Annotated in this window: 83 protein-coding genes and 1 tRNA gene (1 of these 84 only partly in view); 34 read left to right on the top strand and 50 right to left on the bottom strand. The window is 41.9% G+C overall.

The annotated features are described in order from the left end of the window. Nucleotides 1-354: 354 nt before the first annotated feature. The 3 genes from ACMUMQ_RS11370 to ACMUMQ_RS11360 all read right to left on the bottom strand — a co-directional run bounded on the left by ACMUMQ_RS11370 (nucleotide 355) and on the right by ACMUMQ_RS11360 (nucleotide 4,164). Nucleotides 355-1,872, bottom strand: a complete 1,518-nt coding sequence (locus tag ACMUMQ_RS11370; protein ID WP_414682108.1) for a fumarate hydratase — start codon at nucleotides 1,870-1,872, stop codon at nucleotides 355-357. A 161-nt stretch (nucleotides 1,873-2,033) separates the two neighbouring features. Further along, nucleotides 2,034-3,659: a DUF2786 domain-containing protein gene (locus ACMUMQ_RS11365; protein WP_414682107.1), complete on the bottom strand. Its 1,626-nt coding sequence runs from the start codon at nucleotides 3,657-3,659 to the stop codon at nucleotides 2,034-2,036. Nucleotides 3,660-3,720: 61 nt separating this feature from the next. Continuing rightward, nucleotides 3,721-4,164, bottom strand: coding sequence for an HIT domain-containing protein (locus tag ACMUMQ_RS11360; protein ID WP_414682106.1), 444 nt, complete (start codon nucleotides 4,162-4,164; stop codon nucleotides 3,721-3,723). Between the two features lie 87 nt (nucleotides 4,165-4,251). Here ACMUMQ_RS11360 and ACMUMQ_RS11355 point away from each other — a divergent pair, with 87 nt between their 5' ends. The 4 genes from ACMUMQ_RS11355 to wrbA all read left to right on the top strand — a co-directional run bounded on the left by ACMUMQ_RS11355 (nucleotide 4,252) and on the right by wrbA (nucleotide 7,936). Further along, nucleotides 4,252-5,121: an SMP-30/gluconolactonase/LRE family protein gene (locus ACMUMQ_RS11355; protein ID WP_414682105.1), complete on the top strand. Its 870-nt coding sequence runs from the start codon at nucleotides 4,252-4,254 to the stop codon at nucleotides 5,119-5,121. Nucleotides 5,122-5,152: 31 nt separating this feature from the next. Further along, on the top strand, nucleotides 5,153-6,877 hold the full coding sequence (locus tag ACMUMQ_RS11350; RefSeq protein ID WP_414682104.1) for a proline--tRNA ligase: 1,725 nt from the start codon (nucleotides 5,153-5,155) through the stop codon (nucleotides 6,875-6,877). Nucleotides 6,878-6,992: 115 nt separating this feature from the next. Further along, nucleotides 6,993-7,337: an arsenate reductase (glutaredoxin) gene (gene arsC / locus ACMUMQ_RS11345; RefSeq protein WP_414682103.1), complete on the top strand. Its 345-nt coding sequence runs from the start codon at nucleotides 6,993-6,995 to the stop codon at nucleotides 7,335-7,337. Continuing rightward, a complete protein-coding gene (gene wrbA / locus ACMUMQ_RS11340; RefSeq protein WP_414682102.1) occupies nucleotides 7,334-7,936 on the top strand; it encodes an NAD(P)H:quinone oxidoreductase in 603 nt (200 codons plus the stop codon). The genes arsC and wrbA overlap by 4 nt, the downstream gene beginning before the upstream one ends. A 90-nt stretch (nucleotides 7,937-8,026) precedes the next feature. On the opposite strand, the gene cysB is transcribed toward wrbA, so the two are convergent. Next, nucleotides 8,027-9,001 carry an HTH-type transcriptional regulator CysB gene (gene cysB / locus ACMUMQ_RS11335; protein ID WP_414682101.1) on the bottom strand — a complete coding sequence of 325 codons (975 nt, stop codon included), beginning with the start codon at nucleotides 8,999-9,001 and terminating at the stop codon, nucleotides 8,027-8,029. A 108-nt stretch (nucleotides 9,002-9,109) separates the two neighbouring features. Here cysB and ACMUMQ_RS11330 point away from each other — a divergent pair, with 108 nt between their 5' ends. Continuing rightward, nucleotides 9,110-9,871 (top strand): sulfite exporter TauE/SafE family protein, encoded by a 762-nt coding sequence (locus ACMUMQ_RS11330; RefSeq protein ID WP_414682100.1) that lies wholly within the window; start codon nucleotides 9,110-9,112, stop codon nucleotides 9,869-9,871. A gap of 95 nt (nucleotides 9,872-9,966) precedes the next feature. Beyond that, a complete protein-coding gene (locus ACMUMQ_RS11325; protein ID WP_414682099.1) occupies nucleotides 9,967-11,043 on the top strand; it encodes a 3-deoxy-7-phosphoheptulonate synthase in 1,077 nt (358 codons plus the stop codon). Between the two features lie 81 nt (nucleotides 11,044-11,124). Here the strand turns inward: ACMUMQ_RS11325 and nfuA are convergent, their stop codons facing one another. Next, nucleotides 11,125-11,706, bottom strand: coding sequence for a Fe-S biogenesis protein NfuA (gene nfuA / locus ACMUMQ_RS11320; protein ID WP_414682098.1), 582 nt, complete (start codon nucleotides 11,704-11,706; stop codon nucleotides 11,125-11,127). A 244-nt stretch (nucleotides 11,707-11,950) separates the two neighbouring features. Between nfuA and ACMUMQ_RS11315 the strand changes: the two genes are divergently transcribed. From ACMUMQ_RS11315 to fusA, 4 genes are all read left to right on the top strand, one after another. Continuing rightward, entirely contained in the window at nucleotides 11,951-13,612 is a 1,662-nt protein-coding gene (locus tag ACMUMQ_RS11315) for a nitrite/sulfite reductase (protein WP_414682097.1), read from the top strand. Next, nucleotides 13,596-14,072, top strand: coding sequence for a DUF934 domain-containing protein (locus tag ACMUMQ_RS11310; protein ID WP_317003813.1), 477 nt, complete (start codon nucleotides 13,596-13,598; stop codon nucleotides 14,070-14,072). The genes ACMUMQ_RS11315 and ACMUMQ_RS11310 overlap by 17 nt, the downstream gene beginning before the upstream one ends. Nucleotides 14,073-14,221: 149 nt before the next feature. Beyond that, nucleotides 14,222-14,887 (top strand): TIGR04211 family SH3 domain-containing protein, encoded by a 666-nt coding sequence (locus ACMUMQ_RS11305; RefSeq protein WP_414682096.1) that lies wholly within the window; start codon nucleotides 14,222-14,224, stop codon nucleotides 14,885-14,887. A gap of 327 nt (nucleotides 14,888-15,214) precedes the next feature. Then, on the top strand, nucleotides 15,215-17,305 hold the full coding sequence (gene fusA, locus ACMUMQ_RS11300) for an elongation factor G (protein WP_414682095.1): 2,091 nt from the start codon (nucleotides 15,215-15,217) through the stop codon (nucleotides 17,303-17,305). A gap of 148 nt (nucleotides 17,306-17,453) precedes the next feature. On the opposite strand, the gene ACMUMQ_RS11295 is transcribed toward fusA, so the two are convergent. From ACMUMQ_RS11295 to ACMUMQ_RS11255, 9 genes are all read right to left on the bottom strand, one after another. Further along, nucleotides 17,454-18,509 (bottom strand): aldo/keto reductase, encoded by a 1,056-nt coding sequence (locus ACMUMQ_RS11295; protein WP_414682094.1) that lies wholly within the window; start codon nucleotides 18,507-18,509, stop codon nucleotides 17,454-17,456. A 120-nt stretch (nucleotides 18,510-18,629) separates the two neighbouring features. After that, on the bottom strand, nucleotides 18,630-19,817 hold the full coding sequence (locus tag ACMUMQ_RS11290; RefSeq protein WP_414682093.1) for a cytochrome-c peroxidase: 1,188 nt from the start codon (nucleotides 19,815-19,817) through the stop codon (nucleotides 18,630-18,632). A 163-nt stretch (nucleotides 19,818-19,980) separates the two neighbouring features. After that, a complete protein-coding gene (gene minE, locus ACMUMQ_RS11285) occupies nucleotides 19,981-20,238 on the bottom strand; it encodes a cell division topological specificity factor MinE (protein WP_414682092.1) in 258 nt (85 codons plus the stop codon). 1 nt (nucleotide 20,239) lies between these two features. Next, complete coding sequence (minD, locus tag ACMUMQ_RS11280; protein ID WP_414682091.1) at nucleotides 20,240-21,049, bottom strand: septum site-determining protein MinD; 810 nt, start codon at nucleotides 21,047-21,049, stop codon at nucleotides 20,240-20,242. 54 nt (nucleotides 21,050-21,103) lie between these two features. Beyond that, nucleotides 21,104-21,829: a septum site-determining protein MinC gene (minC, locus tag ACMUMQ_RS11275; protein ID WP_414682090.1), complete on the bottom strand. Its 726-nt coding sequence runs from the start codon at nucleotides 21,827-21,829 to the stop codon at nucleotides 21,104-21,106. A gap of 310 nt (nucleotides 21,830-22,139) precedes the next feature. Continuing rightward, entirely contained in the window at nucleotides 22,140-25,838 is a 3,699-nt protein-coding gene (locus tag ACMUMQ_RS11270; RefSeq protein ID WP_414682089.1) for an AAA family ATPase, read from the bottom strand. Continuing rightward, nucleotides 25,835-27,235, bottom strand: coding sequence for an exonuclease SbcCD subunit D C-terminal domain-containing protein (locus tag ACMUMQ_RS11265; protein ID WP_414682087.1), 1,401 nt, complete (start codon nucleotides 27,233-27,235; stop codon nucleotides 25,835-25,837). Before ACMUMQ_RS11265 ends, ACMUMQ_RS11270 begins: the two co-directional genes overlap by 4 nt. Before the next feature lie 125 nt (nucleotides 27,236-27,360). Further along, complete coding sequence (locus ACMUMQ_RS11260; RefSeq protein WP_414682086.1) at nucleotides 27,361-27,951, bottom strand: YrbL family protein; 591 nt, start codon at nucleotides 27,949-27,951, stop codon at nucleotides 27,361-27,363. A 151-nt stretch (nucleotides 27,952-28,102) separates the two neighbouring features. Continuing rightward, a complete protein-coding gene (locus tag ACMUMQ_RS11255) occupies nucleotides 28,103-28,933 on the bottom strand; it encodes a 2Fe-2S iron-sulfur cluster binding domain-containing protein (protein ID WP_414682085.1) in 831 nt (276 codons plus the stop codon). A gap of 171 nt (nucleotides 28,934-29,104) precedes the next feature. On the opposite strand from ACMUMQ_RS11255, the gene gloA reads away from it, so the two are divergent. Then, complete coding sequence (gloA, locus tag ACMUMQ_RS11250; RefSeq protein ID WP_414682084.1) at nucleotides 29,105-29,632, top strand: lactoylglutathione lyase; 528 nt, start codon at nucleotides 29,105-29,107, stop codon at nucleotides 29,630-29,632. 99 nt (nucleotides 29,633-29,731) lie between these two features. Here the strand turns inward: gloA and ACMUMQ_RS11245 are convergent, their stop codons facing one another. The 3 genes from ACMUMQ_RS11245 to ACMUMQ_RS11235 all read right to left on the bottom strand — a co-directional run bounded on the left by ACMUMQ_RS11245 (nucleotide 29,732) and on the right by ACMUMQ_RS11235 (nucleotide 33,222). Further along, complete coding sequence (locus ACMUMQ_RS11245; RefSeq protein ID WP_414682083.1) at nucleotides 29,732-31,207, bottom strand: aminoacyl-histidine dipeptidase; 1,476 nt, start codon at nucleotides 31,205-31,207, stop codon at nucleotides 29,732-29,734. A 204-nt stretch (nucleotides 31,208-31,411) separates the two neighbouring features. After that, nucleotides 31,412-32,038 (bottom strand): GntR family transcriptional regulator, encoded by a 627-nt coding sequence (locus tag ACMUMQ_RS11240; protein ID WP_414682082.1) that lies wholly within the window; start codon nucleotides 32,036-32,038, stop codon nucleotides 31,412-31,414. A gap of 11 nt (nucleotides 32,039-32,049) precedes the next feature. Continuing rightward, a complete protein-coding gene (locus tag ACMUMQ_RS11235; RefSeq protein WP_414682081.1) occupies nucleotides 32,050-33,222 on the bottom strand; it encodes a benzoate/H(+) symporter BenE family transporter in 1,173 nt (390 codons plus the stop codon). A 296-nt stretch (nucleotides 33,223-33,518) separates the two neighbouring features. Between ACMUMQ_RS11235 and dusA the strand changes: the two genes are divergently transcribed. From dusA to ACMUMQ_RS11215, 4 genes are all read left to right on the top strand, one after another. Continuing rightward, on the top strand, nucleotides 33,519-34,556 hold the full coding sequence (dusA, locus tag ACMUMQ_RS11230; RefSeq protein ID WP_414682080.1) for a tRNA dihydrouridine(20/20a) synthase DusA: 1,038 nt from the start codon (nucleotides 33,519-33,521) through the stop codon (nucleotides 34,554-34,556). A gap of 4 nt (nucleotides 34,557-34,560) precedes the next feature. Then, nucleotides 34,561-35,511, top strand: coding sequence for a transaldolase (tal, locus tag ACMUMQ_RS11225; RefSeq protein WP_414682078.1), 951 nt, complete (start codon nucleotides 34,561-34,563; stop codon nucleotides 35,509-35,511). Between the two features lie 114 nt (nucleotides 35,512-35,625). After that, nucleotides 35,626-36,138, top strand: coding sequence for a sugar O-acetyltransferase (locus ACMUMQ_RS11220; RefSeq protein ID WP_414682077.1), 513 nt, complete (start codon nucleotides 35,626-35,628; stop codon nucleotides 36,136-36,138). 167 nt (nucleotides 36,139-36,305) lie between these two features. Continuing rightward, nucleotides 36,306-37,424 (top strand): PQQ-dependent sugar dehydrogenase, encoded by a 1,119-nt coding sequence (locus ACMUMQ_RS11215; RefSeq protein ID WP_414682076.1) that lies wholly within the window; start codon nucleotides 36,306-36,308, stop codon nucleotides 37,422-37,424. Nucleotides 37,425-37,528: 104 nt separating this feature from the next. Here the strand turns inward: ACMUMQ_RS11215 and ACMUMQ_RS11210 are convergent, their stop codons facing one another. Further along, complete coding sequence (locus tag ACMUMQ_RS11210) at nucleotides 37,529-38,341, bottom strand: MlaA family lipoprotein (RefSeq protein ID WP_414682075.1); 813 nt, start codon at nucleotides 38,339-38,341, stop codon at nucleotides 37,529-37,531. A 65-nt stretch (nucleotides 38,342-38,406) separates the two neighbouring features. Next, nucleotides 38,407-42,264 carry an ATP-dependent RNA helicase HrpA gene (gene hrpA, locus ACMUMQ_RS11205; protein ID WP_414682111.1) on the bottom strand — a complete coding sequence of 1,286 codons (3,858 nt, stop codon included), beginning with the start codon at nucleotides 42,262-42,264 and terminating at the stop codon, nucleotides 38,407-38,409. 248 nt (nucleotides 42,265-42,512) lie between these two features. On the opposite strand from hrpA, the gene cysK reads away from it, so the two are divergent. Then, nucleotides 42,513-43,478 carry a cysteine synthase A gene (cysK, locus tag ACMUMQ_RS11200; protein ID WP_414682074.1) on the top strand — a complete coding sequence of 322 codons (966 nt, stop codon included), beginning with the start codon at nucleotides 42,513-42,515 and terminating at the stop codon, nucleotides 43,476-43,478. An 86-nt stretch (nucleotides 43,479-43,564) separates the two neighbouring features. Here the strand turns inward: cysK and ACMUMQ_RS11195 are convergent, their stop codons facing one another. From ACMUMQ_RS11195 to ACMUMQ_RS11180, 4 genes are all read right to left on the bottom strand, one after another. Then, nucleotides 43,565-43,813 (bottom strand): hypothetical protein, encoded by a 249-nt coding sequence (locus tag ACMUMQ_RS11195; RefSeq protein WP_317004114.1) that lies wholly within the window; start codon nucleotides 43,811-43,813, stop codon nucleotides 43,565-43,567. A gap of 84 nt (nucleotides 43,814-43,897) precedes the next feature. Further along, nucleotides 43,898-44,434, bottom strand: coding sequence for a DUF924 family protein (locus tag ACMUMQ_RS11190; protein ID WP_414682073.1), 537 nt, complete (start codon nucleotides 44,432-44,434; stop codon nucleotides 43,898-43,900). Continuing rightward, a complete protein-coding gene (locus ACMUMQ_RS11185) occupies nucleotides 44,416-45,009 on the bottom strand; it encodes a cysteine hydrolase family protein (RefSeq protein WP_414682072.1) in 594 nt (197 codons plus the stop codon). Before ACMUMQ_RS11185 ends, ACMUMQ_RS11190 begins: the two co-directional genes overlap by 19 nt. A 142-nt stretch (nucleotides 45,010-45,151) precedes the next feature. Further along, a complete protein-coding gene (locus ACMUMQ_RS11180; RefSeq protein ID WP_414682071.1) occupies nucleotides 45,152-45,334 on the bottom strand; it encodes an SEC-C metal-binding domain-containing protein in 183 nt (60 codons plus the stop codon). A gap of 344 nt (nucleotides 45,335-45,678) precedes the next feature. Between ACMUMQ_RS11180 and ACMUMQ_RS11175 the strand changes: the two genes are divergently transcribed. From ACMUMQ_RS11175 to ACMUMQ_RS11160, 4 genes are read left to right on the top strand one after another with little or no spacing between them, the layout of a single operon-like run. Then, on the top strand, nucleotides 45,679-46,698 hold the full coding sequence (locus ACMUMQ_RS11175; RefSeq protein ID WP_414682070.1) for an ABC transporter substrate-binding protein: 1,020 nt from the start codon (nucleotides 45,679-45,681) through the stop codon (nucleotides 46,696-46,698). A gap of 9 nt (nucleotides 46,699-46,707) precedes the next feature. Further along, nucleotides 46,708-47,490 (top strand): ABC transporter permease, encoded by a 783-nt coding sequence (locus ACMUMQ_RS11170; protein WP_414682069.1) that lies wholly within the window; start codon nucleotides 46,708-46,710, stop codon nucleotides 47,488-47,490. Beyond that, entirely contained in the window at nucleotides 47,475-48,206 is a 732-nt protein-coding gene (locus ACMUMQ_RS11165) for an ABC transporter ATP-binding protein (RefSeq protein WP_414682068.1), read from the top strand. The genes ACMUMQ_RS11170 and ACMUMQ_RS11165 overlap by 16 nt, the downstream gene beginning before the upstream one ends. Before the next feature lie 18 nt (nucleotides 48,207-48,224). Further along, nucleotides 48,225-48,527, top strand: coding sequence for a DsrE family protein (locus tag ACMUMQ_RS11160; RefSeq protein WP_414682067.1), 303 nt, complete (start codon nucleotides 48,225-48,227; stop codon nucleotides 48,525-48,527). Nucleotides 48,528-48,618: 91 nt separating this feature from the next. Here ACMUMQ_RS11160 and ACMUMQ_RS11155 read toward each other — a convergent pair whose 3' ends face one another. The 11 genes from ACMUMQ_RS11155 to ACMUMQ_RS11105 all read right to left on the bottom strand — a co-directional run bounded on the left by ACMUMQ_RS11155 (nucleotide 48,619) and on the right by ACMUMQ_RS11105 (nucleotide 59,660). Beyond that, nucleotides 48,619-49,500 carry a hypothetical protein gene (locus ACMUMQ_RS11155; RefSeq protein WP_414682066.1) on the bottom strand — a complete coding sequence of 294 codons (882 nt, stop codon included), beginning with the start codon at nucleotides 49,498-49,500 and terminating at the stop codon, nucleotides 48,619-48,621. 296 nt (nucleotides 49,501-49,796) lie between these two features. Next, entirely contained in the window at nucleotides 49,797-50,582 is a 786-nt protein-coding gene (locus tag ACMUMQ_RS11150; protein WP_414682065.1) for a class II glutamine amidotransferase, read from the bottom strand. Further along, nucleotides 50,575-52,455, bottom strand: coding sequence for a VWA domain-containing protein (locus ACMUMQ_RS11145; RefSeq protein WP_414682064.1), 1,881 nt, complete (start codon nucleotides 52,453-52,455; stop codon nucleotides 50,575-50,577). Before ACMUMQ_RS11145 ends, ACMUMQ_RS11150 begins: the two co-directional genes overlap by 8 nt. A gap of 50 nt (nucleotides 52,456-52,505) precedes the next feature. Continuing rightward, complete coding sequence (locus ACMUMQ_RS11140; protein ID WP_414682063.1) at nucleotides 52,506-52,985, bottom strand: YcgN family cysteine cluster protein; 480 nt, start codon at nucleotides 52,983-52,985, stop codon at nucleotides 52,506-52,508. Nucleotides 52,986-53,019: 34 nt separating this feature from the next. Continuing rightward, a complete protein-coding gene (locus tag ACMUMQ_RS11135; protein WP_414682062.1) occupies nucleotides 53,020-53,313 on the bottom strand; it encodes a YcgL domain-containing protein in 294 nt (97 codons plus the stop codon). A 27-nt stretch (nucleotides 53,314-53,340) separates the two neighbouring features. Further along, nucleotides 53,341-54,483, bottom strand: a complete 1,143-nt coding sequence (rnd, locus tag ACMUMQ_RS11130; protein ID WP_414682061.1) for a ribonuclease D — start codon at nucleotides 54,481-54,483, stop codon at nucleotides 53,341-53,343. A 1-nt stretch (nucleotide 54,484) separates the two neighbouring features. Beyond that, on the bottom strand, nucleotides 54,485-55,078 hold the full coding sequence (gene recR / locus ACMUMQ_RS11125; RefSeq protein WP_414682060.1) for a recombination mediator RecR: 594 nt from the start codon (nucleotides 55,076-55,078) through the stop codon (nucleotides 54,485-54,487). Nucleotides 55,079-55,087: 9 nt separating this feature from the next. Beyond that, complete coding sequence (locus tag ACMUMQ_RS11120) at nucleotides 55,088-55,414, bottom strand: YbaB/EbfC family nucleoid-associated protein (protein WP_317004130.1); 327 nt, start codon at nucleotides 55,412-55,414, stop codon at nucleotides 55,088-55,090. A gap of 14 nt (nucleotides 55,415-55,428) precedes the next feature. Beyond that, entirely contained in the window at nucleotides 55,429-57,654 is a 2,226-nt protein-coding gene (gene dnaX, locus ACMUMQ_RS11115; protein ID WP_414682059.1) for a DNA polymerase III subunit gamma/tau, read from the bottom strand. A 181-nt stretch (nucleotides 57,655-57,835) separates the two neighbouring features. Further along, entirely contained in the window at nucleotides 57,836-58,831 is a 996-nt protein-coding gene (gene trhO / locus ACMUMQ_RS11110) for an oxygen-dependent tRNA uridine(34) hydroxylase TrhO (protein ID WP_414682058.1), read from the bottom strand. A 136-nt stretch (nucleotides 58,832-58,967) separates the two neighbouring features. Next, nucleotides 58,968-59,660, bottom strand: coding sequence for a 2OG-Fe(II) oxygenase (locus ACMUMQ_RS11105; RefSeq protein WP_414682057.1), 693 nt, complete (start codon nucleotides 59,658-59,660; stop codon nucleotides 58,968-58,970). A gap of 90 nt (nucleotides 59,661-59,750) precedes the next feature. Between ACMUMQ_RS11105 and radD the strand changes: the two genes are divergently transcribed. Beyond that, nucleotides 59,751-61,508, top strand: coding sequence for a DNA repair helicase RadD (gene radD, locus ACMUMQ_RS11100; RefSeq protein ID WP_414682056.1), 1,758 nt, complete (start codon nucleotides 59,751-59,753; stop codon nucleotides 61,506-61,508). On the opposite strand, the gene ACMUMQ_RS11095 is transcribed toward radD, so the two are convergent. Together ACMUMQ_RS11095 and ACMUMQ_RS11090 are read right to left on the bottom strand one after the other, a co-directional pair. Next, nucleotides 61,501-62,100: a TetR/AcrR family transcriptional regulator gene (locus ACMUMQ_RS11095; RefSeq protein ID WP_414682055.1), complete on the bottom strand. Its 600-nt coding sequence runs from the start codon at nucleotides 62,098-62,100 to the stop codon at nucleotides 61,501-61,503. The two genes, radD and ACMUMQ_RS11095, sit on opposite strands and share 8 nt — an antisense overlap. Nucleotides 62,101-62,185: 85 nt before the next feature. Then, a complete protein-coding gene (locus ACMUMQ_RS11090) occupies nucleotides 62,186-62,950 on the bottom strand; it encodes a DUF1499 domain-containing protein (protein WP_414682054.1) in 765 nt (254 codons plus the stop codon). Between the two features lie 290 nt (nucleotides 62,951-63,240). Between ACMUMQ_RS11090 and ACMUMQ_RS11085 the strand changes: the two genes are divergently transcribed. Continuing rightward, complete coding sequence (locus tag ACMUMQ_RS11085) at nucleotides 63,241-63,942, top strand: tRNA-uridine aminocarboxypropyltransferase (protein ID WP_414682053.1); 702 nt, start codon at nucleotides 63,241-63,243, stop codon at nucleotides 63,940-63,942. Nucleotides 63,943-63,989: 47 nt separating this feature from the next. Here the strand turns inward: ACMUMQ_RS11085 and ACMUMQ_RS11080 are convergent, their stop codons facing one another. Then, complete coding sequence (locus ACMUMQ_RS11080; protein ID WP_414682052.1) at nucleotides 63,990-64,472, bottom strand: DUF2947 family protein; 483 nt, start codon at nucleotides 64,470-64,472, stop codon at nucleotides 63,990-63,992. Nucleotides 64,473-64,615: 143 nt separating this feature from the next. On the opposite strand from ACMUMQ_RS11080, the gene ACMUMQ_RS11075 reads away from it, so the two are divergent. Both ACMUMQ_RS11075 and ACMUMQ_RS11070 read left to right on the top strand, forming a co-directional pair. Next, nucleotides 64,616-64,807: a hypothetical protein gene (locus ACMUMQ_RS11075; protein ID WP_414682051.1), complete on the top strand. Its 192-nt coding sequence runs from the start codon at nucleotides 64,616-64,618 to the stop codon at nucleotides 64,805-64,807. 138 nt (nucleotides 64,808-64,945) lie between these two features. Beyond that, complete coding sequence (locus ACMUMQ_RS11070; RefSeq protein ID WP_414682050.1) at nucleotides 64,946-65,593, top strand: HAD family hydrolase; 648 nt, start codon at nucleotides 64,946-64,948, stop codon at nucleotides 65,591-65,593. Here the strand turns inward: ACMUMQ_RS11070 and ACMUMQ_RS11065 are convergent. Then, nucleotides 65,586-66,614: a nucleoid-associated protein gene (locus ACMUMQ_RS11065; protein WP_414682048.1), complete on the bottom strand. Its 1,029-nt coding sequence runs from the start codon at nucleotides 66,612-66,614 to the stop codon at nucleotides 65,586-65,588. The genes ACMUMQ_RS11070 and ACMUMQ_RS11065 overlap by 8 nt on opposite strands. Before the next feature lie 88 nt (nucleotides 66,615-66,702). Here ACMUMQ_RS11065 and ACMUMQ_RS11060 point away from each other — a divergent pair, with 88 nt between their 5' ends. From ACMUMQ_RS11060 to ACMUMQ_RS11050, 3 genes are all read left to right on the top strand, one after another. Next, nucleotides 66,703-67,017, top strand: coding sequence for a hypothetical protein (locus tag ACMUMQ_RS11060; protein WP_414682047.1), 315 nt, complete (start codon nucleotides 66,703-66,705; stop codon nucleotides 67,015-67,017). A gap of 90 nt (nucleotides 67,018-67,107) precedes the next feature. After that, nucleotides 67,108-67,530, top strand: coding sequence for a VOC family protein (locus ACMUMQ_RS11055; RefSeq protein ID WP_414682046.1), 423 nt, complete (start codon nucleotides 67,108-67,110; stop codon nucleotides 67,528-67,530). A gap of 122 nt (nucleotides 67,531-67,652) precedes the next feature. Beyond that, the gene (locus tag ACMUMQ_RS11050; protein WP_414682045.1) at nucleotides 67,653-68,276 is read left to right on the top strand and encodes an OmpA family protein; all 624 of its coding nucleotides are present in this window, start codon (nucleotides 67,653-67,655) and stop codon (nucleotides 68,274-68,276) included. A gap of 57 nt (nucleotides 68,277-68,333) precedes the next feature. Here the strand turns inward: ACMUMQ_RS11050 and ACMUMQ_RS11045 are convergent, their stop codons facing one another. Then, the gene (locus ACMUMQ_RS11045) at nucleotides 68,334-69,116 is read right to left on the bottom strand and encodes an SDR family NAD(P)-dependent oxidoreductase (RefSeq protein WP_414682110.1); all 783 of its coding nucleotides are present in this window, start codon (nucleotides 69,114-69,116) and stop codon (nucleotides 68,334-68,336) included. Between the two features lie 269 nt (nucleotides 69,117-69,385). Here ACMUMQ_RS11045 and ACMUMQ_RS11040 point away from each other — a divergent pair, with 269 nt between their 5' ends. After that, the gene (locus ACMUMQ_RS11040; protein WP_414682044.1) at nucleotides 69,386-70,135 is read left to right on the top strand and encodes a FadR/GntR family transcriptional regulator; all 750 of its coding nucleotides are present in this window, start codon (nucleotides 69,386-69,388) and stop codon (nucleotides 70,133-70,135) included. A gap of 292 nt (nucleotides 70,136-70,427) precedes the next feature. On the opposite strand, the gene ACMUMQ_RS11035 is transcribed toward ACMUMQ_RS11040, so the two are convergent. From ACMUMQ_RS11035 to ACMUMQ_RS11005, 7 genes are all read right to left on the bottom strand, one after another. Further along, the gene (locus ACMUMQ_RS11035; RefSeq protein ID WP_414682043.1) at nucleotides 70,428-72,182 is read right to left on the bottom strand and encodes a sodium:solute symporter family transporter; all 1,755 of its coding nucleotides are present in this window, start codon (nucleotides 72,180-72,182) and stop codon (nucleotides 70,428-70,430) included. 458 nt (nucleotides 72,183-72,640) lie between these two features. Beyond that, on the bottom strand, nucleotides 72,641-74,794 hold the full coding sequence (locus ACMUMQ_RS11030) for a heparinase II/III domain-containing protein (protein ID WP_414682042.1): 2,154 nt from the start codon (nucleotides 74,792-74,794) through the stop codon (nucleotides 72,641-72,643). A 4-nt stretch (nucleotides 74,795-74,798) separates the two neighbouring features. Beyond that, nucleotides 74,799-76,943, bottom strand: a complete 2,145-nt coding sequence (locus ACMUMQ_RS11025) for a heparinase II/III domain-containing protein (protein ID WP_414682041.1) — start codon at nucleotides 76,941-76,943, stop codon at nucleotides 74,799-74,801. A gap of 348 nt (nucleotides 76,944-77,291) precedes the next feature. Beyond that, nucleotides 77,292-78,623 (bottom strand): sensor domain-containing diguanylate cyclase, encoded by a 1,332-nt coding sequence (locus ACMUMQ_RS11020; protein ID WP_414682040.1) that lies wholly within the window; start codon nucleotides 78,621-78,623, stop codon nucleotides 77,292-77,294. After that, nucleotides 78,623-79,255 carry a hypothetical protein gene (locus ACMUMQ_RS11015; protein ID WP_414682039.1) on the bottom strand — a complete coding sequence of 211 codons (633 nt, stop codon included), beginning with the start codon at nucleotides 79,253-79,255 and terminating at the stop codon, nucleotides 78,623-78,625. Before ACMUMQ_RS11015 ends, ACMUMQ_RS11020 begins: the two co-directional genes overlap by 1 nt. Beyond that, on the bottom strand, nucleotides 79,256-79,609 hold the full coding sequence (locus ACMUMQ_RS11010; protein WP_414682038.1) for a response regulator: 354 nt from the start codon (nucleotides 79,607-79,609) through the stop codon (nucleotides 79,256-79,258). It abuts the gene before it with no gap. A gap of 183 nt (nucleotides 79,610-79,792) precedes the next feature. Continuing rightward, nucleotides 79,793-80,971: a BaiN/RdsA family NAD(P)/FAD-dependent oxidoreductase gene (locus ACMUMQ_RS11005; RefSeq protein WP_414682036.1), complete on the bottom strand. Its 1,179-nt coding sequence runs from the start codon at nucleotides 80,969-80,971 to the stop codon at nucleotides 79,793-79,795. Between the two features lie 351 nt (nucleotides 80,972-81,322). Here ACMUMQ_RS11005 and ACMUMQ_RS11000 point away from each other — a divergent pair, with 351 nt between their 5' ends. The 6 genes from ACMUMQ_RS11000 (at nucleotide 81,323) to ACMUMQ_RS10975 (ending at nucleotide 89,322) form a co-directional block, all read left to right on the top strand. After that, nucleotides 81,323-81,904 (top strand): hypothetical protein, encoded by a 582-nt coding sequence (locus tag ACMUMQ_RS11000; RefSeq protein ID WP_414682035.1) that lies wholly within the window; start codon nucleotides 81,323-81,325, stop codon nucleotides 81,902-81,904. 125 nt (nucleotides 81,905-82,029) lie between these two features. After that, entirely contained in the window at nucleotides 82,030-83,325 is a 1,296-nt protein-coding gene (locus tag ACMUMQ_RS10995; RefSeq protein WP_414682034.1) for an imelysin family protein, read from the top strand. 80 nt (nucleotides 83,326-83,405) lie between these two features. After that, nucleotides 83,406-84,788 carry a di-heme oxidoreductase family protein gene (locus ACMUMQ_RS10990; RefSeq protein ID WP_414682033.1) on the top strand — a complete coding sequence of 461 codons (1,383 nt, stop codon included), beginning with the start codon at nucleotides 83,406-83,408 and terminating at the stop codon, nucleotides 84,786-84,788. Further along, nucleotides 84,788-85,846 (top strand): imelysin family protein, encoded by a 1,059-nt coding sequence (locus tag ACMUMQ_RS10985; protein ID WP_414682032.1) that lies wholly within the window; start codon nucleotides 84,788-84,790, stop codon nucleotides 85,844-85,846. The genes ACMUMQ_RS10990 and ACMUMQ_RS10985 overlap by 1 nt, the downstream gene beginning before the upstream one ends. A gap of 2 nt (nucleotides 85,847-85,848) precedes the next feature. Beyond that, the gene (locus ACMUMQ_RS10980; RefSeq protein WP_414682031.1) at nucleotides 85,849-86,958 is read left to right on the top strand and encodes a DUF1513 domain-containing protein; all 1,110 of its coding nucleotides are present in this window, start codon (nucleotides 85,849-85,851) and stop codon (nucleotides 86,956-86,958) included. A 279-nt stretch (nucleotides 86,959-87,237) separates the two neighbouring features. Next, complete coding sequence (locus ACMUMQ_RS10975) at nucleotides 87,238-89,322, top strand: EAL domain-containing protein (RefSeq protein WP_414682030.1); 2,085 nt, start codon at nucleotides 87,238-87,240, stop codon at nucleotides 89,320-89,322. Between the two features lie 93 nt (nucleotides 89,323-89,415). On the opposite strand, the gene ACMUMQ_RS10970 is transcribed toward ACMUMQ_RS10975, so the two are convergent. The 4 genes from ACMUMQ_RS10970 to ACMUMQ_RS10955 all read right to left on the bottom strand — a co-directional run. After that, nucleotides 89,416-90,708 (bottom strand): OmpP1/FadL family transporter, encoded by a 1,293-nt coding sequence (locus ACMUMQ_RS10970; RefSeq protein WP_414682029.1) that lies wholly within the window; start codon nucleotides 90,706-90,708, stop codon nucleotides 89,416-89,418. A 258-nt stretch (nucleotides 90,709-90,966) separates the two neighbouring features. Next, nucleotides 90,967-91,043: transfer RNA gene (locus ACMUMQ_RS10965), tRNA-Asp, on the bottom strand. Nucleotides 91,044-91,310: 267 nt separating this feature from the next. After that, complete coding sequence (gene purU / locus ACMUMQ_RS10960; protein ID WP_414682028.1) at nucleotides 91,311-92,171, bottom strand: formyltetrahydrofolate deformylase; 861 nt, start codon at nucleotides 92,169-92,171, stop codon at nucleotides 91,311-91,313. A gap of 102 nt (nucleotides 92,172-92,273) precedes the next feature. After that, nucleotides 92,274-93,695, bottom strand: the 3' portion of a protein-coding gene (locus ACMUMQ_RS10955) for a DUF1989 domain-containing protein (protein ID WP_414682027.1). It continues 876 nt past the right edge of the window; 1,422 of the gene's 2,298 nt are visible here — the last part of the coding sequence; the start codon falls outside the window, past its right edge; its stop codon occupies nucleotides 92,274-92,276.

The raw sequence follows: 93,695 nt of genomic DNA, 5'->3' as shown, positions 1-93,695 counted from the left end.
AATCTGAGCCATGATCAAACTCTTCAGTTAAAAAGTTTGCTTACTCAAGTATCGAAACACTAACAATTTACTTATAAAGCGAATTGACGTGTTTGACGTCTCGTAAGACTTCAATTTTTTTGACTAACTACACGCTACAAGTAGCAATGCGATGGTCTTCTGAAGCCTCCAGCGAGCGCCCACACAAATTATCTGTTTAAATTCTTAAAGAGCAGAACCAGGCATATCGCCTGACCGAGGAGCGTATAATACAGATTAAAAATTACGATGCAACACCTTCCCTAGCAAAAAAACAAAAAAGGCCGCATTTTATATTGCGGCCTTTTAAGATCATTTCTTTTTCAACGGATTCGCTTATTTAATTTCTAGGGCTTGCTCTTCTATACGAGCTTTCCATTCTGCCGGACCTGTAATGTGAACCGAGGTTCCTTCAGAATCAACAGCAACAGTGACAGGCATATCCACAACATCAAACTCGTAGATGGCTTCCATCCCAAGTTCAGGGAAAGCAATTACATCGGCTTTTTTAATGGCTTTTGACACCAAATAAGCAGCACCACCCACAGCCATAAGATAAACAGCACCAAACTCTTTGATAGCTTCAATCGCAATAGGACCACGCTCAGATTTACCTATCATGCCAAGCAAACCTGTTTCGTCCAAAATAGTACGAGCAAACTTATCCATACGAGTCGCCGTTGTTGGGCCAGCGGGACCAACTGCTTCGTCTCTAACAGGGTCAACAGGCCCTACGTAATAAATAAAGCGCCCTTTTAGGTCAACTGGTAGCTCTTCGCCATTCGCCAGCATCTCTACCATTTTCTTATGGGCTGCATCACGACCTGTTAGCATTTTGCCATTTAACAAAATAGTTTCGCCTGGCTGCCACTCTTTTACCTGCTCTGGTGTGATTTCGTTCAAATTCACTCGACGAACGCTCTCACCCACTTCCCAAGTAATTTCTGGCCAGTCATCCAATGATGGTGGCACCAAGTCCGCAGGACCAGAACCATCCAATACAAAATGCGCATGGCGGGTTGCAGCACAGTTAGGAATCATTGCAACAGGAAGTGAAGCCGCATGTGTTGGATAATCCATGATTTTGACATCCAGTACGGTTGTCAAACCACCAAGACCTTGAGCACCAATACCTAAATTGTTTACTTCTTCAAAGATTGCCAAGCGCAACTCTTCTACACGGTTTTTTGGACCACGAGCTTTTAACTCATGAATATCGATCGGTTCCATCAAAGACTCTTTCGCCATAACCATGGCTTTCTCTGCAGTACCGCCAATACCAATACCTAACATACCTGGTGGACACCAGCCCGCGCCCATTGTTGGTACTGTTTTCTTAACCCACTCAACGATATCGTCCGATGGATTTAGCATAGCAAGTTTAGATTTGTTCTCAGAACCGCCACCTTTCGCTGCCACATGCACTTCAACTGTGTCACCAGGAACGATTTCCATGTGAATCACCGCAGGCGTATTGTCTTTGGTGTTTTTACGAGCACCAGCAGGGTCATCTAGAATAGAAGCACGCAATACATTGTCTGGATGCAAATAAGCACGGCGTACACCTTCATTAATCATGTCGGTAACGCTTTTACTACTTTCCCACTGAACATTCATGCCGACCTTAACAAAAACAGTCACAATACCCGTATCCTGACAAATAGGGCGTTTACCTTCGGCACACATTCTTGAGTTAATTAGGATTTGCGCCATAGCATCTTTGGCGGCTTTACTCTCTTCTCTTTCGTATGCGTCATGTACCGCATTAACAAAATCCAGAGGGTGATAATAAGATATAAACTGTAACGCATCCGCTACACTGTCAATCAAATCATCTTCTTTAATAATGCTCATACTTCTCTCCTGCTGAGGATTATGATTATCTCGAATGGGAAATGGTAAAAGATGCAGGCAAGCAAAGGAAGTATTAAGGTAGTTTTTAACAAAATATACCCCCTATCAATCAAATGAATAGGAGGCATATAGGAAAGCAAAACAAATGATTTGATTAAGTATTAGCGGCTCATTTTTTGCTCATGATTATCAGATTTAGGTTTCTGTACAGAATGTTGAATATACTCTTCCAAAATCTCAGCTGTAAACTTCTCGCGCTCCGACAAAGATGAAATGCGCTCCGCCTCCCAATTAATTAGGCGAATAAAAACAGAGTACTTTTTAATGAAGCCATAGCCAATATCTCGAACACCAACCCCATTAGAATCCATCAGATAAATAACCTGCTCTAAACTCTTCTGAGTTTCAAACTGCCCACCCTCACTCGCTGCGATAAGCAATCGCTGAATTCGCTGGATTGGGTTTTCAGATGGTCTAGCATCTTTTTTCGACGAACTAGACACCAAAAACTTATCCAACATCTTCTCTGTGTGCTCTTCACGCTCATGCACATCCTCGATAAGCGCCGACTCTCTCTCCAGCAACCGAATAAACAGACTCTTGTTTTTAATATCAGAGAATTCCAAGTCTTTAAGAGAAAGACCATTTTCACTCATAATACTAATTACTTTTTCATAAGAAGACATAGCTTCATCACCAACAGAAACAGCTAATGCCAACTCTCGACGAAGCTCATGCATAATTTTCGCCGCACGATAATCTTCTTTACGCTGCAAATGCTGCTGAAGAGACTCTTTCGCTTTCTCTAAATCTTGAGTGATCGCATCGTAACCCTGAACAGCCTCTTGCTCATCTCGTAAGCAAGCCATACGAACATTAGTGCAGCGCGCCTCCCAAGCTTCATAAGACTTCGCTCTCGCCTGAAACGCCCTTTCTATTGCCTCTTCAAAACTCTGTTCAATCCTCGCTCGCTCAGCTCGCTCTTGAACTTCATCTTGCTCATGCTCATAGCGCTTCTGCTTTTTAGATTGTAGATTTTCTTGAGCCAGAGAAAGTTGAGTGTTAAGCGCCTCAATATTAGATTGAACCTTCACTTCATCAAAGTTCGCAAGCTTTTCATAAACCTTGGACCAGTAGCCATCTTCCACAAAAGGAATATTTGGATCGCTGGCAGCGTATTGTGTTTTTAAAGTCTCTGTGAATTCAGCATTGTTTGAACGAAAAACTTCTGTTGCATTAATGACATTATCACCAGATGACGAATAATTTACCGTATCAACTTCATCATTGGCTTCTGCCGCACACTCACTTACAACTTCTTCGCTATCCAAAACCGGTTCGTTTTCCATACTTTCGCTACTCGTCAAGTCCACTTCAGAATTCGCATCCAACTCACTCTCTACTTCTGCATTGTCTAACTCGCCTTCAAACAAATCATCAACGGTTTCTTCAAGATCATCGAGAATCGTTCGAGCGGATTCATAAGCTCGACTTGGATCATTATTTTTTTCACTAAAACGACGTTGGTAAACAGAAGGTTCAGAAGGAGTCTGCACGGAAGTTTGTTTAGCGTATCGAGGAGCTGCACCACCCCAACTGACACGATAAAGTGTAGAACGGTCACACAACTGAAGAATTGGCAGCTCTCGCTGAGCTATTTGATATTGCCTAATCAATGACTCTGCATGACGCAGCGCCACAGTAGATTCACTCGAGTTGGTCGATGTTGCTAAATTCAGCAATTTAACAACTTTCTGTATAGCCTTCTTCCTTCTGCGTACGCTCATAAAACAGACTTTCCAAATTGACTAAATATCATCCTAATAGAATACCAATCTTAAGCTTATTTCAATAGTAAAGATCAGCGCCGTCACCTAATGAAACCAAATCATCACTTAGTAATGATTGAACCTTTTGCAAAATCTTGGCCAAGTTTTCTTCCGTGTACGCAACAGCAGGAAACTTGCCCCACATAGGTCCCGGCCAACACAAATCAGTTGAGTAACGCACTATATGATGAAGGTGTAATTGAGGCACCTGATTGCCGAGGGCGGCAACATTTAGCTTGGTAGCAGAAAAAGCATCATGCAAAATTTCTGACAGCAAACAACTCTCGGCTATTAATCGCTGACGATCCTCCTCAACAAGCTGATAAATCTCAGTAATATGGTTACGTTGAGGGATCAAAATAAACCAAGGGAACTGAGCATCATTCATTAACCTCAACTGGCATAATGAAAAACACCCAACCAACACAGAATCGCGCTCTAAAACTGGATCTAACTCAAACATCTTTATACATTCCCACTTTACAAAAAAGGCTTTCATAAGCACTATAGCACCCTCAATTTTAAAATCACTGAGAGACTTGGAGCTCGCATGACAACAATGCAATGTGTCTTGGATGCACAAGCGAAATTAGCTGAATGCCCACGTTGGGACGAAACAACTCAAACTCTATATTTTGTTGATATCGATTCCTTTAAGCTGCATGCCTACAACACCCAATCAGAAACATTGTCATCACGCACCTTTGATGAAGAAATAGGCTGTTTCTCTTTGAGCAAAAATGGTGGATTTATTGCTGCATTCCGATCAGGTGTTTACACATTCCCTGACTTCGAAGCCCCATTAGAACCTTACTGGCTCGCTACATACGATCAAAAAACAACACGCTTTAATGACGGCCGTTGTGACGCGAAAGGCCGCTTTCTTGCCGGAACAATGTATTCACCAAAAGATGCATTTAAAGGCGCGCTACATCAGTTCAGCCAAGGCCAAGAAAAGCTTATCGACCAAGCTGCCTGGACATCAAATGGACTCGCTTTCTCTCCTGATAGCAAAACCATGTACTATTCTGACACACCGAATCACGTGGTTTATCAATTTGATTACGACCTTGAAACAGGCTCAGCAACAAATAAACGAGTCTTCATTGAATTTCCTCGCGGCAATGGTCGTCCAGATGGTGCCGCAGTAGATGCTGAAGGAAACTACTGGTCTGCTTTATATCAAGGCCAACGCGTCGTAAAAATAAGCCCTGAAGGGAACATTTTAGAAGAGTACCCCGTACCTGCGACTTACCCAACTATGGTAGCATTTGGCGGCAAAGACATGAGCACCTTATTCGTGACCACATGTCGATCAGCCCAAACAGAAGAAGAATTAGAAGAATTCCCCCAAGCTGGCGGAATCTTTGCCATTACAGTTAACACCAAAGGCCAACACGAAGCAAAATTCGCTGGCTAATCATACAACCTAAAAAATAGACAAGACTATCATGCGCGCAAGCAATTATTTATTTTCTACCCTACGTGATGCTCCAACCGATGCCGTCGTAACCAGCCACCAGCTTATGGTTCGTGCCGGCATGATTCGCCAGCTTTCTAAAGGCTTATACACTTGGCTACCAACGGGACTAAAAGTACTTCGTAAAGTCGAGAACATTGTCCGTGAAGAAATGGAAAAAGCGGGCTCACTGGAAGTCATGATGCCAGGAGTTCAACCTGCTGAATTATGGCAAGAGACTGGCCGCTGGCAGAAATACGGTGCCGAATTACTTCGCCTACAAGATCGCCATGGTCGCGATTATTGCCTTGGACCAACTCACGAAGAAGTCATCACAGATCTTGCTCGCAATGAACTGACTAGCTACAAGCAACTACCAATGAACTTCTTCCAGATCCAAACAAAGTTCCGTGATGAGGTTCGCCCACGTTTTGGCGTTATGCGCTCTCGCGAGTTCTGCATGAAAGACGCTTATTCATTCCATGTTAATGAAGAGTCATTGCATGAGACCTACGAGGTAATGCATAAAGCCTATTGCAACGTATTCGATCGAATCGGTCTAGACTACCGTCCAGTACTGGCAGACACAGGCAGCATTGGCGGTGCGTACTCACATGAATTCCATGTACTTGCAGACTCTGGTGAAGATGACATTGCGTTCAGTGATGCTTCTGATTTCGCAGCCAACGTAGAACTTGCAGAGGCAGTTTGCTTAAAATCAAAAGCCGGCGCACCAACACAAGAATTGGCCGAAGTCTTAACGCCGGACTGCAAGACAATTCAACAGGTTGCTGAATTCCTTAAGCTAGATGTCACTCAGACAGTGAAAACTATGCTGGTAAAAGGCCTAGATGAAAACGAGCAAGCGACCATTGTTGCTCTTGTATTGCGCGGCGATCACAACATCAATGAATTGAAAGTAGAAAAGCTTGAAGGCATTATTTCTCCTTTTGAATTTGCTGATGAAGCTGACATCATCAACAAGATTGGTTGCGCACCTGGCTCAATTGGCCCTAAAGGCTTAAAAGAGAAAGGCATTCGTATTATTGCTGACCGCTCAGCAGCAGTTATGTCTGACTTCTGCGCTGGCGCAAACAAAGATGACCATCACTTAACTGGCTTAAACTGGGAAAGAGACTGCCCAGATTTTGAAACAGCCGATTTGCGAAACGTTGTCGAAGGTGATCCGTCTCCAGACGGCAAAGGCACAATCGTCATCAAACGCGGCATCGAAGTCGGTCACATTTTCCAATTAGGCCAACAGTATGCAGAAGCCTTAAAAGCAACCGTACTAGATGAAAACGGCAAAGCCCAAGTAATGCACATGGGCTGTTACGGAATCGGTGTTTCTCGTATTGTTGCTGCAGCCATTGAGCAAAACTTTGATGAGAAAGGTATCTTGTGGCCAGAAAGCATCACGCCTTTTGATGTTGTGATTGTTGCCATGAATTACGATAAATCCGAAGCCGTCCGCAACGAATGTGATCGCTTATATTCTGAGCTAAAAGCAAAAGGCTTAGATGTATTACTTGATGATCGTAAAGAACGCCCTGGTGTGAAATTCGCTGATTGCGAGTTACTTGGCATTCCACATCGCCTTGTTGTCGGCGATAAAGGCTTGGCGAACGACACACTTGAATACAAAAATCGCACTCAAGGTGAAAACGAAGATGTTGCGACCGCTGACGCTGTCGACTTCATCTTAAACAAAAAATAAACCGCACCACTTTACTCAAGCCACCTCATAAATTGAGGCTGGCTTGAGTAAATTTCCATAACGCTCATTTATTCCCTTCATAAGCGGACAAAGCCACAATAAATAGGAAGCCAATATGACCACTATTTACCACAACCCGCGATGCTCTAAATCCCGTCAAACTCTGCAACTATTAGAAGAGTACAACATTCAACCTGACGTTCGCCTCTATCTCCAAGAACCACCAAGCGTTGACGAGCTTAAGCGCATTCTAAATCTGCTTGATATGTCACCTTTAGAGCTAATGAGAACAAAAGAAGCCCTCTACAAAGAACTTGGACTCAACAAAGACTCCAGTGATGAAGAACGACTTCAAGCCATGCATCAAAACCCAAAACTCATTGAGCGCCCTATTGTCATTCATAACGATCAAGCTAAACTCGGCCGACCTCCAGAAAATGTTTTGGAATTATTCAAATGAGTGAATCACCTTACGTATTGATTTTATTCTATAGCCGCCATGGCTCCATTGCCGAAATGGCCAAACACATTGCCAGAGGCGCCAATAAAGTAAGCAATATAGAAGTAAAAATTCGCCAAGTTCCTGATGTCGCTGTAACAACCCAGACAGCACAACCAGAATTACCAGAAGAAGGTGCTCCATACTGCACATTAGAAGAACTATCTAATTGCTCTGGTCTTGCCCTCGGCTCTCCATCCTACTTTGGCAGCATGGCTGCACCTTTAAAGCATTTCATCGACCAAACCTCTACACTGTGGCTTACAGGACAACTAATAGACAAACCTGCCTGCGGTTTTACCAGCGCAAGCACCATGCATGGCGGTCAAGAACAATGCCTACATAGCATGATGACACCTCTATTGCATCATGGAATGATTTGGGCCGGACTACCTTATAAGAATAAAGAACTGATTAGCACCACCACTGGCGGAACGCCTTATGGTGCAAGCCATTTAGCCAACCACACCAGTGAAGTTAGCCTTTCAGAAGAAGAAAAAGCCTTATGCGAAGCTCAAGGTAAACGCATCGCAGAAATGGCACTTAAACTTAAGAAGTAACACCTTTCTTCTCGCATAAAAAAACTACGACCTTTTCGGAGTCGTAGTTTTTATTCACCAATACCTTGAAGTTAAATAGCGATAAAACGCCTAGTATCTCGGCAACTCAATATCTTTAAACAATAGCTCAACATCTTGGCGATTAGGTGCTTCCATCGCTGCCACAACTAAGTCTTTTGTTAAATGAGGTGCGAAAGATTCAATAAACTTATACATGTAGCCGCGGATAAAAGTATTATTCCGAATCCCTATTTTAGTACAACTATCCTCAAATAAATGCGATGCATCTAAAGCAACTAAATCTGAGTCTTGTTCTTTGTCATAAGCCATAGAAGCCACAATACCCACACCTAGCCCCAGACGAACATAGGTTTTGATCACATCAGAATCAGCAGCTGTGAAAACCACATTAGGGTTTAAGTCAGCGTCTTGGAAAGCCTGATCCAACTGCGAGCGCCCCGTAAAACCAAATACATAAGTTACGATCGGATATTCAGCCAAAGCGTCTAAAGTGAGTTTTTTCGTTTTCGCCAAAGGGTGATTTTTTGGCACAACCACAGATCGATTCCACGTATAGCAAGGTAACATAACCAAATTACCAAACTGCTCTAGCGCTTCAGTGGCAATCGCAAAATCCACAACACCATCATTCGACATTTCTGCAATTTGCATCGGCGTACCTTGATGCATGTGCAAAGTCACATCTGGATAACCTTCGATAAACTGGTTAATTACTTTAGGCAAAGCATATCTCGCTTGAGTGTGAGTGGTTGCGATATCAAGAGAACCTTTGCGCTCATCGCTAAACTCTTTTGCAACACGCTTAATGTTTTGCGTTTGACTCAACACTTCACCAGCCAACTCGATAATTTTTTCACCTGCTGGCGTTATATGCGTTAAATGCTTTCCACTACGTGCAAAGACCTCAACACCCAATTCATCTTCCAACAGACGAATCTGCTTACTAACACCTGGTTGCGAGGTGTATAAGCTTTGCGCTGTCGCCGAGACATTTAAATCGTGACGCGCGACTTCCCATATATACCTAAGCTGTTGTAGTTTCATCGTCTGCCTTATTCTAAAAAGAGTTAAAAACATAATAAAATATTACTTTATAGAATAGTAAAAAACCTCTAATGTTGCCAGCTTAAATAACTTCTATATGGTTTTCGAATGGATTTTCTTTGGTACATTTTTGCTGGTGCAGCTGTCGGTTTAGCAGTGGGCATTACTGGTGTTGGCGGTGGCTCTTTGATGACGCCGCTACTTTTGCTATTCGGCTTTCCTCCTCATATCGCCATCGGTACAGATTTAATGTATGCAGGCATAGCTAAAAGCACAGGCGTTGTCATGCACGCTAAACGAGGCAATGTAAATTGGAGCATTGTCTTTGCAATGGCTGCAGGAAGCATTCCGGCATCTTTTATTACCATATGGGCTTTGTCAAAATTTGAGAAGCCAGATCACTATCAAGAAATATTAACTGGCCTTTTAGGGTTAATGCTTGTCATGACTGCCATTGTGATCTTGTTTCGATCCAAGCTCACTAAAACACTGAACTTTGACTTCAGTGCACAACAAAGCTCAAAAATCATTTTTGTATGCGGTATCGCTCTAGGTGCTTTAGTAACACTTACTTCTGTCGGTGCTGGCGCATTAGGCACAGCCATTATGATGATTTTATTCCCTGTGATGCGAGCAAAAAACATTGTCGGAACCGACCTAGCTCACGCTGTCCCTCTTACGCTGGTTGCTGGTATCGGACACTTATTCTTAGGTAATGTCGATTACACTCTGCTTGCTGCTTTATTGATTGGATCTATACCTACTATTTATGTAGGAACACGTATTGCGAGCTATGTGTCGAATCGTATTTTACAACCCGTACTTGCAACTGCCCTCTTTGCTTTTGGCGTTAAGTATCTTTTTTTCTAAAAAGCAAAAAAACTGACCAATTACGGTTCATTCACAGCGAAAAACACGATATTGTAAGCCGCTACAAATAAAAGCGATAAACAGGAAAAACCTCAATGAGTAACGCACGTCTTGAAGACTTAAATATTGCCTCTTTTACTTCCTTGGTTACGCCAAGTGAATTGAAAGCTGAGCTGCCCGTTAGCGATAGCATTAGCAGTCATGTTGCAGAATCCCGCGAGATCATCAAAAACATCATGGACGGCAAAGATCACCGCCTAGCAATTGTTATTGGCCCATGCTCTATCCATGACCCTGCAGCAGCACTTGATTATGCGAAGCGCCTAAAAAAATTGGCAGTTGAACTAGACGATACTCTTTATATTATTATGCGCGCTTATTTTGAGAAGCCGCGCACTACTGTTGGCTGGAAAGGTTTGATCAATGATCCAAATCTAGACGGTACATTCGATATTGATAAAGGCATTCGCATTGGCCGAAAATTATTGATTGATTTAGCCGAGCTTGGTCTTCCTTTGGCGACAGAAGCCTTGGATCCAATCTCACCACAATACATTCAAGACTTAATCAGCTGGTCTGCTATTGGCGCTCGTACAACTGAATCACAAACTCACCGTGAAATGGCTTCAGGCCTTTCTGGTCCTGTCGGATTCAAAAACGGCACAGATGGTTCAATGACAGTTGCTGTTAACGCTATGCAATCTGTTTCTCACCCTCACTCTTTCCTTGGTATTAATGAAGTTGGTCAAGTCAGCATTGTTAACACGAAAGGAAATGCATACGGCCACCTTGTTCTACGTGGTGGCAATGGCTTACCAAACTATGACGCAGCTAACATTGCATTGAGTGAAAAAGCATTAACCGCTGCAAACTTGAAGCACAACATCATGGTCGATTGCTCTCACGAGAACTCGAACAAGAAACCAGAAAAACAAGTTACTGTCGCAGAAGATTCAACACAGCAAATTCTTGATGGTAACAACTCCATCATGGGCTTAATGATTGAAAGTAACATTGGCTGGGGCAACCAAAAAGTACCAGCTGATCTGAAAGACTTAGAATACGGTGTATCTATCACTGATGCTTGCATTGACTGGGAAACAACTGAAAAGTCGTTGACCACTATGGCAAACGCTTTGCGTGACGTTCTTCCAAAACGTCAGCGTTCGTAAGTTTTCTATTTTCCAATAAAAAAGGTAATCGAGAAATCGATTACCTTTTTTTGTTTTAACCATACAATTTATAGCCAGATATTACATGAAAGCGTTATCTGTCACGGTATGATCAGTAGAATCTTTCACCGCGGTAAGACCAGGCACTTTCTCAATCAGTGTCTTCTCAACACCTTCTTTCAAAGTCAAATCAACAGCACTACAACCTTGGCAACCACCGCCGAATTTGAGGATTGCCACTTCGCCATCAATCACCTCAACCAAACTTACTTCACCACCGTGTGCAGCCAAGCCTGGGTTGATTTCTGAATACAATACATAGTTGATTTGATCTTCAATTGGACTGTCTGCCGTTACCTTAGGCATCTTAGCATTTGGCGCTTTAATAGTTAGCTGACCACCCATTTTTTCTGTTGCGTAATCAACAAAAGCTTCATCTAAGAAGTTTACAGACATTTTTTCTATATAAACTTTCAACTTAGGTAAGTTTAAAATTTCATCTGTTTCATTTACTTCATCTGGTCTGCAATAAGCAAGACAAGTTTCAGCGTAAGGCGTACCCGGTTGCTGAATAAAGATTCGCACAGCGATCCCTTCCACTCCTTGCTTTTCCAGCAATGAAGACAAGTATTCTTGGGCACCATCCGTAATTGTAATATTCATAATAACCCTTTCTAAATCTATATAACGATTGATGCCTGTATATTACCGCAGATGCCCAACAATTCCAAAGACCAAGTAAAAAACTAAGGTATTTTTCCTTTATTTAAAAAGCCAATTGATAACTCTTCACCTCAATAAGCCTTATTAGAAAAACCGCTAAAGATATAGGTAAATATTCATTTTTAGTATAAAGGATGTTTGCTAATATACGCTCATCAAAATTTATCAATCACGGTTCCTAACTATGTATCAATATGACGCCATAGACCAACAGCTTGTTGAAGAACGTGTCGCTCAATTTCGCGACCAAACACGCCGTTATCTTGCGAAAGAATTAAGCGAAGAAGCCTTCTTGCCTTTGCGCCTTCAAAATGGATTGTATGTTCAGCGCTACGCACCAATGTTACGCATCGCTATTCCATATGGCATGCTTTCTAGCACTCAATTGCGCAAACTAGCGGACATCAGCTGCCGATATGACAAATCATACGGTCACTTTAGTACACGTCAGAACTTGCAATTGAACTGGCCTAAACTAGAAGATGTGCCAGACATCCTAGCAGAGTTAGCTGAAGTACAAATGCATGCCGTACAAACCAGTGGTAACTGTATTCGTAACACCACAACTGACCAATATGCTGGTGTGATTGCTGATGAAGTGGTTGACCCTCGCCCTTACTGTGAGCTAATTCGACAGTGGTCTACATTCCACCCAGAATTTGCTTTCTTACCACGTAAATTCAAAATCGCTGTCAACGCAACAGAATCTGCAGACCGAGCTGCAACACAAGTTCACGACATTGGTTTGCACATTAAGAAAAACGACGCGGGTGAAATTGGTTTCAAGGTGATCGTTGGCGGTGGCTTGGGCCGTACACCAATGGTTGGCGTAACGATTTGCGAATTTATTCCTCGCCAAGACTTATTGACTTACCTCGACGCTATCCTTCGTGTTTATAACCAAACAGGAAACCGTCAGAACAAGTACAAAGCTCGTATTAAAATCCTAGTAAAAGCATTAGGTATTGATGAATTCCGTAAGCGCGTCGATGCTGAATGGGCTCACTTAAAAGGAACAGAAAGCACGGTTCCTATGGCGGAATTTGATCGTTTAGCAAGCTTCTTTTCTGAGCCTGCTTACGAAAACTTAGAAAACAATCCTGCTAGCCTAACAAGCAAATTGTCTGAGAGTGCTGGTTTTGCTCGCTGGTATGAGCGCAATACTTTTGCTCACAAAAAAGCAGGCTACCGAATTGTTACTCTTACGCTGAAAAAGGCAGGCCAAGCACCTGGTGATGCAACAGCAGATCAAATGCAAAAAGCTGCGGATCTTGCCGATAAGTTTAGCTTCGGCGAGCTACGCGTAAGTCACGAACAAAACCTAGTCCTATCGGATGTTCGTCAAGATCAACTTGCCGAATTGTGGGATGCTGCGAAAGAAGCAGGTTTCGCAACACCGACTTTAGGCTTGTTAACTGACATGATTTGCTGCCCTGGTGGTGATTTCTGTGCTCTTGCCAATGCGAAATCCATCCCGATTGCAGCACAAATTCAAGACACGTTTAACGATCTAGATTACCTTTATGACCTAGGTGAAATTGACCTTAACATTTCAGGCTGTATGAATGCTTGTGGTCACCACCACGTTGGTAATCTAGGCATCTTGGGTGTAGATAAAAAAGGCGAAGAGTTTTACCAAGTTTCAATCGGTGGAGCTTCTGGACACGATGCCAGCATAGGTAAAATCTTAGGACCTTCCTTTGCTCAAGAAGAAATTAGCGGTGTTATTCAAAAGCTAATGGATGTTTATGTTAGCAACCGTTCAGAAGACGAGCGTTTCATCGACACTTATCGCCGTATTGGCATCACACCATTTAAAGAGGCCGCTTATGCCAAAGCTAATTAAAAACGGTGAAATCATCGACAATGCTTATGTTTGGTTAGATAGCAATGAACAAGAAGTGGTTCCAAACGGTATCGTTTCTGTTCAAAAATGGTTAGCCGAAAAAGACACCATTGGTTCAGTTGCAGGCATTTGGCTTGATGCTGGCGACGGCGTGGAATGCTTAAGCGACATCAACCTAGATCAATTTGAAGTCATTGGCATCAATTTTCCAGCGTTTGCAGATGGCCGCGGATTCAGCTACGCACGCCTTTTAAAAGAGAGATTGAATTACCAAGGTGAAATTAGAGCCTTAGGTAACTTCATCCCAGATCAATTAGGTTATCTTTTAAGAGTTGGATTCAACAGCTTCCAGTTTAACGAAGATGTAGATTTGGAAAAGGCGTTAGATTTACATCGCCCTTTCTCTGTCGCTTACCAAGGTGACGTTGCTGATCCACGACCTATTTTCTTGCGTCGATAGGCAACTTACTCCGACCTACAAAGCAAAAGCTTTACAATAAAATATCCATAAAAGGCCATTACGATGGCCTTTTTCTATTGCGTATTGCACCACTCCTGATTATCGTTACTAAATAACTCAAAGTGATTGATTTGCTGAAGGAACTTAATGTGTCTAGAAAATGTGTCACTAGCCTATTAGCTGGCCTACTACTCTCCACCTCTGTTTACGCTGAAACTGTCTATGTCTCTGATATTCAATTTGTTGCTATTCGAGAAGGCCTCGACAACAGCACAAGAGCGGTAGAAAGAGGGTTAAAAAGCGGAACACCATTAGAAATTCTCGAAAGAAGCGAAGGCTACAGCAAGGTCCGCACTCCTAGCGGTAATGAAGGCTGGGTAGCTGATTACTTCCTTAGTGAAGACACAGTAACTAGAGATAAAATGAGTGCCCTACAGAGCCAAGTTAATCGAGTCACGGAAAGCAGAAACGACATTGCAAACACGCTCAAAGCAAGCCAACAAAAAATTCAAGAACTCATCCAAGAGAACACTCAACTAAAAAATAACAACAGTGCATTGGAACAAGAGCTCAGCGACCTAGCAGAGGTCTCCGAAAAAGCCAAAGAGATTGTCTCTAAAAATGAAACCATCAGTTACGAAATGGCCAGTCTAAGACAGCGTACTGATGCTGCAGTGACACAAGCGAACCAGCTACAAAAATCCAATGATCAAAGATGGTTTATTATTGGTGCTGGAACCCTCTTTGGCGGACTATTCTTAGGCATCCTACTACCATCCTTACGCCGCAAAAAAGCAGGTACAGGTTCTTGGTAACAAGAACGCATATGAAGTAAAACCTCAGCCTCTTTAGTTGCAAATAATCCAACAATTAAAGAGGCTAAAGCCTATTTTTAAATCCAACTCTTGTTTATTCCGTTAAAAACCCAGTACAGCACGGGCAAAAGCAAAGTTTTAGCCTCTCATTTACTCTGTTTTTGGCGCTTAAAAAACATTTATGCGTTATTTCTAGAATGCTTTTCACAGCCCCCTTTCTTTAATCCTATAAAATATAATAGAATAGCGCGAAATACTTGGCCACAAATGTAAAAAGCCTTGTATAATAGCGCGCAAATTTCGTCCTCAATTATTTAGAGTAATGTAATGGCTGACTTATCAAAATACAGAAACATCGGTATTTTTGCTCACGTTGACGCGGGTAAAACTACTACCACAGAACGTATTCTTAAACTTACCGGTATGATTCACAAACTCGGTGAAGTACATGAAGGTGAGTCAACTACTGACTTCATGGAACAAGAAGCAGAACGTGGTATTACTATCCAATCAGCAGCAGTAACATGTTTCTGGAAAGACCATCGTTTTAACGTTATCGACACACCTGGACACGTTGACTTCACAGTAGAAGTATACCGTTCCCTTAAAGTTCTTGACGGTGGTGTTGGTGTATTCTGTGGTTCTGGTGGTGTTGAACCACAATCAGAAACAAACTGGCGCTACGCAAACGAGTCAGAAGTAGCTCGTTTGATCTTCGTAAACAAACTAGACCGTCTAGGCGCTAGCTTCTACCGCGTTACTAAACAAGTTGAAGACGTACTAGGTGCGACGCCTCTTATCATGGTATTGCCAATTGGTACTGAAGACGAATTCGTAGGTGTTGTTGACCTTCTAAGCCGTAAAGCTTACGTTTGGGATGATTCTGGCCAACCAGAAAACTACAGCATCGAAGACGTTCCTGCAGACATGGTTGATCAGGTAGAAGAATACCGTGAGAAACTAATCGAAACTGCAGTTGAACAAGACGACGACATCATGATGGCCTACATGGATGGCGAAGAGCCTTCTATGGAAGACATCAAACGTTGTATCCGTACTGGTACACGTGATCTTGCTTTCTTCCCTACTTACTGTGGTTCTGCCTTCAAAAACAAAGGCATGCAACTTCTTCTTGACGCTGTGGTTGACTACCTACCTAGCCCAACAGATGTTGTTCCACAAGATCTTACTGACGAAGAAGGTAATCCAAACGGCGAGAAAGCACTTGTTGACGCTAACGAACCTTTCAAAGCTCTTGCTTTCAAAATCATGGATGACCGTTTCGGTGCCTTGACTTTCGTACGTGTTTACTCTGGTAAACTGAACAAAGGCGATACGATCCTAAACAGCTTCACAGGTAAAACTGAGCGTGTTGGTCGTATGGTGGAAATGCAAGCGGATGACCGTAAAGAAATCAACTCAGCACAAGCTGGTGATATCCTTGCAATCGTTGGTATGAAAAACGTACAAACTGGTCACACTCTTTGTGATCCTAAGCACCCATGTACTCTTGAAGCGATGGTTTTCCCTGAGCCAGTAATCTCTATCTCTGTTACTCCTAAAGATAAAGGTGGTAACGAGAAAATGGGTATCGCGATCGGTAAAATGGTTGCAGAAGATCCAACTTTCCGCGTAGAAACTGACCAAGATTCTGGTGAGACTATCCTTCGTGGTATGGGTGAGCTTCACCTAGATATCAAAGTAGACATCTTGAAGCGTACTTACGGCGTAGACCTAATTGTTGGTCAGCCTCAGGTTGCTTACCGTGAAACGATCACGAAAGAAGTTGAAGATACTTACACGCACAAGAAACAATCTGGTGGTTCTGGTCAGTTCGGTAAGATCGATTACCGTATCAAACCAGGTGAGCTTGGTTCTGGCTTCACTTTCTCTTCTTCTGTTGTGGGCGGTAACGTACCAAAAGAATTCTTCCCAGCAGTAGAAAAAGGCTTTAAGTCTATGATGGAAGAAGGTGTTCTAGCTGGCTTCCCAGTACTAGACGTTGAAGTTGAGTTGTTCGACGGTGGATTCCACGCAGTTGACTCCTCTGCTATTGCCTTCGAAATCGCTGCTAAAGGCGCTTTCCGTCAGTCTATCCCGAAAGCTGGTCCTCAGTTGATCGAGCCTATCATGAAGGTTGACGTGTTCACTCCTGATGATCACGTTGGTGATGTTATCGGTGACCTTAACCGTCGTCGCGGCATGATCAAAGACCAAGAGAAAGGCGTAACTGGCGTACGTATTAAAGCAGACGTTCCTCTTTCTGAAATGTTTGGTTACATCAGCTCTCTACGTACAATGACATCTGGTCGTGGTCAGTTCTCTATGGAGTTCTCTCACTACCTACCATGTCCTGCAAACGTAGCAGAAACAGTAATCGCAGCTCAAAAAGAGAAAAAAGAAAAAGAAAAGAACTAATTTCTGATTTTCTTTCTCTTCAAAAAACCCGATGCATCGCATCGGGTTTTTTTATGTCCTCTAAAAATTTGGCACAAAAAAAAGAGCACCCAAAAGCACTCTTTAGTTCTCGAAATAACCTAGGGAAGGTACGAACACGCCCTGGATATTAAAACGGTACAGGATATTCCCGAAATACAGACATAACATCCGCAAGAACCTCATCAGACAAAGCCAAGTCAAAAGCACTCATATCTTCTTTCAACTGTTCTAATGAAGTCGCACCAATAATGGTTGAACTTACACCATCAACCTGATCACACCAAGCCAAAGCCAACTGAGCCGCACTCAAGCCATGCTTCTTGGCAACCTCAACATATCCAGCAACCGCTTTCTCTACTTGTTGAGTATCGCGGAACAGACCATTGCGTTGCGCAAAGCTCCAACGACTGCCTTCAGGGCGAGCACCACCAAGATACTTGCCAGTTAACGCACCCGCAGCCAAAGGTGACCAAGGTAAATAGGCAACGTCTTCATGAACGCAATTTTCAATCAAATAAGGCCAGTCTTTCGCATGTAATAAGCTAAACTCATTTTGAATCGAAGCCACTCTTGGCAAGTCATACTTATCACTTAAACGAATGTATTCATTAATTCCCCAAGTGCTGTCATCAGACAAACCAAAATGGCGAATTTTCCCTGCTTTTATGCACTTAGCAATGCCTTGCAAAATATCAAGCATTTGGGCCGAGTGGGCATCACGATCCACATTAGAAAACGAAATATGACCTGGAAAATGCTTCGCAAAATGCGGTGTCGTACGATTTGGCCAATGAAGTTGGTATAAGTCAATGTAATCTGTTTGCAAGCGCTTTAAAGAAGCATCAACAGCAGCGACAACAGCATCACCGGTAATTGGGCCGCCATCACGAATATAATGTAAACCAGGGCCAGCAATTTTTGTTGCCAAGATCATTTCGCCACGACGAGACGGATTACGAGATAGCCAGTCACCAATAATAGTTTCTGTTTTTCCATAGGATTCTGGAGTCGGTGGAACAGAATACATTTCGGCGGTATCAAAGAAATTAATACCGTTTGCTAAGGCATATTCAATTTGAACATCAGCATCAGCCTGATTATTTTGAGTACCCCATGTCATGGTACCCAAACAAACTCGAGAGACCTCTAAGCCTGTTCGACCAAGTGGCGAATATTTCATCATTTATGTCCTTTATATTTGAGTGACACATTAAAAGCGCCACAAAATAAATCAAAGGATCAATGTAATAAAATTTTCGCCATCAAGCCAGTTTTATCAATGAAAACAATAAGGAGCTTAGCTTTAAGGTTTCGATTCCAACAAGGGCTCATATCGCTTGTCCGTTAATGTTTTCAAGAAAGCAACAATGGCATCCACTCTTTGATCTGGTAAAGCTGGGCCCACTTCCAAGTCTGCAAAGTCTATATTTTCTGCCACCTCAGGTTCACCCCAGGGCTTACCCGTTTCAGGATTAATGGTGCGAGTTGGATTGTTGTATTTATCGTAAAATAGAACCACTGTACGTAAATCCTGAAACACACCGTTATGCATATAAGGCCCTGTGACCGCAACATTCCTCAAGGAAGGCACTTTAAACTTACCTGCTTGAGATGGGTCTGTAATCTCTGGATGATCCAACAACCCTTGATCAATTAAGCCATTATTATGAGCCGTTAAAGGCGCATTGGCAGGCACACCTATGTTGCGATACTCAAAGTTTGTAAAGGTTTCTTGATCATAAAATGGGGAAGGATTTAATTGATGACAAGCATTGCAATTCGTAAACTGCTGAGAGAAGAATAATGTCTTACCCAACTCTTCTTCTGGTGTGAATTTATCCTCGCCACGCAATACACGGTCGTATTTTGAATCAAAAGGCATAAATAGAGCCGTTTTTTCAAAAGTGGCAATCGCATCCGCAATGGCGACATAACCCTTCTCTGAGTCTTCTAAAATTCCGTCACCGTATAAATCATTAAACAATGACACATACCGCTGATTTTCTTTCACTCTATCAACAACTGCAGCGCCATCAGGCAACGCCATTTCCAGAGGATTCACAAACGGGCCTTGTGCTTGCTCCACTAGATCAGACGATCGGCCATCTAAAAATTGACCACCACGATATTCACCATCTTTCATACGATGAAATGGTGGGGAAAAAGCCGCATAAGCTGCCGTCGGTGTATTACGAGTCCCTACAGATTGACTATCACTACCCAATGAAACCGCACCAGAAAAAACATCGTTTCTTTTATCGACAAAGCCATTCGCAATATCGTGACAAGTCGCACAGGATTGATTCCTCTCTTTTGATAGATTTGTATCAAAGAACAATTGAGAGCCCAAAAGCGCTTTAGGGTCTGTAAGCGGAATCGGAAGTTCGTGGGTAGCTTTAGTGGCTTTAGGTTGAGGAGCAACCTGCTTAGGTTCACTGCATGCAGAAAGAAATAGAGAAACGGCAATCACACCAAGAGAAAAGCGTAGCATTGTATTTTAGCCATCAAATAAATAAGTCGTGGAATAATACACCCATGCCGAATTTGAGTAAAACGCGGACAATTATTCTCATTAACTTAGACGTAAAAAAAGCGCCCAACTAGATCCAAATCAAGAAAATAGTGAGGCGCTTTCTCAGTGCAAGACAAAAAGTTTAATTCTGATCAGGCAAGGTAACATTCAACTCTAGCACCGAGCAATCGTCAGTGTTATCAAGCTGTATTTGGACATCTTCACTGCCAATTTGCACGTACTTACGGATAACATCAATAATCTCTTGTTGCATCTGAGGTAAGTAATCAGGCTGATGTCGCTTAGTACGCTCGTGAGCCACAATAATTTGCAAACGGTCTTTTGCTACAGAAGCCGAACTAGGTGAATTTTTACTTTTAAAGTAATCAAAAATGCCCACTCTAACCTCCTAACAAACGTTTTATAAAACCTTTCTTCTGAACAGTCAAAAAGCGTAAAGGACGCTCTTCACCCATCAGACGGTCTACTGCATCCATGTAGGCTTGACCCGCTTCAGATTCTGTATCCAGAATAACAGGAGCACCTTGGTTCGATGCTTTAAGCACGGCTTCCGATTCAGGAATCACACCTAACAAAGGAATCGCTAAAATGTCTTCAACATCAGAAACGCTCAACATCTCACCTAGCTCAACACGCTCAGGATGATAACGAGTCAATAATAAGAACTCTTCGATTGGATCAGCACCCTCTTCTGCTCGTTTAGACTTACTTTGCAAGATACCAAGAATACGGTCAGAGTCACGAACAGATGACACTTCAGGATTGGTCACTACGATTGCAGCATCAGCAAAATACAAGGCCATTTGAGCGCCTTTTTCGATTCCTGCTGGCGAATCACAGATGATGTAATCAAACTCTTTAGAAAGCTCTTCCAAGACTTCCTGAACACCTTCAATTGTTAAGGCATCTTTATCACGAGTCTGAGACGCTGGTAGGATATACAAATCCTTAGTGCGTTTATCCTTAATCAGGGCTTGCGTTAAAGTTGCTTCCTTATTAATGACGTTTACAAAATCATAAACAACACGGCGCTCACATCCCATGATCAAATCAAGATTTCGTAAGCCCACATCAAAATCGATAATGACGGTTTTATGCCCTTTCAACGCAATACCAGTACCAATTGCTGCACTGGATGTTGTCTTGCCGACCCCCCCTTTTCCTGAGGTGACCACTATAATTTTTGCCAATGTTATATCCCCCGATAACCCCAAACAGAGTACATCAAAATAATCTAATAAATACTAAAGCGGTGTAATTTCCAAACTATCGTCAACTAATAGCACTTGAGCGCTATCTTTCCAAACAATATCTTGCAACGCATCGCTCAACATAAAATTGCCTGCGATTGAAACCAGTTCAGCCTCCATACTCTTACAAAAAATTCGTGCTTCTATATCTCCTTTTACACCAGCCAAAGCTCGACCTCGCAATGGGCCATACACATGAATGTTGCCATCGGCCAAAACCTCTGCCCCAGCACTGACTTGAGCTAAAATAATCAAATCGCCTTCCGCGTAAACTTGTTGACCAGAGCGAATTGGCTTAGTGACAACTTTAGTTGCTTGAGGCACTAAACGCTCTTCCACAACTGTTTTTACAACGACATCTGGACTTACTTCTTCTTTTACTTCTGGCACGGTTTGTATCGCCCGCGCTTTGCTGGCAGGCAATAATGGAATGCTAACTGAGCCTTTCCACACAGGTAAATTTTCAGGATGACAACGCCAACCGATAACGCCAAGCCCAAGAGCACTCACCGAGCGAATTAAAGCTTCAAATTCATCTAGGGTAATGCCGCGCTTCATTTTTGAAATATCAATAATGATAGGCGCCTGATTAAAAAAATGTGGCACCTGTTCAATTTTTTTCTTTAGGTGAAAAGTAATGTCATCTAGCGAAAATGTCTGAACTTCTAACAATATTGTCGTAACAACGCTTCCTTTGAGTTGGAAGCCTGAGTCTGCCATGCAAACAGTCCTTTTTTTAAATTCTTTAGTACGGCTAATTCGTATAAAAGACACGAATCATCTCGATTAGCATACAGAAATCTATTCTATCAAGCTGAATGATTAAAGAAAGACACCAAAACAGAGTCTTTACACTCTCTCAAATATTGGTCTTGCTCTCTAATAGTGCCAAGAATAACGCATAATGCTCAATAATAAACGAAACTTTAACCATTTGATTTATTTAAATTTTTACAACTTACTTACATACTTGTTCCCATTAATCTGGGGAAAACTTTTGCACCATAAAAAACCGCTGTAAAAATGCCGTTTAATCCGCCGAATGTACCGCAAATTCCGGCGCTAAACGACTCACGCCTAAGCCACTTTGCTTCGTCAGCTTAATTTGCACAGGAATACGCTCTTTCAATGCACTAATATGGCTGATGATTCCAATGGTCTTCCCTGAGGAATGTAAGTTATCCAAAGCATCTAAAGCAGACTCTAATGTTTCACTATCCAAAGTGCCAAATCCTTCATCCAGAAACAAAGAGTCAATGCTGGTTTTATGGGAAACCAAATCAGAAAGTGCCAACGCTAACGCCAAGCTCACCAAGAAAGATTCTCCGCCAGACAAGGTTTTTGTGTCCCGAGATGCATTTGCTTGCCAAGTATCCACCACGGCCAATGACAAAGCCTCTTCCTGTCTTTTCAGCTGATAACGACGATGTAACACATTCAGATGCTGATTTGCCAAATACACCAAATGATCCAAAGTCAGGCTTTGCGCAAAACGTCGGAATTTCGCACCATCCGAAGAACCTATCAAATGATTTAATCGTTCAAGATGAACCACTTCTTCCCGCAAAATTCGCAATTCTTCTACAGACGCTTTTGCTTGCTCTCGACGCTGTTTTTCCTCTTCAATCTTATTCGCTACTTCCCCCCAATTTCTATTGAGCAATTGTCGTTGATTTTCTAATTGCTCAACCAGCACAGATAACTCTTCAAGAGAGTTTGTGTCTATTACATCACTTATGGGTTTGTTATTAATGTGTGACGCTAAAGAAGTTTCCGCCTGCTTTAACAATGCAGCTTGTCGCGTGTTTACATCTTTTAACTCACTATAAGTCTGCTGCAAAGCAATAAGCTCATCATGAGATAAACACGCCATTTTCCAGGATGAAACATCTTCAAAACCTTTCTCTTTAAGCACACCTTGCCAAGCAGACTCTGCAGTTTCCAATTCAGCTTTTAGAGCTTGCAAAGATTTATCAAGCGCCTTCAACGTCGCCTCTGATGCAGCCAATGTTTTCTGAATCTGTTCGTGCTCTTTTGAAATAGAATCTAATGCTGATCGGCAGGATTCTAAAGACGCTTGGGCATCAGAACGATATTGAACAAGTGTTTTTTCACCTAACTTTTCAAAAAGACTCTTATCAATCGTTGCCAGTTCATTTTTCAAATCCGTTAGTTGAACTTGTATTTGCTCTAGCTCTACAGCATTGTCACTCACACGTGATTCTAACGACGTGATTTCATAACCTAACTGGTCAACTTGCTGGCGCTGCACATCAAGGTTATTCTTGGCTGCTCTCCATGACTGCAAAGAAGTCTGTAATGCCAACAAAGAATCACTCAAAGGCGATACAAGATACTTTTCTGGAACACCTGCAGATTGAATGGAAGCAATTAAGGATTGAGTAACCCGATCTTTTTCTTGAGTGATTTTCTGCTGCTCATCCAACTTGCTATCAAAAGCCTGACGAAGCAATCGACCTTGAGATTCTTGCTGCTGAAGTTGCAATTCTATCTTCTGCAGCTCAGCCTTCACGTTATTAAACTCTTCTTCCAAAACCAATCGCTGCTGATGCTTTTCCAAAACAGCCTTGTTGGTTTCAGTCACTTGAATCCAATCTTTTTGCACGGCTTCCACTGTCGCTTTAACCGTCGTTTCCTCAAGCACTTCGACCGCATCAATTGCCAAACGATTTAATAGCGTAAACAGTGATGCTTCTAAATCCTCCAAGGCTGCTATTAAAGATTGTCTCTGCTCAAGACGCACTTCTTTTTCGCTGGCGGATACTTTCTGGTCAGACTTTAACGCCAAACCGGATTGCTTAAGCGCTTCCAATTCAGCTTGTAAAGCACCCAATCTTTGCTGATTTTCAACATTGGTTGCTTGATGCAAGGCATGACCTAAATCGTGTTCGGTAGAACCACATAAAGGACAATGATCATGCTCAGCTAAGTTCTCTCTTAGTGTATTTAGCGCGACAATATGGCGCTCTGCATCCACCAGCTTGGTAAGATCTGAACAATGATGGCTTTTCTCTTTATAGGTTTTTCGCTGTTGTGAAAGCTGCTCTTCTTGTTGAATAACTTTGTTTTCCAACGCTTGAATCGTGTCATTCAAATTACCAAGTTCAATTTGCTTCGCTTGATACAGTTGATATTGTTGAACAAGCTCTTGAGCTTTCTGCTGCCTTGAATCTAATTCACGAACATGTTCTTGCCACTCATTCAATTCACGGCCGGAGGAAAGATGTAAATAGTCTGCAAGGGTATTTTTTAGCTGTTGTTCCAAATTAGCGACAAGACTGCTTTGTTGCTCTTTTTGATCTTTACTGGCAGCAAAAGTTTTAAGTGCAGCATCTAGCGCATTTTTCGATGTGGCAATATCAGCCGCCAAATTCATTAGAACTTGATCCTGCGCCTGAATAGAGTCTTGTTGGTATTGCCAGTTTGATAACTGCGCTTCAATTTGCTCAGGTGCTTGCCATTCTGACAAGCTGGCTTCGCTCTGCTGACAGAGTAATTGACCCTGCTTGAGCTTTTCTTTTAAGGCCTCTAACTCTTTTGAACTAGATTGATACTTTTGATTCAGCTCTTCGTGGCGCTTGTTAACGCCAATTAGCTGCTCATTAATATTTTCACGGCGAGAAACCAAAGGTTGAATAACATTGGTTACTTCGTCATTCAACTTTCCCCATTGTTGAGCTTGCTCATCATACGCCAATTTAGAGGCTTTCACCTGCCCTTCAAGTACTTCGGCAGTGGAGGCTTGCTCTGTTTGTTGCTGAAGCGCTACGGCTTTTTCTTGTTCAAGCTCAGTTGCTCGCTTGACCATTTTCATCAGCTCGTCATATTGAGACTGCAGACTATTAGCCGTTTCCGCTTTATTCAATAAGACTAATTTAGGCTGAAAGTTTTCTAGCGCAGCGATTGCATCCAAACTTTGCTGTTTAGTTTGTGCCAATTGTTTCGTTAGATGAGACTCTGTTTGACGCCACTCTAAACTTTGCTGATGCTGCTTGAAACTCTGAGCAAGCGTTTTATCCTGCCCTTCATATTCCTTTTCTTTCTGAACCAAAGCATCAAGTTCATCATTGCTTAGTAATTTCCGCTGGGCATTAATGGCTTCTAATTGGGTGATTTTTACCTTTTCAGTTTTGTGCTTTTCGAAAACCCATTTAGAAACCTGCCCATAAATTTCTGTACCGGTAAGTTCTTCCAATAAGGAAGCCCTATCATTCGCTTTTGCATTAAGAAAAGCAGAAAAACCACCTTGCGCTAGCAACATAGATTTTGTAAAACGAGAGAAATCTAATCCTGTTATTTCTGCAATTTTATCGTTTTTTTCATTCACTTTATTAGTGATTATAACCCCATCAATATCACTCAACTCACAATAAATAGGTTGCAGCTTTCCTTCGCTACTGCCGTGCGCACGTCGTTGACTCCAAAATGCACGATAGCCTTTACCTTTAACTTCAAACTCTACTTCCGCAAGACAGTCTGAGGTGTATCGGGTCATCACTTCATTTTCACTTTGCGATACGGTATCTATTCTTGGCGTTCGATGATACAAAGCCAAACAAATCGCATCGAGTAAGGTAGACTTACCAGCGCCTGTTGGCCCAACAATGGCAAAAACACCAGCGTCATCAAAAGGCGCTTTAGTAAAATCAATTTCCCACTCACCTTTTAATGAATTTAGATTTTTCAGTCGAAGCTTACAAATTTTCATGCTTGCTCCTCTTCATGACTTTCACTGTCTTCTTCACTGTTCTTTTTAGCCTTTTCTGGATGAGCGTTTTCACTCGCTTCGACATCGTCAGATAACCCATTTTGAGACTCTTCCATTTCAGCAAGACAAACATGAAATAGTTTTGTCAGAGTCTTCGCTTCTTCCTGCTCAATGTCCAAATTAGCTTGCAGGCTTTTCTCAAAAACATCGCCAACCGTTAACTCAGACAAGGTTTGGCGAGATTCAAAAGCGTCAGTCTTTTTCTCCAAAGCGCTTTTTCGCATCACTCGCAGCAGCTCAATCGGTTTATCGTCGATCACTTCCATTATGCGTTTCTGCACATCGCTCAAATAATCATCCGCAATGATAGTCACCTCTAACCAAAGCATCTGACCTGACGCTAAGCCTTTTACAAGACCTTGTTCATTAAGCTGCTTTGTCACCTCTTTTAAACTTCCTTTCAGGCTCGCCATTGGCTGAAACATAGGAATATTCACTAATTGAATCGGCCCTACTTTGCTTTCTTCAGACTCACCAGCGAAAAGATCTCCCATTACAGGTTGCTCTTCCTCCTCCAGCTCTTCTACAAATAAATCCGTATCAAGAATCACAAGTGTTTTTTCTCGCCCTAATTCGTCAAAGCTCAATGGAATTGGCGAGCCGCTATAGCGAAAGCGACCATCTTTGGTAATCGCCTGCGCTCGGTGAATATGTCCAAGGGCAAGATAATCAAAGGCAGGAAATACAGACGTTGGCAAGGCTTCTAACGTTCCCACATAAAGATCACGAACCGATTCACTGACTTGGCCACCCATCGCAGTAAGATGACCCGTTCCAATAATCGGCACAGGGGTTTTCAATGTTTTATTCTTCTCACTAGCAAGCAGGTAAACTTGCTGATAAAAATCACTTATGTGTTGCAGCAACCCCACTTTCTTATCTTGCTCTGATTGACCAGACAGACTCTTCATCACATCTTTAGGGCGCAGATAAGGCACAGCACAAACCCAAGCAGCGATCTCACCTTGCTTGTTCATCAATGGGATAACATGGGATTCAATATCATCAAGGTTAGCTTGGCTGGAGACTTGGGTATCTAGATAAGAAAGGAGGCTTTTTGATTCATTGAGCATGCTCACAGAATCATGATTTCCAGCCACAATGACTAACTGACAGGCTCGTGCTTTCATGTCTAACACAAGCTGGTGATACATTTCACGGGCATAACTTGGCGGTGAGCCAGTATCAAAAATATCACCAGCCACAATCACCGCATCAATATCTTCTTTGTCCACCAGCGCCAACAACCAATCGATAAAAGCTCTATGCTCATCACGGCGGGACTTCCCCATAAAATGCTGACCAAGATGCCAATCAGAGGTGTGTAGGATTTTCATGCATCACCTATTCAGAAATAAAATATGAAAGGTAGCAATAGTAAGGAAGTGGAAGTGCGATACAAGGGATTATTAAAGTTATTCATATAGAAGAGGTATGAATAACCTTAAAGATAGAGACAAATCTAGCGATATGGTGTCAATAAAGGAAACACATTTTTATACTTACCAAACCATTTTCTAAGTCTTCTGTTCCACATTCTTTCAATTTTCTTTCTTCCAAAATAGGCAAAATGGCAAATTGGAATAAAGTCATTGTGGCCAACACCATCAATTACTTTCAAGTGAAAATCTGTTTCGCTATTTTTTTGTAACAAAATATTAGATGGGTTCAAATCTCTGTATATGATGTTTTGCTCCCATAGGTGTTGCTTCAACTCCTCTAGTGCATACGCTATATAATTATTGATTTCTGGGATATCTTGCTTCAAATAAAAATCAATCGACTTTGAAATTTTCCCATCACAATCGCGCACTAAGTTAAACACAGCACCTAAGCCAAAATTTGTTTCTTCTGTCTTAACAAAGGGAACAACATACTCCCAACTCGCGCCAACTTTCTCTAAATGTTTAAAATAACGAATTTCACGAGTTTGATTTTTCAAAGGGCTAGTCGGATGTAAAATTTTGACGCATTGGTTTTGTTTCATTGGATGTTGGTAACAACTTCTAATCACCCCTTTACCTATCAATAAGTTGTCATCAAGCTCTAACATAATAACCTCACCCAAAAACCATACATTAAATTCATATAATCTTCATTTTAAAGTAATGGTTTTGTCATGAACAGCCATAGCAGATATGTTTTTAAAGTTATAAAGCGCCGAAAAAAGCAATAATTCAGTATATTTAACAAACTACAAAAAACTAACGAACAAAATGTAATTGCGAGGTTCGGATTCTAAAAGGACGAAGCGCTTGCTCCCAATCCTTTTCAGGTAAGTTTTGACCGTGATAAATAATATGTAATGACGTGCCTGATTCAGCGACCACCTTATTTAGAAAGGTAACAAAAGCCTCATCTTCTAATGGATGGCATAGACTTCCAGCAGCAAGTTTTAAAAATGCCACTTTTTGAGTAACAATTTCTCCTAAAGCCTCACGCCAATAAGGCTCAAACACACCATTATCAGCAGAAGACACAACCAGAACAGGAAAAGCACTCAAATCCATTTCATAAAGCAGGCGCCCTTTTCTTACGCCTGATAAAGTCTGAACACCTAATGAGTCGTTAATCGCAAACGCTTTCACTTTTTGCCACTCAGTCTTAGAAAACGCACTTCTCTGTAAAATAATTTTAAGCGGCGCACCGGCTTGATTTAATGCCATGCATTCAACAAAGTGGTGTGCTTTAGATGCAGATACGAACACTCGATCGCCAAAGGAGTCATCACTTGGACCTAACAGCGTTATCTCAACGTTAGAGTCATCGAGCGAATTCAAAGCCAAAATAGAAAACTCAACAGAAGCGGCAGGCGTTTGTGTACTTAACGCCATATCAGAAGATATCGATGTTTGGCAGGATAAAAGAGATTCACAGTTATTCAGGTCATAAAGACGACATGCACCACAGGCCCCCGCTCTGCAGCCGTAACGGACATCCGCACCCTGAGCTAACAAAGACGACAACAAATTGTCTCCAGTTTCTGCAGCGAAGACATCCGCATCTAATTTCACCGTCAATTCGTGAGAGTCCATTACCTCAACCTAACCAAATTATGATCTTGATATTATGCCACACTCTGATCATCGAGCCGCTTTTAAAACTGCATTAGGATGTTTAAATTCAGGCTATAGATGATTACCATAGAGCACACTATTTCACGCACCTCTATTTAGATTCTATTCACTTTCATCAAGGATTGTACGATGTCTAGCTATAACGAATCCCAAGAAGAAATCTCTCAAGCCACTAAAGGCTATGTACTGCAACAAACCATGTTGCGCATTAAAGACCCAGCTGTGTCGTTGGAGTTTTATCAAAAAGTATTAGGCATGAAGCTATTGGGAAAATACGACTTCCCAGCAATGCAATTTACGCTTTACTTCTTAGGCTATGAAAACGAAATACCAGAAGGCGACGATAAAACCAAAACCGAATGGGTTTTCCGTCGTCCTGCCTTAATTGAACTAACTCATAACTGGGGCAGCGAGAAAGATGAAAACTTCCCAGGCTACCATAATGGCAATGAGGACCCGCGTGGCTTTGGACACATAGGCATCAGCGTACCAGACGTGTATGCGGCCAGTGAACGCTTTGCCAAATACGATGTGGAATTTGTCAAAAAACCAGACGATGGTTCAATGAAAGGGTTGGCTTTCATTAAAGACCCAGACGGTTATTGGATTGAGATTCTATCCGCAGAAGGCATTACGGATATTATTCTCTCCCAATAACAGATACTTGAGTCACAATAGAAAATATTTAAAAAAGGGAGCTGTACTATTAGCTCCCTTTTTCTTGGTTGTCGCAGGCAAACTTACGACTAATATACTCTAAGCCGCCTTTGGTGTTGACGCCAATAAGGCCACGAGCAATCGCCAGAAATCCCCTACGGAATCAATTTCCATGCGTTCCGTCGGTGAGTGAGCGCCTCGAATGTTCGGGCCAAAAGACACCATTTCCATACCAGCGTATTTTGCACCAATGATGCCGCACTCTAACCCTGCGTGAATCACTTTCACATTGGCTTCTTGTCCCATCACTTCTTTATGAACATCAAGAAAATGCTTGAGCAAGCCCGCATTTGGGTCTGGTCTCCACCCCGGATAACCATTTTCTAAATTCACATCCGCATGAATCAAAGAAAAAGCGGATTTCGCTACATGAGCAAGATGTTCAACCGCAGAATCCACCAAAGAACGTACCAGCAAACAAGCATCAAATACCTTCTCGCCGTCTTTGGAATTCTTAAGATTAATCACACCAAGGTTACAAGATGTCTCTGTCACGCCGTCCAAATCCGCACTCATTCTATGTACACCATGAGGCGCGCAATAAATAGCGTTCAACAAAGCGTCTTTAGCATCGGCTTCCAATTCAGCATCCACTTCTGAGGGAACAAGAGAAACCAGCAACTTAGGTTCGGTACTAACAAATTCAGCCTGAGTGCGTCTTTCAAATTCAGTAACAAAGGCAAATAGCTTGGCTTCGTCCGTAGACTTAACATTGATAGTCGCGCTGGCATCACGAGAAATAGCATTACGTAAAGTGCCGCCAGTAAAACCACTCAGCCCAAAATCACATTCTTCTTTAAGCAGATTCAACAAACGAATCAACAAGACATTCGCACTCGCACGACCTTTATGGATGTCTAATCCAGAATGGCCGCCACGCAAACCAGAAACAACAATCTCAAAGGCTTTTTTATCCCCCTTCACGGGCAACGCCTTGTAATGTTTTTCTATGTTGATATCAACACCACCGGCACAACCTATGTACACATCACCACGATCTTCGGAGTCTAAATTCAGTAAAATTTTGCCTTTTAAAATGCCTTTTTCTAACTGCAAAGCACCACGTAAACTGGTTTCTTCTTCTATGGTAAAAAGCGCTTCAATTGGCCCGTGAGACAAGTCCGTCGATTCCAATACCGCCATCGCCGCCGCAACACCGATACCATTGTCTGCACCCAGTGTTGTGCCTGTCGCATGAACCCAACCATCGATAACCTGAGTCACAATTGGGTCTTTGGTGAAATCATGATCCACATCGGCATTTTTCTGCGCCACCATATCCAAATGGCCTTGTAGCACAACGGTTTCCCTGTCTTCCATGCCATTCGATGCGGCTTTACGAATCAAAAGGTTTCCAGCAGGGTCAACATAGGTTTCTAACCCTAAAGACGTCGCCCATTGAATAAGATGATCTCTCAACTGTGCTTCGTAATAAGAGGGTCTTGGAGTATTACATAAGGTTTGAAAATGTCGCCAAATCGCACTGGGTTGTAAGGTATTCAATACTTGGTTCATGGAGCTCCCTTCAAATCGTTAAAACAATATGAAAACAACAGTAAAGAAGAGCAAGGATTGAGGCAATCGAAATAAAGATAGGACTGATAGAGAAAACGTATGTATGAGCTTTAAACGTAACAAGCAAAAAGCAAACATCGCAATGTTAGTATTATTGTTGAAATAAAAAAACAGCCTTATCCTAAAAAATTTAACAGGCTCTTCTTATTGAGGAGATTGGCTCTTTAGATATTCGGTTAATAACTTCCCTGCTTCTTCTATATGCTGCTGCAAAAAGATCAATGCACCCTGTTTATCATTTTGCTCTATAAGCCATAACAACTCTTCGTGCTGCTGCTCACTTTCAACTCGGTATCCTAAAGGCCCATATTGAAAACCAAGATAACGAATGACTTTCTCATTTAACCCTTCAACAACCTGATGCAACGCCACTCTGTTTGCCGCTTGATACAACACACTATGAAAATGCCAATTCATCTCACCATACTGGATAAGAGATAAACTCTCTTGATTTAGCTCCGATAAAATAAGCCTAGCCGCTTTCAATTCCGTTTCACCAATGTGGTCAAAGGCCATTTCAAACAGAAGGCACTCTAACCTTGATCTCATCAAATAAAGATCTTCCGCTTCTTCCCAACGAAATTCAGGAACCATAACACCTGCTTTTCCATGAGGTGATAACCACCCTTCTGCCTTTAACGACAAAAGCGCATCACGAATCGGAATTCGGCTCACCTTATATCGCTCGGACAACTCAACCTGACGCAGAGGAACACCTCTAGGTAATTGATTATTGAGTATGTCTCCTTTAATCGCCTCTTTAATATTCATAAGTAAACTGACTACTTGGCCTTTATGTTTGAAATCAGCAAGCAAATAACGCCAAACACAATCCCCCAAAACGCGGAAGCAATACCAAAAAATGAAACACCTGAAACTGTCACCAGAAATGTAATTAAAGCCGCCTCTCTATTCCCATCGTCCACCATTGCATTTTTCAAATTCATACCTATCGTTCCCAGTAAAGCAATACCGGCTAAAGCCGCAATCATTGCCGCTGGAAAAATAGCAAACAAAGCCACAACAGAAGAGCTGGCCAATCCTGCAACTAGATAGAAAACACCCGCTGACAACCCTGCCACATAACGGCGCTCTGGGTCTTTATGACATTCCTCACCAGAACAAATAGCCGCCGTAATGGCCGCTAAATTAAAAGCAAAACCACCCAATGGAGCTAACACAATTGACGCCACGCCAGTCCAACTGATCAAAGGCGAAACAGGTGTTTGATAACCACTACTGCGCATAACAGCAACGCCTGGAACATTTTGTGACGTCATGGTGACAATATACAAAGGCAAACCAATGCCAATTAATGCACTCACATTCCACTCAGGCCAAACCCACACTAAGGCACCCAATTCAAAAGGAATATCTGAAAAAAGACGACCATTTGATTCAGCTACGGCAAATGACACACCTGCTGCCAAAACAAATAGAACAGCATAACGAGGCATAAGTCGCTTACATACTAAGTAAGTCATCAACATGATTCCGACCAAAAATACATGACTGCCCATGGCGTCAAAAACAGATAACCCAAATTGAAACAACACCCCAGCCAACATGGCGCAAGCAATAGGAAGCGGAACTAAACGCATCATTTTGTCAAAGAAGCCAGAGATACCAGTCAATACAGTGAGAACGCCTGCAAACACAAAAACACCAATTGCTTCGGCATAACTTATAGAACCTAAGCTTGTCGCCAATAAAGCGGCCCCCGGTGTAGACCAGGCAGTAATAACAGGGGCGCGATACCACAAGGAAAGAAAGAAACAGGTGGCTCCCATACCAAAACCGAGCGCCATGATCCAAGAAACAATGACATGAGCATCTGCTCCTGCTGATTGAGCAGCCTGAAAGACAATCGCAACAGAACTCGCAAAACCAATAAGAACAGCAACAAAACCCGCGACTACCGCACTTAAACTACAATCATTAAGAATCCGTAACATGGTCACCTCTTGTTATACATGACATGAAAAGCCGCATTATATTTAGAGCATGCATTTTTGTATACATTTTTTACACTCATTGCATATTCACTATATAATTAATTGATATACATGCCAGATATTAGAAATATCTAGATTCTTAGCTAGATCTATACTTGAAGAGGCATTAAGTAAACTCTGGAAGTTACTTTTTCTTTCTAAAGTAACGAGCGTCACCTCTTAGAATCCCTAGGCTTTTATGACATAATTGAGCGATTATTTTTCAACTGTATTTTCGACCATAAAAGACCAATTTAATGACAGACGACAAAGTCATAGAAAGCAATTCAAAGCCTTTAAAATCAAGCGATTCAGTAGATAGACGCTTCTCCATTGCACCCATGATGGATTGGACGACATCCGATTACCGAGTTTTCGCGAGAACACTGACTAAGCAAACCCTACTTTATACCGAGATGGTGACATCAGGCGCCTTATTGCATGGCAATCACCCAGAACGCTTTTTACGTTACGATGATTGCGAGCATCCTATTGCTTTGCAGCTAGGCGGTTCTGACGCGAAGGATCTGGGTAAGTGTGCCAAAATGGCAGAGCAAGCAGGTTTTGACGAAGTAAACTTAAATGCAGGTTGTCCAAGCGATCGCGTACAAAACAGCTTAATTGGTGCTTGTTTGATGGCGCACCCTGAAAAAGTCAAAGATGCGATGAAAGCCATGCAAGACTCTTGCGATCTGCCTGTTACAATTAAACATCGAATTGGTTTGGATGATGAAGAATCCTATGATTTTGTCCGCGACTTTGTGGGTGAAATCGCCACAACAGGTGTGACAACTTTTATTGTTCATGCACGCAATGCCATTTTGCAAGGTTTGAGTCCGAAAGAAAATCGCGAAGTGCCACCATTGAAGTACCATTATGTACATCAGCTAAAACAAGACTTTCCAGACCTTGAAATCATTATAAATGGCGGCATAAAGACCATAGAAGAAAGCCAAGAACAATTAACCAAGGTCGACGGCGTTATGGTTGGTCGTGAGGCTTATCACAATCCTTGGCTATTAAGCCAAGTTGATGAAGCCTTATTTCATGGTCAACCTCTAGTAACAGATCGCTACCAAGCGTTAGAAGCATTCGTTCCTTATGTGGAACGTAAACTGAATGAAGGCGAACGCCTTTTGCATCTGACTCGACACATTTTAGGCATTTTTCAAGGAGAAGCTGGCGGAAAACAGTTCCGTCGATATTTGTCCGAAAAAGGTCATAAAGCGGATGCTACAATTAATGTACTATTAGAAGCCATTGATTTGGTCAAACACCATCAACACAAAGGATAAAACAATGAGTAATAAGTTATCTCAATTAAAAGAATTCACGACCATTGTGGCCGATACAGGTGATATCACAGCAATTAAAGATTTTTTACCAGAAGATGCGACAACAAACCCATCTTTGATGCTAAAAGCAGCACAAATCCCTGAATACGCTCCTTTCCTAGAGCAAGCCGTTGCTTGGGCGAAAACGCAAAGCAATGATAAAGAGCAGCAAATTCTAGACGCTGGCGATAAGCTTGCTGTTATCGTTGGTACTGAAATTCTTAAATACGTACCAGGCCGCATTTCGACAGAAGTAGATGCACGCTTGTCTTTTGACAAAGACGCTACATTAGCAAAAGCGCGTAAACTGATCGCACTTTATGAAGAAGCTGGCGTTTCTCGTGATCGTGTATTGATCAAAGCGGCTTCTACTTGGGAAGGCATCAAAGCGGCTGAAGAATTAGAAAAAGAAGGCATCAACTGTAACCTAACGCTACTGTTCTCTTTCGCTCAAGCACAAGCTTGTGCAGAAGCGGGTGTTTACCTGATCTCTCCTTTCGTAGGCCGTATTCTTGACTGGTACAAAAAATCGACTGGCGAAGACTACACAGCGAAAACGGATCCAGGTGTGGTTTCTGTGACTGAGATCTACAACTACTACAAAGAGCACGGTTACAAAACAGTTGTTATGGGCGCAAGCTTCCGTAACATTGGAGAAATTGAGCAGCTTGCCGGTTGTGATCGCCTAACGATTAGCCCTGCGCTACTAGAAGAGTTGAAGAAAGACGAAGGCAAACTAGAGCGTAAACTGGTTCCTGCAAGCGAGATCAAACCAGCACCTGCAGCAATCACAGAAGCGGCTTTCCGCTGGGCCATGAACGAAGACGCTATGGCAACTGAAAAACTGTCTGAAGGCATCCGTAACTTTGCCGTTGATCAGCGTAAGTTAGAAGTGACCTTGGCTTCTATGCTGTAAGTTTCGCTTTCATCATAAACAAGCTGTTTAGAAAACGCGGTTCACCAAACATGAACCGCGTTTTTTTATTTGAGCTTTTTATTTGAGAGTCTTATTTAAACAATAGGAACGAACATGACTGAATTTGAAAAGATGATCCGTGGTGAGTCTTTTAATGGTATCGACACAGATCTGCGCTTGCGCAGAGAAACGGCCCGCCTTGCCTGTGCCAAATTTAATGCCCATCCAAGTAAAGGCAACTTACGCCATGTTACGCGCCTCTTTGCCGAATTTGGTAGTGTAGTAATTGAACCCGGATTCCAATGCGATTACGGCTCTCAAATTCACATTGGCGACAAGGTCTACATTAATTTCCATTGTGTGTTTTTAGACAGCGCTCCCATTCATATTGGCAACAATGTGCTCATTGGACCCGGTGCACATTTTTATACTGTGGATCACCCAAGAGAAGCCGAACAACGCATTACTGGTGCCTGCTTCGCAAAACCGATTAACATTGGCAATAATGTCTGGATTGGTGGCGGTGCTAAAGTTTTGCCAGGCATCACCATACAAGATAACGCCATTATTGGTGCCAATGCCGTGGTCACACGTGACGTCAAGCAAAATGAACGCTTTGTAGGCTAAAAACAAACAGCAAATTCTTGCTTATTTAAGGCACTTCAGACCTCCATCATGAACACTTCATTCAACTAGGTAAGCAATCTGCAATTGCAGAGGAAGTCTTTCCCCACGCCCTATTTCCTATGTGTTTTTCGCTATACTAGACAAACATTCGCGGGAGAGGTCGCCATATGAAAATTTGGATACTATTTTTAGCCAGCTTCATGGTGCTAAATGCTAACGCCTCAAATGCTGTCATTGTTGACGATTCACTGAATATTAAACAAGTAACGCAATTTGATGGCACGCCATGGGGTATTGCGCTACTTAATGATCAAGAAGCTATTATCACTATACAAAAAGGTGAGGCTTATCGAGTAAATTTAAGCACAGGCAATAAACAACGTCTTACAGGCTTACCAAGTGTTGATAACAAAGGCCAAGGTGGTTTATTAGATGTGGCTATGTCGCCTGATTTTAACAATCAAGCTTGGTTGTATTTCACCTATGCTAAACCTTCTAATGAAGGCGCTCGAACAACATTAGCCAGAGCCATTTTATCGAACAATAGCTTAAGCCAATGGGAAGATTTGCTGGTAACAGAATCCGCATCACCATTTACAAGGCATTACGGCGGTCGCATTGCTTTTGATGATAAAGGCCATGTGTTTTTCTCTATCGGCGACAGAGGCGTGCGAGAAAACGCACAAGACTTAACCAATCATGCTGGCGCTATTCTTCGTTTGAACTTAAATGGACAAGTACCGGCAGACAATCCGTTTGTCTCTCATGCCAAGATCAAGAATGAGATATGGAGCTACGGCCACAGAAACCCTCAAGGTTTATTTTATGACCAAAGCACACAAACTCTTTGGTCAAACGAACATGGTCCCAAAGGCGGTGATGAAATAAACCTAATTCGTCCAGCGGCGAATTATGGTTGGCCAATTGTCTCTTATGGTAAGGAATATTCTAGCTCAGAGAGCATAGGTGAAGGTACAACGAAAGACGGCATAGACAATCCAGCTAAAGTGTTTATTCCTTCTATCGCACCAAGTAGCCTGCTTCGATACCAAGGCATGTTGTTTTCCAATTGGAATGGAGATTTTCTATCGACGGCGTTGGCATTAAGACATTTGAATAAAGTGAAAATTGCCGAAAATGGTGAAACCACAGAAACACGCTACTTAGAAAATTTAGCAGAACGCCTTCGCTCTATTGCGCAGGATTCTGAAGGTGCGCTTTATATCGGAACGGATTCTGGGAAACTCTTAAAGATCACTTTAGCGAGTCATGTGTCTTTGAAGTAGCTTTTACTTAGAAATGAGTTCAAAGCAAAAGTGCCAAAAAAGGCCTGCTTTCATTATTGAAAGCAGGCCTTTTTCACAATTAATTATACCCTTTTGAAATTAGCTTACTCAGCCCAACTTCCACCAGCGTCGTCTTCCCAAGAGTCATCGCCCCAACTGTCTTCTTCGTCGCCCCAGCTATCGTCTCCCCAACTATCATCATCAACACTTTCATCCGCTGATTGATTTTGCTTAGCTGGTACATTGCCGTCGTACACTTCAAAAGCTCGGGTCTGCAAATACACATCTCGAATAAAAGTGTATCGATCACCAAAAATTAATGACTCAGCACTTAGCAAACGTGCACGAGTTTCAATAACGTCTAACGCCAAAGTGGCAAGATATTCTTCATACGTTAAATCTAAAAACAGTTCTTCGCCGTCATCATAGGCCGTGTAATCGACTACTAGACCAGCGCCATCACGTAATGTTGAAGGGCCAAAAAATGGCAAAACTAAATAAGGTCCAGACGAAACGCCCCAGTAACCTAAAGTCTGACCAAAATCTTCATCGTATTCTTTTAAGCCAAGTTCACTGGCCACATCGAAAATGCCAAACCAACCTGCCGTGCTGTTAATCACAAAGCGCCAAGTAGAAGACGCTGTGCCGTCCCATTTACCTTGCAATAAATTATTAACGATATTGCTGATCTCTCCCAAATTCGAGAAGAAATTCGTAACGCCTTTTTGGACTGGCGTTGGCGTCACAGCCTTATAACCCTGTGCAACTGGCTTTAATATCGCACCATCAAGCGTATCGTTAAAGGTGAACATGGCACGGTTGAAACCTTCCCATGGATCTTCTTCCGTAGCAGCAAAGTTCGGCTGAGAGAAGGTCAACAAAAAACTCAAAAACACAGAACCCATTACTTTAAACATTTCACTGTCCTTAATTCATCACTTGTCACATAGCATCAGACTTGAAGCACTCAGCGCTAGACAAATCAAACTAACTTTTTCACTTCTTGCCACTGTTTAGAAAGTCGCTTATCAGAAATAGGCTCTAATGTACCAACAGATTGAGCAAACAAAGAAATACGATATTCTTCTAGCATCCAACGGTACTTCACTAACTCTGGGTCGTATAGTGTTTTCTCGTCATGGGCTTTCTTCTGTCTTGTGTAGGTTTGCCAAAGGCCTTCCAATTCAGACACATAAGCGTTCTCTTTGTTCAAATGATTTTGAAAACGCTCTAAACGCACCTCAATACCTTTGAAGTAACGGGGCAATTGCCCAAGCCAAAAGATAGGCGTATTACCGATAAAACCTGGGTAAATCAGCTCGCCGAGTTGAAGTTTGATATCGCCGTAAATTCGGGTCCAAGGCAGAGGAATACTTCCCTTCATTTTCTTCGCCACACCTTGATAAGACGACAACACACGATAAAGCTGCTCTGCCATCTCATTCGCCACGGTAATCAGATTCGATTTATGGACCAAGACACTTTGCTCAAACTCAGCTTTTGTCCTCGGTAAAGCACGTCCGTCTAAAAACACCTTGTCTAAAATGGCATTCAACAAGTCTTCTAATAAAAGCTCTTTCTTGCCGATGGGAGCAAAAATCAGCATAGACTCTTTAAGGTGTGGCAGATTCTTTTGCAGATAACGCATTTCTTTATTGAGCGTTAACTTCAATAAAGTAATCACTCCTTTTCTGTGGGTTTCGATGGCGGTATTTTTGTCATCAAACATTTTCAATGAAACCTTCTCGCCATCCGCGACTAACGCTGGAAACGCCGTCACTTTAATGCCCGCTTGTTTGATTTCTTGGCGTTCAGGGATGTCTTGATCTGGCCAAGCAGTTAAGTCTTCTTGCTCATGCTGTTTCGTACCGAACTTAGCAAAGCTCTCTTCAACCAAATCACTAAACTGATTCTGTAATTTCCCAAGATCTTTCCCTACACCAAGAATCTTCCCGCGCTCATCCACCACTTCTAAATTCAAAGTAAGATGGGAATCCAATTTCTCCGCATTCCACTCGTTCAATGGAATATCAATCAAGGTTTCACGTTTAATTTGTAAGCTGAGTTGTTCTAACAAATCCCCTTTGTCTTTGGAAAGATTCGGATAAACACGGTCAACAAACTGCGGAATCGGTACAAAACGACGACGCAAGGCTTTCGGCAAAGAGCGCAACAAGGCTTCACATCTTTCTTTAATAAAACCAGGAACCGCCCAACCTAAATCTTCCAAACTTAGCTGTCTTAACAAACCAACAGGCACTTTCAGCGTCGCACCATCGGTTGCTTTGCCAGGGTCAAATTTATAATCGATCGGCAGCGCCACACCATTCAAACCGAAGGAGTCTGGAAACGCCACGTCATCAACATTCACATCTTGGTTAATTAAATCTTCCCGCGTCATCACTAAAGCGTCAGGAGACTTTTTAACAAAATATTCTAGGCTTTTGAGATTACGAACATCCGCTGGTAAGCGTTTATCATAGAAGGCAAATACGGCTTCATCATCAACTAAAATATCTCGCGTACGCAATTTGGCTTCTTGCGTTTCCAGTGTTTCCACCAAGGCTTTATTCTTGCGATAAAAAGCCAATTTAGTCCGCAATTCACCTTCTACCAAACCAGAACGAATGAAGATTTCACGAGCTTCTTCTGGATTAACATGACCATAATCTATTCGACGTTTAGCCACTATCACCAAACCATAAAGCGACACTTGCTCACTCGCCATGATTCGACCTTGGTTACGCTCAAAGTGCGGATCAAAGTATTGACGTTTCACAAAAGGCGCCGCGTATTCTTCGATCCAAGCCGGATCAATTCTGGCTGTCACCCGCGCATACAGCTTACTGGTTTCCACCAGTTCCGCCGCCATAATCCACTGCGGCGGCTTTTTAAACAGCATAGAACCCGGAAAAATAGACAACTTGCGAGAACGACAACCTAACATTTCTTTGCTGTCTTCCATTTTGTTCGCCACTTGCGTAAACAAACCAGCTAACAAGGATCGGTGAATCGCTTCATAGTGACGCTCTTCGTGCTGTACTTCTTTAAAGCCCAGTTGTTTACAAGCAATCATGATTTGTCGATGGATGTCGCGCCATTCCCGCATTCGCATGAAATTCAAAAACTGCTTGCGGCAATATTGGCGAAGTTGATTCTGGGACAAAGCTTGACGCTGAGCCTCAAAACGCTCCCACAAATTCAAGAAAACCGCGAAATCCGAGTCTTCATCTTTGTCTACGGCATGAGCTTGGTCTGACTGGGTTTTCTTATCTTGCGGACGCTCCCTTGGATCAGGAACCGATAAAGCACTGACAATAATCGCCACTTCTTTCAAAACACTGTGTTTTTCTGCTGCGATCAAGATTCGCCCTAATTTTGGGTCAATCGGCAACTTAGCAAGCTGGCGACCAATGGGCGTTAAACGATCTTTAAATAAAGCCCCCAATTCCGTCAAAGCACGATAACCATCGTTGATCATGCGTTTTTCTGGCATTTCAACAAAAGGAAATTTCTCAACAGCACCGAGTTTCAAGTTCGCCATTTGCAGAATAACCGACGCCAAATTGGTACGGAATATTTCTGGGTCCGTAAACTCTGGGCGGCTTTCAAAATCTGCCTCATCATAAAGACGAATACAAATACCATCGGCAACACGACCACATCGCCCAGCTCTTTGGTTGGCACTGGCTTGGCTGACTTTTTCAATCGGTAATTGCTGAACCTTTGAACGCACACTGTAACGGCTGACTCGCGCCAAACCAGGGTCGATCACATAACGAATACCGGGAACTGTTAAAGAGGTTTCGGCGACGTTCGTTGATAAAACAATTCGACGACCGCCATGGGATTTAAAGATTCGCTGCTGTTCGCTGGCGCTTAATCTTGCGTACAAAGGCAGCACTTCGGTAGAACGTAATTCGGCTCGGCGTAAAATCTCTGCGGTTTCACGAATCTCTCGTTCACCGGGCAAAAACACCAAAATATCACCCGCGCCGCGATAACCAGATTGTCGCTCTTCGGCTATCAAGAGTTCAACTGCATCCAGCACCCCCTGCTCCATACTTTGATCTTCATCTAACTCTTCGGAATCAGACTTACTCAACAAAGGCTGGTAACGGATTTCAACAGGGTAAGTTCGACCAGAAACCTCAATGATTGGGGCGTTATTAAAGTGTTCTGAAAAACGCTCAACGTCGATGGTTGCAGAGGTTACAATCACCTTCAAGTCAGGGCGAGCGGCCAAAACTTGCTTCAAATATCCCAACAGAAAATCAATATTTAAACTACGCTCGTGGGCTTCATCTATGATGATGGTGTCGTATTTGTATAAAAACTTATCTTGTTGAATTTCTGCGAGAAGAATACCGTCCGTCATTAATTTGATGAGCGTTTCTTCATTGCTCTCATCATTAAAGCGCACTTGAAAACCAACTTGTTCCCCAAGCTTCACTTGCAACTCGTCACTAATGCGCTCTGCCACACTGCGTGCAGCGATTCGTCTTGGTTGAGTATGACCAATTACACCTGCAATACCGCGCCCTGCTTGCAGACACATTTTAGGTAATTGAGTGGTTTTACCAGAGCCAGTTTCACCCGCAATAATGACAACTTGGTTATCTTGAATCGCCTTGATAATTTCATCAGCACGAGCTGCAACCGGTAAGCTTTCGTCATAAGTGACTTTCGGTAAACAAGCCAATCTGGCTTGATATAAAGCATTCGACTTTTCCGTCATGGCAGACAATTCATTCGCCATACGATCACTGGGTAAACCGTCTTTTTGACGTTTCGCTAACTGGGCTTTTTTACGGACAATAAGATGACGATCACGTGTCATCACAGCATGATTTTCCATGGTATCTAAAAAGGTATCCTGTCTAATTGGGCGCTTACGTCGCTGAGCACTTTCACTTATAAGTGCTGCGTTTTATACAAACATGGCTTTAATAACTTAGCGTCGCGCGTAGCTTCTATCTATATAGTTGGAAATTCTAACATTAATCCCCATCAAGAGGTTATAGTGAAACCAATATGCTGCGACGATAGGCAGCAATCATTCAACTACCAATAAAAAAAGGAAGTGGTATGTCTAACCAAGTATTTGAAGATAACTCTCTTACCATTGGCAATACGCCTTTAGTACGTTTAAACCGCATAGGTAATGGCAACATCTGGGCGAAGCTAGAGTCGCGTAACCCAGCCTTTTCTGTGAAATGCCGTATCGGTGCAAACATGGTTTGGGACGCTGAAAAGAAAGGCATTTTGACCAAAGGCAAATCCATTGTTGAAGCATCAAGTGGTAACACAGGCATTGCCTTATGTTTCGTTGCTGCGTCTCGCGGTTACCCAATTACCATTACAATGCCATCAAGCATGAGTATTGAACGTCGCCAAGTCATGAAAGCACTTGGTGCCAATATTGTTTTAACTGAGCCAGCAAAAGGCATGAAAGGCGCCATTGCGAAAGCAGAAGAAATTGCTCAAGACGACAATTTCGTTCACCTTCAGCAGTTTGAAAACGCAGCAAACCCAGAAATTCATGAAAAAACCACTGGTCCAGAAATCTGGCAAGACACAAATGGCGAAATTGATGTGTTAGTTGCCGGTGTCGGCACTGGCGGCACAATTACTGGCGTAAGTCGTTACATTAAAAACACACAAGGCAAAGCCATCACCAGTGTTGCGGTAGAACCAACAACCTCGCCAGTTATTACACAAACAATGAGTGGAGAAGACCCAACACCAGCACCTCATAAAATCCAAGGCATCGGTGCGGGATTCATTCCTAAAAACCTAGATTTATCTATTGTTGACCGTGTTGAGCAAGTCTCTAATGAAGATGCCATTGCTATGGCAAAACGCTTGATGCGCGAAGAAGGCATTTTGTGTGGTATTTCTTGTGGTGCGGCGGTTGTCGCTGCAGAGCGTTTAAGCCAAGAAGCCGATTTTAAAGATAAAAAAATTGTCGTTGTATTACCAGATTCAGGCGAACGCTACTTGTCTACTGCCTTATTTGAAGGCGAATTTACGGACAACGAACTGGTTCAGTAAAGCTTTTTATGACATACAAAAATCCCGCTTAGGCAAAAGCTTAAGCGGGATTTTTTACTATAAGCGAAAGAGTGAGAGTCTTTTGCTTAATGGGTTTTCTTTGTACCGTAACGAACCATGTCTTTGCCGTTTTCGAATACTTCTTCTGTTACCCAACGTCCCAATACTAATTGCTGTTTATCATCTAACACGGCGACAAACGGACGACCATCACTGTTACTTCTTGCCAAGGCGACACCAGCAACGTTTTCTAGTCCCAAAGTGCCCATCTCAATGACACGCAAAAAGGCTTCAAGTTCTTCGAGTGTTAGTATCACATCGTTATCATTAATCATTCTATCTACTCTGTTACACCAATAATGGCGCTAGGATAACAGCAATCGAAGCTCGATAAAAACGAGAAAAGCAACTTAATGAACTCAAAAGCTTGAGCCTTCTTGCTTGAGAAATTCAACTTCTTCTGGTGTTGATACTCGTCCTAAAATCGCATTTCGATGAGGATAGCGACCGAACCTATCGATGATAACCTTGTGTTTATGTTCAAATTCTAAATTACTTTCATTACCTAAAGATTCAAACAGCTTCACAGCCTCAACATGAATCAGTTTTGATTCACTGTGCATAAAAGGCATGTATAAGAAGCTCCGCTCCGCTGTAGCTAATTCTGTATCAAAGCCTTTCGAAATAGCAAACTGAGCCAATGCCAAACCTAAAGTATCACAGACAAACGACTCCGGTTCATCGCGATAAATGTTTCGTGAAAATTGATCGAGAATAATGACTTCAGCAAGACTACCTAATGCTGTCTCTCGCCAACTAAACAGCTCTCCGGCTTTGGCCTGCTCATGCAGTGAACCAAACCGACGTTGGATCATGGCATCAAATGCAGTGTCTTTTTGCCACCAGTGCTTTGGCTCCAACTCAGTAAACCAGAAGTCTATGATGTCTTTGTACATTGATCTTCTCCACTTACTATTCGCTTCAGGACTTCTTCTGTATTTAATATATGAGCATACTCACCTTGTAGATTCGCAAGAGACATATTGTGAACCGTTTCCGCTGTGTGCAATTGACCTGCAAAGTCTTTCATATCAAAGGTATAAGTAGCATCAGAAACAACAAAGGTTTTATAACCCAAATTACCTGACATTCTCGCGGTCGCTTCGACAGAGTTATTTGTTATCACCCCCACAATGACGACCTCAGATATGCTTCTCTCTTGCAGATAACCATCAAGGTTTGTCCGGATAAACGCGCTGTTCGTGTCTTTTTCTATAACATCTTCAGAATCCAAAGGCATGGCAACTTGTTTAAAATCGTTCCCTACAGTGCCCGGAAAGTATTTTGATTCTGGTTCAGTCGACATGTGCTTGATGTGCAAAATCGGCAGTTTCTTGGCTCGCCAGTTTTTCAGCAAGGTTTGGATTTTATCTTCCGCTTCTGGGTTATTTCGAACACCCCAACTAGGATCGTCTATCGCATTTTGCAGATCGATAAGCATTAACATAGGATTCGTCGTATCAAAATTCATAATGAATACCTGTAGGGTTCAATTAATAAATCAGAGATTATGAGCTGGAATGATAAATAAAAGCGGGAGTGTCATTGTCTTCTGCAATGCAGAATAAAACCCTTCTTTTTATGAAGCAAAAAGAAGGGATAAAAGCAGCTAGCTAGGCGTTCTTACCACAGCACTTTTTATATTTTTTACCGTTGCCGCAAATGCAAGGGTCGTTACGACCAATTTTTGGTTGGTCACGTTTAACTGGAGCAACAGGGGCGCAGCAACTAGAGCTACTGCAGCAGCTATCTTCAACTGAGTTAGAAGCGTCTACGGATTCATGATTGCTAGTCATAATTTGAAAATACCTTAAAAAATTTAAAACAGTCTATTTCGTAATGAAGGACACAAATAAGCGGAACAATTCTCATTGATCCGATTTCGGAGAATTGTACCCTATTCTACCAATTACAACACGCAGGTGATTCTAAATAGATTCGCTCTTAATCGAAATGATCAATTCATTCATGAGCTTTGACGAATCTCATCTTCATTTAAAAGAGAAAGCGCAGCTTATTTACTCCAGTTTGCACAAAATGGCTTCTTTATTTAGTTCGAAACGATCTTGAACACTTGTTTAATATTCTTTTATTTTATATATAATTCGTGCTTAATTTTTCAACTTCCCGGAGTGCTCTAATGTCCCGAATCATAACCCTGATGACTTTGCTTTTGTGTGGCTTGAGCAACGTAGCAAACGCAGCCAAAGATAGCCTTGAAATTGGTTACATGCCGATTATCCCAATTTCTCAAGCTTTTATTGTTTTGGAAAATGACACTTTAGAAGACGCAGGTGTCAGTGACCCTGAATTGTTCCAGTTCCAAAATGGCCCAGCCATTGTTCAAGCTTTATTAGCTGGTCAGTTAGACGTTGCCTATCTTGGTATTGGGCCAGCAATGGTTGCTCGCGCGAAAGGCGCAGACATTAAAGTTGTCGCTTCAAACATCGTTGAGCAAATCAGCATGGTGGCTTTGGGTAATTTGTCTCCTTACTTTGAAAATGGCGATGCGAAAACAGCCTTTGCTCGTTTCAAAGCAGACCAAGGTCGTAAAGCGGTAATTTCTACTTTCCCAAGAGGTTCTGTGCCAGAAACCGTATTGCAGTATTGGTTACAAAAACAGCTTGGCATGAGCAGTGACGACATCACGCAAAACATCGATATCATTTACCAAGGCGCAGCTCAGGTACAACAAGCCCTAATGACAGAAGCCGTCGATGGCGCAGCGATTTTAGAGCCGGTTGTAAGCATTATTAGTGACAAAAAATCGGATGCCAAAGTAGTGGCTTCTGGTTCTGGTATGTTCCCTCATCAGCCAGGTGCGGTAATGGTTGTGCGCGAAGCATTAATCAATGAACAACCTGAACTGGTCAAAACTTTAGTAAAAGCGCACATTGCTGCTACCGCTGAGTTGCGTAACAACCCAGAAGAAGCGGTGAAGGCTGTTGGCAAATACGTTGGTGGCGGTCGCTTGCCTGCGAAGATTACGCTAACCGCTTTGAAAAACTCACACGATCAGTTTGAAGCGAACCCGAACGCCATCATCGACGGCACTCGCACCATGCATGATTTCCAAGCGAGCCAAGGTACACTTAAAGTAAGTGTCGATCTTGATGCCTTGTTTGATGTTCGTTTTTACAACGATTTAACTCAGGAGTAATCCAGTATCATGGCATTAGAATCTCACCCTTTAACACGCTCTCGATCAGGGCGTGCCTTATTGGGCGTTATTGGTGTAGCGGCATTTGTACTGCTTTGGAAATACGCTCAAGCCGCAGGCTGGGCAGCAGCCGGCACCATACCAGACCCTTTTCGATTGCCACAAGCATTGATCGATGAGTGGTCATCAGACCGTTTAGTTCCAGCCATTCTGTCCAGTTTGGTTCACTATGTTTGGGGCTTAGCAATTGGCACTTCCCTTGGCTTTTTGGTCGGTACATTAGCCGCCTCTTCTTCTTTGTTGGATGCGCTACATGCTTGGTTAGCACGAATTCTTCGCCCTATTCCACCTTTGGCTTGGGTTGTGTTTGCCATTGCTTGGTTCAAAGTCAGCCATGCAGGCGCTGCCTTCGTTATTGCCATCGGCGTGTTCTGGGTAAATTACTTTGCGACTTACTCTGCAGTACGTAATGTGGATTCCCGCTTTTATGAACTGGCTCGTGCTTTTGGTCAAAACGGACACTTGCGCCAAGCGCTTCAAGTAACCTTGCCGGGCGCCGCAACAGGGATTTTCTCTGGTATTCGAACTGGCATTGGACAAGCTTGGATGACGCTCATCGCCGCAGAGCTTCTAGGCGTTCCGGGCATGGGACAAGAAATGAATTCCGCCGCTGGTGTCGGTGCTTATGAAGTCGTTGTGGTTTACATGCTGATTATTTCTCTGGTTTACACCTTGAGCGATACCCTGTTTGGTTTTATTGAAAAGCGAGTGCTGACATGGCGTCCATCTTAAATATCGAAGACTTAAGTTATCACTATGGTAACAATCCAGATCCCGTTTTCTCTGGCTTAAACCTTCGCATGGAAGACGGCGAATTCATCGCGGTTGTCGGTGGCTCTGGTGTTGGTAAATCCACTCTATTGCGCTGTGTAGCAGGTTTGGCTACCGCCAGCCATGGCAACATTGAACTTCATGTTGAAGAAGATGACACAAGACGCTCTCGTGGAGTGGTGTTTCAAGATGGTCGCTTAATGCCTTGGCGTCGATTACGCAGCAATGTGGCTTACGGTCTAAAAGGACTTAAACTAACAGCGGAAGAAAAACGTGAACGCGTAGACGAAGTCTTAAAACTAGCACGCCTTGAAGAACTGGCTGAGCGCTGGCCTCATCAATTGTCTGGCGGGCAAGTACAACGTGGCGGCATTGCCAGAGCATTAGCGGTTAAGCCTCACTTATTATTAATGGACGAGCCTTTTAGTGCGGTAGATGCCATTACTCGCCATCACCTGCAAGATCAGCTATTAACCATTTGGGAGCAAACTCAAAAAGCCGTGATGTTTATCACTCACGATATTGAAGAAGCGGTGTATTTGGCAGACCGTGTCATTGTACTTTCTGGTTCGCCGGCGAACATAGTGTTAGATAAGCGAATTGACCTGCCTCGTCCCCGCCATCGCGGAACAGACACGTTGCAAAAATTGGCTCAAGACATCGCAAACGCACTTTAATTGAAAAAGGATATTGGTATGGCGGTTACTCAATTATTAATACACGCACCAACAGTCGATGCGCTAAAACGCGCTCAGAATAACGCTCGTAATTTACTGAAACTAGAATCCGATGCTCAAGTAGAAATCGTCGTTAATGGCCCAGCGGCAGCATTAGCCGTTACCTTAAATGACGAGGATATTTTGAGTAGATTAGTGATTTGTCGTAACAGCCTTCAAGCGCAATCCCTTTCCGCTCAGGACAACGTGAAGCAAGTCGATGCAGCGGTTCAATACATTGCTCATCAGCAAATGAAAGGCTGGCCTTACATGCGAGCGTAAGGCTTTTGGTCGGTTAATAATGATGTGAAAGGAGGGGTTTTAAGATAAGGGTGTCAAATATTGATAGTAACTCTTAACCTTCTTGTTAACATTATTGTTTAAACGCTATTTTTGAATAATTAATGGAATTTCTGTGCTTTTCTTTCAAGTGTTCGAAAACGTCAAACCACTCCAGAGATAAATCAATTCTTTTATTTTCTTGTGGGTGTACTTCACATCGATAATTATCAAAACCAGCTTCAGTAGCATAATTTTGCCACATTGACATTAGTGAAGCTCGCGCTTCACTAACAACAACCGCCGTTAATTTGCGATTTAACATATGCTTTTGAGAAATAGCGTATACAAAGCCGTCAATTATATCAGTAAGGTCAAGCTTAATATTTTTAGATAACCTTTCTTTAGGTACACCAGCCTTTACCAAATCATCGTAATAATAATAGATATTAAAATTAGCAGTCCGACTGGAAGTATCATGATCATAACCTACACCTGTAGTGAAGGTTCTAACGGGGAGTGCGCTATGCTGACTGTTAGCACGAAGCTTACAACCAACGACATAATTCAGATTTGTTTCAAAGATTCCCTCACGATGATCAATGACTTTTTGCTTTGAGCTGACCTTGCTTGTTAATTCAAAAGAAAAACAACGATTCTTTTTTTCATTGTAATGCCAGTCTAGATATAACTTACCTAAATTAAACAAATTAAAAGCTAGCCGATTCAATGAGCTGCGAATTTCATGATTAAAAATATAGTCTGCGAAAGGAGATGATACTGACCTCAAACTCCAATAGTTCACTTTGTTCTTGTAGTCCCAGTAAGCCTCAATGATTTGATCATAGATAATTTCTATATCTAGAGCTTTGACCAGAAGATTTCTAAAACCTAAAACCTTTGTAATATCAGATTTAGATACCTCAAAATCTTTATATGACATATCCTCTGTATTATATATGATTAAATTTTCCATGATCCCTCAATAATGATAACGCCCGCGTCAACGAGCAATTTTTGCGGCTAGGTTTTACATATACTTTATTGGACTAAAGGTAACAGTGGAAATTTTACCAATTCAAGCACTTACTATAGAAAGCGAACTTATGAACCAATATAAATCAGGAACACCAGCTGTAATTAGCCCTAAAACCATCACTAAAGCTATTAACAAAACTACAATTTAGAAAAACAACTTGTCGAAATAAATTTCGACCTACCAAAGTCAGATATTTTCAAAAACCTTCCCTTTGAACAATGGAGAAGGAGCAATCAAAGCTCCGCTTTAATCTGGCAGACAACTTCACCGCCGTCGAAGACGCAAAGCTCTCCTTCTTCCATTTGTTCCCACTTTTCATCTTGAGTCAGGGGTTGTGTGGCGATGACGGTGACGACGTCTTTGTCTGTGGTAACTTCTTTGAAGTCGATGATGACGTCTTCATCCGATAAGGTTGCTTTTTTAAAGGGTGCTCGGCGGGTGATCCAATGAAGTTTGGTGGTGCAGAAGCAATATAATTTGTCGCCGTCGGACAGCATCATATTGAAGACGCCACGGGCTTTTAGTTGCAACGCCAGTTCAGATAAAGCACCAGAGAGCATTTCTAGGGAAGGTTCATTTTCACCAAATCGCGATTGCAGTTGCTCTATGATCCAGCAAAAAGCTCGCTCTGAATCTGTGCTGCCAAGCGGGTGATGAGCTGAAACTGGCAATGCCATTGCGTCTTCAAGTTGTCCATTGTGAGCGTATGACCAGGTTTTTCCCCAAAGCAAACGACTAAAAGGATGCGTATTTAATAAACAAACCCCTCCAACATTGGCTTGGCGGATGTGACTGATAACAATGTCGCACTTTAATGAGGTGCTGCTGATGATTTCTGCCATGTCTGAATCAGCGCTTGGTCTTGGGTCATGAATCGACCAAACATCACCATCGCGGTACATGGCCATTCCCCAACCATCTTTATGTGGCCCTGTTCGGCCGCCACGGGCACGCAATCCTGAAAAACTAAAACATATATCCGTTGGCACATTCGCACTCATGCCTAATAACTCACACATCGTTTACATCATCGCCTTTTATTGATTTATTTTTCTTCGCTAGTCGTCGGTATAAGAAAATACCGCCACCGATAATAACTATGGCACCTAGGTTCAAGGCAACATACATCATCCACTCTGTTGTGGATAATCCACTTGCTTCTTCTGGTGTTGGCTCGTTTTCTAATTCTTCTGTTATCTCATCATTGGTATCTGGCAATGCGGGTTCTGTTTCACCTTCCACTTCATTCACAACGGTAATCGCAGGCGGAACAAGAATAGGCATAACATCTCGATTGGAGGACGGCACAGGTGTCACCAAAAGTCCTTGTGGCACTTCGTCTCCTAATTGAACTGTCGCAGCGTTTTCTCCTTCGCGGTCAAAGTGCCAATAAGGCGTCCAATAATCAAAACGCATTCCAGTCTGTGTCACGCCGATCAATCTGGCTCTGACTTTAGCGTGTTGATCTGCGGCAACTGGAACCACTTTTTCCCAATATCCTTGGCCAATCAGTGGCATCAGCTCTGTTTGTATGGCGCTACTCTCGTCAGTAAATTCGATCTGAACATTAGAGCGCATCACATTGAGCTTCAAATTCACAGGTTTTGCTGAAAAAGTCACCAAGTTACTGCCTGAATTCATACCTTCAAACTCAATTCCGGGATGAACTGCAAAGTATTGGGTCAATTGGCGAGAAAAGGTTTTTCCGTCAATTTCAGTGGTTAGTTCATAGTTTCCGGCTTCACGAATGCCTTCGATACTCTGTTTAAACTGGCTGTTTCTTTTAGGAATAGCATTAGAAAAAACGACGTCTTTGTTTTCTCCGTTTAGACGCGACAGAGTTTGCTTAACGCTTAGCAAGCTCAATATGTCTTCATCTTGAATCAAGATGTCTTCTTGAAACAATCCTACTGTGGAATAAATCGGTTCATTTTGAAAAACCACAGGAGCCACTTTGGTCACTTGTGCGCTCAAATCTGTAATAACTCGAATACTGCTTCGCTCCAAATCCACATTACTAACTTGCCATTCACCTGAATCAGGTTCAGTAATGGTGATCAAAGTATAATGATTGGATGCGGCAACTGAGGTATTACCGCCATTTACCAAAGACAAAATCTGCCCATTTGGTTTCAAGATGTGAGGCTGGATGCCATTTTCGTGGAAGACAACCAGTGTTAACTCTTCAATCGCATCGTCTACAAGGAAACGGTTACCATCAAATGGCAATTCATCAGAAGGCGCTGCTTGCGTAAAAATACGGTCGAATGTGTCTAATAAATCTTCAGGAATCGCTACTTCCGTGTGTGTTGCGTCTGTTCTAAGAGAGAGTGTTTCGAGCAGCTCTTTGTCCGTATAACCTGTCATGGAAATGGTATGAAGATGAATCCCTTGTGACTCTAGCTCACTGGTTAATTCATTTAAAATACGATTACGAGAGGCTTGGTTAATCGCATCATCAAGGCTGATATCCACCATGCCGTCTGTCACAAGAATCCAATGCTGATTAAAACCTGGCTCAAGGTCGTTGCTGCTTGGTGTTTCTAACAATACTTTGATAATGGATTCTAAATCAGTTTGAACGTCTTGCGTCACATAGCTATCAACATAGCTAGCCAGTTTCGCCTTGGTGCTTTTATTGACAACAGATTCAGGTAATAAAACACGAGGAGCTTCACCAAATAGCCAAATTCCCAGTGTGGCTTCTTCTTCGGGAGCAAGGTTGGAAATAAGGCGCAAGGCTTCTGAGGTAAGTTTGTCTGGATCGCTGATAAGCATGCTGCCAGAGGCATCAACAATGACACGGAATTGCGTATCAGCCTGACTGATGGGAGCCCAAAACAATAAGGCCGCGGAGAAAAACAACACAGTATTTACTTTCAACCACTTCACGTTTGCGAACTCCTTGAACTACTTTGCTGACATTAGCGACCACTGTTGATTTAGGTTAGATCATAAGGCTCCGGCATGCCATGAACCCATTTTATAATATAGGTGTCCCATTCCTCTTCTTCGACCGTGTTTTCATTCACCGCGTAGTGTTGAACAGTTAAACCTTGGCGAAGCATTTCTTTGCCGTTACCAACAACCAAAGGGTGCCAGTTCGGTAACTCTTTCGTTTCATGTAATACTCGGTAACTGCAGGTATCTGGCAGCCACTGAAATTCGTCAATCTTATCTGGCGTCAGTGTAATACAACCCGGCACTTTAGACTGACGAGTCTCATAAACTTTACACTGGCTCGTACCAACGTCTAACTGATGACAAGAAAGCGTGGTATAAAAAATCTCGTCTGTTTCTTCATCTTGTAGCTTTTGTAAACAACACTTCCCACAGCCATCACAAATGGATTCCCACTCATCTGGAGACATATTCTCCAGTGGTGTAGTTTTCCAAAATGGCTCAAAACGCTTTGCAATCATAATGTCTAATAACCGTCGTTTTTAGCAAGTACTGTTAGTAAACAGATTCTGTGGGTGTTTTATACAAGTCTAGCAAGTAGTCGTCTTTCGCTGGAGGCATTTGCAAATAGAAGCCTTTTTCGCGAATCGCCTCAGTGACCTTTTCCGGTGTCGTTCTTGCAAGCTTACTTTCGCTCGTCAACAACATGGTCATAGCGCTTACACCTTTACCAAAGCGCGCCATCAAGTCTTCTGGGATGTCTTTCAAGCCGACCTTTTTTTCAACGTATAGATACATTCCGTCATGCTTTGAAGAACGAAAAACTTCTACTATTAAATGCTGTTTCATAATTTACTCTAGGCGGTTTACGCCATGTTAGGGCTTTTTAAATTGTTCTAATATTGGATTGATAATTGTATCCCGTCGCCAGCCTGTCATCGCTGGATTCGTCCAATCCATTGCACTGCCATCAAATAAATGACGAACCAAAGGGTCTAGTAATTTGCGCTTTAGCATGGCTTCTGGTGCGATTTGTAATTCTGCTGCTCGCTCACGAACGAAGGCTTTAATCTTCTTGCTTAACTCACCCGTTTGAGAAGGCAAAGGCATTTCCAATGGCAATTGGTATTCGTCTTCTGACAGCTCTTTTACCAAAGCAACATTTTGCAAAATAACATCGCCGTATAAACGATGTTGTCGCCCAGTTAGCTCTTCCGCTTCCGAAATGGCTTTATGGTGAGTCGGCAAAATTTTAGATAACGACCATAATGTGCGATCTTTCAGAATCTGTCCTTTCGGCACATCTTCTTTTCGAGCTTGCTCATCTCGCCAGATAAACAATAAACGCAACAAAGTTAGCCCTTCAGGAGACAAACGCCATGCTGTCTTCACATTCGACCAATTTTGTTCTGGATCAGAATTCATCTTGTATTGCCATTTCAACGACTCACCGTCTTCAATGGCCCACTCAAGCATATTCTTCTCTTGTAAACGGGCAATTTGCAAAGGATACACCTTGGCCAAATACACCACATCCAAAGCAGCGTAACGCTTTTGAGCATCGGTTAATGGGCGTTGAGTCCAGTCGGAGCGAGTTTCGTCTTTCGCTACTTCAATCTGTAAATATTCATGAATTAGCTTCACATAACTCAAAGACCATTGACCGCTTGCGTAAGCTTCACCAATTTGCGTATCGTAAAAAGGCATAGGTAAAACGCCTAACAAGCGGTCGAATACATCCAAGTCTTCCGAACAAGCATGGAACACTTTCATGACATCTGGGTTGACCATCAAGGCTTTCAATGGCGCCCATTCATCAATGTTTAAAGGATCAATCAGTACGGCTTTGTCGCCTTCACTGATTTGAATAAGCCCTGTAATGGGGAAATAAGTGGAACGTCGAATGAACTCAGTATCAACGGCAATAACGGGGAGTTGCGCCCAATAGTCACACCAGCTCAATAGAGATTCGTTATCCGCTACCCAAATAATATTCAGAGCATCATCTTGATCATTCATACTAAAGTGTTTTCCGTCCCTCTAGCGCTAACGCCAGAGTGTTTCCATCAACGTATTCCAACTCGCCACCCATAGGCACGCCATGAGCAATACGACTCACGTTGATGTTCAATGTTTTTAGTTTCTCAGCAATATAATGGCAAGTCGCCTCACCTTCTACCGTTGAGTTGGTGGCAATAATCACTTCTTCTACTTTGTTGTGTTGAACCAAAGCTTCCAAGCGATCCAAGCCTAATTCTTCTGGGCCAATGCCATCAATCGGAGACAAATGCCCTAGCAAAACGAAATAACGCCCTGAAAAACTACCCGCCGATTCAATCGCTATGACATCTGCAGGGGTTTCAACAATACAAAGGCGTGTCGCATCTCGTTCTGTGTCCTGACAAATCTGACATTCCGTTTCTTCTGTCAATGTGCGACAGCTTGAGCAACGCCCGACTTTATCGAGCGCTTCTCGTAATGCTTCTGCCAGTCTGTCTGCCCCTTGATGATCACGTTCCAATAAATACAGCGCCATTTTCTGAGCCGATCTAGGCCCAACACCTGGCAAACAGCGCAATGATTCAATCAGTTCTTTAATTAAGGGACTAAACAAAGCAAACTCCTAGAAAGGCATTTTGAAGCCTGGTGGCAAAGACATACCTGCTGTCGCTGCTGCCATTTTTTCTTTCTGACCAACTTCAATGTTGCGTACAGCATCGTTTACCGCAGCAGCAATTAAGTCTTCTAGCATTTCTTTATCGTCTTCAAACAAAGAATCATCGATAGAAACACGTTTTACATCATGACGACCTGTCATCACGATTTTAACAAGACCTGCACCGGCTTGGCCTTCCACTTCCATATTGGCAACTTCTTCTTGCGCCTTCTGCATGTTTTCTTGCATCTGCTGCGCTTGGCGCATCATGTTACCCATACCACCTTTAAACATAACTTTCTCTCCAATTAAGCTTTAACTTTTACAGTATCATAAACCAATTGTGCGCCCATCGTTGTCGATAAAGCCTGCACAACTGGGTGTGAATTCAAATGTTCTATTGCAACTTGTAAGGCTTCTGCCCGTTTGCTCGCTGCAAATTCTTCTGCCGTAACGCCTGTTGTATCTTCAACTGTATCGATAATCAAAGGTACGTTCATAGCGAAGAAATCGCCCAAAGCACCTTGAATTTGCTCGTAACGTGTTTGATTCAACATATGCCCATATTCCAGTGGCACTTCTAAACGAACGCCATGATCGCTTGCATCCACTAAACTGGAATTCATTAATATATTCTGTACCAATCCAGTTAAAGGTAAACGCGGCGCCACCAGCCACCAGAGTTTCATGGTTAACTCATTATAATGGTTCAATTCTGGCAGTGGCATTCCCAATGCAGGCTGAGCTATTGTATCTGGCACTTTTGACAGACGTAAGTCAGGCCCGTTGTTCTCTTGTTGGGTTTTCTCTTCAATCGTTTCAAGTGGATCAGCACTTAAAGCATCAACCAATTCCGCTGCAGGATTATAAGGGTCTACAACATCTGCAATGGCTCTTTCTTCTGCTTCTTCCTCATCTTCATCGTCAAGATCTTGAGGCTCTTCCGCAAACGCATCTTCTTTTACAACGAAAGGTTTGACCGTTTCTGGAGCCGCTTGTTCAACTAATTCAGCGGAGTTCGGCTCTTCGTTAAGTTCTTCTGTTGGCCCTAAAGATTCGCTTTGAGCATGTTCAACAGGTTGAGTTATTTCTTCTTCAGCAATTTCCTCTGAAGGCTCAACATGCACTTCTGGCGTTTCAGGCTCTACTGACACTTCTGGTTCTTCTGTGAACTCAGAGTCACTATTTACAACTTCTGATTCTTCAGGCGCCTCTTCCCAAGGCGGGCGAGCTTCTGGCGATAATTCAACAGGCTTGCTAGTTTCTACAGCGGCTTCATCTGATTCTTCTAATTGAGTAGGCGTTTCTACCTCAATTTGCGCTGTTTTTTTTTCTACTTCGCTGCTTGTTGTTTCAGGTTTTTCTGAATAAGTCGGAGCCGCTTCGTCTGCCGTAGGCGCACTAACAACAGAAACAGCCGACATATCATGGCTGACCGTCATAGGCGGTGCAGGACGAAACGCAATCAGCCTTAACATAAGCATTTCAAAACCTGCACGAACCGAATGAGCAAGATGCAAGTCACGGCGACCAATGAGCAAGCTTTGATACATAACCTGTATCTCTTCAGAACTCACATTTTGAGCTATGGCTTTGATTCGAGACAAATCCCCTAGCTGATCCAATAACGCACCTGGCACTTGCTGCTCAATCGCGACACGGTGCAAACACTCTAATAAGCTGCCACAAATCGCCGTAAAATCTGGTTGATAATCCGCCAATTGTTCGATTCGAGATAAAACATCGGCGGCATTTTTAGATGCCACACTTTCTAATAAATCCAATATTTGAGTTTGGTTCACCAAGCCAAGCATGGACGTCACGCCAGATTCAGAAATGCTGCCATTACCAAAAGCAATCGCTTGATCCGTCAAACTTAACGCATCACGCATACTGCCATTGGCAGCTTGACCAATTTGCCACAACGCGGGTTGGTCAAACGTCACTTGCTCTGTTGTCAAAACCGTTTGCAGATAATCCACTACCCGTTGCGGCGACATATTTTTCAAATTGAACTGCAAACAACGAGATAAAATAGTGACAGGAAGTTTTTGCGGATCGGTTGTCGCTAATAAGAATTTAACGTGCGCTGGTGGCTCTTCCAATGTTTTCAGCAAAGCATTGAAAGAATGCGTCGACAGCATGTGGACTTCGTCTATTAGATAAACCTTGAAGCGGCCGCGAGTCGGTGCGTATTGAACGTTTTCCAATAACTCTCGTGTGTCTTCAACCTTGGTACGAGAAGCCGCATCGACCTCAATCAAGTCAACAAATCGACCTTCGACTATTTCGCGACAACTGTCACAGGTCCCACAAGGTTCTGGAGAAATTCCATTGGTTTCACAGTTTAAGCATTTGGCAAAAATACGTGCAATAGTGGTTTTACCGACACCACGAGTTCCAGTAAACAAATACGCGTGATGCAAACGCTGTTGACGCAACGCATTCACCAACGCCTGAAGTACGTGATCTTGCCCTGCCATTTCTAGGAAGGTTTGCGGGCGCCATTTGCGTGCTAAAACTTGATAACTCATGATGGATTCTGGCTAATAAAAAGCGATTTTTTATTGTACGGTAGTCGGAGCAATTTCGAAACCACTCTTCGTATCTTGTGTGGTATGTATTCAGAGGAAATTACAAAAAAATTCACTATAAAGATCAATAGTTTGGATTTAAACCAAAATCGCCCGACAAGGTCGAGCGATTTTTTAAGGGCTAGTTTGCTTTCGCTTCACGTATCTTACGCTGGCGCTCTTTTTCTAGCGCTTTTTCTAAGCGATGCTTTTCTACCGCACTCAAAACTTCTGCTCCGATGTGCTCTTCACCGCGGGAGCGAGCCAGTTGCACTTGGCGCTCGCGTTCAACAAAACGCTGACGCTGCTCGTCGGTGAATTTATCAAAGCAATGAACGCAGCTAACACCTTGTGTGTAACGCTCGTCTTGCTTTTCTTCTTCAGTGATTGGCATACGGCAAGCGTGACATTGGTCGTATTCGCCTTTTTCTAAATCGTGGTTCACAGATACTCGGTTATCAAAAACAAAGCACTCGCCTTCCCACATGGTTTCTTCTTTTGGCACTTCTTCTAAGTATTTTAGAATACCGCCTTCAAGGTGATAAACCTCTTCAAAACCTTGTTCAAGCATATAAGCAGTGGATTTTTCACAGCGAATACCGCCAGTACAAAACATAGCCACTTTCTTTTGCTTTTTCGGGTCCATGTTTTCTTTAACGTAACCAGGGAATTCACGGAAGGTTTCAGTTTTTGGATTAACAGCGTTTTTGAATGTACCAATTTGCACTTCGTAATCGTTACGCGTATCAACCAAAACCACATCAGGATCAGAAATAAGATCGTTCCAGTCTTTCGGTTTCACATAAGTTCCAACCACGCGTTTTGGGTCAATACCTTCAACGCCCATGGTCACGATTTCTTTCTTCAATTTAACCTTTGTTCGATAGAAAGGCATGTCTTCGTCGTAAGACTCTTTCGACACAATATTGTCTAAACCAGGTTGTTTATCTAACCAAGCCAGCAAGGTATCAATACCTTCACGAGAACCCGCCACTGTTCCATTAATGCCTTCGCTCGCAAGCAACAAGGTGCCACGAATACCATTATCTTCTAATGTTTTCTGTAATGGTTCACGAATGGATTCAAAATTAGGTAGGTCAACAAATTTATAAAGGGCACAAACAACAACTTTCGACATTTTCTATCTCCTATGCGATCTGGAACGTAAAACCAGAGCAATTAAACAAGGCGCGCATTATAGAGATTTATAAGGTATTTTTCGAGGCTGTTTTGACAAAAAATGCCCTTTTCATCATAAGATCAAAAACATGACCCTACTGATCTGGATCGAGGCTTTTCCCTGTGGTGTTATTAACTCGAAACCAACCCGCAATACTGTGCCGAGTTCGATGCGCCACAACCACTTCATGATAAAAGCATTCACTTAGAAATATTGCCAAACGACCCTTTTTAGGAAAAAAACGGCCCACTTCGATGTCGGGATTATGCTCATCGTAAATCACCAATTCACCGCCGTCACCTTCTTGCCAATCTTCATTCAAATACAAAACAGTAGACAAAACTCGGTTACTTTCGCCTTTGAAAGCGTCCACGTGTTTCTCATAAAAAGCGCCTTTTTCATAACGGGCAAAATGGGCTTCATAATCAAATAAGCCAATAAAAAGGTGGCGATTTAACGCCACGCGCAAGCTTTCCATTACTTTCAAGAAGTCGGTTCTGATCGGTTTATCAGGGTCAATCCATTGAATGTAATCACGTCGAGCGTCTTGCAATATTTGGTGATCTTGCTTGCGCCCAACACCTGCCAACTGCATTTGAACATTTTCAATGTTTTCCGCCTCATCGACTAACGCCTGAGTAAAATCCGCAGAAAAGAAGTTATCCTGAATACTCCAACCTTTGGTTCTCAAATCCATTAAGAGATTTGCAAAAGGCTCTTCTCGACTAAATACCGAAATAGAGTTTTCTACATAAAGTTTTTTTACTGACCAAGTGTCGACAGGCATAGATAGATTAATCACTTCTAAAAGGGCAAAATTAACAAGACGGTTATATTACTTTAGCTCCTCATTTAACACACTAAGATTTCAACACTTATGACTCAGCCTTTTGTATTACGGGATTATCAAAGCCAAGCGGTCGAATCCTCTCTTGCTCATTTTCGTAATACAGACGACCCAGCCGTCATTGTTTTGCCTACCGGCGCGGGTAAGAGCTTAGTAATTGCTGAGTTGAGTCGATTAGCCAAAGGCCGTGTTCTTTGTCTTGCCCATGTCAAAGAGCTAGTAGAACAAAATCACGCCAAATTTTTAGCAACAGGGTTTTCTGCGGGAATTTTCTCTGCCGGCTTGAACCAGAAAAGCAGTACAGAAAAAACCACCTTCGCCAGCATTCAATCTATCGCCGCAAATCTAGAGAACTTCCAAGAAGCCATGAGCTTAATCATTATTGATGAGTGCCATCGAGTTGGTATGGAAGAAAGCGGCCAATACAACAAAACACTGGCGCATTTTCGGGCTCTCAACCCCAATGTGAAAATTCTAGGGCTGACTGCAACACCTTATCGCTTAGGCTCTGGTTGGATCTATAAAAATCATTATCATGGCTATACTCGTCAATGCTCTAACAGTATTTTCAAAAAATGTATTTTTGAATTACCGCTCCAGCACATGGTGAAAAATGGCTATTTAACGCCACCGATTCATTATGATGCTGCCGTTGCTCATTATGACTTTAGCCTTTTAACCGAAAGCCTAGATGGCGAACAAAACACAGATGACATTGCGCTCAATGAACTAATCCACAAACACCCCAGAGTCACGCAAGCAGTAACAGAGCAAATCATTCAACTTAGTCAAAACAGGCAAGGTGTGATGATTTTTGCCGCCACTATCGACCACGCGAAAGAAATCGTCGGTTACTTGCCAGCAGATGAAACCGCTTTAATCACAGGCAAAACGAAACTCAAAGAAAGAGATGCTTTAATTGAGGCGTTTAAAGCAAAGAAGATCAAATATCTTGTTAACGTTTCTGTTCTGACCACTGGGTTTGATGCACCTCATGTGGATGTCATCGCCATTCTACGACCAACACAATCCATTAGCTTATTTCAGCAGATTGTCGGTCGAGGGTTAAGGTTGAGCCCTGGAAAAAAAGACTGCTTGGTATTGGATTACACCAACAATGGCTACAACATATTTCAACCTGAAATTGGCGAGAAGAAACCAACACAAGACTCTGTCGCTGTGCAGATTCATTGCCCTGCGTGTGATTTCGCAAATACATTTTGGGGAAGAAAGGACGCAGAAGGAAACATCCTTGAACATTTCGGTCGCCGTTGCCACGGATTAATTGATTTGCCGGATGGCGAAGAACAATGCACATATCGCTTTCGCTTTAAACGCTGCCCGCACTGCAATGAAGAAAATGACATTGCCGCTCGACAGTGCCAACATTGCGCAGAAAAACTCATTGATCCAGATGATCTATTAAGAAGCGCGTTAAACTTAAAAAACAATAAAGTATTACGCTGCGCAGACATTACGCCAGAAATAATATGGAAGGAAAAAAGCCTTAAAATAACCTATCACGACGAAGATGGGCTGACACTTTCCGAAACCTTTCGTTTCAACTATAAAAAAGCGCGCCAGTCGTTCAATGATCTGTTCAGTAGAAGAATCGCCAATGGCAGCCAATCTATTCAATTCGATACATTAGAAGAAGTAGAAAGATTTTTACCCTACCTGCCCGCTCCAGACTTCGTTATCGCCAAAAAGCAAAAGCAGTATTGGCAAGTAACAGAACGCTTATTTGATTATCAAGGCCCCTATCGAAAAGCCAATGAGCTTAATTAGCAGATGATTTTCGACTTTTAAGGGCATTTCGATAAGACATTTCAAAGGGCAAATTTAGGCGTTTTAGTTGATCGATAGCATGCTTCCCTAACTCCCCTTTTGGCACGCCGTTTAATAAAATATGCCAGTAGTTCGCAATCATATTGTCACTAAAAATAGCGGCCGTTTGCTCATCTACGCCAACTTGCTTAAAGCGTTTACTGATGCCTTCTGAAATCACCATCATTTGGCTCGTATGAAAACCGCCTTTCGCCAAGCTATCCAATAGAACTAGCCTTGTAAACTCAGCGTATTCATCATAAAACTCAAATAACATTTGGGCCGTTTGAAGCAAATAATCAATCGGTGAAGCGCAAGCTTTTTGCGCCACTACAGCTTCTCGCAAAGCCGCATCCATTTCATCGAAGAAAATATCTTTTACTAGGGAGAGTTTATCTGGAAAGTGAACAAACAAAGTGCCGACCGCAATACCGGCTTGAGTACTTAAATAGCGTGTACTCGTAGCTTCTATACCTTGTTTTAAGAAAGCATCTTTAGCAACCGCTTTGATTTTAGATCGTGTATTGGCTTTTTGCTGTTGACGAAGACTCACCTATCTCTCTCCCTTATACTGAATACTTAGAGAGTCTAGCTTGTCTTATTTTTAATGACGAGAGTTTTCAATAATCCTAGATAAATTATCGAACAGAACTCATTTTGGGCATGAAGGATTTGTTAAGGGATTCAGATAAGTCTTTCATAAAGTCGCGAATTCGTTCTGCATTTACGCCAAAATCACCGCCACCTGTTCTGGAACTGGAACGCATGTCCACACGAACTTGATCATCTTCGACCTGCATAACTCGAATAACAACATCATCACGGAAGCCAAAGACAGGCGTTCGAGCAGTCGCTTCAATAACACCGACTTGAGAATAGTTAGCCACGACTTCCCAATCTCTTTTTTCCACAAGCTCAGAAATGGCTAAGTAAACATTTGCTTTATCGAGGTGCGTAAATAAAGGCTGTATTTCGGGATAATATTTGTGCTGAATAGAGGCAAAACCTTCATTGTAGCTAACATCATTTTCTTTCGTCTTACGAATAAAACTGACATTCATGTACGAAGGCGGCGTATCTATGTCTGTCGTAATATCATTAATCTTTGGCAACCCTGACTTCTGTACGTAAAACACAATCCACATTGAGCTATAAACAAGTGAAACTGTCAGTACCAAAATGAAAAAACGCTGACCCGCAATATTATTTTCTTTCCGGCACACCCCTAATGAACCAATTGCTAAAACAGACAAAATCAAAGAGGCAAAAACACTTTCCCTTAACATGGTGAAGCCAGTCGAAGGCTCAAAAAGCCCAACTCGCACACCTGCAATGGAAATAAATGCCATACATCCTACAAGCATTAGAAGGATATACAGCACCGGAGAGATATAACGACTCATAAATAACTCATAGTGCAAAAATAATATTGAACACAATATCGCGTGTTGCAGCCAACGAACAGGAGTAAAGGGGAGGTTTCTACTCATTCCTTTGTATTTGCATATTTTTGGTCAAGATTACGTTAAACACCTAATACTTAAACGTAATTTTTCAAAATTCGGCTACCCAATATGTTTTAATAAGAGTAACCGAGTTTTGTAGAGGTTTAAGAGATAATCCCAATAATATCGACCGTCAACTTACACTCTACTTCTTCAACTATTAGACCTATTAAGCAAGCATCAAATTCATGGTATCCAACCTTAAACCACATTGTGTCGACATTCTTCGCGAGCGATGCAAACAAGAATCCATGAGACCTTTCCAAGCAAGAGGATCAAATCTTGTTCGGTGTCCACATTGCTTGATGTCTGAAGATGCATGCTTTTGCCATTTAAGAAATACTGGCTCTTCACCTGTCGAATTTATCTTACTGTTTCACCGAGATGAGATTCACAAACCCACCAATAGCGGGCGACTGATCGCAGATTTATTCCCAGATGATACAAAAGCCTATATCTGGAGTCGTACGGAGCCATCGGAGTCTTTGCTTGAACACCTCAATAAAGTACAAGGAAGCTGCACCATTCTTTTTCCAAATACTGATACAGCGAAAGCTCAAGAAAGAGAACTCAGAACCGTTGCGCCTTTAAGCAACGCAACACAAAAGCACACTTTTATCATTCTGGATGGTACATGGAAGCAGGCCAGCAAAATGTTTCACCAGAGTGAATGGCTAAAGCATATTCCACACTTTGAAGTGAGCAGTGAGGCAAAACGCTCTTTTCTTGTGAGACATTCTAGCCACAAAATGCAATTTGCAACGGCTGAAGTCACCGCAATGCTCTTAGACACACTCGGCCACTTAGAACAAAGCCAAAAGCTGCTTCACTACTACCAAGCTTTTAATAAACGGTGTCTTAATAGCCGCAGACGATACGAAGCGCCATAAAACAGCACTCAAAAATGAAAGAAAATTACAGAATAGAAAAACACGAGTTAAGACGTTCTCAATAACAAATTCACCCATCCATTAGAGTGAAACTGTGCTGCCTGTTTCTTCTTTTTTCCAACCAAAACAGGACCATTATCAAGAAACAAGAATGCCTTCCATGTTCGTTTAAAAACGCTCCATGAAAGCTCAAATACTAATTCATTGTGGCAGCAAAAAAAGACGGTTGTATCCTCTCCCCAATTCGCAAAATGCGTCAGTAATTCCTCTGGTAATTCCACTTGCTCACTGTCCCACGACTTTTCCCATTGAGCCTTTATTAACGAAGCTTTGGAGGACTCTGACGCCAACCAATCTTGGTCTGTAAAATGATCTGGATGAAGTTGATCAGAGCTAATGTAATCCCGCCAAATTTGACCCGCTCTCTGCTCACTTAATAGATGAATTTTATCCAAATCGTCTTTTTCAACTTTTGGATCATTGCGTTTAAAAATCCAACTTTTTGAAAAGCTTTCTAATGGTTGATACAAGCTGATTTCCTTAACAAATTCTAATGATGAAAAAAACTAACCTTAAGCGTGAAAAAGGATCGTTTGCCGAATATCACGAGTCTATTTAATATTGAAAACGTTGTAATAAAACAACATTTTAATAAACCAAACAGGAGAATATCATGGACTCTCAAGAACAATATGAAGCACTTTTAGCAAAATGGGGCTTTGAAGACACTGGTGCTGCTGACTATGCTCGCCGTCAAAAGCGTGCTCGCCAAGTAAAAGCGGTTGTTGCTTTCTTTAAAACAACAGTAAGCGCTATTAAAAAGACCAGCGATCGCCCACAACACCTAAGCCAAGCAAACCTGTAATTCCATAGATACAGTCTATAATTATATCGTAAATCACGACTTTAAAGGGGAGAAAAATAATAAAACTCCCTCCCTTTCCTTTCTTAAACATCTTCAAATTCGTTATGATCTGAATTCACTCACAACGAAGTTTATTTTATGCCTCATTCCTATAAAGCAATCATTTTTGACTGCGACGGCGTCATTGTTGACACAGAAACCATGTCTAACAATATTTACACCTCAATGCTGCGCGAACAAGGTTTGGATATAGACAAAAAGACACTTCTCGAGCAATTTACAGGCTTTACAAACCAAGAAACCATGCGTAACGCAGAAAGACTACTCGGCCGTGCTTTACCTGAAAACTTTGATCAAGAATATCGTGAACAATTCCACCAAATGATCATGACTCAACTTGAGCCCATTTCAGGAGTCAGAGAACTACTTCAGAAAATACCCACTCCAATTGCGATGGCAACCAATGCTCGACGCCTTGAAATGGATTTAAAGCTAAACAAAATACAACTAACTGACACCTTCTCCGTTCGATTTTGTGTAGAAGACGTTAAGCACGGAAAGCCTGCGCCAGATTTATATTTAAAAGCAGCACAAGCACTAAATGTCGCTCCTGAAGATTGCATCGTTATTGAAGACTCTGTAACTGGCATCAAAGCAGGATGCGCAGCTGGTATGAAGGTTTTCGCTTATAGTGCGGAAATGGATCAAGCAACTCAGACGGCTGCGGGTGCAACCGCCTGTTTTGATTCTATGAGTGATTTGGAAATATTGCTCGGTCTTAGTTAGAAACAGACTGCAGTTGTTTAAGCAGACTCTTAGGTAGATCCTTGATAACCAAGGTTCCTGAGTCTGCATCAAACACAACAGACTCTCCCAATAATTCACTGTCAAAACTTAAAGTCAAAGCACGAGAACTGCCCGATAAGCGAGTCAGCTTTTTTAGAGCCGCTTTCTCAACAAAAATCTCTTTCTCCATTTTAAAGCTATCTGAATCTGCAATTTCTAAAAACTTATTTGCTTGCTCGATAGAAAAACGAGACTCAACTTCAGAAGCAATCGATTTAATCTCAAGAGGCTCGCGATCTTCCGCTCTCGCCTGACAATGCTCGGAAACCACTTTTTTAAAGTCATTTGCCTGTTTAGACGGCAAGCCTTCCGATTGGCAAAACGCTGATGTTAGGTCCACTAATTTACGTGTCTCTTTTGCCGCAACTTTAGGCTCATCACAACCAATGAACTGAGTAAAATACTCACTTTCAAATTTAGGTGCACGACCAAATCGAAAAGCAATATATCGCCCCTCATCTCCCCCTTGCCAAGCGGTCAAATTGATACGCAATGCCATATGCAATTTTTCCATTTCAATTTGCTCAACTTGAGACAAGCTAAGGTCAGCACCTAGACCGATCCCCTGCTTACGCTTCAACATAACAATGTATAAAAAGTGGGTATCATGTAGCTCGTAATGGTTAAACCACAACAAACCACCACCCGCTTCTTCTACTGGCTCAAGATGCTTCAAATATTCCGCCGCACATTCTTTTGTAAACGCAGAAAAATCCAAAAATGCATTATCTTTAAAATACTTAGTAAGCAAGGCTGGAAGCTGTGCTCCTTCTTCACTCCCTTGAGGGTTGGCAAATCGCCCTGTGTTCATTCCAGAGCGATTAAATAGATTCGTCACCTGAGCAGAAAGCGCTTCAGCTTGTCCATCAACAGGGTTCTCATTAGGACGTGCAATTAATATTGCCTTACGTTCGCCTTCATGTTTTTGAATCTCATGCACAATTAAGTTGCTAATAGACACCAGCTACCTCTTACGTTTAATATGAATAATTAATGGTCAACTCTAAAACCACATCGTTTTAAAACAGGATTCACCTCAACCAAACACTATGATAAAACCTAAGACAACGAAAAAAGACACACGGAAAGAGCTTGAGTCTTTAGTAGATCAATTTATCAAAGCAAAGGGAGAGATCCAGCAAATCGACATGGGTGAGTCTGGCCTAGTTGATGGAAAGTATAACACGAGCCATATGGGCTTTAGCGAGCCAAAAAAAGAGCGCACGCCATTAAACCATGTTGTTGCCGCTTTACAGCAAAAAAAGAAACCATCCCCTCCTACGCCCTTACCCAAGAAAAAGCCGAAAAAGAAAATCATCTATGACGACTTCGGCGACCCAATCAGATGGGTTTGGGAAAAATAAGAATAAATTATTGATATTCCATAATACCTTTTTGTTGCATTCTGTAGGCTGATTAAATAGGTACACAGTTTAAGCAGATAGGAATTTATTATGTCCATAAAATACTTGCACGCTATGATCAGGACAAATAAACCAGAAGAAAGTCATACCTTTTACACCAAAGGATTAGGTTTAATAGAAACCAAACGAAAAGATAATGAAAAAGGCCAGTTCACTCTTATTTATTACGCTACAGAGCATGGCGCACCAGAGGTAGAGCTTACTCATAACTGGGGTGAACAAAGCTACTCAAATGGCGATCAATTCGGTCATTTAGCTTTCGAAGTGGATAATATTTATCAAACATGCGACCATCTTCAGTCTATGGATGTTATAATATTACGTCCACCAAGAGATGGACGCATGGCCTTTGTTAAAGATCCAAACAACATTTCCATTGAGCTACTTCAAAAAGGAGAGCCTCTTGAAATAGCTGAGCCTTGGGCTTCTATGGAGAATATTGGCAGCTGGTAGTTACATTTCATTACAATTTAGCTTTCTATACCGAACAAAGCTACAAAAAGGGGCTAGCTAGCTTGTCGGGCTTTCATTAACCTTTAATCATCAGGTTTATTTATAAAGAGTGGTAATCGATCATGAGCACTATTACAAAAGTTATTAGCTTTGGAATATTGTTTGCGTTTAGTCATTTAGCTTCAGCTGAAAGCTTGTACGCATCAAAAGTACAGCCTCGTCTTTCAGATGAAGACAGAGATGGCGTTATTGCTGCTAGGGATCTATGCCCAGATACGCCTATTGGTTCGGCGGTAGACAATAATGGTTGCCCAAGTCAAACAACTAAATTACTTTCAGTAGAATTAAATGTTTTATTTGACACTGGAAAAGCAGACATTCACCCTCGTTTTTATCCAGAATTAAAGAAGCTGGCTTCCTTCTTAAAAAGCCACCCAACAAGCACAGTTATTATTGAAGGCCATACTGACGATAGAGGCTCTGAAGAGTTAAACAAAACACTATCCCAAAAACGAGCAACAGCGATCGCAGACGTTTTAGTAGATAGCTTTAGAATTAAGCAAGAAAGAGTAAAAGGTATCGGGTATGGCGAAAGCCGACCAATCAGCGATAATGATACAGAAGCAGGTCGTGAGAAAAACCGTCGAGTTGTAGCTGAAGTGATTGCAGAACAACAATTCGCAAATAAGCGCTGGACTATTTATAGTGTCGATACTAGTGCGAATACAGCTTTAAATAATAGATAAAAAAGAAAAGAGGTACTTCCCCCTCTTTTCTACTTTATTCTTCAACCTATTCTTAAATCATGGGCACATCTGCCCACCATTAACATCAAGTATTTGCCCTGTAATGTAACCACTACAATTGTGCGAAGCAAAAAACGCAAACGATGGGGCGAGCTCTTCTGATTCAGCGAAACGCCCAAAAGCGATACTTCCAGCAATTTTATCTTTTAACTCATCACTTTTATCGGCATGAAATAGCGTATCAACTGTACCTGGCGATACAATATTGAATCGGATGCCATCTTTTGTATATTCCTTAACCCAGTTTCGATGAATATTATGCAACCATGCTTTTGAGGCTGCATAAACTCCAGCTCCTAAGCCGCCACCTTCTCGCCCCGCAATGGACCCGGTACTAATTACACATGCCGTCTTACCGGATTCTGCAGCTGAAGCCCGCAAATATGGAATGGAATATTTTGTTGTCATCAATACAGAGCGGGCATTTAAGTCCATTACATGATCGTAAAAGTCATCATCCATCAACTCCAGACTCGAACGACCACCTAAGCCACCAGCATTATTAATCAGCACATCCATTCCACCAAACTTACCAATAAACGATTCGACCATTTTTTTACATTCAGTACTTTTGGTTAAATCTGCAGGGATGAAAAAAACACTATCAGCCTTACCTAATGCCATTAGCTCATTTATCGCTTTATCTGCAGCAGCATTTTGAGAGCGACTATTAATAGCAACCTTCGCTCCAGACTGTACAAACAATTTAGCCACAGCCAAACCAATACCGGCCGTTGAACCCGTTACCAACACTCTTTTTCCAGCTAAGTCACTAAACATCACCTTCTCCTTTTTCCAACAATAGTATGAATATAAAATGTACAGCGCACCTTTTACAAGCAGCCTTCCCAGAGAAGACCCAACAAGATAAAGAAAAAAAATTACAGTTAACAAGTCGAAAATATAGGAAATAAGCCAATTTTCAGTTCAACTTTCTTTAAATTCATAAAAAAAAACACATAAATGTGTTAAAATTACTGAATAGACATTAAAACTTGAGCCAAAAGCCATTTAAACAATCGCCTCCAATGCTGGAAATGAAGGACACCATGACTAATAATAATAATTTTTCAAGCATCTCTACATCATCAAGAAGCTTACATGTACAGGTTGCTCGTAGTATTGCACGCCGAATTTTATCTGGAGAATTAGCCCAGGGTTCTATCGTTCCAAATGAAATGACCCTCTGCTCCCAATTTGGCGTTAGTCGAACAGCTTTAAGAGAAGCCATCAAACTTCTCACCTCAAAAGGATTACTAGAGTCACGCCCAAAGATTGGAACAAAAGTTGTAAATAGAGCTTATTGGAACTTTCTAGATCCACAAATGATTGAGTGGATGGATGGCCTTAGCGACTCAAAAGTATTCTGTAGTCAGTTTTTAGGACTTAGAAGAGCTGTTGAGCCTGAAGCATGTGCATTAGCTGCGGTGAATGCAACACCAGAGCAAAGGGATGAGCTTTCTAAAACCTTTGAGCAAATGGTGAAAATTACGAAAAACTTTAACCAAGAAGCATGGACTGAAGTAGACCTAAACTTTCATCGGTTAATTTTTAACTCTACGAACAATGATTTTTACCTTCCGTTCGGAAACATTCTGACTACTATGTTTAAAACCTTCATCATCCACTCTTCAAAAGATGGTGATGTCTGTTTAAATGAACATCGTTTGATATACGAAGCGATTATGGCAGGAAACAGCAAAGAAGCTCGAGAAGCGTCACAAGATCACCTTCAATCAGGTAAACACCGACTACCTGATGAACCTCTGACTGTTCCAGTGACTGCAGCTGTAAACTAATAAGCAAACAACTTCCTCAGAGCTGATTCTTAATTCGCAGCTCTACCAATAACTCAAATATAAAGAACAACATCGTCAGACATTCTCCTGACGATGCAAAAAAAACAATCCTTTCCTGAAAACCACCAAACTTATTCCCTTTCATAATACCTCTTTCTGCTTTCTTCATCTCTAAAGCCATTCTCTATCAAAGCGCGTAAAGAATCGAAAGCAAAAAAAGAGGTATAACAATTTAATTGTTATACCTCTTGGAAAACTAATATTTTAGTTTAACTGGTGTTATTAAGTCTGCTTAAGCTTCCGCTTCTACAGAGTCATCAACGGCCTTAACTAACAACAAGCCAACTGCTAATACGATCACACCACATAGCAGGAACACAGCGCGCCCCCATAGCGGGTTAGGAATAATACACATCCCCATTACACCAACACCAGCGATGGCAATTAATGTACCAAGCATCTTACGTTGCTTGTTATCCAATGCTTTTTGTTCACTACCTTCAGAAACCAAAGGAGTCGCCAAATTATTGAAGAATAAATCAACATCACGTTGACGCTCTTCACTAAGAGGCTTGTAGAACAAGACAGACAATACAAAGAATCCGCCAGTGAAAACAATGTGAGCCAATAGACCAATGGCAACTTTAGAGTCAGACCATTCACGCTTAGTTAACTCTTCAAGCCCAAATACGTTCTGCACAAGTTCTGGAGTGATAACAAAGCCGACGTAGTAAGACACCAAGCCACCTACAACCAATGTACCCCAACCAGCCCAATCAGGTGTTTTCTTAATAAAGAAACCTAAGAAAGCAGGAATTGTCATAGGGAAACCAATCAACGCACCTACGTACATCATGGTGTCGAACAAGCTCAACCCTTTCAAAGAGTTAATGAACAAGGCGATCAAGATAATAGCGATACCGAAGAAAGTAGATGTTAGCTTTGATACAAACACCAACTCTGTTTCAGCTGCTTTTGGACGTAAAATTGTTTGATAGAAGTTCTTTACAAAAATACCTGAGTTACGGTTAAGACCAGAGTCCATAGAGGACATAGTTGCAGCAAACATCGCAGCAATCAGTAGTCCAACCATACCTACTGGCATGTATTCTTGAACAAAGTACAAGTATGAGAAGTCTGCTGCTTTACTACCTTGCTCAGGATAGATAGCGGCTAAATCAACACCCTGACCCGCTAAGAACCAACTAGGCATAAACCAAATTAGAGGACCCATTGTCATAAGTACACAAGCTAACAGCGCTGCTTTTCTAGCATTGTTAGAGTCTTTTGCTGCCAAATAGCGATAAGCATTCAACATGTTGTTTGTGATACTGAACTGCTTGAAGAAAATGAATATAGCCCAGATACCGAAGATGCTTAAGTAATTTAAGTTATTACCCGTTAGGAATGATCCACCTTCATCTGTAGGGAAGTTAGCAATGATCTCACTAACACCACCGCCTTGAACAATAGCTACAACAGCACATGTTACGGTTACCGCCATGATAATGACCATTTGCATGAAGTCAGAGGCAATAACGGCCCAAGAGCCACCTGTTACAGACATCACCAAGACTACAAGACCTGTAACCCAGATGGTTGTAACCATATCAAAGCCGAAGATACTAGAAGCAATGATAGCCAATGCATTCAACCAAACACCAGCCGATACAACACTATTTGGCATACTAGACCAAGTAAAAACTTGCTCATTTTTCGCACCAAATCGCATACGAATGGCTTCAATAACGGTAATTACACGAAGCTGTCTAAATTTAGGAGCAAAATACAAGTAGTTCATCAGGTAACCAAATGCATTCGCAACAAAGATAACAGCGACCGCAAAACCATCGTTATATGCTTTACCGGCTGCCCCTGTAAATGTCCAAGCACTAAACTGTGTCATAAACGCAGTTGCACCAACCATCCACCACAACATATTACCGCCACCACGGAAATAATCACTTGTTGTACTGGTGAAAGTTCTAAACATCCAACCAATGGCAATTAAGAATAAAAAATATATTCCGACGATAAGAATATCCACATCACTATCCTTTTATTTTTGTAATATTGCTAGCTATCACATGATTTAAAAAACCCCACAATACAAGTCGTAAAGCGGGAACAACCAATTCAACCAGACACTTCAAATCAACTTACCAACACCAAATCGAGCAGTGAATTACAGCAAGATGACCCTGGATCAAAATTGAAAATCTTTAAAATCTTTTCTACTTCAAGGCCAAGGCGACCGAAAGTCGTGAACTTGTACTTTTATAATAAAATAGTACAAATAAAAAACACTCGAGAGCAAGACATTTTTCCCTGAATACCGAGCCTTTTTGATACAAATCAGCTCAATAATCTCAGGCTTTTACACAATGATACAAAACACAAATATTAGAGTAAGTTTTCGCTCATTGTTCTAGATAAAAACCAACTTATCTTATGATAAGTTGGTTTACCCTAATCACTCTATTTAAGAGTTAAATCCATTATTAATTAGAGTGCTGAAAAAGCACCTTTCCAACTAAACACACCATGACTCGTTGAAATCGTGTGCTCATTGCTTTGCTCACCAGCACTTCTATTTGAAACCCCGAAACGATATACAGAGCCAGTAACAGTTTTGATTTCAATCACTGTACCGTCTGCATTCTCAGCTAGAACTTCAATTTCAGACACCAGACCTCGAGCCCCATCTGAAGCCTCTATCGACTCATTAAAATAGCCATGAGTTTCTAATACAGAAGCAAAAACATGATTACTACCAGACTGTCTTAAGATAAAAGCAGGCTCCGCACGCAAGTTGAAATCGGGATCATTCGCACCGATACGAGTAAAGATAACTTCACCACCTTTTGGCGCAGTCGAAACAAGGCTGTAATAGCTGCTGTCATGCAACCAGCTGACCAAAGCACTGCCCTCAACCTTTCCTTCTCCCGTCTTCCATAAATGCTGGTAGCCATTATCCGCACCTAAAGGAGAAAGCTTAGTTGGGATACTGTAGTCAAAATCTGTACGAATGATTTGCCCTTTGAAATGGAACGGCAAGTCATACTCATGCTCTTCGTCAGATAAAATTCGATAGACATCAATAACCAATGGCTTCTCGAACTCTTCAATGTCCGCAACTAAAACACTTCGCTGCATTGTGACGCCATCATAATAATCTTCAATTATGGCGCTGGCACCTTGCAACTTAGTGTCTTCCACTTCAAAGAAATGCTTTTGACCAAACTTAGTTTCCGCCAATGCAGTATTGAATTTATTCTGAGTTTTTTGATCAACAACCACCGTATTATGCGCTACAGTCTGCTTACAGTAGGTTTTATTCTCTGGAATATAACGACCACCAAATTTAGGTTCAACATTCACCCAACGACCAAAGCCATAATCCTGCAAAACCTCATGCCCACGGTTAAACACACTCATGTGTAAACCATCATAATGCCCATGATCTAATGCAGAGTGATATTGATGATCTGAGCCATGCTGACCAAACCATAACAACACCATGGTGTCGTCTTCTTCAGAGTCACGATGACGAAGAATACTTACACCACCTTTTTCACCTTTTGGCCCATCACTCAAGAAAATACTGCCCCAAGAGAAAGGTTTAATTTCTTTGGCAGTTGAGACTGCGGTAGATAATGCCGCACCAGAAGTATGAATCCATACATCTTGCTGATGGTTCGCCATACTGATAAGCGTGTCATTTTGCTCATAGCGCTGAAAGCAAACACTTGTAGCAATAATTACACCTTCATCATTAATACTGATTGTCTTAGAGGAATCATTAAGCGCTGGCAAACTACCGTCAGGGAAAGCTGTCGCCATCACAGCATAAGAAGTCGTTTTGATAACCGAGTTGTTATATTCGTAAATCTTCAACTCAGGCTGACGACGCTCAATCGTTTCTGCGAATAAAAAGATGGGGCGCAAGGAAAAGCGATGATAATAAGGCCCTTCCATATAATAACCGTCAGGAGAGAACAAATTATCCAATTGAGCTAAAAAGCCACCACTCGTACGATCTAACTTCAAACCGTAAAGCGCTTTATCAACAGACTCTTGATCCCCAATGGCATAACCACAAATACCAACAGCAGCCACAGCCCATAAGCCATGATTGTGAACAATGTCGAAGTCTTTACCGTAAGTGACAACGAACATGTGAATCATTGGTTTAAACAAGTTCTCAGTAATCAGCGTTCGCTCATCATCCGTTAACGTGTGGTAAACACAGCTGTATGCGCAAGAGGCATAAAGCATCCACATATTTTCATTCAATGTTTGATGGAAAAGCTTGCCCGGAGGATTTGAGTCACGACTTGTATTGTCTTCTAATTCTGGATAAACATGCGCGTATTTCGTCAATATGGTCACAATGTAGTCACGATACACATCGCTCTTTGTGATCAAAAATAAGCGTGCAGCAATGTCCATAATAATATAGTTCTGCTTATGACGATTATGCTCGTAACCGCCCGCTTCGCCTTGTTTAGTCGGCACTTCAACACCAACACTGTCCATGTAAGCTTTTACTTTCGCCATATCGCGGCGTAAACCTCGACCCAGCAAAGAATCTTTTTCTAGTTCTTCTGCCAATACCGCCGCTTCATCAAAGCTTAGTAATAATGGTTGGTAACTCATATTCTTATTCTCCTTCAGCTGGACAGATGTTTAATGAATAGAAGCCTGTCCAACGATATTCAACGCCACCAAATTCAAGCTGGTGCTCAGTACTTTCTTGGCAATCTAGTTGGTTGCTCACCATCAAGATAAAGATTGCATCATTGGATGTAATCTCAACAACAGAGCCCAAGTCGTTATGGCCAATCACTTTAATGTTTGAAACCTTGCCGCGGGCATTTGTTGATTGTTCAAACTCTTCATTAAAGTAACCGTGAGTTTCCAGAACAGACGCAAATAAAGTGGTGCTGCCTTGGCTACGTAATGTAAAGCCAGAATCGTTTCGTAAATTGAAGCTAGGATCCGCAGCGCCTACAGTCGTGAAAATCACTTCGTTGGATTCATTTGAGCTTGTACCCAACCAAGAGTAATACGCATTACCTTGCAACCAACTCACTAGAGCACTTTCTGGCGCACTACCAGAAGCTAGCTTCCATAAATGCTGGTAACCATTGTCTGCGCCTAATGGCTCTAATTCAGCGCATGATGTGTAAGTGAAGTTCGTTCTGACAATTTGACCTGCATATTGATGGGAATAATCGTAACTATGCTCTGTGTCCGTTTTTAAACGGAACAAATCAATCAACAATGGCGCTTCAAAGTGTTCATTATTCAACAAAAACGCGCTTCGTTGCATTTTCACATCATCGTAATGATCGTTCGCAAAAGCACTTACGCCTAAACAAGTTTCATCGTCACCAACAAAAAAGTGCGGGATCCCGTGAACACTGTCTGCTTTATCTACATCAAAATTGTTTTGAGTTTTCTGATCGACCGTAACGATATTGTGTGCAATCGTTTGACGAGCGTAGGATTTATTCTCATCCAAATAGCGGCCACCAAATTTAGGCTCAACATTCACCCAACGAGCAAAGCCGTATTCTTTCAATACCTCTTGGCCACGGTTAAAAAATGTGATGCCAAGCGTATCAAAGTGACCATGTCCCATACCGTGTTGGCCATAGTTCATGTTCAATTGCGCGATATCGTTATTTGCTCCTTGAAGACGCAAGAACCCTTGAGCCCCCTTATCACCTTCTGCACCTTCATTTAATTCGATACTAGGCCAATAAGGAACGACAATATCACCAGACTTTTCTGCTTTTTCATGTTCATTCGATAGAGACAAACCACACGCATGCAACCACACTTCGCCTTGAAGTTCAGCCATACCAACAATATTTTCGTCGCAACCATAATGCTCAGCCAATACGCTAACAGCCACTTGTACGCCAGCGTCTGTAATTCCCATACTACGAGAAGCGTCATTTAGTGCTGGAAACTTGCCGTTTGGATAAGCTGTAGCAAGCAAAGCTTTCACCGTTCGACCGATAACGCCATCTTTGTAAGCGTAAATATCCACTTCAGGCATATGACGATGCAGTATTTCAGCAAAAACACAAGTTGGGTAAATGGCATAACGATGGTAATAAGGGCCTTCAATGTAATAGCCAGCCGGAGAGAAAAGCTGCGAGATTTGAGCAAGGAAACCACCTGTTTCATTATTTGCCATGCCATAAACCGCTTTATCTAGGTATTCGCGCTTACCGATCACCAAACCACAAATACCCACTGCCGCGACAGCCCAAATACCGTGATTATGAATACGGTCAAAGTCATGACCGTATTTAACAGTAAACATGTCCAACATAGGGTCAAACAACTTATCAACAATATGATTTCGCTGTTCTTCTGTCATTTCATGGGATACGCAGGAATATGCCAAGCTACTAAACATCAACCAGCAATGTTCATTGAGTATTTGGTGAAATAATCGACCGGTAGGATTGGTGTTTTTTTGAACATGAAAGCCGAAAGTAAGGTATTTATCGGCATAGAGAGAAAGTAATTCGATGACGAAGTCAGCATACTTTTTTTCTTTTGTTACAAGAAATAGGTTACCCGCCAAATGCATGTACTTGTAGTTTTGCTTATGGCGATTATGCTCGTAGCCACCAGCTTCACCATGACCAGGCACTTCTAATGGCAAACGCATAAATGCATCAACTTGTTCTTGATTGCCGGCGATGGTTTTCCCCATCAAACTGGAATGTCCGACCTGAGCCTGCAATAAATTAAGCTCATCACACGTAAATAATACTGATTGCATGTACATCGTCTCCATCACTAAATTCGTATTTATTTTAATTTGCGCATAATAAAAGCATACCGCGACTCGCCCTAACCATTGGCAAGCCCCGGTATGCTTTTATTAACTTAGTGCTTATTAATGCTATTATAATACAAAAAAAATCAATCCAACAGCAAATACAAGATAGCAAACAACTGCTATAGATCTATGAAAACCGCAATTTAGTAATAGAAGAAAATTCTGTGATGCAAAGAAGCTTTGATAAAAAGCAGCCTAATCATTGCCGCATTCATAACTCGAAAAAGCCAGCACAGCCTTAGCGGACTCTTAACTCACTACAAAAATCACTCTCAACAGTCACCGGAGCTACTTTTCGGAATACATTTCCTTATCTGCAAGATGAATCAACTCATCGAGATTATGGCCGTCGTTAGGGTAACAAGCATGGCCAATTGAAGCAGAAACGGAGATAACATCTGAATCACATAGAAAAGGAGACGATATTTTAGACTTCAGTGTTTCAATATAATCATCAGGAGTCGCTTCTTTACGAATAACCAGAAACTCATCTCCACCAATCCTGAAAGCCGAGTCATCTTCTGATAAACAACTTTTTATGCGTTGAGAAATCTTGATCAGTACTTTATCGCCAAACTGATGCCCGAATTGATCGTTAATTTCTTTAAATTTATTTAAATCAACGAAAAACAAAGAAAGCCCCACACTATTAGAGTTCAAGCCTTCAGCATCCATCTTACGCTTATAGTCATCAAACCTCTTCATTAAAAAAGAGCGACTAAACAGCCCAGTAAGCTCATCATGGCTCGCCATATAGCTTAACTTTTCAAAGCTCATTTTCCACTCAATCAAGCTTGAAATAAGATCCCTGATTTTAGTGACTGTTTTTCCAAAGCTTACATCAAGGATGTGCTCTGAGTTCTTCACAAACTCAACAACGCCCTTTATATCCTTATCTGAAAAGTCCACCAAAAAGAGATTCGTTTTATATTCATTCCCTAGACTCTCCACCATTTCGGAAAGACTGTCCCCTTCAAACTCTTTATGCTGTATGAGCTTTTCACAACGCTTAAGCACCGCACTATTATTATCTTTAGGGTAGCGGAACCCTTCCCCTTCTTTTAAGAAGGAGAACTTAATAGATATAGAACTCACATTCCAAGAGACATCATCGATCAAGCTTGCGATAAAGCCTTCCAGACTGACACTCAAATCCGAGGCTTTTTTGAAATAATTACGCTCAATAGTTAATAAAGACTCGTTCACACGAATCTGCTTTTCTCTTTTAACTAGCGACGTGTAATCAACAATACGGATAAGAATGCCGACCTTATCTTTCAACGGAGAAATCAGCGTAGAGATATGAAGAGGCAACCGAACAGAAGCCTCCTTATTTCGATACAAAGGCAAGATGTTCTTATGAATTTTATGAGAAAGAATGCGACTTAATGATGAGCTCATCGCATTATCAATAGAATCTAGAAGCTGCTCCGAGATATCCCCCAAAAAAACAGCGTCCAGTGTTTTATTCAAATAATCTTCTGTTTGCATCACACCATGATCTAAAACCCAGTCATTAAGGTATACAATTTTACCTTCTGGGCTAAGAATAATAATGCCGCCTTCTATACTTCCAAATGATGAAAGCAAAACATCAATCGGTATCAGGTCTTTCATCATTACGCTTCTTCCAAACCTTTAAGGTAGTCTTGTAACGTGCTTTTGAAAGTACCATTTTCTGTTAAGTCGATGACAAACACCAAATGCCCAGACAAGTCACGGCTCTTCAAACTAAAGTCAATTTTCAAAAGCATAACAACTACTTCCAAATCACTTTTGGAAATAAGCTGCTCCATCAACAATTTGGGGCGCGTGTTAAATGTATCAGGAAGCATAGTACTTAATGGCTTATTAAGAATATTAGAGATAGTCGATAAGCAATTATTTAAAAGAATATTTCCCAACTCAGACAAAGCTTCTTCTTCCAGCTCAGCATCAACCTCTACATCTAGCTCATCGCCTTCTCCTAGCATGACATTTACAAGATCAAGGCTGCGAGATTCAGGAAAAAGCAACGCCGCTTTACCAGCGAAGAAGCCAGAAAAAGACTGACTGACACCTGTCAACGAATTAGGCAGTCTTTCTTCGAAAGCATTCGTCGCTTCTTCTAACGACAAAAACTCTAGCATCGGGACTTTTAACACGACTTCTTCATTGGCTATCTGAGATAAGGACGCTGCAGACTTACCGACACCAATATTGACAAGCTCTACGACAAGGTCAAACTCATCTTCAGATAAAAAATCACTCATTTACACACCTACAACTTTAGCAAGTTCTTCTGGCTTAGCTGGCTTTGCTATGAAATCGATTCCCATTGAGATAGCCCTATCTTTGATAGCGTCCTGAATGTTTGCTGTAACAAGCGTCTGCTTTATTTTTGGGTAATCCTTCAACAAAACTTCGGCCAATTCGAGACCATTTCTATCCGGCATATTGTAATCGATCAGTGCAAGATCAATGCTCTTTTCCTGTAAAAGTAACTCGGCTGCATCTGCGCTTGCCGCTTCACTAATTTCAAGGGAGTCATCCAGTCGCTTTAAGCTTTTAGATAAAGCAAGGCGACTCACCTTACTGTCATCAACTAATAAAATCTTTAATGGCATAACAACTCCTCAATAAAATGCCTAACATTAGGTTATGGAGCCATAATACGGAATTCACCCAAGATTAAGTCAGGTATTGATAGGGAGTTTTGTTACTGTTTGTCGTGGATTGTATCTTTCGTTACAAAGCAAGAAGCGTTAAAGAACTACCATATTTGAAGCCATTCAAGCTCCCAGCCCAGATCAAACATACTGACCTGCACAATAGCCACTCGCCCACGCCCATTGAAAGTTATAGCCACCGAGCCAGCCTGTCACATCAAGCACTTCCCCAATAAAATAAAGTCCTTTTTGCTTCTGAGACTCAAAAGTCTTTGAAGACACTTCACTGGTATTCACACCACCAAGAGTCACTTCTGCAGTTCGATAACCCTCAGTACCGTTTGGCGCAATATCAAAGTCTGTCAAATAGTGATGTAAGGATTCAATTTGTTGATTCGATGTTTGTGCTGAGCGCTCGTTTAACCATGTAAACTCCTTTTTAACCAGCTCAACCAAGCGCTTTGGGAGCGTATTAGACAGCACACTTTCAAAACTTTTCTTAGGCGTATTCTGTCGAACAGCCAGTAAATCATCTAGCGACATATTAGGAGCAATATTAATTGAAAGTTCTTCTCCAGGCTGCCAGAAATTCGTAATCTGAAGTATTGATGGGCCACTCACCCCACGATGAGTAAACAGCATCGGCTCTTGAAAAGTCGTTCCGCCAGCAGAAGCGGCAATATCACAAGCAATACCTGATAGTTCAGAAAATTGCGCCTTTCTGTCCGGCTGCACTGTAATCGGTACCAAACTTGCCCGAGTGGGTAAAATTTCGTGCCCCACTTGCTTAGCGATATCATAACCAAAGCCAGTCGCACCCTTTGTAGGAATCGATAAACCACCTGTTGCAACAACTAATGAACGACAAACAAAAGTCCCTTGAGACGTACTCACAAGAATGTCATCAGTTCGATAATCTATTGAGTGAATCTTAGTATTTAGCTTTATTTCAGCACCAGACCATTCCAACTCAGTCATCAAAATACTCAGTAAATCTTTTGCAGAATGTTGGCAGAATAATTGGCCAGGCGTTTTTTCAACATACTCAAGTCCATGACGATCGACCAAATCAACAAAGTCTTGTGATGAAAAGCGGCGAAGTGCAGAAATACAAAAATGAGGGTTATCAGATAAGAAATGTTTTGGCGCAGCATCCATATTAGTAAAGTTGCAACGCCCTCCGCCGGACATCAAAATTTTCTTTCCAGCCTTATTTGAATGATCCAAGACCAGTACTTTTTTACCACGATAGCCTGCGGTCGCGGCACACATTAAACCCGAAGCACCAGCACCAATAACCACAACATCAACTTTATCCACAACTTACCTCATCACTTAAATGTGGCTGCATTATAGAGCCTCAGTTTAACTTTTACACTGGATTGCGACGCTTTTCTCTAAACAGCATAGAGCAACTCGAAAAACAAAATATTGTCCACAAAATCCGTTAAGAAGGCTGTGGGAATCACAAAATACTCCTTTTAATTCAACAAGATAAATAAAATCAAACATTTATTAAAAAATATTTACAGAAAACAAAAAGTAAATAGAAGCAAGAGCCAACGCAAAAAAAACAGCAAATATTTCAAAAAAGATCTATACAAAAAAACTGTATAATTATACAGTACTGTATAAACAAACAGTAAATATTGGTTTTTAAAGGATATGATTATGATCACTATCAAAGCCCCTATTCGCAGAACTCACAAAGTGACACTCGTCGCAATTATAACGCTTGCTTTGTATGCGCCAGCAAAAGACGTCATTGATATCATAAGCAAGCATTTTTCTAAGCAAACCATTCAAATAGTTGATGCTTCTTTTGGAACCAACATGCCATGGCAAGAAGAAAGCGCCTCTTTTCTAAAAGTAAGCAACAATGCTCAATCAACACTATCTAGATCACAAGTCATCTACACGAAATTACGTCTAAGCAACCCAACAGCAGAAGTAAAAACATATCGTAAAATTTGGCTAAACTTCACCCACGAAAATGGTGATCAGGAATACACAACTGATTACACGCTATACAACACAGAAACACGCCAACGCTTAATAGGTCAGTCAATTGAGCTTGGACCAAACAGCTCCATAGATGTTATTGCTGCCTACCGATTCATTCCAAGCTATAAAAATAAGTCTCCGGTTACAATGAGCATTTCTTGGGAAGGGCAAAGTCTGCTGAGAGACAAAGCATGTGAATACAACCTTTATAACGTATCGAACACTCGATTTCATTACCAATGCGACTAAATTCATTCGCTCGATATGAAAAGAAAAAATGAAATAAAAAAGATAAGAATGTAAGCAATGCTTCGTTGATAATCGTTTTCATTTCTAATATGATGATTTCACAAACTAATATTGGAGCTCGAAACATGAAACGATTGTTAACCCCTATCGCAATCTGCGTTGCCGGTGCAATGCTTACAGCGTGTGGCCCAGCGGCAGTAAAAAATGAATCTAGCAAAGTAACAGCGGACGCTGTTGTTGTTCATTATGCTGATATTGCTGAAGCGATTTACAGTGACTCTTTGTCTACAGCAAAAACTTTACGTTCAACAATCGATACATTCCTAGACAAGCCTACAGAAGCCAACTTGCAAGCTGCTCGTACTGCTTGGATTGCAGCTCGCGCACCTTACCAGCAAAGTGAAGTTTACCGCTTTGGTAATGCCATCGTTGATGACTGGGAAGGTAAAGTAAACGCTTGGCCACTAGATGAAGGTCTTATCGATTACGTTGCTCAAGACAGCTATGGCTCTGAGTCTGATTTGAATCCTCTATATTCAGCAAATGTTATTGCGTCTACTAGCCTAACAATTGGCGGCCAAACAGTAGATACAACAAACATCACTCCAGACTTGATTGCTAATACTTTACAAGAAGCAGATGGTGTTGAAGCGAACGTTGCAAGCGGTTACCACGCAATTGAGTTTTTACTTTGGGGCCAAGATCTACATGGTACTAATCCTGGTGCCGGTGAACGCCCAGCCACAGATTTCGACCTAGAAAACTGCACAAACGGAAACTGTGACCGTCGTCGTGATTACCTAATGGCAGCTACTGATTTGCTTATCTCTGATTTAGAAGAAATGGCAAACAACTGGAAAGAAGGCGGCGCAGCTCGTGTTGCTCTACTAGAGCAATCTACTGATGAAGGTCTTGCAACAATACTAACAGGTATGGGTAGCTTGGCTTACGGCGAGCTTGGTGGCGAAAGAACCAAACTTGGTTTGATGCTACATGATCCAGAAGAAGAACATGATTGCTTCTCTGATAATACTCATTGGTCTCACTACCATGATGCGCAAGGCATTAAAAATGTTTACTTAGGTGAATACAAGCGTGTAGACGGCAGCTGGGTTAAAGGCCCATCTCTATCTAAGCTGATTGCTCAAGAAGACATTGCACTAGACCTTGAGATGAAAGCTAAGTTGGAAACAACAGAAGCTGCAGCACAAGCTATGGTTGAAGCCGCTGAACATGGCCAGACATTCGATGTGTTGATTGCAATGAACAACACAGCAGGCAACCAATTGGTTCAAACATTTGTTGATTCATTAGTTGATGAAACTCGTGTAACTGAAGAGATCATCCACCACTTAGACCTTCAAGGTATCGCTTTAGAAGGTTCTGATAGTTTGGATAACCCAAGCGCGGTATTTGAATAATACCGCAACCCCTACATAATAATTAAATGGGGTGCATGGAAGGATCTGTCATTTAGTCAGTTAATGGTATTTGTCTATTTATGACACACAAGTTAAAAGCAATAAACTTTAGTATAGCTGGCATCATTGCCAGCTTTTTTTATTTCCAGAACGACGCTTTTGCCAACACCTATTCAAATCCCATTTCAGGCATAAAACTGGAAGATAAACTCGACTTCAAAATCGGAGAATCTGTCTTTCAAAAATTTTGGGTCCCTTCACCTTCTTCAACCACAGCAAGCGATGGTTTAGGCCCTCTATATAACACTCGATCTTGCAACAATTGCCACATTAATAACGGGCGAGGCCACGCCCCTTCAGCAGGAATAAGTGGAGCTTCAGTACCTTCCTTTTTAATTCGTTTCGGAAGAGCTTACGAAGAACTCTCACCGGTAGCCGATTTTATTTATCCAAAGATTGGAGACCGCCATTATGGCAGTCAGTTTCAAGGCCATAGCGTTCAAGGAATTCAACCTGAAGGCGACTATTACCTCTCATATGACCTTCGCATAGAAACACTAACAGACGGCACAGAAGTAGAGTTAAGAAAGCCCAAGCTTCATTGGACAGCTCTCAATTATGGAAACTTAGAGGATAGTACCGGAATTAGCCTTTTGGTTGCCCCAGCACTGGTTGGAATGGGTTTATTGGATAATATTCCGGGTGCTACAATTGCAGCCAATGCTGACCCTGATGACAAAAATAAAGACGGCATTAGCGGTCGTATCAATTGGATTCCTGACGGAAATAATGGGAAAACAATTGGACGTTTTGGCTACAAAGCTTCTACCTCAAGTGTTAGCTTTCAAAACCAACAAGCATTTAATATTGATTTGGGATTATCCACTCCAATTCATCCTGCTCCATCCGGCGATTGCACCACACTTCAAGAAGAGTGTATGGCAAGCCCAAATGGCAACAGTGAACATTTGGGTAACCTAGAGGTTGATAAGCAGCAATCAGATTTAGTTGATCTTTTTGTTTCTTTATCCTCACCGCCCGCCATGCGTAATCTTGGCGACTCCACTTTCAGAGAAGGAAAAACAATCTTTGATAATGGAGGTTGTGCAAGTTGCCATATTCCCAAAATGGAAACTGGTGAACATGCAACGTTTGAAGCACTTGAAAACCGAACATTCTACCCTTTCACGGACATGCTACTGCACGATATGGGACCAGAATTAGCAAGCGGTTTTCCAAGTTTCTCCGCAACACCAAGCGAATGGCGTACAGCGCCGTTATGGGGAATTGGTTTATCTCATAAAGTCTCAGGAAGACAAGGTTTCCTTCACGACGGACGAGCAAGGACAATAGAAGAAGCCATTCTATGGCATGGCGGAGAAGCAAAACAGAGTCAACAGTTTTACAAACAATTAACTAAAGAACACCGACAAAAACTTATTTACTTTTTGGAGTCGCTTTAATGAAATATTTCCCGAAGTTTGTTGCTTTAGCCGTTAGCGTAACCTTTCCCTTAATCGCATCGGCAGGCCAATGGGAAGGCCCTCTTAATGGCATAGTCGATAAAGTGGTCAAACAAGGCTATGAATCTTACTCTATCTCTGCCGAAGCCCTACAAAAGTCCAGCCATGAATTTTGCGCCTCCCCTTCAGAAACAAACCTCAACTTGGCCCAACAAGCCTTTAAAGAAAACGCCTTAGATTGGCAACAAGTTCAATGGCTTAACTTTGGCCCTGTAACCTACTTCATGCGCTATTACGCTTTTGAGTATTGGCCAGATAAAAAAGGCGTCACTCAACGTCAATTAAGAGCATTAAGCCAAGGCGACCCATCCATCATGGACGCACCTAAGTTTTGGACTTCTGCTAGTATCGCTGTACGTGGTTTAACCGCTATTGAAAGTCTTCTTTATCACCCAGATTTTGACCCAATGAATTCAACCAGTCATTGTAGCTTGTTAGAGCGCGTTGCAGATCACCATCTAGAAAGCGCAAAAGCAGTCGCACAGCAATGGCAAGAAAGCAAAGCGCAAGATTGGGTATTTGATGAAGAAGGCATGGGATTTGATCCAGAAGAAGTTGCACTAGAGCAATTTCTTCAGCAATGGATTGAGCATATGTCTGCGGTCAAAGACTCCAAACTAGAAACTCCAATTGGTTACAATGGCCGCGAGAACTTAAAGTTAGCTGAGTTCTACCGCAGCGATTTGTCGCTACATACAATGCAAAAGAATTTGAAATCATACCGTGAAATTTATCACTCAGGTTCACCTTCTTTATTTGACATAGCCAAACAACGTAATCCGGTCGTGGCAGATCAACTAGAGCAGCAGCTAATTGAAAACGTTAAATTATCTTTGCAACTGCCAAGCAATTTCTTTAAATCAGATATGCCACAAGAAGAGAAAGTTGCGCTTGCGAAACCTTTAGTGAAATCCATTTCTAGTAGCCAATCTTACTTGTCTAGCTTAGTCACCTCTCTAGGCTTTCAAATTGGCTTCAATAGCCGAGACGGAGACTAATCATGCTATCCAGAAGAGCATTTTTAGCATTAAGCAGCGCAATAGCTACAACGCCTGCTTGGGCAAGCTTGCTACCAGCGGGTAACCATGGCGCTGTTTATGCTTCAGCTTATTCTCTAAATGATAAAGAACACTTTTTTGGTTTGTTCAATACTCAAGGCGCTTTACTCTGGAAAGCACAATTGCCAGAGCGAGCCCACGCTCCTGTGGTTCACCCAAGCAATGCCATTGTTGGCATTGTGGCTCGTCGCCCTGGTTTTTACATTGATTTCTTTGACATGACTTCTCAGCAAAAAATCACTCGTTTAGAACCAACGAAAGACCATCATTTTTATGGCCATGCGCTTTTCACTTCAGATGGAAAGAAGCTTATAACTCAAGAAAACCATTACCCTTCAGGCCAAGGAAAAACCTTCATTCGTGAATGGCCTTCTTTAAAAGTTTTAGAAAGCTATAACAGCAATGGTATTGGTCCTCACGAAGCTGTGTTCTTTAACGATGAAGTACTTGTAATTGCTAATGGCGGCCAAAGAACACACCCTGACAATGACCGTATCGTAATGAACTTGGAGACAATGCAACCAAACGTTACTTATATGTCATTAAAAGACGGAAGTGTCATCAACTCATTTACCCATGATGATCCCAACCATCATCAACTGAGCATTCGACATCTAGATGTTAACCCTGATGGCTTAGTCGCACTTGCCTTCCAATATCAGGGGGAAATTTGGGAACCCGTTCCACTTGTTGCTTTGTCTCATATCAACAGCAATAAGATGGAATATTTAACCATTCCAGAACCTGTTCGAATCCGCTTTAAACAGTACTGTGGCAGCGCATGTTTTGACTCAAGCGGTAAAGTTCTGGCAATCAGTACACCTCGTGGAGGTTTAGTGGCTTATTGGGAAGTAGAAAGCAAAACATTCTTAGGCATCAAAAATTGTCGCGATGTTTGTGGTTTAGCACCATCTGGTAAAGCCCATGAATTCATTTTAACCAGTGGTACTGGCCATATTATTCGCCACAACCCTGTTAATGATGACGCTGCTTTACTGGAAAAACACGAAGAAAAACACTGGGATAACCACTTAGCTCAAATCATTACCTAGTTTTGCAGACAAACCACAAAACTAGCGTAGTCAAGCGTACTCTTTTTAGGTAATGTCTATAGGAAGCTGCAAATACCTGCAGTTTCCTATTTAGCATTATGAAGTTGGATAATGTTTATTACATTCCTTAAGAATTATTTTTTAGTTGATTCCAATCAACCCTTTGGCAAAAACCATAAGCCCTTTCAGCAAAGTGCGCTTAGAATTTTGCTCGCCCTTACCACTATCATTTTTGCTATTTCTGAGCTTCACTCTGTTTTCTCTTCGGAGGGAGGAATCATGCTCGGAACCAATAGCATTTATCTTGTGATACTTATTGGCCTTATTGGTTTAAGTACCAAACACACTCAAGTCACGGCTGTACTCTTTACTTTAACACTCATTACAAGCAGCTTTTTATTACTTACTCTTAGCGATGAAATTGACGCGAAAAAATACGCCATTATCTCATTATACTCTCTACCTTTAATCACTCGATTGCTCTTTAGCTTTAGGGCTTCTCTTGTGGCTATGGCGATTAATATTTTTCCGTTTTATCTGATAGTTAGCGAGTATTTAGCTCAAACCAACATTAGTTCGACACCATCATTTTATTTCCAGCTACTGACCTTTTTCACACTTAATTTAGGCCTACCTCTCGCTGTTTCAAGGATCATTTACACCCTAGAGAACAACGCCAAACAGATGCAATCTCTTTATCAAAAGCTGAATGACAACTACGCTTTATATGAAGAGTTTTTTGAAAACACAGGCACCCCAACATTGCTTTGCGATCAGTATGGAAAGCTTTTAAAAGCAAACCAATTGTCTCGTGAGCTACTCACAGACAATCAAATATCCAACTTTTCAGATTCAAAAATATCAGATTGGCTGTCCCCTGTTGCCAACAATGGAAAGTTTTTCTGGCAGTCGAATGTTGCCCAATGCACTCTCAAGCACAATCCAGAAACTCACATTGAAGTACGAAGAGCAACGCTAGACAGACACGGCCACTATGTTTTACATCTACAAAACACAACTGAGTTAAGAGCGATACAACAAGAATTAGAGTATACGCAGCAGACAAACAGTCGATTAACGCATTTTGATTTACTGACTCGACTTCCGAATCATAGAAACTTTTGCCGTCAGGTAAATGAACGAATTAGTGCAAAAGACACTCACCTTACAGGTGCAATGTTTATTATACGTATTTGCCAATTTAAACTGTTAAACAAGCAATATGGCAAAGACAATGCCAACAGAGTCATTTTGAATTTTGCAAAGGCTCTACAAGGAAACCTATCAGAACAAGCTATCATCAGCCGACTACGCGGGGTTAAATTCGCTTGTTTTATTCCATTAAATCAAACTCACTTAATACAAAAAAACCTTACCACTTTAATCCGCTCTGTACTGCCTAAGCAGCTATCCATTGATGGCAACCGTCTAAATATGGACTATCAGGTAGGCATCGCTTATTACCAAACAGATGGAAAAACGGCAGAAATACTACTAGAGCATTGCGAAATGGCTCTTGAGTATTCAAGCAGTACAGATCGCTTTTCTTATTACAATTACGATCTAGAAAACAAACTTATTGGGGAGCACAAGCTTAGCTTAAAGCTCAGCTCTGCAATTAAAAACAAAGAAATCAAAATATGGCTACAACCACAAGTCACTCAAAATGGTCAAATTTGCTCATTTGAGGCTTTAGCACGATGGAAAAACGGCAACCAATTCGTTTCTCCTGTTGTATTCATTAGCATTGCAGAAAAGTTAGGGCTGCTCCCTCTTCTTGCTGAGAACCTAGTAACAGAGTTAGTTAGCACTTTAAGTGAATGGCATAAGGAACACATTTATACGCCAATTGCCTTCAATTTAGCAGGACAAGAGCTAATGAATGATAGCTTCTTTGCCTTATTAATGAGCTTAATTTCAGACAAACCTTGGCTTAGTGAATTGCTGGAATTAGAAATCACTGAAACCAGCTATGTTATGACCAATCCACTCATCCATAAGCGCTTACGAAGCCTATCTCAGTTCGGGTTCTCGATTGCTATTGATGACTTTGGTACAGGCCAAGCATCACTCGGACAGCTTGTTGATATTCCAGCAAACATACTCAAAATAGACCGACGTTTCATTGCACCATTGCCAAATGATCAACGTCATCTTGATATTGTGAAGTCGACTATACAACTGGCAGAATCATTAGATATGAAAGTCATTGCAGAAGGAATTGAAACCAAAGAACAAGCCAATCTGCTTATCGCTCTCGGTTGTCATACTTTGCAGGGGTATTACTTTGGTAAGCCATCTCCCTTGTCAGACTGGACGAATAAAAACCACGAAAAGGCCAAAGAGCTTCGAATGGTTTATTAAGTTCGTATAATCGACTCCCAAACTTAATTTGAACATAAAAAAACCAGAACTTAAGAAGCTCTGGTTTTTTTATGAATGCAGTGTTTTATGAAACTAGAACGACATGTTCATTGCTAAAGAGAAGACATTAGCTGAAGACTCATAATCAGCCTCTAAAGTTCCGCGAGCCGAATCTTCACCTGTACCATCTCGGCTAACCGATACATCATCAATCATCACATGAGTATAAGCGAATGTTAGAGATGTCATATCGTTAACGTTATACGTCCCACCAAATGACAACCAAGTACGATCACCATCTGGCGTACGGGCTGAGCGATACTCATCCGTCACAGGTGAATAATCAATAGCAACACCGGTGCGTAATATCAACTTATCTGAATAGTCATAAGTCAATCCCGCTGAGTAAAACCACTGATCTTCAAAGTCAAAGGTTAAGACTGAGTCTGATTGAGTAGTTGCATCATCATCAAAATCAATTCTCAACTCATCCATAGAGCCCCAACCTGTTCGCATTGCAGTCAGCCCTAAGGTCAGCTTTTCCGTTAGCTCTTGATCCAAGCTCATAGTAAAAACAGAGGGAAAAATTAAAGAATCTGACACAGCAACATCTAATAAACTCTGCCCAAATGAATTCAAAGTATCTACATTTGTATAAGTGACATCCCCTTCAAAATCGAAATTCACTTCACTGCGATACCCAACACCAATTCGTGTCCCTTTTACGGGCTCAAGCAAAGCACCTAAACTAAAACCATAGCCAGTTGCATCTGCTTCAATTCTGCCATCACCTTCACTAAGAGCTGCATTACCAACGGCTGACGCCAATACCACATCAGCTTGATGTAGCTGCACACTTGCACCAAGAGAAAACTTTTCATTTAATCGATGCGCTAAGGAAAAGCTCAACGCAATATCTTGAATACTGGTTTCTGTAGCATGAAAACGACCAGCCCATTCGTCACCATAATCCCCTGAAAGACCATAAGGCACATTCAAAGAAATACCGGCCACAGTACTATCCGATAAAGGCTTAGCGAAATAAATTGAAGGGACAAGCGTATCGTTAACAGAATCTGTAGACGAAGTCGCTGAAGTTGCCGTTAAATCCGTGCCATTTGTCGCTTCTGTTACTGTCGCTTCCATACTCGGCATAACATACGCACCGGAGACATAGACAGTTGTTTCGGTAGCATTTAGAAATAAGGCAGGGTTCCAATAGCTAAAGGATATATCTGCACCGGAAGCCGCCGCTCCAGCAAGAGCAGTACCAGATGCAGTAGCACTATGGTCATTAAGAGCGAAGCCTGCCGAATAGGCTGAAGACGCCACAGCCACAGAGGCTGCCACGAGACTCGCTTTAAAGAAAACTTTTGAGGTGGTCATAATAAGCTCCATTGTTATTTTTATTAGGAAAATTATTTTTTAATCATCAAACCAGTTATACGCTTCCATTATAGAAGCCTACAGAATGATATTACCAGTAAGTATGACTAAAGGAATACAATATTTAACAAATATTACTCCACAAAAGAACAGAATGTGGAGAAAACAGAGAAAATAAAAACAAAATTATGACAAGATGGGGAAATATAAGAATATAGATAAACTGACTTTACCTGTGACTAACTTAGGTAAAGAAAATGGCGGAATGGACGGGACTCGAACCCGCGACCCCCTGCGTGACAGGCAGGTATTCTAACCAACTGAACTACCACTCCAACACATTTAAGCTCTTTGCTTATTTACATAAGCACTACTGCTTTTAAGTAGTGAGTTTTTCAAGATTGCCTCTCAAAACTTGGAGCGCATTATATACGAACTTCCTTTTAGATCAACTATTTATTTAAAATAAATAATTGGGCGATACACTCGGTCAGCTGTGACCGTCCAACAATCACACATTCCTTCAAAGTCACTTCCTGTAGCTTTAAACGAAAAAGGAAGAGCGCATTAGCACCTCTTCCTTTTAAGAGCAGGATTCTACGTTATTTGAAAACGACTGTTTTATTGCCGTACATAAACACTCGGTGTTCAAGGTGTAAACGCACAGCCGTTGCCAATGCCACGGTTTCCGTGTCTCGCCCAACCGCAACCAAACGCTCTGGAGAGAAGCTATGATCTACAGGCTGTACTGATTGCTCAATAATCGGCCCTTCATCCAAATCAGAGGTAACATAATGAGCAGTTGCACCAATCAACTTAACACCTCGAACATGGGCTTGATGATAAGGTTTTGCACCTTTAAATCCTGGCAAGAAAGAGTGATGTATATTGATCGCTCGGCCATGAAGTTGCTTACACAAACCATCAGACAAGATCTGCATATAACGCGCAAGGACGATTAAATCTGTCTTCGTTTCCTCAACAATCGCCATTAACGCCGCTTCTTGCTCAAGTTTGTTTTCTTTATTCACTGGCAAATGAACAAAGCGAATACCTTCTCGTTCTGCCATAGGACGAAGGTCTTTATGATTCGACACAATGGCAGTAATCTCCATTGGCAATTCACCTTTACGGTGTCGATATAGCAAATCATCTAAACAGTGATCAAATTTACTAACCATCAACAACACACGCATTGGTGTAGCGGCATCGGACAGCTCCCATTCCATGTTAAAAGGCTGCACTTTGGCATCAAACCCTTCGCGAACTTTATCGAGCGTTGTCTCGGCAGATTCAATACGGCACACAGCACGCATGAAGAAACGCTTATTTTCTTCATCATCGTATTGATGCATCTCCGATATATAGCAACCAAGATCCGCCAAATAAGATGAAACCGATGCAACAATTCCGCTCGTTGCATCACAAGTGGCTTTTAACACAAACTCTTTTGATTCAGACATAAACAATACTTCTCAGACATTTCAAATAATAAGTAAGAACGCAAAAATAGAAGCAGCTCTACATATGCGTGGTAAATGAGTTGAGTAAACGCTAGTTCACGCTTAACTTCGAACTCTTGTTCTCTCAGGATCATAAAATGGCAAAGTCGTTACCTCTGCTTTAATACGCTTTTTATGTCCATCCAATTGACCTATCTCGACTTCCGTTCCCGGTTCAACAAAGCCGGGCGCCATACGACACATAGCAATTTGCTTTTTCAGCAATGGCGAGTAAATCGAACTTGTCACGACACCCACTGGGAATCGTCCATTAAATACTTGATCCCCATGACTCACTAAATCGTTATCATGGATAAAAAGGCCGACCAATCGGTGACGACTTGCTGGTGTTTGTAATTCAATGGCTTTGCGACCGACAAAGTCCTCCTCTTGTGTTTTCAATGGTGTAGTAAAGCCGATACCCGCTTCGAATGGGTTCGTCTCAGCATTAAATTCGTGTTCCGCAAAAATCAGCCCTGCTTCAACACGCAACATATCCAGCGCGTCGAATCCCATAGGTGCAATGCCGAATTCCTGACCCGCTTGCCAAATCGCATCCCACACAGCTGGAGCATCATTTGGGTGACACCAAACTTCAAAGCCCAATTCCCCTGTGTAACCTGTTCGAGAAACCATTAACGGAATACCGTCTTCAGCGCCCAATCTACCAACTAAAAAGTGGAACCATTTAAGCTCTGTCAATTCGGTTTGATGCTCTGGTGTCCAGATCAACGACGCCAACAAGGCTCGACTGTTCGGCCCTTGCACCGCCACATTGTGTATTTGGTCTGTAGACTCACGAATTGTCACTCGATGCCCTGTTTTCTGCGCAAGCTCTCGCAACCAAACTAAGCTATAAGCATCACCGCATATCCAACGAAACGCTTGCTCTCCTAATCGGAACAAGGTGCCATCATCTATCATGCCGCCCGTTTCATGACACATTGCTGAATACACAACTTCGTTGACCGACATACGTCGTACATTTCGAGTTAAGGCAAGCTGCAAAAAAGCTTCTGCGTCTGGCCCTAAAACCTCCATCTTGCGCAAAGGAGAAAGGTCGATCATGGCGACTTTTTCTCGGCAAGCAAGGTACTCTGTTTTTGCTCCCCAGTTATCATAATGAGAGGCTACCCAGTAACCTTTGTATTCTGTGAACTGTTTCGTTAATGCGGCAATGCGAGGATGAAAGCCTGTTTGCTTAGTCATGCGTGTCAATTCCTGTGGCGTAAGTCGATGCCCAATAGAGCGTGGAAATTCAGAATCTGCGTCGTAGACGCGAACATGTATATCCGTTGGATTCCAACCGTTAGCTGGGTCCATATCATCAGGACAAGCGGTTGATACACACAAAAGATCACGAGCCGCTCGCAGTAGAATATAATCTCCTGCAGAGGAAAATGGCTCTTGTGAGGTAATCAAGCCACAGCTGCTCGCTTGTGTATTAAAAAAGAAATTAATGGCTGGCCAGCCAAAACGAGGTGC

Origin of the sequence: Marinomonas algae (genome assembly GCF_047525555.1) — a bacterium.
Lineage (GTDB): Bacteria > Pseudomonadota > Gammaproteobacteria > Pseudomonadales > Marinomonadaceae > Marinomonas.
This window is presented reverse-complemented; position numbering and strand designations above follow the sequence as displayed.

Excerpts from the sequence above, each read along its gene's own strand:
- ACMUMQ_RS11370 (WP_414682108.1), bottom strand. The coding sequence starts at position 1,872 with ATGAGCATTATTAAAGAAGATGATTTGATTGACAGTGTAGCGGATGCG.
- ACMUMQ_RS11365 (WP_414682107.1), bottom strand. The coding sequence starts at position 3,659 with ATGAGCGTACGCAGAAGGAAGAAGGCTATACAGAAAGTTGTTAAATTG.
- ACMUMQ_RS11360 (WP_414682106.1), bottom strand. The coding sequence starts at position 4,164 with ATGTTTGAGTTAGATCCAGTTTTAGAGCGCGATTCTGTGTTGGTTGGG.
- ACMUMQ_RS11355 (WP_414682105.1), top strand. The coding sequence starts at position 4,252 with ATGACAACAATGCAATGTGTCTTGGATGCACAAGCGAAATTAGCTGAA.
- ACMUMQ_RS11350 (WP_414682104.1), top strand. The coding sequence starts at position 5,153 with ATGCGCGCAAGCAATTATTTATTTTCTACCCTACGTGATGCTCCAACC.
- arsC (WP_414682103.1), top strand. The coding sequence starts at position 6,993 with ATGACCACTATTTACCACAACCCGCGATGCTCTAAATCCCGTCAAACT.
- wrbA (WP_414682102.1), top strand. The coding sequence starts at position 7,334 with ATGAGTGAATCACCTTACGTATTGATTTTATTCTATAGCCGCCATGGC.
- cysB (WP_414682101.1), bottom strand. The coding sequence starts at position 9,001 with ATGAAACTACAACAGCTTAGGTATATATGGGAAGTCGCGCGTCACGAT.
- ACMUMQ_RS11330 (WP_414682100.1), top strand. The coding sequence starts at position 9,110 with ATGGATTTTCTTTGGTACATTTTTGCTGGTGCAGCTGTCGGTTTAGCA.
- ACMUMQ_RS11325 (WP_414682099.1), top strand. The coding sequence starts at position 9,967 with ATGAGTAACGCACGTCTTGAAGACTTAAATATTGCCTCTTTTACTTCC.
- nfuA (WP_414682098.1), bottom strand. The coding sequence starts at position 11,706 with ATGAATATTACAATTACGGATGGTGCCCAAGAATACTTGTCTTCATTG.
- ACMUMQ_RS11315 (WP_414682097.1), top strand. The coding sequence starts at position 11,951 with ATGTATCAATATGACGCCATAGACCAACAGCTTGTTGAAGAACGTGTC.
- ACMUMQ_RS11310 (WP_317003813.1), top strand. The coding sequence starts at position 13,596 with ATGCCAAAGCTAATTAAAAACGGTGAAATCATCGACAATGCTTATGTT.
- fusA (WP_414682095.1), top strand. The coding sequence starts at position 15,215 with ATGGCTGACTTATCAAAATACAGAAACATCGGTATTTTTGCTCACGTT.
- ACMUMQ_RS11295 (WP_414682094.1), bottom strand. The coding sequence starts at position 18,509 with ATGATGAAATATTCGCCACTTGGTCGAACAGGCTTAGAGGTCTCTCGA.
- ACMUMQ_RS11290 (WP_414682093.1), bottom strand. The coding sequence starts at position 19,817 with ATGCTACGCTTTTCTCTTGGTGTGATTGCCGTTTCTCTATTTCTTTCT.
- minC (WP_414682090.1), bottom strand. The coding sequence starts at position 21,829 with ATGGCAGACTCAGGCTTCCAACTCAAAGGAAGCGTTGTTACGACAATA.
- ACMUMQ_RS11270 (WP_414682089.1), bottom strand. The coding sequence starts at position 25,838 with ATGAAAATTTGTAAGCTTCGACTGAAAAATCTAAATTCATTAAAAGGT.
- ACMUMQ_RS11265 (WP_414682087.1), bottom strand. The coding sequence starts at position 27,235 with ATGAAAATCCTACACACCTCTGATTGGCATCTTGGTCAGCATTTTATG.
- ACMUMQ_RS11260 (WP_414682086.1), bottom strand. The coding sequence starts at position 27,951 with ATGTTAGAGCTTGATGACAACTTATTGATAGGTAAAGGGGTGATTAGA.
- ACMUMQ_RS11255 (WP_414682085.1), bottom strand. The coding sequence starts at position 28,933 with ATGGACTCTCACGAATTGACGGTGAAATTAGATGCGGATGTCTTCGCT.
- gloA (WP_414682084.1), top strand. The coding sequence starts at position 29,105 with ATGTCTAGCTATAACGAATCCCAAGAAGAAATCTCTCAAGCCACTAAA.
- ACMUMQ_RS11245 (WP_414682083.1), bottom strand. The coding sequence starts at position 31,207 with ATGAACCAAGTATTGAATACCTTACAACCCAGTGCGATTTGGCGACAT.
- ACMUMQ_RS11240 (WP_414682082.1), bottom strand. The coding sequence starts at position 32,038 with ATGAATATTAAAGAGGCGATTAAAGGAGACATACTCAATAATCAATTA.
- ACMUMQ_RS11235 (WP_414682081.1), bottom strand. The coding sequence starts at position 33,222 with ATGTTACGGATTCTTAATGATTGTAGTTTAAGTGCGGTAGTCGCGGGT.
- dusA (WP_414682080.1), top strand. The coding sequence starts at position 33,519 with ATGACAGACGACAAAGTCATAGAAAGCAATTCAAAGCCTTTAAAATCA.
- tal (WP_414682078.1), top strand. The coding sequence starts at position 34,561 with ATGAGTAATAAGTTATCTCAATTAAAAGAATTCACGACCATTGTGGCC.
- ACMUMQ_RS11220 (WP_414682077.1), top strand. The coding sequence starts at position 35,626 with ATGACTGAATTTGAAAAGATGATCCGTGGTGAGTCTTTTAATGGTATC.
- ACMUMQ_RS11215 (WP_414682076.1), top strand. The coding sequence starts at position 36,306 with ATGAAAATTTGGATACTATTTTTAGCCAGCTTCATGGTGCTAAATGCT.
- ACMUMQ_RS11210 (WP_414682075.1), bottom strand. The coding sequence starts at position 38,341 with ATGTTTAAAGTAATGGGTTCTGTGTTTTTGAGTTTTTTGTTGACCTTC.
- hrpA (WP_414682111.1), bottom strand. The coding sequence starts at position 42,264 with ATGACACGTGATCGTCATCTTATTGTCCGTAAAAAAGCCCAGTTAGCG.
- cysK (WP_414682074.1), top strand. The coding sequence starts at position 42,513 with ATGTCTAACCAAGTATTTGAAGATAACTCTCTTACCATTGGCAATACG.
- ACMUMQ_RS11195 (WP_317004114.1), bottom strand. The coding sequence starts at position 43,813 with ATGATTAATGATAACGATGTGATACTAACACTCGAAGAACTTGAAGCC.
- ACMUMQ_RS11190 (WP_414682073.1), bottom strand. The coding sequence starts at position 44,434 with ATGTACAAAGACATCATAGACTTCTGGTTTACTGAGTTGGAGCCAAAG.
- ACMUMQ_RS11185 (WP_414682072.1), bottom strand. The coding sequence starts at position 45,009 with ATGAATTTTGATACGACGAATCCTATGTTAATGCTTATCGATCTGCAA.
- ACMUMQ_RS11180 (WP_414682071.1), bottom strand. The coding sequence starts at position 45,334 with ATGACTAGCAATCATGAATCCGTAGACGCTTCTAACTCAGTTGAAGAT.
- ACMUMQ_RS11175 (WP_414682070.1), top strand. The coding sequence starts at position 45,679 with ATGTCCCGAATCATAACCCTGATGACTTTGCTTTTGTGTGGCTTGAGC.
- ACMUMQ_RS11170 (WP_414682069.1), top strand. The coding sequence starts at position 46,708 with ATGGCATTAGAATCTCACCCTTTAACACGCTCTCGATCAGGGCGTGCC.
- ACMUMQ_RS11165 (WP_414682068.1), top strand. The coding sequence starts at position 47,475 with ATGGCGTCCATCTTAAATATCGAAGACTTAAGTTATCACTATGGTAAC.
- ACMUMQ_RS11160 (WP_414682067.1), top strand. The coding sequence starts at position 48,225 with ATGGCGGTTACTCAATTATTAATACACGCACCAACAGTCGATGCGCTA.
- ACMUMQ_RS11155 (WP_414682066.1), bottom strand. The coding sequence starts at position 49,500 with ATGGAAAATTTAATCATATATAATACAGAGGATATGTCATATAAAGAT.
- ACMUMQ_RS11150 (WP_414682065.1), bottom strand. The coding sequence starts at position 50,582 with ATGTGTGAGTTATTAGGCATGAGTGCGAATGTGCCAACGGATATATGT.
- ACMUMQ_RS11140 (WP_414682063.1), bottom strand. The coding sequence starts at position 52,985 with ATGATTGCAAAGCGTTTTGAGCCATTTTGGAAAACTACACCACTGGAG.
- ACMUMQ_RS11135 (WP_414682062.1), bottom strand. The coding sequence starts at position 53,313 with ATGAAACAGCATTTAATAGTAGAAGTTTTTCGTTCTTCAAAGCATGAC.
- rnd (WP_414682061.1), bottom strand. The coding sequence starts at position 54,483 with ATGAATGATCAAGATGATGCTCTGAATATTATTTGGGTAGCGGATAAC.
- ACMUMQ_RS11120 (WP_317004130.1), bottom strand. The coding sequence starts at position 55,414 with ATGTTTAAAGGTGGTATGGGTAACATGATGCGCCAAGCGCAGCAGATG.
- dnaX (WP_414682059.1), bottom strand. The coding sequence starts at position 57,654 with ATGAGTTATCAAGTTTTAGCACGCAAATGGCGCCCGCAAACCTTCCTA.
- trhO (WP_414682058.1), bottom strand. The coding sequence starts at position 58,831 with ATGTCGAAAGTTGTTGTTTGTGCCCTTTATAAATTTGTTGACCTACCT.
- ACMUMQ_RS11105 (WP_414682057.1), bottom strand. The coding sequence starts at position 59,660 with ATGCCTGTCGACACTTGGTCAGTAAAAAAACTTTATGTAGAAAACTCT.
- radD (WP_414682056.1), top strand. The coding sequence starts at position 59,751 with ATGACTCAGCCTTTTGTATTACGGGATTATCAAAGCCAAGCGGTCGAA.
- ACMUMQ_RS11090 (WP_414682054.1), bottom strand. The coding sequence starts at position 62,950 with ATGAGTCGTTATATCTCTCCGGTGCTGTATATCCTTCTAATGCTTGTA.
- ACMUMQ_RS11085 (WP_414682053.1), top strand. The coding sequence starts at position 63,241 with ATGGTATCCAACCTTAAACCACATTGTGTCGACATTCTTCGCGAGCGA.
- ACMUMQ_RS11075 (WP_414682051.1), top strand. The coding sequence starts at position 64,616 with ATGGACTCTCAAGAACAATATGAAGCACTTTTAGCAAAATGGGGCTTT.
- ACMUMQ_RS11070 (WP_414682050.1), top strand. The coding sequence starts at position 64,946 with ATGCCTCATTCCTATAAAGCAATCATTTTTGACTGCGACGGCGTCATT.
- ACMUMQ_RS11060 (WP_414682047.1), top strand. The coding sequence starts at position 66,703 with ATGATAAAACCTAAGACAACGAAAAAAGACACACGGAAAGAGCTTGAG.
- ACMUMQ_RS11055 (WP_414682046.1), top strand. The coding sequence starts at position 67,108 with ATGTCCATAAAATACTTGCACGCTATGATCAGGACAAATAAACCAGAA.
- ACMUMQ_RS11050 (WP_414682045.1), top strand. The coding sequence starts at position 67,653 with ATGAGCACTATTACAAAAGTTATTAGCTTTGGAATATTGTTTGCGTTT.
- ACMUMQ_RS11045 (WP_414682110.1), bottom strand. The coding sequence starts at position 69,116 with ATGTTTAGTGACTTAGCTGGAAAAAGAGTGTTGGTAACGGGTTCAACG.
- ACMUMQ_RS11040 (WP_414682044.1), top strand. The coding sequence starts at position 69,386 with ATGACTAATAATAATAATTTTTCAAGCATCTCTACATCATCAAGAAGC.
- ACMUMQ_RS11030 (WP_414682042.1), bottom strand. The coding sequence starts at position 74,794 with ATGAGTTACCAACCATTATTACTAAGCTTTGATGAAGCGGCGGTATTG.
- ACMUMQ_RS11025 (WP_414682041.1), bottom strand. The coding sequence starts at position 76,943 with ATGCAATCAGTATTATTTACGTGTGATGAGCTTAATTTATTGCAGGCT.
- ACMUMQ_RS11020 (WP_414682040.1), bottom strand. The coding sequence starts at position 78,623 with ATGATGAAAGACCTGATACCGATTGATGTTTTGCTTTCATCATTTGGA.
- ACMUMQ_RS11015 (WP_414682039.1), bottom strand. The coding sequence starts at position 79,255 with ATGAGTGATTTTTTATCTGAAGATGAGTTTGACCTTGTCGTAGAGCTT.
- ACMUMQ_RS11010 (WP_414682038.1), bottom strand. The coding sequence starts at position 79,609 with ATGCCATTAAAGATTTTATTAGTTGATGACAGTAAGGTGAGTCGCCTT.
- ACMUMQ_RS11000 (WP_414682035.1), top strand. The coding sequence starts at position 81,323 with ATGATCACTATCAAAGCCCCTATTCGCAGAACTCACAAAGTGACACTC.
- ACMUMQ_RS10995 (WP_414682034.1), top strand. The coding sequence starts at position 82,030 with ATGAAACGATTGTTAACCCCTATCGCAATCTGCGTTGCCGGTGCAATG.
- ACMUMQ_RS10990 (WP_414682033.1), top strand. The coding sequence starts at position 83,406 with ATGACACACAAGTTAAAAGCAATAAACTTTAGTATAGCTGGCATCATT.
- ACMUMQ_RS10985 (WP_414682032.1), top strand. The coding sequence starts at position 84,788 with ATGAAATATTTCCCGAAGTTTGTTGCTTTAGCCGTTAGCGTAACCTTT.
- ACMUMQ_RS10980 (WP_414682031.1), top strand. The coding sequence starts at position 85,849 with ATGCTATCCAGAAGAGCATTTTTAGCATTAAGCAGCGCAATAGCTACA.
- ACMUMQ_RS10975 (WP_414682030.1), top strand. The coding sequence starts at position 87,238 with ATGCTCGGAACCAATAGCATTTATCTTGTGATACTTATTGGCCTTATT.
- ACMUMQ_RS10970 (WP_414682029.1), bottom strand. The coding sequence starts at position 90,708 with ATGACCACCTCAAAAGTTTTCTTTAAAGCGAGTCTCGTGGCAGCCTCT.
- purU (WP_414682028.1), bottom strand. The coding sequence starts at position 92,171 with ATGTCTGAATCAAAAGAGTTTGTGTTAAAAGCCACTTGTGATGCAACG.